This window comes from Altererythrobacter litoralis (genome assembly GCF_036324225.1).
Classification (GTDB): domain Bacteria; phylum Pseudomonadota; class Alphaproteobacteria; order Sphingomonadales; family Sphingomonadaceae; genus Erythrobacter; species Erythrobacter litoralis_A.
On record NZ_JAZDQV010000010.1, the window covers coordinates 1 to 100,102 of the forward strand.

At 62.4% G+C, this 100,102-nt stretch carries 94 protein-coding genes, 2 tRNA genes and 1 riboswitch; of the genes, 55 read left to right on the top strand and 41 right to left on the bottom strand.

Translation table 11 applies throughout. The annotated features are described in order from the left end of the window. Positions 1 to 248 precede the first annotated feature (248 nt). Positions 249 to 722, top strand: a complete 474-nt coding sequence (locus tag VRS74_RS10320) for a hypothetical protein (protein WP_354145179.1) — start codon at positions 249 to 251, stop codon at positions 720 to 722. A gap of 58 nt (positions 723 to 780) precedes the next feature. On the opposite strand, the gene VRS74_RS10325 is transcribed toward VRS74_RS10320, so the two are convergent. The 4 genes from VRS74_RS10325 to VRS74_RS10340 form a co-directional block, all read right to left on the bottom strand. After that, the gene (locus tag VRS74_RS10325; RefSeq protein WP_354145180.1) at positions 781 to 1,188 is read right to left on the bottom strand and encodes a hypothetical protein; all 408 of its coding nucleotides are present in this window, start codon (positions 1,186 to 1,188) and stop codon (positions 781 to 783) included. 19 nt (positions 1,189 to 1,207) lie between these two features. Further along, a complete protein-coding gene (locus VRS74_RS10330; RefSeq protein WP_354145181.1) occupies positions 1,208 to 2,764 on the bottom strand; it encodes a flavin-containing monooxygenase in 1,557 nt (518 codons plus the stop codon). A 79-nt stretch (positions 2,765 to 2,843) separates the two neighbouring features. After that, positions 2,844 to 4,682: a DUF3604 domain-containing protein gene (locus VRS74_RS10335; protein WP_354145182.1), complete on the bottom strand. Its 1,839-nt coding sequence runs from the start codon at positions 4,680 to 4,682 to the stop codon at positions 2,844 to 2,846. Between the two features lie 97 nt (positions 4,683 to 4,779). Continuing rightward, positions 4,780 to 6,603: a DUF885 domain-containing protein gene (locus VRS74_RS10340; RefSeq protein ID WP_354145183.1), complete on the bottom strand. Its 1,824-nt coding sequence runs from the start codon at positions 6,601 to 6,603 to the stop codon at positions 4,780 to 4,782. Positions 6,604 to 6,845: 242 nt separating this feature from the next. Between VRS74_RS10340 and VRS74_RS10345 the strand changes: the two genes are divergently transcribed. Further along, positions 6,846 to 7,964 (top strand): NAD(P)H-dependent flavin oxidoreductase, encoded by a 1,119-nt coding sequence (locus tag VRS74_RS10345; RefSeq protein ID WP_354145184.1) that lies wholly within the window; start codon positions 6,846 to 6,848, stop codon positions 7,962 to 7,964. A gap of 6 nt (positions 7,965 to 7,970) precedes the next feature. Here VRS74_RS10345 and VRS74_RS10350 read toward each other — a convergent pair whose 3' ends face one another. Then, a complete protein-coding gene (locus tag VRS74_RS10350; protein WP_354145185.1) occupies positions 7,971 to 8,906 on the bottom strand; it encodes an MBL fold metallo-hydrolase in 936 nt (311 codons plus the stop codon). Continuing rightward, positions 8,903 to 10,174: a metal-dependent hydrolase family protein gene (locus tag VRS74_RS10355; RefSeq protein WP_354145186.1), complete on the bottom strand. Its 1,272-nt coding sequence runs from the start codon at positions 10,172 to 10,174 to the stop codon at positions 8,903 to 8,905. Before VRS74_RS10355 ends, VRS74_RS10350 begins: the two co-directional genes overlap by 4 nt. A gap of 139 nt (positions 10,175 to 10,313) precedes the next feature. Between VRS74_RS10355 and VRS74_RS10360 the strand changes: the two genes are divergently transcribed. Further along, positions 10,314 to 12,383, top strand: a complete 2,070-nt coding sequence (locus VRS74_RS10360; protein WP_354145187.1) for a prolyl oligopeptidase family serine peptidase — start codon at positions 10,314 to 10,316, stop codon at positions 12,381 to 12,383. 63 nt (positions 12,384 to 12,446) lie between these two features. On the opposite strand, the gene VRS74_RS10365 is transcribed toward VRS74_RS10360, so the two are convergent. Further along, the gene (locus tag VRS74_RS10365; RefSeq protein WP_354145188.1) at positions 12,447 to 13,322 is read right to left on the bottom strand and encodes a MipA/OmpV family protein; all 876 of its coding nucleotides are present in this window, start codon (positions 13,320 to 13,322) and stop codon (positions 12,447 to 12,449) included. Positions 13,323 to 13,485: 163 nt separating this feature from the next. On the opposite strand from VRS74_RS10365, the gene crtY reads away from it, so the two are divergent. The 6 genes from crtY (at position 13,486) to VRS74_RS10395 (ending at position 21,491) form a co-directional block, all read left to right on the top strand. Next, positions 13,486 to 14,694, top strand: coding sequence for a lycopene beta-cyclase CrtY (gene crtY / locus VRS74_RS10370; RefSeq protein WP_354145189.1), 1,209 nt, complete (start codon positions 13,486 to 13,488; stop codon positions 14,692 to 14,694). A gap of 29 nt (positions 14,695 to 14,723) precedes the next feature. Continuing rightward, a complete protein-coding gene (locus tag VRS74_RS10375) occupies positions 14,724 to 16,256 on the top strand; it encodes a phytoene desaturase (RefSeq protein WP_354145269.1) in 1,533 nt (510 codons plus the stop codon). After that, positions 16,253 to 16,834 carry an LOG family protein gene (locus VRS74_RS10380; RefSeq protein ID WP_354145190.1) on the top strand — a complete coding sequence of 194 codons (582 nt, stop codon included), beginning with the start codon at positions 16,253 to 16,255 and terminating at the stop codon, positions 16,832 to 16,834. Before VRS74_RS10375 ends, VRS74_RS10380 begins: the two co-directional genes overlap by 4 nt. A 112-nt stretch (positions 16,835 to 16,946) precedes the next feature. Next, on the top strand, positions 16,947 to 17,894 hold the full coding sequence (locus tag VRS74_RS10385; RefSeq protein WP_354145191.1) for a phytoene/squalene synthase family protein: 948 nt from the start codon (positions 16,947 to 16,949) through the stop codon (positions 17,892 to 17,894). 10 nt (positions 17,895 to 17,904) lie between these two features. Beyond that, positions 17,905 to 19,839 (top strand): acetyl/propionyl/methylcrotonyl-CoA carboxylase subunit alpha, encoded by a 1,935-nt coding sequence (locus VRS74_RS10390; protein WP_354145192.1) that lies wholly within the window; start codon positions 17,905 to 17,907, stop codon positions 19,837 to 19,839. Positions 19,840 to 19,940: 101 nt separating this feature from the next. Beyond that, positions 19,941 to 21,491 (top strand): acyl-CoA carboxylase subunit beta, encoded by a 1,551-nt coding sequence (locus VRS74_RS10395; protein WP_354145193.1) that lies wholly within the window; start codon positions 19,941 to 19,943, stop codon positions 21,489 to 21,491. 33 nt (positions 21,492 to 21,524) lie between these two features. On the opposite strand, the gene VRS74_RS10400 is transcribed toward VRS74_RS10395, so the two are convergent. Continuing rightward, positions 21,525 to 22,754: a multidrug effflux MFS transporter gene (locus VRS74_RS10400; RefSeq protein ID WP_354145194.1), complete on the bottom strand. Its 1,230-nt coding sequence runs from the start codon at positions 22,752 to 22,754 to the stop codon at positions 21,525 to 21,527. A gap of 110 nt (positions 22,755 to 22,864) precedes the next feature. Here VRS74_RS10400 and dinB point away from each other — a divergent pair, with 110 nt between their 5' ends. Beyond that, positions 22,865 to 23,986: a DNA polymerase IV gene (gene dinB, locus VRS74_RS10405; protein WP_354145195.1), complete on the top strand. Its 1,122-nt coding sequence runs from the start codon at positions 22,865 to 22,867 to the stop codon at positions 23,984 to 23,986. Here the strand turns inward: dinB and VRS74_RS10410 are convergent. The 3 genes from VRS74_RS10410 to VRS74_RS10420 all read right to left on the bottom strand — a co-directional run bounded on the left by VRS74_RS10410 (position 23,983) and on the right by VRS74_RS10420 (position 25,691). Further along, positions 23,983 to 24,462: an NUDIX hydrolase gene (locus tag VRS74_RS10410; protein ID WP_354145196.1), complete on the bottom strand. Its 480-nt coding sequence runs from the start codon at positions 24,460 to 24,462 to the stop codon at positions 23,983 to 23,985. The genes dinB and VRS74_RS10410 overlap by 4 nt on opposite strands. After that, entirely contained in the window at positions 24,450 to 25,070 is a 621-nt protein-coding gene (locus VRS74_RS10415; RefSeq protein ID WP_354145197.1) for a 6-phosphogluconolactonase, read from the bottom strand. The genes VRS74_RS10410 and VRS74_RS10415 overlap by 13 nt, the downstream gene beginning before the upstream one ends. Positions 25,071 to 25,142: 72 nt before the next feature. Continuing rightward, a complete protein-coding gene (locus VRS74_RS10420) occupies positions 25,143 to 25,691 on the bottom strand; it encodes a hypothetical protein (protein ID WP_354145198.1) in 549 nt (182 codons plus the stop codon). A 124-nt stretch (positions 25,692 to 25,815) separates the two neighbouring features. Between VRS74_RS10420 and VRS74_RS10425 the strand changes: the two genes are divergently transcribed. Further along, positions 25,816 to 26,610, top strand: coding sequence for an SDR family oxidoreductase (locus tag VRS74_RS10425; protein WP_354145199.1), 795 nt, complete (start codon positions 25,816 to 25,818; stop codon positions 26,608 to 26,610). Positions 26,611 to 26,620: 10 nt separating this feature from the next. Continuing rightward, positions 26,621 to 27,709 carry an NAD(P)-dependent alcohol dehydrogenase gene (locus VRS74_RS10430; RefSeq protein WP_354145200.1) on the top strand — a complete coding sequence of 363 codons (1,089 nt, stop codon included), beginning with the start codon at positions 26,621 to 26,623 and terminating at the stop codon, positions 27,707 to 27,709. Here VRS74_RS10430 and VRS74_RS10435 read toward each other — a convergent pair. Beyond that, positions 27,698 to 27,771, bottom strand: a tRNA-Gly gene (locus tag VRS74_RS10435). The two genes, VRS74_RS10430 and VRS74_RS10435, sit on opposite strands and share 12 nt — an antisense overlap. Before the next feature lie 155 nt (positions 27,772 to 27,926). Between VRS74_RS10435 and cysD the strand changes: the two genes are divergently transcribed. The 3 genes from cysD to VRS74_RS10450 are packed head-to-tail and all read left to right on the top strand — an operon-like array spanning position 27,927 to position 31,485. After that, positions 27,927 to 28,838 carry a sulfate adenylyltransferase subunit CysD gene (gene cysD / locus VRS74_RS10440; protein WP_354145201.1) on the top strand — a complete coding sequence of 304 codons (912 nt, stop codon included), beginning with the start codon at positions 27,927 to 27,929 and terminating at the stop codon, positions 28,836 to 28,838. Beyond that, positions 28,838 to 30,751, top strand: coding sequence for a sulfate adenylyltransferase subunit CysN (cysN, locus tag VRS74_RS10445; RefSeq protein ID WP_354145202.1), 1,914 nt, complete (start codon positions 28,838 to 28,840; stop codon positions 30,749 to 30,751). The genes cysD and cysN overlap by 1 nt, the downstream gene beginning before the upstream one ends. Next, complete coding sequence (locus tag VRS74_RS10450) at positions 30,748 to 31,485, top strand: 3'(2'),5'-bisphosphate nucleotidase CysQ (RefSeq protein ID WP_354145203.1); 738 nt, start codon at positions 30,748 to 30,750, stop codon at positions 31,483 to 31,485. Before cysN ends, VRS74_RS10450 begins: the two co-directional genes overlap by 4 nt. Positions 31,486 to 31,501: 16 nt before the next feature. Here VRS74_RS10450 and VRS74_RS10455 read toward each other — a convergent pair whose 3' ends face one another. The 6 genes from VRS74_RS10455 to pepN all read right to left on the bottom strand — a co-directional run bounded on the left by VRS74_RS10455 (position 31,502) and on the right by pepN (position 38,483). Then, entirely contained in the window at positions 31,502 to 32,038 is a 537-nt protein-coding gene (locus tag VRS74_RS10455) for an adenine phosphoribosyltransferase (protein ID WP_354145204.1), read from the bottom strand. A 76-nt stretch (positions 32,039 to 32,114) separates the two neighbouring features. Beyond that, positions 32,115 to 32,945 carry a cytochrome c1 gene (locus VRS74_RS10460; protein ID WP_354145205.1) on the bottom strand — a complete coding sequence of 277 codons (831 nt, stop codon included), beginning with the start codon at positions 32,943 to 32,945 and terminating at the stop codon, positions 32,115 to 32,117. Between the two features lie 34 nt (positions 32,946 to 32,979). After that, complete coding sequence (locus VRS74_RS10465) at positions 32,980 to 34,290, bottom strand: cytochrome b (RefSeq protein WP_354145206.1); 1,311 nt, start codon at positions 34,288 to 34,290, stop codon at positions 32,980 to 32,982. A 17-nt stretch (positions 34,291 to 34,307) separates the two neighbouring features. Further along, on the bottom strand, positions 34,308 to 34,883 hold the full coding sequence (gene petA, locus VRS74_RS10470) for a ubiquinol-cytochrome c reductase iron-sulfur subunit (protein WP_354145207.1): 576 nt from the start codon (positions 34,881 to 34,883) through the stop codon (positions 34,308 to 34,310). Between the two features lie 221 nt (positions 34,884 to 35,104). After that, positions 35,105 to 35,857 (bottom strand): peptidoglycan editing factor PgeF, encoded by a 753-nt coding sequence (gene pgeF, locus VRS74_RS10475; protein WP_354145208.1) that lies wholly within the window; start codon positions 35,855 to 35,857, stop codon positions 35,105 to 35,107. Continuing rightward, on the bottom strand, positions 35,850 to 38,483 hold the full coding sequence (gene pepN / locus VRS74_RS10480) for an aminopeptidase N (protein WP_354145209.1): 2,634 nt from the start codon (positions 38,481 to 38,483) through the stop codon (positions 35,850 to 35,852). The genes pgeF and pepN overlap by 8 nt, the downstream gene beginning before the upstream one ends. 52 nt (positions 38,484 to 38,535) lie before the next feature. Between pepN and VRS74_RS10485 the strand changes: the two genes are divergently transcribed. After that, complete coding sequence (locus VRS74_RS10485) at positions 38,536 to 39,312, top strand: Rossmann-fold NAD(P)-binding domain-containing protein (RefSeq protein ID WP_354145210.1); 777 nt, start codon at positions 38,536 to 38,538, stop codon at positions 39,310 to 39,312. Here VRS74_RS10485 and VRS74_RS10490 read toward each other — a convergent pair. Next, entirely contained in the window at positions 39,309 to 40,217 is a 909-nt protein-coding gene (locus tag VRS74_RS10490) for a DMT family transporter (RefSeq protein WP_354145211.1), read from the bottom strand. The two genes, VRS74_RS10485 and VRS74_RS10490, sit on opposite strands and share 4 nt — an antisense overlap. 10 nt (positions 40,218 to 40,227) lie before the next feature. After that, positions 40,228 to 41,235, bottom strand: a complete 1,008-nt coding sequence (locus tag VRS74_RS10495; RefSeq protein WP_354145212.1) for a threonine aldolase family protein — start codon at positions 41,233 to 41,235, stop codon at positions 40,228 to 40,230. A 50-nt stretch (positions 41,236 to 41,285) separates the two neighbouring features. On the opposite strand from VRS74_RS10495, the gene VRS74_RS10500 reads away from it, so the two are divergent. Further along, a complete protein-coding gene (locus tag VRS74_RS10500; protein WP_354145213.1) occupies positions 41,286 to 41,588 on the top strand; it encodes a GNAT family N-acetyltransferase in 303 nt (100 codons plus the stop codon). Positions 41,589 to 41,592: 4 nt separating this feature from the next. Here the strand turns inward: VRS74_RS10500 and VRS74_RS10505 are convergent, their stop codons facing one another. From VRS74_RS10505 to VRS74_RS10520, 4 genes are all read right to left on the bottom strand, one after another. Then, on the bottom strand, positions 41,593 to 43,143 hold the full coding sequence (locus VRS74_RS10505) for a PH domain-containing protein (RefSeq protein ID WP_354145214.1): 1,551 nt from the start codon (positions 43,141 to 43,143) through the stop codon (positions 41,593 to 41,595). Next, the gene (locus VRS74_RS10510; RefSeq protein WP_354145215.1) at positions 43,140 to 43,682 is read right to left on the bottom strand and encodes a PH domain-containing protein; all 543 of its coding nucleotides are present in this window, start codon (positions 43,680 to 43,682) and stop codon (positions 43,140 to 43,142) included. The genes VRS74_RS10505 and VRS74_RS10510 overlap by 4 nt, the downstream gene beginning before the upstream one ends. Before the next feature lie 40 nt (positions 43,683 to 43,722). Further along, the gene (locus VRS74_RS10515) at positions 43,723 to 44,892 is read right to left on the bottom strand and encodes an acyl-CoA dehydrogenase family protein (RefSeq protein ID WP_354145216.1); all 1,170 of its coding nucleotides are present in this window, start codon (positions 44,890 to 44,892) and stop codon (positions 43,723 to 43,725) included. A 92-nt stretch (positions 44,893 to 44,984) separates the two neighbouring features. After that, positions 44,985 to 45,785, bottom strand: a complete 801-nt coding sequence (locus tag VRS74_RS10520) for an enoyl-CoA hydratase/isomerase family protein (protein WP_354145217.1) — start codon at positions 45,783 to 45,785, stop codon at positions 44,985 to 44,987. A 140-nt stretch (positions 45,786 to 45,925) separates the two neighbouring features. On the opposite strand from VRS74_RS10520, the gene VRS74_RS10525 reads away from it, so the two are divergent. The 4 genes from VRS74_RS10525 (at position 45,926) to VRS74_RS10540 (ending at position 50,140) form a co-directional block, all read left to right on the top strand. Then, the gene (locus VRS74_RS10525) at positions 45,926 to 47,512 is read left to right on the top strand and encodes a fatty acid--CoA ligase (RefSeq protein WP_354145218.1); all 1,587 of its coding nucleotides are present in this window, start codon (positions 45,926 to 45,928) and stop codon (positions 47,510 to 47,512) included. 48 nt (positions 47,513 to 47,560) lie between these two features. Beyond that, positions 47,561 to 48,463 (top strand): SDR family oxidoreductase, encoded by a 903-nt coding sequence (locus VRS74_RS10530; protein WP_354145219.1) that lies wholly within the window; start codon positions 47,561 to 47,563, stop codon positions 48,461 to 48,463. A gap of 362 nt (positions 48,464 to 48,825) precedes the next feature. After that, positions 48,826 to 49,263, top strand: a complete 438-nt coding sequence (locus VRS74_RS10535) for a hypothetical protein (protein ID WP_354145220.1) — start codon at positions 48,826 to 48,828, stop codon at positions 49,261 to 49,263. 97 nt (positions 49,264 to 49,360) lie between these two features. Then, positions 49,361 to 50,140 carry a hypothetical protein gene (locus VRS74_RS10540; protein WP_354145221.1) on the top strand — a complete coding sequence of 260 codons (780 nt, stop codon included), beginning with the start codon at positions 49,361 to 49,363 and terminating at the stop codon, positions 50,138 to 50,140. A gap of 202 nt (positions 50,141 to 50,342) precedes the next feature. Here the strand turns inward: VRS74_RS10540 and VRS74_RS10545 are convergent, their stop codons facing one another. Then, on the bottom strand, positions 50,343 to 51,974 hold the full coding sequence (locus VRS74_RS10545; RefSeq protein WP_354145222.1) for an AMP-binding protein: 1,632 nt from the start codon (positions 51,972 to 51,974) through the stop codon (positions 50,343 to 50,345). Between the two features lie 136 nt (positions 51,975 to 52,110). Between VRS74_RS10545 and VRS74_RS10550 the strand changes: the two genes are divergently transcribed. The 6 genes from VRS74_RS10550 (at position 52,111) to VRS74_RS10575 (ending at position 57,938) form a co-directional block, all read left to right on the top strand. Further along, positions 52,111 to 52,920, top strand: a complete 810-nt coding sequence (locus tag VRS74_RS10550; RefSeq protein ID WP_354145223.1) for a helix-turn-helix transcriptional regulator — start codon at positions 52,111 to 52,113, stop codon at positions 52,918 to 52,920. 16 nt (positions 52,921 to 52,936) lie between these two features. Further along, on the top strand, positions 52,937 to 53,695 hold the full coding sequence (locus tag VRS74_RS10555) for an SDR family NAD(P)-dependent oxidoreductase (protein WP_354145224.1): 759 nt from the start codon (positions 52,937 to 52,939) through the stop codon (positions 53,693 to 53,695). A 246-nt stretch (positions 53,696 to 53,941) separates the two neighbouring features. Further along, entirely contained in the window at positions 53,942 to 55,108 is a 1,167-nt protein-coding gene (locus VRS74_RS10560; RefSeq protein ID WP_354145225.1) for a tyrosine-type recombinase/integrase, read from the top strand. A gap of 418 nt (positions 55,109 to 55,526) precedes the next feature. Further along, the gene (locus tag VRS74_RS10565) at positions 55,527 to 55,715 is read left to right on the top strand and encodes a helix-turn-helix domain-containing protein (protein ID WP_354145226.1); all 189 of its coding nucleotides are present in this window, start codon (positions 55,527 to 55,529) and stop codon (positions 55,713 to 55,715) included. A 124-nt stretch (positions 55,716 to 55,839) separates the two neighbouring features. Further along, on the top strand, positions 55,840 to 56,040 hold the full coding sequence (locus VRS74_RS10570; RefSeq protein ID WP_354145270.1) for a primase-helicase zinc-binding domain-containing protein: 201 nt from the start codon (positions 55,840 to 55,842) through the stop codon (positions 56,038 to 56,040). Then, complete coding sequence (locus VRS74_RS10575) at positions 56,025 to 57,938, top strand: DUF5906 domain-containing protein (RefSeq protein ID WP_354145227.1); 1,914 nt, start codon at positions 56,025 to 56,027, stop codon at positions 57,936 to 57,938. Before VRS74_RS10570 ends, VRS74_RS10575 begins: the two co-directional genes overlap by 16 nt. A 780-nt stretch (positions 57,939 to 58,718) precedes the next feature. Here the strand turns inward: VRS74_RS10575 and VRS74_RS10580 are convergent. Then, positions 58,719 to 59,066: a hypothetical protein gene (locus tag VRS74_RS10580; RefSeq protein WP_354145228.1), complete on the bottom strand. Its 348-nt coding sequence runs from the start codon at positions 59,064 to 59,066 to the stop codon at positions 58,719 to 58,721. Between the two features lie 433 nt (positions 59,067 to 59,499). Here VRS74_RS10580 and VRS74_RS10585 point away from each other — a divergent pair, with 433 nt between their 5' ends. From VRS74_RS10585 to VRS74_RS10615, 7 genes are all read left to right on the top strand, one after another. After that, on the top strand, positions 59,500 to 60,174 hold the full coding sequence (locus VRS74_RS10585; protein ID WP_354145229.1) for a hypothetical protein: 675 nt from the start codon (positions 59,500 to 59,502) through the stop codon (positions 60,172 to 60,174). A 153-nt stretch (positions 60,175 to 60,327) separates the two neighbouring features. Further along, positions 60,328 to 60,735 carry a (deoxy)nucleoside triphosphate pyrophosphohydrolase gene (locus VRS74_RS10590; protein ID WP_354145230.1) on the top strand — a complete coding sequence of 136 codons (408 nt, stop codon included), beginning with the start codon at positions 60,328 to 60,330 and terminating at the stop codon, positions 60,733 to 60,735. Positions 60,736 to 60,739: 4 nt separating this feature from the next. Then, positions 60,740 to 61,669: an HNH endonuclease gene (locus tag VRS74_RS10595; RefSeq protein ID WP_354145231.1), complete on the top strand. Its 930-nt coding sequence runs from the start codon at positions 60,740 to 60,742 to the stop codon at positions 61,667 to 61,669. Positions 61,670 to 61,674: 5 nt separating this feature from the next. After that, positions 61,675 to 62,322, top strand: a complete 648-nt coding sequence (locus VRS74_RS10600; RefSeq protein ID WP_354145232.1) for a hypothetical protein — start codon at positions 61,675 to 61,677, stop codon at positions 62,320 to 62,322. 87 nt (positions 62,323 to 62,409) lie between these two features. Then, positions 62,410 to 62,512, top strand: a riboswitch (SAM-I-IV-variant riboswitch). Between the two features lie 49 nt (positions 62,513 to 62,561). Further along, positions 62,562 to 62,828: a hypothetical protein gene (locus VRS74_RS10605; RefSeq protein ID WP_354145233.1), complete on the top strand. Its 267-nt coding sequence runs from the start codon at positions 62,562 to 62,564 to the stop codon at positions 62,826 to 62,828. A 2-nt stretch (positions 62,829 to 62,830) separates the two neighbouring features. Further along, entirely contained in the window at positions 62,831 to 63,352 is a 522-nt protein-coding gene (locus tag VRS74_RS10610) for a hypothetical protein (protein WP_354145234.1), read from the top strand. After that, positions 63,342 to 63,599, top strand: a complete 258-nt coding sequence (locus VRS74_RS10615; protein WP_354145235.1) for a hypothetical protein — start codon at positions 63,342 to 63,344, stop codon at positions 63,597 to 63,599. The genes VRS74_RS10610 and VRS74_RS10615 overlap by 11 nt, the downstream gene beginning before the upstream one ends. A 35-nt stretch (positions 63,600 to 63,634) precedes the next feature. Here the strand turns inward: VRS74_RS10615 and VRS74_RS10620 are convergent, their stop codons facing one another. Next, on the bottom strand, positions 63,635 to 65,068 hold the full coding sequence (locus VRS74_RS10620; RefSeq protein WP_354145236.1) for an SNIPE associated domain-containing protein: 1,434 nt from the start codon (positions 65,066 to 65,068) through the stop codon (positions 63,635 to 63,637). Between the two features lie 724 nt (positions 65,069 to 65,792). Next, positions 65,793 to 65,867, bottom strand: a tRNA-Thr gene (locus VRS74_RS10625). Positions 65,868 to 65,991: 124 nt separating this feature from the next. Between VRS74_RS10625 and VRS74_RS10630 the strand changes: the two genes are divergently transcribed. The 10 genes from VRS74_RS10630 (at position 65,992) to VRS74_RS10675 (ending at position 75,064) form a co-directional block, all read left to right on the top strand. Then, positions 65,992 to 66,138 (top strand): hypothetical protein, encoded by a 147-nt coding sequence (locus VRS74_RS10630; protein WP_354145237.1) that lies wholly within the window; start codon positions 65,992 to 65,994, stop codon positions 66,136 to 66,138. A gap of 139 nt (positions 66,139 to 66,277) precedes the next feature. Then, the gene (gpmA, locus tag VRS74_RS10635; protein WP_354145238.1) at positions 66,278 to 66,964 is read left to right on the top strand and encodes a 2,3-diphosphoglycerate-dependent phosphoglycerate mutase; all 687 of its coding nucleotides are present in this window, start codon (positions 66,278 to 66,280) and stop codon (positions 66,962 to 66,964) included. Between the two features lie 22 nt (positions 66,965 to 66,986). Beyond that, the gene (gene purE / locus VRS74_RS10640) at positions 66,987 to 67,469 is read left to right on the top strand and encodes a 5-(carboxyamino)imidazole ribonucleotide mutase (protein ID WP_354145239.1); all 483 of its coding nucleotides are present in this window, start codon (positions 66,987 to 66,989) and stop codon (positions 67,467 to 67,469) included. Next, complete coding sequence (locus tag VRS74_RS10645) at positions 67,469 to 68,536, top strand: 5-(carboxyamino)imidazole ribonucleotide synthase (protein WP_354145240.1); 1,068 nt, start codon at positions 67,469 to 67,471, stop codon at positions 68,534 to 68,536. Before purE ends, VRS74_RS10645 begins: the two co-directional genes overlap by 1 nt. Continuing rightward, positions 68,533 to 69,042 (top strand): dihydrofolate reductase, encoded by a 510-nt coding sequence (locus tag VRS74_RS10650; protein WP_435521397.1) that lies wholly within the window; start codon positions 68,533 to 68,535, stop codon positions 69,040 to 69,042. The genes VRS74_RS10645 and VRS74_RS10650 overlap by 4 nt, the downstream gene beginning before the upstream one ends. Continuing rightward, entirely contained in the window at positions 69,039 to 70,292 is a 1,254-nt protein-coding gene (locus VRS74_RS10655; RefSeq protein ID WP_354145242.1) for a dipeptidase, read from the top strand. The genes VRS74_RS10650 and VRS74_RS10655 overlap by 4 nt, the downstream gene beginning before the upstream one ends. Then, positions 70,289 to 71,224 carry a bifunctional riboflavin kinase/FAD synthetase gene (locus tag VRS74_RS10660; protein WP_354145243.1) on the top strand — a complete coding sequence of 312 codons (936 nt, stop codon included), beginning with the start codon at positions 70,289 to 70,291 and terminating at the stop codon, positions 71,222 to 71,224. Before VRS74_RS10655 ends, VRS74_RS10660 begins: the two co-directional genes overlap by 4 nt. After that, positions 71,224 to 74,124, top strand: coding sequence for an isoleucine--tRNA ligase (gene ileS, locus VRS74_RS10665; RefSeq protein ID WP_354145244.1), 2,901 nt, complete (start codon positions 71,224 to 71,226; stop codon positions 74,122 to 74,124). The genes VRS74_RS10660 and ileS overlap by 1 nt, the downstream gene beginning before the upstream one ends. After that, positions 74,117 to 74,620 carry a signal peptidase II gene (gene lspA, locus VRS74_RS10670; RefSeq protein ID WP_354145245.1) on the top strand — a complete coding sequence of 168 codons (504 nt, stop codon included), beginning with the start codon at positions 74,117 to 74,119 and terminating at the stop codon, positions 74,618 to 74,620. Before ileS ends, lspA begins: the two co-directional genes overlap by 8 nt. 33 nt (positions 74,621 to 74,653) lie before the next feature. Next, the gene (locus VRS74_RS10675) at positions 74,654 to 75,064 is read left to right on the top strand and encodes a DUF3035 domain-containing protein (protein ID WP_354145246.1); all 411 of its coding nucleotides are present in this window, start codon (positions 74,654 to 74,656) and stop codon (positions 75,062 to 75,064) included. 66 nt (positions 75,065 to 75,130) lie between these two features. On the opposite strand, the gene VRS74_RS10680 is transcribed toward VRS74_RS10675, so the two are convergent. Beyond that, on the bottom strand, positions 75,131 to 76,429 hold the full coding sequence (locus VRS74_RS10680) for a hemolysin family protein (protein WP_354145247.1): 1,299 nt from the start codon (positions 76,427 to 76,429) through the stop codon (positions 75,131 to 75,133). A gap of 162 nt (positions 76,430 to 76,591) precedes the next feature. Here VRS74_RS10680 and VRS74_RS10685 point away from each other — a divergent pair, with 162 nt between their 5' ends. Next, positions 76,592 to 77,287, top strand: a complete 696-nt coding sequence (locus VRS74_RS10685) for a YiaD family glycine zipper/OmpA-like lipoprotein (protein WP_354145248.1) — start codon at positions 76,592 to 76,594, stop codon at positions 77,285 to 77,287. A gap of 43 nt (positions 77,288 to 77,330) precedes the next feature. Here VRS74_RS10685 and VRS74_RS10690 read toward each other — a convergent pair whose 3' ends face one another. Further along, entirely contained in the window at positions 77,331 to 78,134 is an 804-nt protein-coding gene (locus VRS74_RS10690; RefSeq protein ID WP_354145249.1) for a 3'(2'),5'-bisphosphate nucleotidase CysQ, read from the bottom strand. A gap of 135 nt (positions 78,135 to 78,269) precedes the next feature. Here VRS74_RS10690 and sucC point away from each other — a divergent pair, with 135 nt between their 5' ends. The 4 genes from sucC (at position 78,270) to VRS74_RS10710 (ending at position 82,228) form a co-directional block, all read left to right on the top strand. Then, complete coding sequence (gene sucC, locus VRS74_RS10695; RefSeq protein WP_354145250.1) at positions 78,270 to 79,469, top strand: ADP-forming succinate--CoA ligase subunit beta; 1,200 nt, start codon at positions 78,270 to 78,272, stop codon at positions 79,467 to 79,469. 89 nt (positions 79,470 to 79,558) lie between these two features. Beyond that, a complete protein-coding gene (locus VRS74_RS10700) occupies positions 79,559 to 80,305 on the top strand; it encodes an electron transfer flavoprotein subunit beta/FixA family protein (protein WP_354145251.1) in 747 nt (248 codons plus the stop codon). Between the two features lie 27 nt (positions 80,306 to 80,332). Then, complete coding sequence (locus VRS74_RS10705; RefSeq protein WP_354145252.1) at positions 80,333 to 81,262, top strand: electron transfer flavoprotein subunit alpha/FixB family protein; 930 nt, start codon at positions 80,333 to 80,335, stop codon at positions 81,260 to 81,262. Between the two features lie 69 nt (positions 81,263 to 81,331). Beyond that, a complete protein-coding gene (locus tag VRS74_RS10710; protein ID WP_354145253.1) occupies positions 81,332 to 82,228 on the top strand; it encodes a TonB family protein in 897 nt (298 codons plus the stop codon). Positions 82,229 to 82,244: 16 nt separating this feature from the next. On the opposite strand, the gene VRS74_RS10715 is transcribed toward VRS74_RS10710, so the two are convergent. The 6 genes from VRS74_RS10715 to VRS74_RS10740 form a co-directional block, all read right to left on the bottom strand. Next, the gene (locus VRS74_RS10715) at positions 82,245 to 83,468 is read right to left on the bottom strand and encodes a DUF445 domain-containing protein (RefSeq protein WP_354145271.1); all 1,224 of its coding nucleotides are present in this window, start codon (positions 83,466 to 83,468) and stop codon (positions 82,245 to 82,247) included. A 102-nt stretch (positions 83,469 to 83,570) separates the two neighbouring features. Then, positions 83,571 to 87,044, bottom strand: a complete 3,474-nt coding sequence (locus VRS74_RS10720; RefSeq protein ID WP_354145254.1) for an efflux RND transporter permease subunit — start codon at positions 87,042 to 87,044, stop codon at positions 83,571 to 83,573. Between the two features lie 15 nt (positions 87,045 to 87,059). Then, the gene (locus VRS74_RS10725) at positions 87,060 to 88,253 is read right to left on the bottom strand and encodes an efflux RND transporter periplasmic adaptor subunit (RefSeq protein ID WP_354145255.1); all 1,194 of its coding nucleotides are present in this window, start codon (positions 88,251 to 88,253) and stop codon (positions 87,060 to 87,062) included. Between the two features lie 229 nt (positions 88,254 to 88,482). Further along, positions 88,483 to 88,749 (bottom strand): GlsB/YeaQ/YmgE family stress response membrane protein, encoded by a 267-nt coding sequence (locus VRS74_RS10730; RefSeq protein WP_354145256.1) that lies wholly within the window; start codon positions 88,747 to 88,749, stop codon positions 88,483 to 88,485. Between the two features lie 144 nt (positions 88,750 to 88,893). Beyond that, positions 88,894 to 89,193, bottom strand: a complete 300-nt coding sequence (gene sciP / locus VRS74_RS10735) for a CtrA inhibitor SciP (protein ID WP_354145257.1) — start codon at positions 89,191 to 89,193, stop codon at positions 88,894 to 88,896. 9 nt (positions 89,194 to 89,202) lie between these two features. Further along, positions 89,203 to 89,499, bottom strand: coding sequence for a hypothetical protein (locus tag VRS74_RS10740; protein WP_354145258.1), 297 nt, complete (start codon positions 89,497 to 89,499; stop codon positions 89,203 to 89,205). Positions 89,500 to 89,648: 149 nt separating this feature from the next. Between VRS74_RS10740 and mnmA the strand changes: the two genes are divergently transcribed. Next, on the top strand, positions 89,649 to 90,803 hold the full coding sequence (mnmA, locus tag VRS74_RS10745; RefSeq protein WP_354145259.1) for a tRNA 2-thiouridine(34) synthase MnmA: 1,155 nt from the start codon (positions 89,649 to 89,651) through the stop codon (positions 90,801 to 90,803). Positions 90,804 to 90,825: 22 nt separating this feature from the next. Here mnmA and VRS74_RS10750 read toward each other — a convergent pair whose 3' ends face one another. Further along, positions 90,826 to 91,176: a hypothetical protein gene (locus VRS74_RS10750; protein WP_354145260.1), complete on the bottom strand. Its 351-nt coding sequence runs from the start codon at positions 91,174 to 91,176 to the stop codon at positions 90,826 to 90,828. 35 nt (positions 91,177 to 91,211) lie between these two features. Between VRS74_RS10750 and VRS74_RS10755 the strand changes: the two genes are divergently transcribed. Next, positions 91,212 to 92,348, top strand: coding sequence for a serine hydrolase domain-containing protein (locus VRS74_RS10755; RefSeq protein ID WP_354145261.1), 1,137 nt, complete (start codon positions 91,212 to 91,214; stop codon positions 92,346 to 92,348). Here VRS74_RS10755 and VRS74_RS10760 read toward each other — a convergent pair. The 3 genes from VRS74_RS10760 to pdxH are packed head-to-tail and all read right to left on the bottom strand — an operon-like array spanning position 92,341 to position 94,669. Further along, positions 92,341 to 93,114: a PhzF family phenazine biosynthesis protein gene (locus tag VRS74_RS10760; protein WP_354145262.1), complete on the bottom strand. Its 774-nt coding sequence runs from the start codon at positions 93,112 to 93,114 to the stop codon at positions 92,341 to 92,343. The two genes, VRS74_RS10755 and VRS74_RS10760, sit on opposite strands and share 8 nt — an antisense overlap. Positions 93,115 to 93,125: 11 nt before the next feature. Further along, positions 93,126 to 94,043, bottom strand: a complete 918-nt coding sequence (locus tag VRS74_RS10765) for a cation diffusion facilitator family transporter (protein ID WP_354145263.1) — start codon at positions 94,041 to 94,043, stop codon at positions 93,126 to 93,128. Continuing rightward, on the bottom strand, positions 94,040 to 94,669 hold the full coding sequence (gene pdxH, locus VRS74_RS10770) for a pyridoxamine 5'-phosphate oxidase (RefSeq protein WP_354145264.1): 630 nt from the start codon (positions 94,667 to 94,669) through the stop codon (positions 94,040 to 94,042). Before pdxH ends, VRS74_RS10765 begins: the two co-directional genes overlap by 4 nt. 134 nt (positions 94,670 to 94,803) lie before the next feature. Here pdxH and VRS74_RS10775 point away from each other — a divergent pair, with 134 nt between their 5' ends. From VRS74_RS10775 to VRS74_RS10790, 4 genes are all read left to right on the top strand, one after another. Continuing rightward, positions 94,804 to 95,757: a DnaJ C-terminal domain-containing protein gene (locus VRS74_RS10775; protein ID WP_354145265.1), complete on the top strand. Its 954-nt coding sequence runs from the start codon at positions 94,804 to 94,806 to the stop codon at positions 95,755 to 95,757. A 2-nt stretch (positions 95,758 to 95,759) separates the two neighbouring features. After that, positions 95,760 to 96,749: a YihY/virulence factor BrkB family protein gene (locus tag VRS74_RS10780; protein WP_354145266.1), complete on the top strand. Its 990-nt coding sequence runs from the start codon at positions 95,760 to 95,762 to the stop codon at positions 96,747 to 96,749. An 8-nt stretch (positions 96,750 to 96,757) separates the two neighbouring features. Next, a complete protein-coding gene (fabI, locus tag VRS74_RS10785) occupies positions 96,758 to 97,582 on the top strand; it encodes an enoyl-ACP reductase FabI (protein ID WP_354145272.1) in 825 nt (274 codons plus the stop codon). A gap of 111 nt (positions 97,583 to 97,693) precedes the next feature. Next, entirely contained in the window at positions 97,694 to 98,188 is a 495-nt protein-coding gene (locus tag VRS74_RS10790; RefSeq protein WP_354145267.1) for a hypothetical protein, read from the top strand. 103 nt (positions 98,189 to 98,291) lie between these two features. Here VRS74_RS10790 and VRS74_RS10795 read toward each other — a convergent pair. Next, positions 98,292 to 100,102: Ig-like domain-containing protein (locus tag VRS74_RS10795; RefSeq protein WP_354145268.1), on the bottom strand; the 1,811-nt coding region annotated here is incomplete at its 5' end.

The following is a 100,102-nucleotide window of genomic DNA, read 5'->3' on the forward strand; positions in this document are numbered from 1 at the left end:
AAGCTCAGACATCCGCAGCACCTCCTCAGTGCCGCGAGTGAATCAAGGCTTCGCCGCCAAGGCAAGCGATTTAATGGGTCCTGAGCCTAGTGGGAGCCCATCGGAAACGAAGACTGAAGGCCCAAACCATTCGATTTCAGAGACTTCTGCGAGCGAATCACCAAACAGTGATCGCTGGTCGCCCGGAAGCAGACGACGGCCATTGCCGACATCCGACCCCGGAAAGTTCAATTCAGGAGAGTAAGACCATGAAGACCCTAGTATCGATCATCGCCCTGTCGCTTGTTGCGGCCCCTGCTCACGCCGGCCCGCTCGATTTCATCAAGAGCGCGGTCAAGGCCGAAGCCAAGAAGCGCCTCAACAGCGAGCTCGAACATCACGGAATCAGCACCGCCCATGCGCAGGATTCGACTCCTGCCCCAACCGAAGCGCGCCTGGTCCAGAACGGAACCACCGTTGCCACCGCAGACGAAGTCCTGGCTCCGGAAACCGGAGAGCCGAACGGCGACGGCTCGGCCAACCGCAAGGGCTTCCGCCAGGAAGGCGGCACCACCGTGCCGACCGCCGACGATGTGCAGGCACCGCAAGGCGAAGAGCGCAAGGGCCTCTTGCTGCCCGCGATCCAGAAGGCTCAGGCCGAACCGAAGAAGCGTCGCAAGATGAGCCAGAACGGCACGACCGTCGCCACTGCGAGCGAAGTCCAGGCGCCTCAGCGCGACTGAGCCATCCTGTTGGAAAAGCGGAAAGGGGGCGGGCCAGTGCCTGTCCCCTTTTCCATGCCTATACGAAGCGCATCATCCCTGCGCCTGCCAGCAGCGCGCCGACCAGCAACGTCACCACCGGCCAGCCGCGTTGCATCACGGCGAGATTCTTGAGCCAGGTCTGGAAGTAAAGGTCCGAGATCGCCATCACGACCAGAGCCTCCGCCATCATCAACCCGCCCAGACCCTTCATCACCATGGCAAGCAAATCTGCCGAGTCCCAAGGATTGGCCAGATAGATTGCCGCACCGACGAACAATTCGGCAAAACCGCAAAGCAGTTGCAGCGCGGGCGATTCCTCGATCTCGGCAACCATCCTGCCCCAGATGCCCGGTTGCCGCAGCGCGCCGATGGCAACAGCCACGGCGAAGGCGCCAAGCAAGGTAGCGCTCCACGCCACCAGATCGAATGCACTATCCAATTCCATCTCCCCCCTTGCACCCGCTCTAATCGGCGGCTTCAAGATTGAGCTTGCGCCTGGTGTCCATGCAGGCCCCTGCATAAAGGAACTCGGGCCCGTCCAGGTTGATCCGCGGGATCTCGTCCTTCTCGCGCCAGTAATCCTGGTTGTGCCGCCATTCGGGCTTGTCGCCACGCCGAGGCATCTGGTCGAGCCCGCGCATCAGATAGCCCGGGTTGAAATTGTCGACTTCGATCCAGGGATAGAGCTTCATACCCTCGTCCTGAGGCCGCAGCATCACTTCGACCCGGCCTGCATGCTTCTCGTCCATGTGGTTGAGCAGGCCGCACACGAAATCGCTCATCATGTCGACGCGCAGGGTCCAGCTAGCGCGGAAATAGCCGAACACCCACGCCATGTTGGGCACGCCGGTGAACATCATGCCGCGATAGGTCACCGTGTCGTGCCAGTTCACCGGCTTGCCATCGACAGCGAAGGGGATGTCGCCCATCACCGACAGGCGGAAGCCGGTGGCCGCGATGATCAGGTCGGCTTCGATCTCTTCACCCGCAGCGGTGCGCACGCCCTTTTCGGTGAAGCGATCGATCGTGTCGGTCACGACCGTCAGCTTGCCTTCAACCGCTGCACGGAACACGTCGCCTTCGGGGCAGAAGGCCAGCCGCTGCTGCCACGGGCGATATTTCGGGGCGAAGTGCGGTTCGAACTGGAAATCGGGCTTGCCGGTGAAGGCACGTATCAGCTCGCGCAATTCCTCCACCACCACATCGGGTTCCTCGATGCAGCGGCGAGTCATCACGTTCTGATCGTGCATGATCTGCGCGCGCACCACGCGGTGGACGGTGGGCTCGTCGATCCCAATCTCGCGCAGCCGGTCTGCCAGCTCGTTCTTGTTCTCGCTGCAGAAGAAATAGGTGGGGGAACGCTGCAGCATGATGACATGCGCGGCCTTCTGCGCAAGTTCAGGCACCACGGTGGCCGCAGTCGCGCCCGAACCGATCACCAGCACGCGCTTGCCGGCAAAGTCATAGTCTGGATCCCACAGCTGGGCATGGACGAAATCGCCCTTGAATTCCTTCAGCCCCATGTCGGCCCACTCGGGCGGGATGTAGGGCTTCTCGTGATCGTAATAGCCCTGGCACATCCAGAGGAAGTGGCAGGTGAAGGTCCGCTTTACGCCATCAGAAAGCCGCGTCGCTTCCACGGTCCAAAGGTCCGTTTCGCGCGAGAAGGAGCAGCCGGTGATTCGGTGGCCGTAGTGGATGTGCTCGTCGATCCCGTTCTCCTCGATCACCTCGCCCATGTACTTCAGGATTTCCTCGGCGCTGGCGATCGGCGCGCCGATCCAGGGCTTGAAGCGATAGCCGAAGGTGTAGAGGTCCGAGTCCGAGCGAACCCCCGGATATTTATGCGTTTCCCAAGTACCGCCGAAGGTGTCCTTCATCTCGAGGATTGCGTAACTCTTGTCCGGGCATTGCTGCTGGAGGTGATAGGCGGACCCGATTCCCGATATGCCGGCACCAACAATCAAGACGTCGACGTGAACAGTTCCCTGATCCCGATCAACCTCGCCCATCGCGTTCATGGCACATCCCCTTGTCTCACTCTAACCTTGTCGTTGGGCGCCGCCAGGTTGGCATTGATCCAGATCAAGCTCGCTGGTGTCAGCCACCCATCCATATCGGCGAACTCCACCCGCGCTCCTGTATCGTCAGCGGCAGTCCCTTGCGCACCGGCTTGCCAAGGCGGTTCGCTTCCCAGGTCGACCAGCGGCAAGTCGGCCGCTCCAGCACCCGCAGATAATAGAAGGCGCGACGCTTGGGGTCATAATCGGGGTCGCGCCAGCGCGCCTGCAACTGGGCCGCGCCATAACCCATCGGGATGGCGCAACTGGCCGTGTCGATGCCTCTCGATGTCGCCGGGCAGCGGTACGTGCGCGGGTCCGGCGAGCCGCTGGCGCAGGCGACATCATAGACCTGTTCGCGCAGATTTCCCTTGGCATCGACCCAGCCGCGGATCAGCTGCAAGCGTTCGAGACCGGCGCTGTCCGGATCCTTCAATGCCTGCGCCAGGAACATTGGCGCATCCTTGCCACCGGTCGTCAGCTCGCCCCCCATCGGCACGCCGCCTGAATAGGCCAGGCTGGCGAAGTCCCTGCGTTCGAAAACATCGGTGGGATAGCCATGGCCCGCAAACAGCCGCAGCTTGATGCGGGTCCCGCTGGTCGCGAAAGTCTCCTTGCGGCGGAATGCGGCGTAAATATCATCGCGGTTGTTCTGCTCGGCCCAAACTCCTGCAAGACCCGCCGCACTCCATTCGAAAAAGGGCGTTCCCGCTGCACCGGTGAGCTGTTCCTCGCCCGGCGTTGTCACAGCGCGGCGGCCTTCGGGCGTCCCGTCAAGCGCGCCGGTCTTGCCGAAGTAGCGGTCTTCGTCGAGCGGCCCACCGCCATTGTGCGTGTCTGAAGATCCGATCAGGCCGAACTTGTAGGGATTGGCCCCCAGTTGCTGCTCCAGCGTCAACCCGCGCTGCAGGGCTTGGCGAATGTAGCTCCCGTCGGCCTTCCCGATGACGTCCGTCCCAATCAGCGTTTCATAGACTTCAAAATCGGCCCATTCGTCATTGGGTGAAAGCGCCGGATGCGTGTCCGAAGTGCCCTTCACCTGAGTCATCTCGACGATCGGTTCGTTGCGCATCCTTGTGCGGGCATATTCGGCAGTGATCGGCCCGCCCGAATAGTCGGTCATCTCGAACATCTTGCCGTTCGAGACATTGCTGTTGTGCGGAATGGCAAGCCCTTCGATACCCTGTGCACGCAAGCCGTCGAGCCAACGCCACAAATCTTCCGGATTCTGCGAATCGAAACTGGTGAACGGCATGGGGGGCGCGTTGACGCCGCGGAACAACACGATCCGGTGCAGGTTCTGCGAAGCGGGCGCCGAAGTGTATTCATAGCCGTAGAAGGTCGTGAACTTGCCGGGCTCGTAATACCGCTCGGCCGCGGCCATGTTCTCGTTCCAGGTCGCGCGCATCACGTCCTTATTGTCAAGCTCGGGACGCGGCGTATTGCTGCGCAGGCTGCCGGCGACCTTGCCGAAAGCCTCGCTGATCTTCTCGCGCACACTTGAAAACATGTCTGCCGCATAATCGATCAGCGACATCGGGCTGGCCGGATCATCCATCGCGGGCAAGATCCCCAGATACTCCGAATGGTCGGTGACGGCGTAGAAATCGAGCGCCCCGCCTTTAAGCTTGATCTCATATCCGGCCATGTGGCGGATCGGCTCGCCTCGGGCATAGCGATAGGCATCGTCAGGCGTGGCGCGAATGCCGAAAATATAGGCGTCGAACGAATTGCGCGAATGGACGTGCACGTCACCGAACAGCACCTGCCGCCGTTCGGGCACATCTGCCGCGGCCGGACCTGCCAAAACCGCAAATGTTGCTGCCGAAGCCAGCACGGCTGCACTCCGCCGACCGGCGAATCCCCTACCAGATGCCATCGCGCCTCTCCCTTCGCTAGCGGCAGGATAAGACTGCGCCCCGCCGGACAGTTTGTCCAGCGGGGCGCGTCAGGCGTTCGGTCAGATCGAGCCGGAATTACTTCTGGCTGGCGATCCAGCGGTCGATTTTCTGCTCAAGCACCGCCAGCGGCAGGCCGCCAGTGTTGAGCACCTGGGCGTGGAATTCCTTGATGTCGAACTTCTTACCCAACTCCTTCTGCGCGCGCTGGCGCAGTTCCTGGATCTTGAGCGCGCCGATCTTGTAGGCCAGCGCCTGGCTGGGGATCGCAATATAGCGTTCGACTTCGGACACGACCTCGGTTCGGGTCATGCCGCTGTTCGCCAGCATGTAGTCGATCGCCTGCTCGCGGCTCCAGCCCTTGGCGTGGAGGCCGGTGTCGACGACGAGGCGCATCGCGCGCATCTGCTCGTCCTGCAGCGTGCCATAGCGGTTCCACGGATCCTTGAAGAAGCCCATCTCATAGCCCAGCGTCTCGGCATAGAGCCCCCAGCCTTCGATGAAGGAACTGGTGCCGCCGAAGCGCATGAAGGCGGGAAGGTCAGCATTTTCCTGTGCCAGGCTGATCTGGAAGTGATGGCCCGGCGCGCCTTCGTGCAGGTAGAGCGTGACATTGCCGGTCGTCAGGCGGCTCGGCAAGTCATAGGCGTTGAAATAGAACGTCCCGGGGCGCGATCCGTCCGGTGCGCCCTGGCGATAGGAACCGCCCGCGCTGAACTGTTCGATCGAGGGATCATACGGCTCGATCTTGAGCGGGGTCTTGGGAAGGAGCGAGAAATAGTCGCCGATCTTGGCGTCGACTTCCTTGCCGATGTCGTAATAGCTCTGCGTCAGCGCTTCGCGGCTCTTCGGCTTGAACTTCGCGTCAGTGCGCACGTAGTCGAAAAACTCGTTCAGCGTTCCCTTGAAGCCAACTTCCTTCTTCAGCTTTTCGAGCTCTCCCTTGACGCGTGCGACTTCGGACAGGCCGAGGTTGTGGATGTAGTCGGCGGTAAGCGGCAGCGTGGTGGTCTGCTCGATCAGCATGGCATAGAGCTTGTCGCCGCCCTTCATCTGGCTGAGGCTGACCTGCTCGCGCGCGACGGGCAGGTACTCGTCGCGCAGGAAGTCGCGCAGGCGTGCGTGGACCGCGTTGATCTCATTCGTCTTGGCTTCATAGGCCGCAGTTAGGCGGGCCTTGTCCTCGGCCGAGAAATCCTCGGGGAACATCCCCACCGGCCCCATGAACTGCGATTCCGCGACCGGTATAGCCAGCTGCGTATCGAGCTGGGCGATGACATTGCCGATGGTCAGCTTGGTTTCGACCACGCCCGACTTCATGCCTTCGCGGAAACGGGCGATCGCACGGTCGGTGACCGCGATGTAATCGTCATGCCGGGTAAGGTTGTCTTCGTAATTCTCGATCGTCTTGAACGGCGCCACACTCTTGCCGCTGGCGAAATTGGGATAGAAGGTGTGGAAGCCGCTGAAGTGGTTGACCGGGCGCACTTCGGTGAGCGCGCGGATTTCGTCGCTGCTCGCGCGAAGGTCCTGCTCCTGCGTATATTTGAACACGTCATAGGCCAGCTGGTCGGTCTCGCTCAGCTTGCTGCGATCGACCAGCGCGAGCAGAGCCAGATTGAGCTGGATGTCGGTGCGGACGGCAAGGAAATGCGCATCGGTGAGGTAATCGCCCAAGCGGCCCGCATTCTTCGTGTCGCCGCGGAACAGGCGCCCGACCGGGTTGAGATCGAGGCTGCGCTCGTCGGATTCGGCGAACAGCTTGAACAGCTTGTCATGCTCGGCTTGCTGCGCCGAGGGCGCAGCGGCGGCAGCGGATGCGTCGCCATTCTGCTCAGCTAGCACAGGCGCGACGGGTAGAGCGAGCGCGGTGGCAAGCAGGGCGGTGCGAATAAGCTTCATTCAGGAACTCCTGTCGGTTCTGGACATGTATTGCTGTTATAATACACGCGGACGGTAATGTTGCGCCCGCTACGCCTCATGCGAAGCGCTGACTTGCCTCGCTCTGCCAAGCGACGCGCTGCATCGACGAATGGCATTGGCGCAGGACCCGGGCAAGGCCAGGCGATGTACAGGTCAATTGTGTCAGGTAACGCCCGCGGCATAATCCATTATCACCGCCGGAAACGAAGAGGAGAGAGCCGATGCCGTTCCGTATGACCGAGATGGTGGGATGCGAATTCCCGCTGTTCGCCTTCTCGCATTGCCGCGACGTGGTGGCTGCGGTGAGCCGCGCTGGCGGGTTCGGCGTGCTCGGCGCGGTCAGCTACACGCCCGAACAGCTCGAAACCGAGCTGCGCTGGATCGACGACCATATCGACGGCAAGCCCTACGGCGTCGACGTACTGATCCCCGAAGTGCAGGCGGTCGACATGAGCGTGACGGCGGACGAGATCGTGGCTGCGATCCCGGCGCCCTATCGCGATTTCACGCGCAAGGTGCTGCGCGAAGCGGGGATCGGCGAGGATGCCGCGAACCTGGTCGGCGGGTCGCAGCGGCCCAACACTTCGCTGGGCCAGGAATTGCTCGAAGTGAGCTTCAACCACCCGGTGCGGCTGATCGCCAATGCGCTGGGCACCGCCCCGCCCGCGATGATCGAAGCGGGCAAGAAATACGGCATCCCGGTTGCTGCACTGGTGGGCGCGAAGGAACATGCGATGAAGCAGATCGACGCCGGGGTCGACATCATCGTGGCGCAGGGCGGCGAAGGCGGCGGGCATTGCGGCGATGTCGCCACGGTGGTGCTGATCCCCGAAGTGCTGCAGGCAATCGAGGATGCGGGTGCGGATATTCCGGTGCTGGCCGCCGGCGGGATCATGAACGGCAAGCAGATGGCGGGCATGATGGCGATGGGCGCGGCGGGCGTGTGGTGCGGCAGCGTGTGGCTCGCCACGACCGAGGCCGAGACGCATGAAGTGTTCCGCGAAAAGATGGTGCAGGCGACCAGCCGCGACACGATCCGCAGCAAGCACCGCACCGGCAAATACAGCCGCCAGCTGCGCAGCGGGTGGCATGCGATGTGGGAGGAGGCGGGGCTGCCTGCGCTGCCCATGCCGCTGATGAGCATGCTGAGCGAACCGGTGCTGCGCGCGATCGACAAGGCGGCGGTGAACGGCAACCCCAAGGCGCAGGAGCTGTGCTCTTATTGGGTCGGCCAGGGCGTGGGGCTGGTGCGCGAAGTGACCTCCGCCGGGCAGGTGGTGCAGCAGTTCAAGGAAGATTTCGTCGCGGGGTATGAAAACCTCGCCGCCGCGATGGAATAGCTCGCCTCAATCGAGGCAGAAGCGGTCGCCTTCGCGCGCCACGCCGAAGCCGCGTTCGGCGACTTCGCGGCTCTCCGCGCTCGCCGGATCGCGGATCGGGTTGGTGTGGTTGTAATGGATGAAATGGACCTTTGCGCGCTCTTCGGGCGGGAGGTGCTGGAGCATGTCCATCGTCGACTTGACGCGCGGATGCGGGATTTCGGACATGTCGCGGCCCGGCAATTCATTATCGTCCCAGAAGGTCGCATCGATAAACAGCAGTCGACCACTCTTGATGATTTCGAACAGGGCTGAATGGTCACCATAGGTGAAATGTGTCCATGAATCGATGTCGGGGATATAGTGCACCGACTTTCTCCCGGCGAAGAACATGAAGCCGGCTGTCTCGGAATATTCATCGCGGTGCGGCACTATATAGGGCATCACGCGGAGGCGCCCGAGGTCGAGCGATGTGATCGCCTGGTCGCCAACACGGCGAAGCTCTATATTGCCCAGCTCGACCAGCTGGCTCCACGGTCCATTGCTGCGCAGGAACTCGGCCATGCGCGGCATGGTATAGACGGGAACTTCCTTCGCTCCTGCCGCCTCCCGCCCAAGCCAGGCGAGGCCAAGATAATGCCCGATATGCGCATGGGTGAGGAAGATCCCGTCGATCCCCAGCCCGGCTTTCGGCGGCTCGATCGCATCGAGCGCGGCCAGTTGCTCGGTGATCGCTGGAGTCGCATCGAACAGATAGCGCTTGCCCGATGCGCGGTCGATCAGCGCGAGCGAGCTTGGCAGCAGGCGCGGCTTGCCGTCATCGCCATTGCCAATCTGCGGCGCACCGGCATCCTGCCCCGCGCCGAGCACCACCAGTTCGCGCTCGCACATCGGCGCCTGTTCGGCCATGGCGGGGGCGGCGAGCGCCAGCCATGCCGCGCCGGTGCAAAGCTCGCGGATCATTCGATCACGCGCCCGCGCACCATTACCCAGTCGACCTTCTCCAGCACGCTGACATCGGCCAGCGGATTGCCCTTCACCGCGATGATATCGGCAGAGAAACCCGGCGCGAGCTTGCCGATCTCCTTCTCCATGCCGAGCACTTCGGCGGCGAAGCTGGTGGCGCTGGCGAGCACTTCGCGGTCGCTCATCCCGCCCTTGCGCATCAGCGCCAGCTCCTCGGCATTGCGGCCATGGTCGTACACGCCCGCATCGGTGCCGAAGGCGATCTTCACGCCCCATTTGCGCGCGCGCTCGATGATGGTTTCGGCATAGGCGGCTACCGCACGCACCTTGTCCTCCACCACTGGCGTATAGATGCCTTTGCCAAGGCGATTCTTGATCCCCTGGAACGCCATCAGCGTAGGCACCAGCACTGTGCCGTTCTCGCGCATGACCTTGGCGGTGGCTTCATCGATATAGGTGCCGTGCTCGAGCGTATCGACCCCCGCACGCGCCGCCGCTTCCATGCCGCGCGCGCCATGCGCATGCGCCATGACCTTTAGACCGAGCGAATGCGCAGTATCGACGATGCTCTTCATCTCGGCATCGGTGAAATGCGCTTCGAGCCCGCGGCCTTGCTGGCTCAGCACCCCGCCGGTGGCGGTGATCTTGATGATGTCGCTGCCGTTCTGGCTCGCGAGCCGCACCTTCTCGGCGCATTCGACCGCGCCCGTGCAGGTATAGCCGCCATCGAGCAATTCATTCACTTCGGGGCGGAAGCCCGACACGTCGCCATGCCCGCCGATGATCGAGAGTGCCGGGCCGGCAGCGACGATCCGCGGCCCCGGGATCAGCCCTTCGGCGGTGCCGCGACGGAGCGAAAAGGCGGTTTCCTGCGCGCTGCCCGCCTCACGCACAGTGGTGAAGCCGGCCAGCGCGGTGCGCCGCGCGTTCTTGGCGCCCACGACTACGCTCCATTCGTTCGGGTCGACTGCCTGCTTCCAGAAGTCCCCGCCGGGATCGCCAGTGAGGTGGGTATGCAGATCGATAAGGCCCGGCAGCACGGTGTGATCGGGCAAGTGCACCATCGTCGCGCCTTCGGGGGTCGGCTGGAACCCGTCGACGATGCTCACGATCCTGCCGTCGGTCACGGTGATCGTGGCCGGCCCGCTTGGCTGGCCCGCGGCATCGGTAATGACCGAACCGGCATGGATGATCGTGGTGTCGGCCATGGCCGGGCTGGACATGAGGGCCGCAGTGGCCACCATCAGTCCCGAAAATACACGCATTGTTTTCTCCCTTCGGGACCCGTGATGCGCTTTCTGCATTGTCGGCACAAGAGCCCGGCCTTTCCGCCTCGCGGTTTGATATTCGCGGGGCAGAGGCTATCAGGCGCGTAACAGTCAAACACGAGGGGAAAATATTCGCATGAAACGCTTGGCATTTGCTGCTGCAACGCTTTTCACTTCTGTCTCGATCGCGGCCACCGCTGCCGCACGTCCGATGACGCCCGAGGATGTCGCAAAGCTCGAAAGCGTCGGCACAATCGCCGTTTCGCCCGACGGTTTGCGCGTGGCCTTCACCACCAGTCGCATGCCCGATGTGACCGAAGGCGAAGACAATGGTTCGGCCAAGCAGGAGCTCAAGCTCGCCTGGGGCCCGGACATGGCGCGTGCCTATTTGCCGGCGGACGTCAGCCCATCGGGCGTGCAGTTCTCGCCCGATGGAAGGATGATCAGCTTCGTCTGGGCCAAGGATGACGAGAAGCGCGCCGTATGGGGCGTGCCGGTCGATGGCGGTGCCTATCGCAAGCTCGCCGCGGTCAAGGACAGCAATGTCGCTTCCTATGCCTGGGCGCCCGATGGCGGCACGCTCTACCTGTTGGCAGGCGCCGAGGAAGACAAGCAGCGCGCCGCCCAGCGCAAGGGCGGCTTCAACGCCAAGGTCTATGAGGAAGAGGCCAGCCTCAACCGCCTGTTCGCCGCGAAGGTTGGCGATGAAGTCGACGAAGCCCCGCGCGAGATCGCGGTGCCCGGCTATGTCAGCGCTTTCAAGGTCGGCCCCGATGGTGTGACCGGCATCCTCGAAAGCGCGCCCAGCCCGCTGATCGACGATGAATACACTTCGAAGCGGGTGCATGTGGTCGATCTCGGCACTGGCGCAATCCGCGCGATCGTGAAGACGCCCGGCAAGCTCGAAGATGTCGAAATCTCGCCCGACAGCAAGCAACTCTCGCTGATTGCGGCGATCGACGCGAACGATCCCGCCGCCACTACGCTGCACATTGCAGACGTTGCTACCGGAGCTTTCCGCGCCATCAACGCCGGTGCGCCCGAAGCAACGGTCGATGCCGAATGGCTGCCCGACGGGCGCCTGGCCACTGTCGTGCATGTCGGCACGCAGAGCACCCTCAGGGTGTACAAAGCCGATGGCAGCGTGGATCACGAGCATGATCCGGGCGCCTTGATCCTGACCCGCGTCGAAGCCGCAGGCAACAAGGTCGTAGTGGCAGCCGACAGCCCGGCGCACCCGACCGAACTGTTCGTGCTGAACGACGGCGCTTTCCAGCGCTGGACCAATCACAACCCGTGGCTGAGCGAGATCACTTTCGCGCCCCAGCGCACCATCACCTATACCGCGCGCGACGGCCAGCAAATCGAGGGTATCCTGATCGAGCCGCTGGGTGAAAAGCAGCGCAAGGGCGCCCCTACGATCTTCGACGTTCATGGCGGCCCCGAAGCCCATGAATCGAACGGCTGGCAGACCAGCTACTCGAACCCCGGCCAGGTCGCCGCGGCGAAGGGTTATGCCGTGTTCCTGCCCAACTATCGCGGTTCCACCGCCTATGGCACGGCCTTCTCGAAGCAGCACCAGGGCGACTACGCCGGCAAGGAATTCGACGATCTGGTCGACGGCAAGCGCGCGCTGGTGGCGATGGGCGTGACCGATCCCGATCGGGTGGGCGTGACCGGCGGTTCCTATGGCGGCTTCGCGACCGCATGGAGCTCTACCTATTATTCAAGCGAATTCGCCGCCGGCGTGATGTTCGTCGGCATTTCGAACAATGTCAGCAAGTTCGGCACCACCGACATTCCCAACGAAATGTACCTGGTGCACGAACGCAAATGGCCGTGGGAAGAATGGGACCACTTGATGGAGCGCAGCCCCATCACCCATGTCGACAAGGCGGAAACCCCGCTGCTGATCATGCATGGCGAAGAGGACACGCGCGTTTCGCCGACGCAGAGCTATGAGCTCTATCGCCACATCAAGACCCGCAAGCCCGGCACGCCGGTGCGGCTGGTGCTCTACCCGGGCGAAGGCCATGGCAACCGCCTCGCAGCAAGCCGCTACGACTACAATCTGCGGATGATGGAGTGGTTCGACACTTACCTCAAGACGGGCGACCGCAAGGCAGCGATGCCGGGGCCGCGCCCGCAATTGGCCGAAGGTGCCAAGGGTGCGAAGCCTGCCAGCAAGGACGACAGCGACAACTGATCGCCCAACGGCAATCGGAAATGCGAAGGGGGTGCCAAGCGGCGCCCCCTTTTGCTTTGCGCGTCAGAAAACGTAGGCGAGGCCGAAGATGCCTGAGAACTGGTCGGCGTCGCCGCGCAGCGAAGTGTAGGGCGTATCCGCCGCATCGCCCAGCATCCGGCGATAGCCCAGGGCTCCGCCCACAATCAGGCCACCATCGCGGAAGTCTCCGCTGAGGTCGAACCCCATTCCCAGCGTCACACCCGCCTTATGCCAGCCACTGCTTGCATCGAATTCGGGCAGCCCGCTGGCGGCCGACTGGGCGGGCGAGACCGAGTAGTAATAATCGGCGAAATCGCCATCGACATATTGCGCACCGGCACTGATCGCGATCACCGCACCGCGATTGAGCGGGGTGGAATAGGAAATTCCCGGATCAAGGATCGCGCCGCCATGCGCGCCGGCCACGTCGAACTGCACGTCGAGGCCAAACGACAGGCGGTCGAACCGGGTCAGGATGCGGTTGAACGAGACGCCGAACTGGCCCCCGACTTCGAAGGCCGTATCGAGCTCGCTCGCTGCCTTGACCACTTCGTCCTTGATGCTCCCGGCCCGGTCGCTGCGGAAACGAAAGGTCGGGCCGGCGGAAAAGGTCACATCGCCGCGCATGCCGTCGAGGAAATCGACTGAAACGCCCGCCGCGCGAGGCCTGAAGCTGATACCCTTGAAAGAGCCGGCGACCACCGGAACCGCGAGCAGGCGGTAATCGTCCGATCCGGCATAGGTCGCGCCCTGCACGAAACCGCCGCCAACCGCGATCCAGTCGCCGGAAAAGACCGAGCCGTCATTGCGATCGTGCCGGCCGCGATCGGGCGCGCCGGAATATTCCAGCGCAGCGGCGGATTCCTGCGACGGCGCCTCGCCCGTCTCGCCATCTTGCGCGGAAAGCGGGGTCGCCATCATCGCGGCAAGAAATGGCAAAGGCAAAACGCAGGGCTTCATCGCTCGAACATGCTCCAAGATCGTCCCGCCAACGCATCGCGGCTTGCACAGTTCCACTGCACGTCCGGTCGAACCAAGGCAATTGCCCCTTCTGCTTAGCTGCCCTAGTGCCACAGATGCAATGAACGGGCGCATGACCGATGTGGCGATAGTAGGTGGCGGGCTGGCCGGCGGCCTGATTGCGCTCGCGCTGCATCGCGCCCACCCCGAGTGGCGGCTGCAATTGCTCGAACGGGGCGCCACGCTGGGTGGCAACCATCGCTGGAGCTGGTTTTCGAGCGATCTGTCGCACGAGGGCGAGGCACTGCTCGAACCGTTCCGCCAGATTCGGTGGGACGACGGCTATGACGTCGCTTTCCCGCGCCGGCGCCGCCAGCTCGCCGCTGGCTATCGCTCGCTCGCCAGCGAGGATTTCGACAGCGGCCTCAAGCGCCTGTTGCCGCCCGAAGCGATCCGGTTGAACGCTGGCGTCGCCGAGCTCGATGCCGCTGGCGTCACGCTGGACGGCGGCGAGCGCGTTCGGGCGCGGACAGTGATCGACTGCCGTAATTTCTCGCCTTCGCCGCATTTGCTGGGCGGATGGCAGATCTTCATGGGCCGGCACCTCAAGCTGGGCGAAGCGCATGGGATTGCCCGCCCGGTGATCATGGACGCCACCGTCGCGCAGAGCGCGCCTGCGGGAAATGGCGGGGCCTACCGCTTCGTCTATGTCCTGCCGCTCGCGGCGCAGGAGGTGTTCATCGAAGACACCTACTACGCGGAAGACCCTGCGCTCGACCGGAGCCTGCTTTCTTCCCGGCTCGACCGTTATGCAGCGCGGCACGGGTGGGCCGAGGGCTTGCCCGTGGGGCACGAGACAGGGATATTGCCGGTGATAACCGGGGGGAATTTCGGCGCCTATCTCGCCTCGATCCGTGAACCAGGGGTTGCCGTGGCGGGGGCGCGCGGCGGCTTCACCCACCCGCTCACCAGCTATACCGTGCCGATCGCCGTCGAGAACGCATTGGCGATCGCAGAACAGGGTGACCTGGCGGGGGCGCAGTTGGCGAGGTTCTGCGAAGACCGCGCCCGCGCGCACTGGCAAAGGACCGGCATTTACCGCGCTCTCGGCCGGATGCTGTTCAAGGCTGCGGAACCGGAACGCCGCGTGGACATTTTCGAAAGGTTCTATGGCCTTCCCGAAAAGCTCATCGAACGCTTCTATGCTTGCCATTCGACGCTGCCCGACCGGTTGCGTATCCTGACCGGCAAGCCGCCAGTATCGATCCCGCGTGCGATCCGCGCGCTTGCAGGCAAGGGGCAGCCCTTGACCATGGAGAGAATGACATGACCGCGCAGACCTCGCCTACGACGCCGCCGATGGGCACGCACCAGGCGATCGATCCGGCGCGTTACGAAGGGCGCAGCGCTTGCGTGATCGGATCGGGCTTCGGCGGGATGGCGCTGGCGATCCGGCTGCAATCGGCGGGCATTGCCACCACCGTGGTCGAAGCGCGCGACAAGCCCGGCGGGCGCGCCTATTTCTGGGAAAAGGACGGCTTTACCTTCGATGCCGGGCCGACGGTGGTGACCGATCCGGATTGCTTGCGCGAGCTGTGGGATCTGACCGGGCACGACATGGCCGAAGATGTCGAGCTGATGCCAGTCATGCCATTCTATCGGCTCAATTGGCCCGACGGGACGAATTTCGACTATTCGAACGACGAGGCTTCACTCAACGCCGAGATCGCCAAGCTCAATCCGGAAGATATCGCAGGTTACCAGCGCTTCCTCGAATATTCGGAAGGCGTGTACCAGGAAGGCTATCTCAAGCTCGGCACCGTGCCCTTCCTCGATTTCAAATCAATGCTCAAGGCCGCGCCCGCGCTGGTGAAAAAGCAGGCCTGGCGCAGCGTCTATTCGATGGTCTCAAGCTTCGTGAAGAGCGAGAAGCTGCGCGAGGCGCTGAGCTTCCACACGCTGCTGGTCGGCGGCAATCCGATGACCACCAGCGCGATCTATGCGCTGATCCACAAGCTCGAAAAAGACGGCGGCGTGTGGTGGACGCGCGGCGGCACAAATCGCCTGATCGCGGGGATGGTGCGCCATTTCGAGCGGCTGGGCGGCACCATTCGGCTCGGCGATCCGGTGGTGCAGGTGCACACTTTCGGCAGCCGCGCAAGCGAAGTCGAAACCGCCAGCGGATGGCGCGAACGGTTCGACGCGGTCGCTTCGAATGCCGACATCGTCCATTCCTATCGCGACTTGCTGAGCGGGACGAAGCGCGGGCACGATTATGCCCAATCGCTGTCGAAGAAGCGCTTCAGCCCCAGCCTGTTCGTGGTCCATTTCGGCCTCGAAGGCACCTGGCCGGGCATCCCGCACCACATGATCCTGTTCGGGCCGCGCTACAAAGGCCTGCTCGACGATATTTACGACCTTGGCGTGCTGCCGCAGGATTTCTCGATCTATTTGCACCACCCGACCGTGACCGATCCCGGCATGGCGCCCAAGGGCAAGAGCACGTTCTATGCACTGGTACCGGTGGCGCATATGGGCAAGCTGGCGGTCGATTGGGACGAAATCGGCCCGGTGCTCGAAAAGCGCATTCTCGACGAGATCGGGCGGCGGCTGATCCCCGACATCCATGACCGGATCGTGACCAAGTTCCATTATGCGCCGAAGGACTTCGCGCATGACCTTCACGCCCATCTCGGTAGCGCCTTCAGCTTGGAGCCGGTGCTGTGGCAAAGCGCCTATTTGCGCGGCCACAATCGCGACGATGCGATCGAGAATTTCTACCTCGTCGGCGCGGGCACGCATCCGGGCGCGGGCATTCCCGGCGTGGTCGGCAGCGCCAAGGCAACCGCAGGCTTGATGCTGGAAGACTTGGCGGTAAAGACCTCCGCATGAATCGCCTTGCTGTCTATTGCGGCTCCGCCACGCCGCAGGATCCCCGCTATATCGAACTCGCCCATGAAGTGGGGCGCACGCTCGCACTACGCGAGATCGGCGTCGTCTATGGCGGCGGACGGCTGGGCCTGATGGGTGCGGTGGCGCGCGGCGCGCTGGAGGCGGGCGGCGAAGTGATCGGCGTGATCCCCGAAGCTTTGTTCAACACCGAAGTGGCCAATCACGATTGCACCCAGCTATACACCGTTTCGGGCATGCATGAGCGCAAGCAGCGCTTCACCGACTTGTCGGACGGTTTCATCACCATCCCCGGCGGGGTCGGCACGATGGACGAGCTGTGGGAAGCGATGAGCTGGGCGCAGCTTGGCTATCATTCCAAGCCGGTGGGCCTGCTCAATGCCTTCGGCTTCTATGACCACCTCATCGCCTTCAATTCCAAGATGGTCGAGGTCGGCTTCGTGCGCGAGGCGCACCAGAACATACTGATCCATTCGGACAGCATGGGCGATTTGCTCGACAAAATGGCGGCCTACGAGCCGCACACTCCGATCTTCCGGATGAAGGCCGACGATTTGTGAGCTTTTTTTGCTTCGGAACCTTGCCCGCCCGCGCCCTCCACCCTTCCACCCGGAGCCTGCCGGGTTATCATCCGGGCGGAAGGGTGGAGGGCGCGGGCGGCGCGGTCAGGTGATGACAAGAAACGATCTGGTCGAGGCGAGCCGGCTGGCAATCAAACGGGGTTCGAAAAGCTTCTCCGCTGCCAGCCGCTTGTTCGACCGCACCACCCGCGAGCGCGTGTGGATGCTGTATGCCTGGTGCCGCCGGTGTGACGACCTTGCCGATGCACAGGATATGGGCGGTGCGCTGGGGGACCAGTCGCAGATCGCACAAAAGGTCGAGAAGCTGCGCGATCTGACGGCGCGGGCGCTCAAGGGCGAGCCGACCGGCGACCCGGCTTTCGACGCTTTCGGCCAGGTGGCCAGCGAATGCGGGCTGACGATGGAGGATGCCGACGCCGTGATTGCGGGGTTCGAGCTCGATGCCGAGGATTGGCGCCCGCGCTCCGAAGCCGATTTGATGCGCTATTGCTGGCATGTCGCGGGGGCTGTCGGCGTGATGATGGCGCTGGTGATGGGCGTGAAGCGCGAGGATGCAGATACGCTCGATCGCGCCTGCGACCTCGGCCTCGCCTTCCAGCTTGCCAATATCGCGCGCGACGTGGTGGAGGATGACGCGGCGGACCGCTGTTACCTCCCGGTCGAATGGCTGGTCGAGGAGGATATCGAGCCCGGCCAGCACACCAAGCCGCATCACCGCCGCGAATTGGCCGACATGGCCGCGCGGCTGGTGCGGCGGATGGAAGTGCATGCGGCTTCCTCGCGCGTGGGCGCGGCGCGCCTGCCGTTCCGCTGCCGCTGGGCAATCCTCTCCGCCGCGCGCATCTACACCGCGATCGGGCGCGAAGTGCTAGCCAAAGGCCCGGCGGCATGGGACCACCGCGTCTACACTTCGAAGGCGCAGAAGATCGGCCATGCGGCGATGGCCTTTGTCGAAGCGCTGGTGAACCGCCCTCCGGTGCTGAGCGACGAGCCGCGCTGGCGACGCAGCGATCTTGCGGAGAACGCGGCCAACGCGTAGCGCTGCGCACATGATTTCAAAGCTCCTGATCGCCAATCGCGGCGAGATCGCCTGCCGCATTATCCGCACCGCGCGCGCGATGGGGATCGCCACGGTTGCAGTCTATTCGGATGCCGATGCCAAGGCGCTGCATGTGCGCAGCGCCGACGAGGCGGTGCATATCGGGCCGTCGCCTGCGGCGGAGTCCTATCTCGTCGGCGCAAAGATCATCGCTGCGGCCAAAGCGACCGGGGCGGATGCGGTGCATCCCGGCTATGGCTTCCTTTCGGAGAACGCAGGCTTTGCGCAGGCGGTGATCGACGCCGGGCTGATCTGGGTCGGCCCCAAGCCTTCGAGCATCGAGGCGATGGGCCTGAAGGACGCGGCCAAGAAGCTGATGCGCGCGGCAGGCGTGCCGGTGACGCCGGGCTATGAGGGCGAGGACCAGTCGGTCGAACGCCTCACCATAGAGGCCGATGCGATCGGCTATCCCGTGCTGATCAAGGCGGTCGCGGGCGGCGGCGGCAAGGGGATGCGCAAGGTCGATGCGGCAGCGGGCTTCGCCGCCGCGCTGGAAAGCTGCCGACGCGAGGCCAAGGCCAGCTTCGGGAATGACGAAGTGCTGCTCGAAAAGTGGATCACTTCACCGCGCCACATCGAAGTGCAGGTGTTTGGCGACAGCCACGGCAACGTCGTCCATTTGTTCGAACGCGATTGCAGCTTGCAACGCCGCCACCAGAAGGTGATCGAGGAGGCCCCCGCCCCCGGCATGGACGAGGCCACGCGCGAGGCGATCTGCTCGGCGGCGGTGCGCGCCGCCAAGGCAGTCGATTACGAGGGCGCGGGCACGATTGAATTCATCGCCGACGCCTCGGAAGGCCTGCGCGCCGACCGCATCTTCTTCATGGAAATGAACACCCGCCTGCAGGTCGAGCACCCGGTGACCGAAGAGATCACCGGGGTCGATCTTGTGGAGTGGCAGCTGCGCGTGGCGAGCGGGGAGCCGATTCCGTGCAAGCAGGAAGAGCTGTCGATCAACGGCTGGGCAATCGAAGCGCGGCTCTATGCCGAGGACCCGGCGAAGGGGTTTTTGCCGAGCATCGGAGTGCTCGAAGATTTCGCCCTCCCTCGCACCAATCGGCGCGATGGGCCTAATCGCGTTGATACCGGCGTCGAAGAAGGCTCAGAAGTTACGCCATTTTACGACCCGATGATTGCGAAATTGATCGTGCATCGTAACACCCGCGAGGGGGCAATCGAAGCGCTGGCAACGAAGCTCGGCCGCGCGCTGTGCTATCCGGTCAAGTGGAACGCTGGCTTTTTGCGTAACCTCGTTCTCGCAGAGGATTTCCGGGCCGAGCGATTGGATACCGGCTTTATCGAGCGCAATCTCGATACGCTCGTTCCAAGCACCACACCTCCGGCTGATGTTTTAGAAGCGGCGGGCCGTCTGATTGCAGAACGAGCGAACGGTTCGCAAGCTAGTGAAACGCTCGATCTCGACGAACGGCTGCAGATCCGATTTGCTGGCTTCCGATTGAATGCCGCGCCAAAACCGGTGACCGTCAGAGTGAAACATGGAGCAGATGTTCACGAAGTCGAATTGAGCGACCGCACGATTTGGGATTTGCCTATTGCGCGTCTCAAGCCGAATGGGATTTTCGCGTACGATTACGAAGGCTGGTCGGGACTGTTCAGCGAGGCCCGTAACGATAGTGGCGGCGCCCACCACGCCCATGATGGCGACATCATCGCTCCCATGCCGGGCAAGGTCATCGCGGTCGATGTGATAAATGGCGACGAGGTCAAAGCCGGGCAGCGGTTGATGGTGCTCGAAGCCATGAAGATGGAGCACGCGCTCACTGCGCCCTTCGACGGCGTGGTGCGCGACCTTGCTGCCGCCCCCGGCGCGCAGGTTCAGGTCGAAGCGCTATTATGCGTAGTGGAGCCCGCCGAAGAGGGTTGATATCCTGCCTCCGTTCGGGCTGAGCTTGTCGAAGCCCTGTTTTTGCTTTTCAAGAAAAAGTGCAGCCCTTCGACAGGCTCAGGGCGAACGGGGAGATTGCGGTGAGCTGGGCACAAGAGCTTGAGGAACTGAGAAAGAGGGAAGAGCTCGCCGAACAGATGGGAGGGCCGGAAAAGCTCGCGCGCCAGCACGGGCGCGGCAAGATGGATGCCCGCGCGCGGCTGGCGGCACTGGTTGATGAGGGCAGCTTCCGCGAGATCGGCAAGATCGCGGGCAAGGGTTCCTATGATGCGGAAGGCAACCTCACCGGCGTCCTCCCCGCTCCATTCCTGTTCGGCAAGGCGACGATCGAAGGCCGCCCGGTGGTGGCCACGGCGGACGATTTCACCATTCGCGGCGGCGCAGCCGATGCCGGGATCAGCCGCAAGATGGTGCAGGCGGAAAAGATGGCGCATGAGCTGAAGCTCCCCATCATCCGCATGATCGACGGCACTGGCGGCGGTGGCTCGGTCAAGACGCTCGAGCAGATCGGCGCGACCTATATCCCCGCCGTGCCCGGATGGTCCGACGTAGTGACCAATCTCGAAACCGTGCCGGTCGTCGCGCTGGCGCTGGGGCCGACCGCGGGCTTGGGCGCAGCGCGAACGGTTGCCAGCCATTACTCGATCATGGTGCGCGGCCTCTCGCAGATCTTCGCAGCCGGGCCCGCCGTGGTCGACGGGCTGGGCGCAAGCTACAAGGGGCCGGAAGACCACCAGCGGGCGAAGGAAGAGCTGGGCGGCAGCGACATCCACACACGCAACGGGGTGGTCGATGACGAAGTCGGCAGCGAAGCCGAAGCCTTTGCCCGCGCGCGCCATTTCCTCAGCTTCATGCCCGAGCACGTCGGCCAGCTTGCGCGCCGCTCCAACTGCCTCGACCCGGTGCACCGGCGCGAAGAGGAATTGCTCAGCCTCGTCCCGCGCGACCCCAAGCAGGTCTATTCGATGCGCCGCTGCATGGACATGGTGTTCGACACCGGCACTGTGTTCGAGATCGGCCGGATGTGGGGCCGCGCCGCGATCACCGCGCTGGCCCGGCTCGACGGCTGGCCGGTGGCGGTCGTCGCGAGCGACCCGAGCTTCCTCGGCGGGAGCTGGGAAGCCAAGACCAGCGAAAAGGTCGAACGCTTCGTCAAGCTGGCCGACCAGTTCCGCCTGCCTGTGGTCCACCTGGTCGACAACCCCGGCTTCATGATCGGGCGCGAGGCCGAAATGGCCGGCACGATCCGCTATGGCGTGCAGGCGATGAACGCGATCTACAAGGCGACGGTGCCACTCGCCTCGGTCGTGCTGCGCCGCGCCTATGGCATTGCGGGCAGCGCGATGAGCAATGCCGAGCGCTATCAATACCGTTTCTGCTGGCCGAGCGGCGACTGGGGAAGCCTCCCCATCGCGGGCGGGCTGGAAGTTGCCTACAAATCCGAGATCGAAGCCTCGGACGATCCCGCAGCGACGCTGGCGGAAATCAGGGCGCGGCTCGACAAGGTCACTTCGCCTTTCCGCAGCGCAGAGCGCTTCAATGTCGAGGACATCATCGATCCGCGCGACACGCGGCCCTTGCTGTGCGAATTCGCCGAACTAGCCTGGCGCAAACTAGGGAGTGAAGGCTAGTCCGGCCTTGCGGTCGCTACGCGACCGTTTGGTTCAACTCTCCAATACACGCCGGCCGAAGAGCTTGCCCTTCTCGCTATAGAGAATCACGGCCAGCGCCAGCAGGCCGCAGCTCAGCATAGCCGTGGCGAGCGGGCGCGCGGTGCCATCATAGGCGAAGCCGATCGCACTGCCGAGCACCGCGCCCGACACCATGCGCAAGCTGGTCTGCGCCGAGCTTGCCGCGCCCGCGATGTGATAGAACGGCTGCATCGCGATCGAGCTGAAGTTCGCCCCGATGAAGCCGAGCGACGCCATCGAGACGGCAAGGATCGGCACGAATTCCCACAATTGCTGGTCTGCCCGCCCGGCCGAGATGAATTGCGCGACGCCCGCTGAAATGAACACCAGCAGCGCGGCATGGCTGACCCGGCGCGCGCCGAACCATTCGACGATCCGCGAATTGGTGAAGTTCGCCACGACCATGCCCAGCACCGCCGCGCCGAAGATCAGCGCGAAACTCTGCCCGGCACCGAAATGCTCGCCGATCAGCTGTTGCGAAGAATTGAGGAAGCCGAACAGCGAGCCGAACACCAGCGCGCTGCCGATCACATAGCCGATCGAATCGCGCCGCATCAGCGCCGTTCCCATGTTGCGCAGGATCGTGCGCGGCTCGATGTCCTGCTGGTTCTCGGGCGCGAGCGATTCGGGCAGGCGGATCCATACCCAGATGCCCACCACCGTTCCCATGATCGCCATCGCCGCGAAGATCCCGCGCCAGCCGACGAAGTTGAGGATGACCTGGCCGATCGCGGGCGCCACCAGCGGCACGGCAAGGAAGATCATCATGATCAGGCTCATCAGCCGCGCCATGCGATCCCCGCCCACGCGGTCGCGCACGATCGCGGCGGGAACGACGCTGAGCCCGGCGCACCACAGGCCCTGCACCAGCCGCAAGCCAACCAGCCATTCGAACGAGGTCACCAGTGCGCAGGCGAGCGAGAAGACGACATAGACGACCAGGCCCAGTGCCAGCACTGGCCGCCGCCCGAACTTGTCGGCAAATGCTCCGGGAAAGAAGGCCCCGATGCCCGATCCGAGGAAATAGGCGCCGATGATAAACTGCCGCTCATTGCCGGTTACGCCGAACTCGCTCGAGATCGCGCCCAGCGCAGGCAGCATTGAATCGATGCCGAAGGCCTGCAGGCTCATCAACAGCGCCATCAGCACGATCAGCTCGCGCTCGCCAAGTTTGTGGTGACGATGATGCCCGAATAAAGCCATGGCCTGTCCTTGCGGGCAGCGAGCGCAAATGGAAACCCCATTGTGCGCTGCAAAATGACTTTTCGTAGCGCGTGGTTCCGAAATGACGCGCCCGGGCCTATCCTGGCACCATGAGCGAGCGGCACGACAGCGATGATGACAGTGAGGCCATGGGCCTCAGGAAAATCATCCATGTCGACATGGACGCTTTCTTCGCCAGCGTGGAACAGCGCGACAACCCCGATCTGCGCGGCAAGCCGGTGGCGGTGGGCGGCGCGGGAGGGCGCGGGGTGGTGGCCGCCGCCAGCTATGAAGCGCGCAAGTTCGGCGTGCGCAGCGCCATGCCCTCGGTCACAGCACAGCGCCTGTGCCCCGATTTGATCTTCGTGCGGCACCGGTTCGACGCCTACAAGGAAGCCTCGCGCCAGATCCGCGCGATCTTCCTGCGCCACACGCCGCATGTCGAACCGCTCAGCCTCGACGAAGCCTATCTCGACGTGACCGACGATCTGCTCGGGATCGGTTCGGCGACGCGCATCGCCGAGCTGATCCGGCAGGAGATCAAGGCGAAGACGCAGCTCACCGCGAGCGCGGGCGTGTCCTACAACAAGTTCCTCGCAAAGCTGGCGAGCGACCAGAACAAGCCTGACGGCCTGTGCGTGATCCGCCCCGGCGAAGGCGCGGAATTCGTCGCGCGGCTGCCGGTGCGCCGCTTCCACGGGGTCGGCCCCAAGGGTGCGGAGAAGATGGCCCGGCTGGGGATCGCCACCGGCGCGGACCTCGCCGCGAAAGACATCGCTTTCCTGCGCCAGCATTTCGGCAGCCAGGCTGACTATCTCTACCGCGCGGCCCGGGGGATCGACCTGAGGCCGGTTCGCGCGCACCGCGAACGCAAGTCGATCGGTGGCGAGCGCACCTTCAGCGAGGACATCTCGTCCGGGCCCGCGCTGCGCGAAACGCTCGACAACATCATCGACATCGTATGGGACAGTATTGAGCGGACCGGGGCGAAAGGCCGCACGGTCACGCTCAAGATGAAATACAGCGATTTCCAGAACGTGACCCGCGCGAAGACGGTGGACGAGCCGGTGGCCGACAAGCGCGAATTTGCGCAGATCGGGCGTGCGCTGCTGGACGAGTTATTGCCCCTGCCCATGCCGATCCGGCTGATGGGGCTGACGCTGTCGAAGCTCGAACGCTACGGCGAAAGCGAAGAACGCCCGCGGGACGAGGCGCAGCTTTCGCTGCTCTAGCGGCGCTCGCGCCAGGCCGCGAGCTGGCGGCGCGCTTCGCGGCCCAAAGGCTCGGGCAGCGAATGCGGCGGGAAGAACCGCGCTTCGATCACTTCGCGCCGGTCGGGCTTCGGATGCCGGTCGACGACCGCGCTGAACAGATGCGCAGTGTACGGCGAACCCGAAATTTCGCTTTCGATCGTGCCGTGCGACTTCAACCGAGCGGGTTCGATTCCGAGTTCTTCGCGCAATTCGCGCATTGCGGCTTCGGCGGGGTCTTCGTTGCTATTGAGCCCGCCGCCGGGCAGGCACCAATAATCGGGACCATAGCTGTGGCGCAGCAGCAGCACCGCACCATCGAGATCGGTCACCACCACGTTGCAGCCATGGATCGGCACCTTGCGCCAGCGCCGCCAGCGGTGCCGCAAGCGGAATGCCAGCGGCAGGATGGCGCGATGAACCGGCGCAGGGACGATGCGGATAATCAGGTGAAGCATGTGACATCCCGGCTGGCCGCGCGGAGCAGCCGCGCGACCGGCAAATCGTGCTCTCCCCGCGCCGCCGCTTCGAACACCTTCAGCTTGTTCTCTCCGCGGATCACGAACAGCAGCTCGTCAGTGGCGAGCAGCGCCGGGATCGTCAGCGTGAGCCGGTCGAACGGCGCTTCGGGCGGAAGCGGGTCAGGCGTCAACCGCCGCACCATGCGCGGGTCGTCGACCTGCGGATCGGTACTGGGGAAGAGCGAGGCAATGTGTCCGTCATCCCCCATGCCGAGCCAGGCTACGGCGAAATGGGGCGGTCGCGCATCTTCGGAAAGCGTGGCGACCTGCGCGCCGACAGGCTCGAACAAGGCGCGGATCTTGCCGGTGTTGGAGGCCGCGTGATCTTCGGGCACGATGCGGTCGTCGCCCGGCCAAACCACCACTCGCGACCAGTCTAGCGCGCGTGCGACGAGCTGCTCCATGATCGGGAACGGGGTCGATCCGCCAGGCACTGCAATCGCCACGGGCCCCGCTGTCGCCGCCAGTGCCGCACCGATCCGCGCTGCCAGCCAGTCGGCGACAGCGCCCGCATCGGCGCCGGAAATCATCGTCACATCAGCCATCGCCCGCTTCTAGCAAACGCGCGGAGAGTGGCCAGTGGAGAAACCCGCAAGCCATTGAAATTCGTATGCGGGCTATGCCGCGAAAGCGATCCATGGGGCCGTCCCTGCCAGCAACAGCGCAAGTGCCAACCTAAGAGCTAGCCAGCCACGATGCCGCTCGGGCCAGTCCGGCCAGTTCCAGCCAATGAACAGCGCCAGTCCGCTGCCCGCCGCTCCCCCAAGTGCCGCCGTCTCGGGCGAGGCCAGCGCCGCGCCCAGAGCGAACGCCAGCCAGCGCGGCGCATCGAAGATTTGCCGCAGCGTGAGCGCCAGCGCGATCGCACCCAATGAACGCGTCGGTTCGCGCGGCGCCGCCAGCCGCACCGGCCAGGCAAGCTCGGCTGCCGCAAATGTGATCCCCAGCACGACAAGCCAGATGCCTGCCGTCTGGCCGACAAAGCCCGCCAGCCAGGCCCCGGCCAAGCCCATGACGATGCTCGTGCCACATGCTGCAGCGAGCGCCGCCAGCAACAATCCACCCGATCTGCCGAGCGCGCCTGCAAGCCGCGCGACGGTGAGCTGCGCCCGCCCGCCGCATGCAGCCGCCAAAACCACCAGCAACAGGATCGCCGCAATGTCCATCGCGCCCGCCTAGCAAGCGGTGCCGCCGCCCGCCAGCGCCGCGGCATGCTCCATTTGCGCAGGCGATCTTTGCGCCTAAAACCGCGTAAGCAACTGGCAGACTCAGTCACTTTGGGAGCAGGCAATGAAACTGGAAAAGGGCATGGCCGCGGTGGTCACCGGCGGCGCTTCGGGCCTCGGCAAGGCAAGCGCGCAAGCGCTGGCGGATGCAGGGCTCAAGGTCGCGATCTTCGACATCAACGATGCCGATGGCGAAGCCCATGCCAAGGCGATCGGCGGCACCTTCCATCATGTCGATATCATGGACGAGCAATCGGTCGAGGAGGGCTTTGCTGCCGCTCGCGCCGCCAATGGGCAGGAACGCGTGACGGTCCATTGCGCCATGGCCAGCCGCCGCGGCAAGACGCTGGGCTGGGACAAGGAAAGCGGCGGCTACAAGCGCCTTTCAACCGAGGATTATGCCTTCGGCGCGCAAGGCGTGCTCGTCGCCAGCTATCGCATCGCTTCGATCTCGGCGCTGGGCATGGCCAATGCCGAACCGCTCAATGAAGATGGCGAGCGCGGCTGCATCACGCTGACCGCATCGGTCGCGGCGCAGGACGGGCAGATCGGCCAGGTGATCTACGGCAGCTGCAAGGCGGGCGTGAACGGGCTGGTGCTGCCGATGGCGCGCGATCTGATGGACCTCGGCATCCGTGTGAACTCAGTGATGCCGGGCATTTTCGCTACTCCGCTGATGCTGGGGATGAAGGATCGCAACCCGGCGATGTGGGCGCAGCTCAATGCCAGCGTGCCCTTCCCCAAACGGCTTGGCCACCCGGAGGAATTCGCTTCGCTGATCGTCGAGATTGCGCGCAATACCTACCTCAACGCGCACCAGTTCCGCCTCGATGGCGGAATCCGGATGCCCCCGAAATAGGAGAACCGGCGTGGCCACTCAATCCAATGAGTACCCGACCAAAGCCTGGGGCGCGACGGCGCCCGACAGCGGCATCGGCCCGATGGAGATCCTGCGGCGCGGGCTGCGCCACGACGATGTGCTGATCGACATCAGCCATTGCGGCATCTGCCATTCGGACCTGCACACAGCGCGCAACGATTGGGGGCGCACGACCTATCCGATCGTGCCGGGGCACGAGATCGTCGGCACGGTGCGGGCCGTGGGTGAGGCGGTGACGCGGCACAAGGTGGGTGACAGGGTTGCGATCGGCTGCCTCGTCGACAGCTGCATGGAGTGCCGGCACTGCACCACTGACCTCGAGCAATACTGCCTCGATGGCGGGGCCACCGGAACTTACAACAGCAAGGACCGGCGCGACGGATCGCCGACTTTCGGCGGCTATTCCGACAAGATCGTCTGCCGCGAAGAATTCGTCCTCAAAGTGCCTGACGCACTGCCGATGGCGGAGGCCGCGCCGCTGCTCTGCGCCGGAATCACGACCTACAGCCCCTTGCGCACATGGAAGGTCGGCCCGGGCAGCAAGGTTGCGGTCGCCGGACTGGGCGGGCTTGGCCACATGGGGGTGAAGCTGGCGGCGGCGATGGGCGCGGAAGTCACTGTACTAAGCCGCAGCGAAAGCAAGCGCGAGGACGCCGAAAGGCTCGGCGCGCATGCCTTCCTCAACACCAGCGACCGGGCCGCGATGAAGGCCAGGTCGGGCTATTTCGACATGGTGCTCAACACCATCCCCGTGCGCCACGACATCACGCCTTACCTGCACCTGCTGCGGGTGGACGGGGTGCAGGTGCTGGTGGGCGTGATCGAAATGCTGCCCGAAATGCACTCGGGCATTTTGCTCGGGCGCAAGGTGCTCACCGGCAGCGGGATCGGTGGGCTCGCGCAGACGCAGGAGATGCTCGATTTCTGCGCCGAGCACGGGATCGTGCCTGAAATCGAGATCATCCCGATGCAGGAGGTCAACCGCGCCTATGACCGGATGGAAGCGAGCGACGTGAAATATCGCTTCGTGATCGACATGGAGAGCTTGAAGGAAGACCAGGAGATTTGGAGCGGGTAGCGGGAATCGAACCCGCATAACTAGCTTGGAAGGCTAGGGCTTTACCACTAAGCTATACCCGCCCGCTCCTGAGGCGCGCGCAATTGCCACGGTTGCAGGGGATTCGTCAACTGTCTGAAGACGCCTCATCTAAAGCGCCTGCAAGCAATTCTATATTCTCCCTTGCGCCGCAAATACCTAGGTCGCGGGTCCTGAGACACGACGCAAGCGAATATTCATGACCAGCCTGACCCACCTCCAGCGGCTCGAAGCAGAGAGCATCCACATCATGCGCGAAGTGGTGGCCGAGGCGGAGCGCCCGGTGATGCTCTATTCGATCGGCAAGGACAGCGCCGTGATGCTGCATCTCGCGCGCAAGGCGTTCCATCCGGCCCCGCCGCCTTTCCCGCTGCTGCATGTCGACACGACCTGGAAGTTCCGGGACATGTATGCGCTGCGCGAAAAGATGGCGCGCGAAGTCGGTATGGAACTGCTCGTCTGGCAGAACGAGGAAGCGCGCGAGCGCGGCGTCAACCCGTTCGACCATGGCCCGCTCCACACCGATATGTGGAAGACGCAAGGGCTGAAGCAGGCGCTCGATCACTACGGTTTCGACGCGGCCTTTGGCGGCGCGCGCCGCGACGAGGAAAAGAGCCGCGCGAAGGAGCGCATCTTCTCCTTCCGCACCGCCAGCCACGGGTGGGACCCGAAGAACCAGCGGCCCGAATTGTGGAACCTCTACAATGCGCGCAAGGCCAAGGGGGAAAGCATCCGCGTCTTCCCGCTGAGCAACTGGACCGAGCTCGACATCTGGCAATACATCATGCGCGAGCAGATCGAGATCGTCCCGCTCTATTTCGCCGCCGAACGCCCGACCTATGAATGGGAAGGCGGGCTGTTCATGGCCGACGACATCGACCGGCTCGAGCAGGTGTTGGGCAGGAAGCCCGAGATTGCGATGCGATCGGTGCGCTTCCGCACTCTTGGCTGCTGGCCGCTGACAGGCGCGGTCGAAAGCACCGCCTCGACGCTCGCCGAAGTGGTGCAGGAGACATTGCTCACAGCCACCAGCGAGCGGCAAGGCCGGGTCATAGACAAGGATGAAGGCGGCGCCGGGATGGAGAAGAAGAAGCAGGAGGGCTATTTCTGATGAGCCACCACCCTGCCTATGAAGCCGATTCCCTCATCGCCGAGGATATCGCCGCCTATCTCGACCAGCACCAGAACAAGCAGCTGCTGCGCTTCATCACTTGCGGCAGCGTGGACGACGGCAAGAGCACGCTGATCGGGCGGCTGCTTTACGATTCGAAGATGATCTTCGAAGACCAGCTCTCGGCGCTCGAGAACGACAGCAAGAAGGTTGGTACGCAAGGCGACGCGATCGATTTCGCGCTGCTGGTCGACGGACTCGCCGCCGAGCGCGAACAGGGCATTACGATCGACGTCGCCTATCGCTTCTTCGCGACCGAGAAACGCAAGTTCATCGTCGCCGACACGCCCGGCCACGTCCAGTACACGCGCAACATGGTGACCGGCGCATCGACCGCCGACCTTGCCGTGATCCTGATCGATGCGCGCAAGGGCGTGCTCGAGCAGACCCGGCGCCATTCCTATATCGCACACCTGCTGGGCATTCGGCACCTTGTGCTGGCGGTGAACAAGATGGACCTCGTCGGCTACGACCAGTCTGTGTTCGATGCGATCGTGGCGGACTATCGCGGCTTTGCTAACGAGATCGGTATCGAGGAATTCACGCCGATCCCGATTTCCGGCTTCAAGGGCGACAACATCACCACTGCGCCATCGGCGAACACGCCATGGTACCATGGGCCGAGCCTGATCGAGCATCTCGAGACGGTCGAACTGGCGAACACCCGCGCGCAGGAACGCGCCTTCCGCATGCCGGTGCAATGGGTCAACCGCCCCAATCTCGACTTCCGCGGCTTTGCCGGCATGGTCTCGGACGGGGCGGTCAAGCCGGGCGACCCGGTGCGGATCGTGCCGAGCGGCAAGACCAGCACGGTCAAGTCGGTCGTGACTTTCGACGGCGAACTCGCAGAGGCAGTGGCCGGGCAATCGATTACGCTGACGCTCGAGGACGAAGTCGATTGCAGCCGGGGCGACGTGATTGCGGCGGCAGGCGATCCGCCCGAAGCATCGGACCAATTCGAAGCGACCATCGTATGGATGAGCGAAGAGGCGATGAAGCCCGGGCGCGGCTATTGGCTCAAGCTCGGTTCGCAAATGGTCACCGCCAATGTCCAGCCGCCCAAATACGAGATCTGCGTCAACAGTTTCGAGCATCTCGCGGCGAAGACGCTGGAACTCAACGCAATCGGCGTAGCCGAGTTGCGGACCGACCGTGCGCTCACTTTCGAGCCCTATTCCAAGAGCCGCCAGCTCGGCGGGTTCATCCTGATCGACAAGTTCACCAATGCGACTGTGGCCGCCGGGATGATCCATTTCAGCCTGCGGCGCGCGCAGAACGTGCATTGGCAGCCGACGGCGATCACGCGCGACGACCACGCCGCGCTCAAGAACCAGAAGCCGCGTGTGCTGTGGTTCACCGGGCTTTCGGGCTCAGGCAAGTCGACCATTGCCAACGAAGTCGAGAAACGGCTCAACCTGATGAACCGACACACTTTCCTGCTCGACGGCGACAATGTGCGGCACGGGCTCAACAAGGATCTGGGCTTTACCGAGGCTGACCGGATCGAGAATATCCGCCGCATCGGCGAAGTCGCCAAGCTGATGGCCGATGCCGGGCTGATCGTGCTCACCGCCTTCATCTCGCCCTTCCGCGCGGAGCGGCAAATGGTGCGCCAGATGCTTCCCGAAGGCGAGTTCATCGAGGTCTTTGTCGATACCCCGCTGGAGGTGGCAGAAGGCCGCGACGTGAAGGGGCTGTACAAGAAGGCGCGCAGCGGCGAGCTCAAGAACTTCACCGGGATCGACAGCCCCTATGAAGCTCCCGAGGCCGCCGAGATCCGGGTCAATACGGTCGACATGACGCCGGCCGAAGCCGCCGACTACATCATCCAGCAGATCCTGCCGCTCAAATGACCGACGCCGAACTCGCCGCACAATTGGCCGTAGACGCCGGGCGCATCCTGCTGGAAGTGCGCGCCTCCGGGCAATTCGAGGGCAAGGCGCTGGGCAAGGAAGGCGACCGCGCGGCGAATGCCTTCCTGTGCGATGCGCTTCGACGCCTTCGCCCGGACGACGGATTGCTGTCGGAAGAAGAGAAGGACAATCCGGAGCGGCTCGCCAAGAACCGTGTGTGGATCATCGACCCGGTCGACGGCACGCGCGAATATGGCGAGGAACGGTCGGACTGGGCTGTCCATGTCGGGCTGGCAGTGGACCGCGAAGCCGCGATCGGCGCGGTGGCGCTGCCAGGGCTGGACGGCGGAATCGTGCTGCGCAGCGACGCTCCGCATGCGCTGCCCGAGCCCGCCGAGCGGCCGCGGCTTGTGGTGAGCCGCACCCGGCCCGCAAGGGAAGCAGTCGCGGTGGCCGAAGCGATTGGTGGAGAGCTGGTCGAAATGGGCAGCGCGGGCGCAAAGGCGATGGCGGTGGTGCGCGGTGAGGCCGAGATCTACCTCCACTCGGGCGGGCAGTATGAATGGGACAATTGCGCGCCGGTGGCCGTGGCTCTCGCCTATGGCCTGCATTGCTCGCGCATCGACGGCAGCCCGCTGGTCTACAACAATGCCGACACCTATCTGCCGGACCTACTGATCTGCCGCCCCGAATGGGCCCATCCGGTTCTCGAAGAGGTGCACAAGCTCGGCTGAGCCTGAGGACGAAGGCTCAATCGCCTTCGAATTCCATCAGTGCAGTCACGTCCACACCGGCTTCGCGCAAACGCACGGCGCCGCCAAGATCGGGCAGGTCGATCACGAACAGAGCATCATCGACGGTCGCCCCGGCCTGTCGCAGCAATTGCGCCGCCGCCAGCGCGGTGCCGCCGGTCGCAATCAGATCGTCGACGATCACCACGGTCTGGCCATGTGCGATCGCGCCCGGATCGATCTCGAGCCGGTCGGTGCCATATTCGAGGTGATAGTCGATCCCGAGGACTTCGACCGGGAGCTTGCCCGGCTTGCGTACCGGCACGAAGCCAAGCTGGAGCTCGACCGCCACAGCCGCGCCGAAGATGAACCCGCGCGCTTCCATTCCCGCGATCGCCTCAGCACCCAGTTCGCGCGCGCGATCGGCAAGATGACGCACCGTTGCAGCCAGCCCCAGCGGATGACTGATCAGCGTGGTGATATCGCGGAACATGATCCCCGTATGCGGGAAATCGGGCACGGTGCGGACCAGGCCCTTGAGTTCTTCAGGCGTCATGCGGTGTCTTCAAATGCAAAGCGCCCCACCATCGGCTGGATGGCGGGGCGTTTCAACAGTCGCATCGTTGATGCGATCAATCCTTCTTGCGCGGCTTCAGCGAGCCCCAGATCTGCTTTTTCGAAAGATAGGCAAGGATCGTGGCGAAGAACAGGAAGCCGAGCACCGGCCAGCCGGTTTGCTTGCGCTTGATCAGCGTGGGTTCCGCAGTCCAGGTCAGGAAAGCGGCAACATCCTTCGCCATCTGGCTTACCGTCGCCTCGGTGCCATCGGCATAGGTCAACTGACCGGCCATCAAAGGAGCAGGCATGGAGATGTTCACATTGGCGAAGTAAGGGTTGAAATAGAGCCCGGCCGGGGTCTCGAATTCAGGATACTTTGCCAGCAGTTCGGGATCGGGCTCGCCATAGCCGGTAAGCAGCGAATAGACGTAGTTGCTGCCATCCTTGCGCGCCTTGGTGATCAGCGAGAGATCCGGCGGATGTCCGGCGCCGAAATAGGGCACTGCAGGGAAGTGATCGGTCGGCAGGCCGGGGCGGGTCGTCACTTCGGCGGTCGCCTTGCTGTATTCGGGAACGTTGAAGGTCGATGCCTCCTGCTTCACTTCGGCTTCGTTATAGCCGAGCTCTGCGAGGTTCCGGAACGCAACATACTGAATGCTGTGGCAGGCCGCGCAAACTTCCTTGTAGACCTGGTAGCCGCGTTGAAGCTGCTGCTTGTCCCATTTGCCGAATGCGCCGTCGAAGCTGAACCCGCCCTCGGGGGCGTGCGGCTTCTTGTGGAAGGCATATTCGGCCGGCTTTTCGGTCGGGTCGCTGAAATAGGTCGTGACGCCCGGGATGAACGACCAAAGCAGGACGACACCAGCAAAGAAAAGGCCGACTGCGATTGCACCGATACGGATCATGGTTCGTGTCTCTCTCTATCCAGTCGTCCGGGCCTTAGTCGGCCGCCTTCGCCGCGGCCGGGGCCGCATCGTCCTTGCCCAGCACCGCTTCGGTGATCGAATAGGGCAACGGTTCGGGCTTCTCGATCTGGCTGATGATCGGCAGGATCACCAGGAAGTGCAGGAAGTAATATGCGGTCGCGACCTGGCTGATCATCACATAGGGCTCTTCCGCCGGCGCGCCGCCGCAGATGAACAGTGCGATCATCGCGGGGATCAGGCCGAACCAGAAGAACTTGCGGAAGGTCGGACGGTAGTGGCCCGAACGCACCGGGCTCTTGTCGAGCCATGGCAGGATGAACCAGATCAGGATCGAACCGAACATCGCGATCACGCCCAGCAGCTTCGCTTCGATCAGGATCACGCCGGTGAACGGAATGGTGAGGTCCTGAGTGAAAGCGCGCAGGATCGCGTAGAACGGCCAGAAGTACCATTCGGGCACGATATGCGCCGGCGTCGAAAGCGGGTTGGCTTCGATATAGTTGTCAGGGTGGCCCAGCATGTTGGGCAGGAAGAACACCATCATCGCGAAGAAGATGAGGATCACGCCCAGCCCGAAACCGTCCTTCGCCGTGTAATACGGGTGGAACGGAATGGTGTCGCTTTCGGTCTTCACTTCGACGCCGGTGGGGTTCGACGAACCCGGGATGTGCAGCGCCCAGATGTGCAGGATCACCACGCCCACGATCACGAAGGGCAGCAGGAAGTGCAGGCTGAAGAAGCGGTTGAGCGCGGCATTGTCAGGCGCAAAGCCGCCGAGGATCCAATGCTGGATGCTTTCGCCGACCAGCGGGATCGCGCCGAACAGGCCGGTGATCACCTGTGCGCCCCAATAGCTCATCTGGCCCCAGGGCAGGACGTAGCCCATGAAGGCGGTCGCCATCATCAGCAGGAAGATGACCACGCCGAGCAGCCAGATCATCTCGCGCGGGGCCTTGTACGAGCTGTAGAAGAAGCCGCGGAAGATGTGCAAATACACCACGATGAAGAAGAAGCTGGCGCCGTTGGCGTGCGCATAGCGCATCATCCAGCCCCAGTTGACGTTGCGCATGATGTGCTCGACCGTCTGGAAGGCAACTGCCTGGTTCGCGGCATAATGCATCGCCAGGATAACCCCGGTAACGATCTGCACGACCAGGAAGAAGCCGGCGAGCACGCCGAAATTCCACATGTAGTTGAGGTTGCGCGGCACCGGATAGCCGGCCCCGATCGCATTGTAGACCAAACGCGGAAGCGGCAGCTTCTCGTCCATCCACTGCATGAAGGGATGTTTCGGTTCGTACTGGCGTGCCCAGGCAAAGCTCATGACTGTTCTCTCAGTTCTCAGCCGACGCGGATGACGCTGTCGGAAGTGAATTCATAGTCGGGAACGACAAGGTTCTTCGGCGCAGGGCCCTTACGGATGCGCGCGGCAGTGTCGTAGTGCGAGCCGTGGCACGGGCAGAAATAGCCGCCATACTCGCCCTTGTTCTCGCCTTCGGCAGCGCCCAGCGGCACGCAGCCGAGGTGGGTGCAGATGCCCATGGTGACGAGCATGTCAGCGTGGCCTTCCTTGGTACGTTGGGCCAGCGTTTCCGGATCGCGCAGGGTCGCCACATCGACCGCATTGGCTTCGTCGATCTCGACCTGCGTCAAGCGGCGAACGAACAGCGGCTGCTTGCGGAAGACCGCCTTGATCGCCTGGCCCGGCTCGATCGCCGACACATCGACTTCGGTGGTGCTGGCGGCCAGGACGTCAGCCGAAGGCGACATCTGGCTGACCAGCGGCAGCAAGGTTGCCGCAGCGCCAACGCCAGCCGCGCTCACCGCAGCAATGTGAATGAAGTCGCGGCGCCGGACCCCGTCGTCACCCGCCTCAGCGGTGGCTTCGGGAGCCATTGTGCCAGTCGTATCAGCCATCAGCCTTTACCCTGCTATTCTCGTCCATGCCCGGTCAACCCCCGCATGGACCCGTCAGATCGCTATTTGTCCGAAGAAAACACGTAGTGCGAAGCGCTTCCCCGAACGGCTCGTGATGTTGCCCCGCACGGGTGCGGAACACCTATTTGGCGGCGCTGATAGCTGCAAAGTCAGGCCATGCCAACCGCCTTTTGGGAACCAGTTGTGCGGTTTCATGCAAGCTAGGCGGGTAATGCGATGAGGCTCAGCTGGCGGCCGTAGTTGGGTTCGCCGCGATGGGTCGCACGGCGAAACGAATAATATTTGTTTTCAAGTGTATATGTGTCGAGCGCGAGGTCTTCCACCATGCCCACGCCAGCCACCTCAAGCCGGTGGAAAACATAGGCCGGAAGATCGAATTGCCAGTGCCCTTCACGGCCGGCGGAAAAGAAGCGCGCATCGGCCTCAGTGAAATTGGCGCGGAACCGCGCATCCACTTCGTAGCTCGCCTGCGCGATCGTTGGCCCGATCGCGGCGGCGATCCGTGCTCGCGATGCACCGAGCGATTCCATCGCCTTGATTGTGTTCTCAAGCACTCCGCCATGGGCTCCGCGCCAGCCGGCATGCGCCGCACCGATCACGCCTGCTGCAGCGTCCGCAAACAGCACCGGGGCGCAATCGGCAGTGACAATGCCGAGCACCAACCCCGGCGTCGCCGTGACCAGCGCGTCGGCGCTGGGCCGCCCGGTGGCGGAATCGCTCCACTCCGCCTCGACCGAAATCACATCGGGGGAATGGACCTGGTGCGGCGCGACGAACGTACCTCCCGGCAGTATGGCCCCGCCCGCCGCGGCGCGCGAAGCGTGGATCGTCGCTTCCTCCCCTTCGCCGCCATAGCCGAACTGATACACCCCGCCCGAATGGCCGAAGAAGCCGTGCGGCACGCCTGCCAGCGCGGCAGCACGCGCGATGTCGAAGCGGGTGACCTCAGCCATCGAGGCTGCGTGAAACCTGCTCATAGGTGTCGCGCGACAAATGCTCTGCCGCCGCGATCCGCTCGAGCTCGGCCCGCATCAGCGCCGCGCGCCCGTCCTCCAGCCGCCGCCAGCGCCCCAGGGCCGGAACGAAGCGCGCCGCAGTCTGCGGGTTGATCGGATCGAGCGCCAGGATCAGATCGGCAACGATGCGATAGCCCTCTCCGCTGGGCGTGTGGAAAGCCGGCGGATTCGCGGCGAAGCCCATGTAAAGCGACCGCACGCGGTTGGGATTGCGGATGGTGAAATCGGGGTGGTCCTTCAACACCTTTACGTGCTCAAGCACGCGCGGGTGGAGCGACAACGCCTGCAGCATGAACCATTTGTCGATCACCAGCGCATTGCCCTGGTAGCGGCGGTAGAAATCCGCGAGTTTTTCCTCACGCACGGGCGTGTCGAGCCCCGTCAGCACCATCAGCGCACCTTGCCGGTCGGTCATGTTGTCGGCGGCATCATACTGCGCGGCGGCGAGCCGGGCGGCGGTGGCGGAGTCGCTTGCAGCAAGGTAGGCGAGCGCCTGCGTTTTGACCTTGCGTGCGCCCCGCGCGCCTTCGCCATCATAGGGCACTTGCGCGGCCCGCTCATAGAGCGCGTGGAGCCCGTCGGCGAGTTGGCTGCCAAGCAGCGCCTTGAGCCCTTCGCGCTCGCGGTGAATCGCGGCGGGATCGGCCTTGTCGAGCTGCTCGAACAGGTAGGATTGCGTCGGCAGCAGCATCAGTTCGCCGCGCATCGCATCTTCCAGCGCCGGATCGGCCAGCACCGCGCCCAGAGCCGTAGCAATCGCCGCCTCGCCTTCCGCGCGTTCGCTTGCGGACAGCGAGCCCTTCGAAGCCGCCACAAGGTGGCCAACCATCAGCTCCTGCATCGCTTCATAGCGTGCAAAGGGATCGTCATCATGCGCCGCGAGCAGCACTAAATCTTCGCGCGGAAGCTGGCGCTCGATCACGACCGGGGCAGTGAAGCCGCGGTTGATCGAAAGCACCGGCGGAGCCGCATAGCCGCTGAAAGTGAAGCTTTGCTCGGCCCGGTCGAGCGCCACCAGCTCTTCGCCGCGGTGGCTGCCGGTGACGCGATCGAGCAGCGCGATCCTGAGCGGGATCACCATCGGCTGCTTGGCGGCCTGACCCGGGGTGGGAGGCACCGACTGCTTCAGCGTAAGCGTGACCGTATCGCCTCCATGCGCCATCGCGACCGACAGGCGCGGCGTGCCGGCCTGCGAATACCACAGGCGGAACTGCTTCAGGTCGAGCTCCGCGCCGTCCTCGATCGCGCGGACGAAATCCTCGCAGGTTGCCGCTTCACCGTCATGCCGGTCGAAATAGAGATCGGTGCCTTGGCGGAAGCGCTCGGGCCCGCAAAGCGAGCGCATCATGCGGATCACTTCGGCGCCCTTGTTGTAGACCGTGGCGGTGTAGAAGTTGGAAATCTCGCGATAGCTGTCTGGCCGGATCGGATGCGCGAGCGGCCCCGAATCCTCAGGGAATTGCGCCGCACGAAGGATCCGCACGTCCTCGATCCGCTTGACCTCCTGCCCGCGCATGTCCTGGCTGAACAGCTGGTCGCGCAGCACGGTGAAGCCTTCCTTCAACGACAGCTGGAACCAGTCGCGGCAGGTCACGCGATTGCCCGACCAGTTATGGAAGTACTCGTGCGCAATCACCCCTTCGACCGCGTCGAAATCGTCATCGGTCGCGGTGTCGGGATCAGCCAGCACATATTTGGTGTTGAAGACGTTGAGCCCCTTGTTCTCCATCGCCCCCATGTTGAAATCGCTCACCGCGACGATATTGTAGAGATCGAGATCATATTCGCGCCCGAACACATCCTCGTCCCATTGCATCGAGCGTTTGAGCGATTCCATCGCATGATCGGTGCGCGGCAGGTCTTCCGCACGAACCCAGACGTTCAGCTCCACTTCCCGTCCGCTCATGGTGGTGAAGGTGGAGGAGTTGGCGACGAGATCGCCCGCCACGAGCGCGAAGAGATAGGACGGCTTGGGCCAGGGATCGTGCCATTCGGCCCAATGGGTGCCATCGGCGCCTTCGCCCTCGGCCACCCTGTTGCCGTTGCACAGCAGGATCGGGAACTGCGCCTTCGATCCGCTCATTCGCACGCGATAGGTGCTCAGCACGTCGGGCCGGTCGGGGAAGAAGGTGATGCGGCGGAAGCCTTCGGCTTCGCACTGGGTGCACAGCATGCCGTTCGAGGCATAGAGCCCCTCGAGCCGAGTGTTGGCCGCAGGATCGATCTCGGTCGCGATCTCGATCTCATGCGCTTCGCCCGAAAGCGGCACGATCAGGTCGTCCCCGTCCATTGACCAGTCGTTGCGCATCTCGCCATCGACCTTGACCGAAAGCAAAGTGAGGCCATCACCATTGAGGCGGATCGTGGAGGAGGGAGCTGCCTTGCCGTTTCGTGCGACTGTGAGCCGAGAGACGACCCTTGTCGCTTCGAGGCCGAGGTCGAAGTCGAGCGCGACCTCAGGAACCAGCCAGGCAAAGGGCTGGTAATCCTCGCGGCGGATCATCGGCGGTTCGTGCGGAGTGATGGCGGCATCGGCCATGTCAGGGTTTCGTGCAATATCCATGGCAGCCGATTTAGGTTGCTTTGCGCCGCTGTCCAACGCTTAGATTGACGGCATGAGTCACCTCGTGATCTTCGGATTGGGTTACACGGCGAGCCGAATTGCCGCAGCGCTTGAAGCGCGCGGCTGGCGGGTCGACGCGACCGGAAGCAAGGGCAATCTCGACTTTGCCGACCAAGCGGCGGTGCGAACGGCGCTGGACGGCGCGAGCCATGTGCTGTCCTCGGTCCCACCTTCGGACGATAGCGACCCGGTGCTCGATCGATATGGCGATGCACTGGCGGGCAAATGGCTCGGCTATCTGTCTTCGACCGGGGTCTATGGCGACACGCAAGGTGCATGGGTGGACGAGAGCGCCCCTGTGGGCGGAGGGCGCCGTTCTGCACGTGCCGAAGCCGATGCGCGCTGGCTGGGCATGGGCGCCCGGGCATTCCGGTTGCCGGGAATCTATGGGCCGGGCCGAAGCGCGCTCGACCGCGTGCGCGAGCGGCGCGCCAATCGCATAGACTTGCCCGGGCAGGTGTTCAGCCGCGTGCATGTCGAAGATATCGTTTCAGGCGTGATCGCGGCGATCGAACGCGACGTCCCGCCCGGCGCATATAATCTCGCCGACGATTTGCCGACGAGCCAGAACGCGGTGATCGAGCACGCATGCCGCCTGCTCGGCGTTGCACCTCCCCCGCTGCAAAGGCTCGACGAAGCCGGGCTCAGCCCGATGGCGCGCGGTTTCTATGCGGAGAACCGAAGGGTCGCGAATGGCAAGGCGAAGCGGGTGCTGGGCTGGCGGCCGCTCTATCCGACCTATGTCGAGGGGCTGGCCAGCCTCGCCTAGACGTTGCGGGCCCTGAGCGCGACGAGCATCCCCAGCATCGCCAGCGCGCCCCCGGCGATCGCCAGCGGAGTCCATTGAAAGCCCTCGAACAGGGTCGAGATGAACATCGCGATCACCACCACAAGGATGCCGTTATAGGCCGCGCGGCCTGCGCCAAGCTTGCGCACGAGATCGTAATAGATCGGGAAGGTCACCACCGATCCGACCAGCGCCAGCCAGGCGATTCCGGCCCAATAGAGCGGCTCGCGCGGGATCACCGGCGGCCCCGCCAGCGCCCATGCCACGCTGCCATCGATGATCGTGCCGTAGAGCATCGACCATGCCAGCAGCGTCACAAGCGGCACCGATTTGCCGACTTCGCCCGCCTGGATGACATTGGCGATCGAGGCCGCGACCATTGCCACCAGCGCCAGCACCACGCCCAGCCCGACATCGCCGCCTAGCGGCGACACATGCGCTTCGTTGATCAGCAGCAACGCGATCCCCACCAGCGCGATCGCGCTGCCGATGGTGAAGCGCAGCGTGATCCTCTGGCCCAGCATGAAGCGGCCAAGGATTGCATTGGGCACGATCATCATTCCGATCAGCAGCGCCACGATCCCCGAAGTCAGATGCAGTTCGGACAGATAGACGAAATTGTAGTTCCCGCAGAACTGGAACAGCCCCAGCAGCACCGCCAGCCAATGCGCGCGGCGCGGCATGGCGAGCGGATTGCGCATGAACAGCGCCAGCGCGAACATCGCCGGAGTCGCGGCAACGAAACGCCAGGTCACCGACCACTGAGCCGGCACCCCGTCGATCTGTGTGGTGATGACGAACCAGGTCGAACCCCAGATCAGCGCGACCAGCAGGAAAGGCAGTGCAATTGCCGGGCGCAGCAGGGCGTGGGGAGGATGTTCGCTCATCCAGGGGCGATCAAAGGTTCGCGACCGCCTGCGCCAGCGCCAGCGCATCATCCTGCGGCGTGTTCCACGCGGTGACGAAACGCGCTGCGTCGGCGCCCCAATCGTAGAATTCGAAACCCTGAGCCCGCAATGATTCCCGCTCGCCCGGCGTCAGCCGCACGAACAGCTCGTTTGCCTCGACCGGGTGCATCAGCCGCTCGCCGCATGCTCCGGCGATCTCCGCCGCTGCGGCATTGGCCGCGCGGGCATTCTCCAGCCAGAGATCGCCCTCCAGCATGGCGAGCACTTGCGCGGCCTGGTAACGGCCCTTGCATTGCAGGTGCCCGGCGCGCTTGCGACGGTATTTGACCAACTCCGCCTGCGCCGGATCGAACAGCACCAGCGCTTCGGCGCTCATCCCGCCGTTCTTGATGCAACCGAAAGCGAGCGTGTCGCACGGGCCAGCAGCATCCGCCGCGGAACCGCCGAGGAAGGCCACGGCATTGGCGAAGCGCGCGCCGTCCATATGCAGGCCCAGCCCTCGCTCCTTCGCGAAGGCCCCCAGCGCGGCGAGCTCATGCGGGCGATAGGCGCGTCCATATTCGCTAGCCTGGGTGATCGCGATCGCATGCGGCTGCACCTGGTGCACATCGGGCCGGATCGGATCGATCACCGCCGCGATATCCGCCGGAGTCAGTTTGGCGCCCTCTCCGCTGGCCAACATCAGCTTGGCGCCGTGAAGGTAGAAGCCGGGCGCGCCGCCTTCATCGACTTCGATATGCGCTTCCTCATGGCACACCACCCCGCCATGCGGCTGCACCATGGTGGCGAGCGCGAGGCAATTGGCGGCGGTGCCGGTGGCGATCCAGATCGCTGCGCATTCGCGCCCGAACAGCTCCGAAAAGCGCTCGTCCAGCGCTGCGCTCAAACGGTCGCCGTCATATGGCGAATCGGGCGAATCGGCGGCACGCATCGCCTCCCACAGGCGCGGGTGGATGGTCGCTGCATTGTCCGACAGGAATGGTCTTTGCCTTGGCATCGGTTGTGCCTGTAAAGCCGATAGCGGACTTGGCAAGCAGGAGGTGCGCAATGGCGCTCGAAGGCCTGATCATCACGCACCATGCGCAGGAGCGCGGCGGCAGATATGTCGCGCAGCTCGAAGGCGAAAGCGCGACTGGCTATCTCGAATGGGAGCCCGCCGGAGAAGACGTGCGGATCGCCACCCATACCGTCGTGCCGCGCAGCATCGGCGGACGCGGAGTCGCCGCGGCACTGACCGAAAGGTTGATCGAGGACGCCCGGCTGCAGGGCTTCCGGATCGTGCCCGCCTGCTCCTACACCGCAGCCAGGTTCGCCGAGCATCCCGAATGGGCGGATTTGCGCGCCGTCTGAAAGCTCACCCGCCCAGCCGGGAGAAATCCTTCGCTGCGATGCTGTCGAGGATGGCAGCGCGCAATTCGACCGCTTGTTCGAGCGGCAAGCCGGAGATCGAGAACTTCCCGCCTGCCAGCCCGAGATGCAGCGTGGCGTAGCCGCGCCGCCGTGCGATCGGCCCTTGCTCGATCTCGACCGAATGCAGCTTGACCCGCGAGGCGATCTGCGTGCGCGGCGAGAGCAGCCCGCGACGGGCAAAGATCTGCGTGGCGCTCAAGGCATGGCGGTGGAATTGCCATGCATAGAGATTGGCTCCCGCGAAGAAGGCGGCCAGTCCCAGCGGCACCAGAACGAAGGGCAGGGGCGCGAAAATCGCTACAGGAATCGCCAGCAGGGCAAAGACTCCGCCTTCGAGCAGCGCCGAATCTAGGCGGTATTTCCGGCTCGCGAGGTGCCAGTCGAGATCTTCCGAAGGGGGCGCGAATCCGGCTGCGCGGATTATCGGTGCAATCTCCTCCATCTTCGCGAAGGGCGCGACGACATGGCTCGACTGTCCGGCATCCTGCGCCAGGCTGGTGAACTTGAGTTCGTGCCAGCCGAAGCGGTATCGCACCAGCCCGGTGCCCAGCTCGATCGCCTGCACCCGGTGCACCGGCATCACCACATCGGTGCGCGTGAACAGCCCGCGGCGGCGGCGGAAGCCGCGCACCGTCTTTTCGAGCACGAAGCCCCAGTCGCGCAAATAGGTGCGCACCAGCCCTGTCACTGACCCCACCACTACCAGCGCGATGATGCCAGCAATTGCACTGATAACTTGCAACATCGGGCCCAGCCCGGCGATCCAGCCCTGTTGGCTTTCGGCAAGGCCCAGCCACAAATCGGGATCCCACAGTTCGATCCCGGCAATGCTCTCGGCATATTGGAAAGCACCGCCGATCACCGCGAAGACCGCGAGCGAGAATTCGAACAGGCCAAAGGTGGTGAGCCGACCCGCATCCATCGAGAACAGCACTTCGGCGGGCTCGTCGGCTGGAACCTGCGCGGCATCGGCTGCCGGGCGCGCCGCGACTTCCGCCGCCTCTTCCTCGCGCCGTTCGCGAATTAGCAGCCGCAGCGCTTCGCCTTGAGCCTCGGTGAGATAGGCAAGCTTGAGATCTTCCGCCCCGCCCGCGCCGGTTTCGAACTTGACTTCGACCAGCCCGAACAGGCGCGGCAGGAATTTCTGTTCAAGGCTGACGTCCTGGATCCGTTCATAGGGCACCGAACGCGCCGCGCGGCTGACTATGCCGCTCTCGACGCGGATATCCTCCTTGCCGGTGGTGTAAGTTAGCCGCAGCCAGCGCAGGTAGGCGATGCCGAAATTGATGCCCACCAGTATGAGAACGAAGGGCAGGAAGAGAAGCGCCTTGTCGGCGACTTCGCCTTTCCTGAAAATCGAGAACAAGGCGATGCCGATCGGCAGGGCGAGCTGGCCGAGCATCGACACGGCACGAACCAGGAAAGTGCGCGGATCCGTGCGCTGCGGCTCGCCTGCGGCCGCGACAGGAATCTTGGTGGGGTCCTGTTCGCTCACAGTGACTCGCGCTTGATGTGGCTGCGGATTTCCTCGCGCATGTCGCGTGCGAGCTGCTCGCCCAGCCCCGGAAGCTTGACCGAGGCGTTATGCGTGCCCGCCGTGTGCAGCGTGAGCGTGGCGATGCTGAAGAAGCGCTCGATCGGATTCTGGCTGACGTCGATATGCTGCACCCGGCCGAACGGCACCACGGTGTCGTGCCGTAACATCAGCCCGCGCACCACGCGCAGCCGGTCGGTGCTCATGGCATAGCCGCGCGCGAAGAAGCGCCGCGCGGGAAAGCGCAGGATCAGCAGCAGCGCGGCGAGCGCCACCGGGGTAATGATCACCGCCGGGGGCAGTATCGCCGACGTCTCAAGAACGAGCGCGCCGACGATGAAAGGGATCGAAACCAGCGTGGTCTCGACCCGCAGCGCCCAGACGTAATTGGGGTGGAGCTTGGTCAGTTCCTGCTCGTCGCCATGCCCGCCGATTGCAGGCGTGGAAGGGGGCGCAAGCTCTGGTGGAGCCACGGGTGTCGCCGGAGTGTTCTCGTCCATACCGTCTTGCATGGGCAATACGGCTTGGCGCGTCAATAATTTAGCGGCGCTGGTCGAACCTCCGGCCGATCATCGCAGCAGCGATATTGGTCTTCTGCACATCGGTGGTGCCTCCCGCGATCCCCCAGGCGAAACCGTCGCGCAGGCGCTGCTCCATCCCGTAATCCTTGTGGTAGCCATAGCCGCCCATCACCTGCACGCCCATCGAAGTCACTTCGCGCACGATCTCGTTCGCATAGCATTTTGCGACCGAGCTTTCGTAGACCGTGGGCAGCCCGTCGGGCTGGTGCGCGGCATTGGCTGCGGCGCGGTGGATCAGCAGGCGCGCGGCCTCAACCTTCATCGCCATTTCCGCGAGCTTGATCTGCACGGCCTGGAATTCGACGATCGGCTTGCCGAAGGCATGCCGTTCCTGGACATATTGCGTCGCCTGCTCCAGCGCCGCCGCCGCGACGCCAAGGCTCTGGGTGGCATTGCCGCAGCGTTCGAGCCCGAACGCGCTCATCAGTTTGCCGAAGCCGCCTGCCCCGACGATGACGTTGGCCTTCGGCACGCGCACATCCTCGATGGCATAGTCGGCGGTCTCGATCCCGCGAAAGCCCATCAGCTGCTCGCGCTTGCCGAACTGCATGCCCGAGGCATCGCGATCGAGCAGGATCGCGCCGATCCCCTTCGCGCCCGGCTCGTCATTGTAGCGGCAATAGGTGACGTAATAGTCCGAGTGCCCGCCGCCGCTGGTCCAGCGCTTGTAGCCGTTCACGACATAGTGGTCGCCATCCTCGACCGCGCGCGTCCTGAGGTCGGTCAGCGCGGTACCCGCATCGGGTTCCGACATCGACACCGCAACGACTTTCTCACCCGCGATCACTTCAGGCAGGATGCGCGCTTTCATCTCCGGCGAGCCGAAACGTTCGATCGTGCGGACCGGCCCCACCAGCGCTTCGAACACCGGAAACGCCACGGCGTTCGAGATCTGGGCGAATTCCTCCAGCACCAGCAGGGCTTCGAGATGGCCCAGCCCCAGCCCGCCATATTCGGTGGGCAGGTTGACGCCCAGGAAGCCCATTTCGCCATATTTGCGTACCATGGCGCGCGGGACCGGATAATCCTTTTCCTCCATGTCGCGCGCCAGCTCGGGCAATTCGGCGCGCGCGAATTTGCGCGCGGCTTCCTGCAATTCGCGCTGCTCGTCGGTAGGGCGGAAGTCCATGGCCTCTGCGTCTCCCCTTAGGTCCGTCCGCCATTCCTAGCGCATGTTTGGCCGAGTGAGCCTAGCGCATTTGCGAGGGGAGCCGCGCGCGCTCAGCGATCCTTGTATTCGGGCGGGCGCTTTTCGGCGAAGGCGCGCTTGGCCTCTTCGAAATCCTGCGTCTGCGCCAGCATGACCTGCTGCCGGTCCTCGATCGCCAGCGCCGCTTCGAAACTCGGCGCATCGATATTGCGGTTGAGTGCATCCTTCGAAAGCCGCAGGCCCATCGGCGCCGTTGCCAGCATGTCGCGTGCCAGTTCGAGCCCGGCGTCGAGCAGCGCCTCCTCTTCGACCACGCGGCTCACCAGCCCGCATTGGAGCGCGCGTTCGGCCCCCATGAAATTGCCGGTGAGGATGAATTCGGCGGCAACCGACGCCCCCACCAGCCGCGGCAGGAAATAGCTTGAGCCCATGTCGCAACCGCCCAGCCCGATCTTGATATAGGCCGCGTTCATGCGCAGGCTGGGCGCGCCGATCCGCACATCGCTCGACAGCAGCAGAGAGAAGCCGCCGCCGCACGCCGCGCCGTGGCCCAGCGCGATCACCGGCTGCAGGCATTGGCGCATCAACTGCATCACAGTGGCGATGGCGCGTTGGGTACGCCAGCCGCCCTGCACCGGCCCCTCGCCTTCGCGGCCCGGCCAGGAGCCGGGCGTGAGGTCGAGCCCGGCGCAGAATGCCCGCCCCGCCCCGCGCAGGATCACCACCCGCACATCGAGCCTATCCTGCAGCCCGCGAAAATAGGCGTCGAGTTCGGCGATCAGGCCGGCGCTCATCGCATTGAGCTTGTCGGGCCGGTTGAGAGTGACGATCTCGACGCCGTCGCGCGTCTCGACCAGCAGTTCTGCGCTCACTTCGATCTCCTGTCGCCAATTCCCCGAATGCACGAGACCCTAACGCAGCGCCGCGCGATCGCTGCTATGAAATATGCCAATGGCCGAGGAGGGTGTACCACCTACACCCCTTGGCGAGAGGCATTCGGGAAAGGGCTGCCATGTCGAGCATCGGCGATCCCCAGACCATTGGCGACATCGTGCGCCATCAGGGGCGCGAACGAAGCAATTCGATCGCATTCGAATATGAAGGGGACGTGCTCACATTCGGCGAGCTCGACCGGCGGAGCAATCGCGCCGCCAATGCTCTGGCTTCGCTGGGTGTCGGCAAGGGCGACCGTGTCGCCTATATCGGCAAGAACTCGCACATCTATTTCGAGATCCTCGCCGGAGCGGCCAAGCTCGGCGCGGTGATGACGCCGGTCAACTGGCGGCTCGCGCGGCCGGAGGTGAGCTATGTGGTCAACGACTGCCAGGCCAAGGCGCTGTTCGTCGGCCCGGGCTTCGCCGAGCTGGTCGGCGATATCGAAGGGCAGCTCGAACATGTCGCCGGCATCTTCGGCTCGGAAGCGCCGGAAGGTAAGTATCCCGGCTATCCCGAATGGCGCGACGGCTTTCCCGACAGCGATCCGATGGTGCCTTGCGCGGTGGATGACGACGCGGTCCAGCTCTACACTTCGGGCACGACCGGGTATCCCAAGGGCGCGATCCTGACCCACGGATCGATTTTCTCCTCGCGCATGAACGAACGCAACGCCGAAGATTTGCACGACTGGCAGAAGACCGTCGAAGGCGAAGTGGCGCTGCTCGCCATGCCATGCTTCCACATCAGCGGCACCGGATATGGCCTCGGCACGATCTTCAACGGATCGAACGCCGTGGTCCTGCCCGAATACGATCCGAGCCGGGCGCTCGACCTGATCGAGAACTACAACATCTCCAAGATCTTCATGGTGCCGGCGGCGATCCAGATCCTGCTCGACCATCCGCGCGTTCGCGAAGTCGATTTCTCCAACCTCAAATACATTACCTATGGCGCATCGCCGATCCCGCTCGAGCTGATGAAGCGCGCGATGGAAGTGCTGGGGTGCGGCTTCGTGCAGATGTACGGGATGACCGAGACGACGGGGACGATCGTCGCGCTCGGCCCCGAAGACCATGTTCCCGAAGGCAGCCCGCGGATGCGATCGGTCGGGACGCCGCTCAAGAATGTCGAGATCAAGGTCATCGATGCCGACGGCAATGAAGTGCCGACCGGCACGATCGGCGAGATCGCGACCCGCAGCCCGAAGAACATGAAGGGATACTGGAAGCGGCCCGAAGCGACCGCCCAGACGATCGATCCCGAAGGCTGGCTGCGCACCGGCGATGCCGGCTATCTCGACGAGGACGGCTATCTCTACATCCAGGACCGGGTGAAGGACATGATCATCTCGGGCGCGGAGAATGTCTATCCGGCCGAGGTCGAGAACGCGATCTACTCGCACCCCAAGGTCGCCGACGTCGCAGTGATTGGCATCCCTGACGACAAATGGGGCGAAGCGGTGAAGGCCTGCGTGGTGGTGAAGCCGGGCGAGCAGCTGACCGAAGCCGAAGTGATCGCACATGCGCGCCAGCACATCGCCGGCTACAAATGCCCCAAGTCGGTGGACTTCATCGCGGCGCTGCCGCGCAACCCGTCAGGCAAGATCCTGCGCAAGGATCTGCGCGCACCCTATTGGGAAGGCAGGGACCGGGCGGTAAACTAGGGCGCACAAGCCTGCCGCAGTCCGCACAAGGATATCGAGGAGTTACCGATGGACGTATCACAGCTGATGTTCCGCCCCGGCCTGATGGAAGGCGAACGGATCCTCGTTACCGGCGGTGGCACCGGCCTGGGCCGCGAGATGGCGGAAGCTTTCCTCAAGCTGGGCGCCACGGTCTATATCTGCGGGCGGCGGCAAGGGAAGCTCGACGAGACCGCGCAGGAATTGATGGCACAACACGGCGGCAAGGTCGTGCCGATGACCTGCGATATCCGCGATGCCGATGCGATCCATGCCATGATCGATGCAATCTGGGCCGATGGCGGTGCGCTGACCGGCGTGGTCAACAATGCGGCGGGCAATTTCATCAGCCGCACCGAAGACCTTTCGGTCAACGGCTTCAACGCCATCGCCGACATCGTCTTCCGCGGCACCTTCTATGTCACGCTCGATGTCGGCAAGCGGATCAAGGCCGAAGGCGGGCGGTGCAACTTCCTGGCGATCCTCACCACCTGGGTGTGGAACGGTTCGGCCTTCGTAGTGCCCTCGGCCATGTCGAAGAGCGCGATCAACACCATGACGCAGAGCCTGGCGGTCGAATGGGGCCGCTACAACATGCGCTTCAACGCGATCGCGCCGGGCCTTTTCCCGACCAAGGGCATGAGCGCGCGGCTTAGCCCCGGCGGGCGCGGCGGCAATTCGAACAATGAGATCAACCCGATGGGCCGCCATGGCGAAATGCACGAACTGGCCAATCTGGCGGTGTTCCTGATGGGACCCGGCGCGGAATATGTGAACGGCCAGACCATCGCGATCGACGGCGCGGGTTACCAGGCGACCGGCGGTACCTTCTGGGCTCCGCTCCACGCGCTGGGCGACGCCGAATGGGACCAGATGCGCGCGATGATCAAGGGCACCAACGAGAAGGACAAGTCCGAACGCACGACCGGCTAGCGCTCGATTCGTTCAGGCTGCGGGGCGTTTTTCTGGCCGATGCGACACTTGCGACAGTGTCCTGAAAGAGAAAAACCTTCCTCCCGCATGAGAGTGCGAAGCCCGGTTCCGGGATGATGCGACAATGGCAAAGAGCGCCGCGCTTTTGCCAGATCGCTGCGCTGTAGGAAAATCGGAACGTCGGCTAACGACCCAATTGCGGATATTTCATGAATGGAAAATTTCCTGTTCGCCAACGGCCCCTATGCAGGCATCAAGCTGCCGCAGCGGCGGGGCGCGTGGTCGCCTTAACGTTGACCCGAAAGGCCGCATTAAGGCTTCCTGCCCGAGAAATTTGCAGCTCCGCAAATGAGGGAATGAACATGAAGAAGATCATCTCGACGGGTCCCGCAATATTGCTCGCCCTTGCCGGATTTGCTTCAGCCTATGCGCAAGAAGCCCCCGCCGACGACGGGACCGAACCTGAAACCACCGAGAGCAATGGTGCCATTGTCATACGCGAAGCGATTTCGGAAGAGCGCCAGGCGACCGACGAGGAAGGCAATCTGCTCTTCAACGAAGACGGCAGCCCCATGATGGAAACTGTCACCACCGGTTTCGTCCAGACAGTGGAGACGCCGTCGGGCAATCTTCACACCATAACGAAGGAAGACGGCAGCCGCGCAATCGTGACTCACGAGCGCGCCGAGCGGACCGAACGCGTTGCCAAGGCCGAAAAGCCCGAAAAGCCCGAAAAGCCCGAGAAGCCGGAAAAACCGGAAAAGCCGGAAAAGCCCGACAGGCCGGGTCGCCCGGGCTAACTCCCGCGAAGTATATTGTAGCTATGCGGGCGTCGTGTGCCGGTTACCAGCCAGCTCCCGGCGCCCGAAATTCATGAAGAGATAAGAGGGGCGAGCCATGCCGATCATCCATCCCGCACTGACAGCGGCTGTCGTGTCAGCGCTTGCCCTGGCGGCCGCGCCCGCCATGGCGCAGGAATCCTACGTCCAGATCAACACCGGCGTCGATTATTCGTCCGGCGACTATGGCGATGTCGAAGATACGGACTATCTCGCCATCCCGATCGGGGTGAAATACCAGGCGGACAATTTCTACCTCAAGGCGTCGATCTCCTACCTGCATGCAGAAGGCCCTTCGGGCGTCATTCCGGGCGAAGGCGGCGGCACCTCGGGCACGCCCGGCGGCACGATCACTTCGCGCAGCGGCATTGGCGACCTGTGGCTCACGGCTGGCTATTCGCTGCCCGTCGGGGATGCGACCTGGTTCGACGTGGTCGGCAAGGCAAAACTGCCAACCGCCTCGGAAGCGAAATTCCTTGGCACGGGCAGCACCGACCTGACTGCGCAGGGCGAACTGCTCCACAGTTTCGGCAGCGTCAGCGTGTCGGCCTATGGCGGGCGCCGCTTCAACAGACAGAGCGATGTGCTCGCCTTGCGCGATGTGTGGGTCGCTGGCGCGGGGGTCTATGTCTCGGCAGACCGGCTCATGGTCGGCCTCGATTATGACTGGCGCGAAGGGGCGACAGCCACGTCGCCCAAGATCAGCGAAGCAACGGCATCGCTCACCTACAAGCTGAGCGATACGTTGCGCCTGCAGGGTTATGGCTACACCGGCTTTGCAGATGGCAGCCCCGATCTGGGCGGAGGCATGCAAATCCTTTTGCGGCTTGGCGACTGACCAGAAATGTGTTGCGCTGGGCTTAGCGTGGCAAACTTGGCAAATAGTTTGCCATCGCCTCATACTGACGTCGGCGCTCCAGGCAATTTTTCGGCGACTGGTCGCTCAACTTTGGTAGGGCGCTAAGTCCGCTTCCCACCCAATAACAGTCATTCGACTAGCTTCCGCTATCGGCCATAAACTGCCGTAAACCCGAAACGCGCTATCCCGCCTCCGCTTCGTCGGCGATGGCCTGCGCCGCCTTGTAATCCGGCTTGCCATTGTTGAGCCGCAACGAGCGCTGGGTGAAGACGTAGAGCCGCGGGATCTTGTAGCTGGCGAGGCCTGCACGCGCTTCCGCATCGAGCAGCGGCTCGAGCCCTTCCTCGCTGCCTTCGGGCTGGACCACGGCCACCACTTTCCGGCCGAAGCGCGGATCGGGCAGGCTGACGACGCGCACGTCCTTCACCCCCGGATGCGCCTGCAGCACGGTTTCGACCTCTTCGGGAAAGACCTTCTCCCCGCCGGTGTTGATGCACATGTTGTCGCGCCCGATGAAATCGAGCGTTCCATCCGGGTTCCAGCGCGCGCGGTCGCCCGTCATCAAATAACGCTTGCCGCCGATCACCGGGAAGGTCTGCGCGTTCTTCTCATCCTCGCCCAGATAGCCCAGCGGCAGCGGGCCCGAGCGCGCCACGATCCCGACGCCTTCGGTGCCCATGGGGATTTCCTCGAGGTTCTCGTCGAACAGCGTCATCCCGCGGTCGGGCACAGCGATGAAATCCCCGCCGCCCAGCGTTCCGTCTTTCGTGGTCACTCGCAGCGCGGTGCCGCCGCTTTCGCTCGAACCCAGCACGTCGGACACGACGAGTTCGGGGTTGAGCTCGACCAGCCGTTCCTTGTGCAAAAGCGAGAACAGCGCCCCCGACGAGCCGACCAGCCGCAGGCTGGCGATCGCTTCAGCGGCATCGGCACGCGCATCGAGCGCCTTGAGCAGCGGCATGGCATGTGCGTCGCCCACGATCACCAGCGCGCGCACCTGCCGGTCGCGGATCGTGTCGATCGCGAGGTCGGCGTCGAAGGATTCCATCGGCAGCGTCACCAGCGTGCCGCCTTTGAGCAAATGGTTCACCGCCGAATATTGCGCCGTACCGTGCATCAGCGGGCAGAGCGGCATGAAGGGCGCCTGGCTTTCGGGGTGCCCCGGCACCTGCCGGGCCGCGATGGCGGCATGTTCTTCGAGCGAAGTGGCGATCTCGGGCGGGACGAGCGGGCTGGGCGACCATGACGCGATGCCGAGAGCTTCCCATGCTGCGCCGAACGGCCACATCACCGCCTTGGGCATGCCGGTGGTGCCGCCGGTGGCCATGAAGAACATGCAGTCGCGGTCGTCGCAGACGGCGAAATCCGGGCCGATCTCGCTCGCGCACAGAGCCTCCCATCCGGCATCGCCCGGTTCTGCGACGAAAGGCGCAAGCGCGCCTTCGGGCATGGCGCGCGCACCCGCTTCGGAATATTCGCGGTTCGCGAACAGCGCCTTGAGGCCGAAGCGCGCGAAGATGTCGACCAGCTCGCGGTCCTTGTAATGGTAGTTCACATTGACCGGGGTCACGCCCGCCTTGGCGCAGCCGAAATAGGCCAGCATGTATTCGGGCGTGTTCCTGAGCATCTGGCCCGCGACATCGCCGGGCTTGAGGCCCCGCGCGACAAGCCCGGCGGCGATTGCGTCAGTCATGGCGTCGAATTCGCCCCAGCTGACCACGCGATCGCCATGGACCAGGGCGGGACGGCCCGGTTCCACCGCCTTCGCAACGGCCTTGATCGCATATCCGAAATTCTCGCCTTGCCACGCCATTGCTCGCCCAACCTTCCTTGTTATGCTACCCAGCCTAATCGGCGACTCGCACCCAAGCGCCTGAACAAAGTAAGAGGCTGCGGTGCGAATGCGTGTATGACGCAGCCGTTATGGGACGAGGATAGGAGTTTCTGGCTTGGCATCCAATGTCGTAGAACTTCGCACGCCGCTCAGCATGGAGAGCGTCGAACTGTTGCTTGAGCGGGTCACGATTCGCTGCACCGACGATATCCACGATGCCGCGATCGCGCTTGCACGCGCTGCAGCGGAACGCGGAATGCAGGTCGCCATGTGCGACGATATCGCCGCCAAGACCGCCATGTTCGACGCCGACGGCATCAACCTCAATGCAGACATCTTCGGCTGGATCGACGATGGCGTTCGCTGGTGGGAAGACAGCCGCCTCGCGCTCCACTGGCAGCTGCCCCGCGCCTGCCGCTATGAAAGCGAACCCTTCTGGGTGAACCGCTATGGCTTCCACACGCGCTGGCGGAACTCCTATCTCGATGACATCGACCTGAGCGATTACGAGAAGAAGGCAATCTGCAAGGCGTCGATCGTGGTTCCGGTGCACCTGCCGTTCGGCCAGATCTCCTGCAACACCTTCACCAGCCTCGATCGCAGCAAGGAAGACCTTTCGGAGGAATTCGCGCGTTACGGCTCGCTGTTCGGCCAGCTGATGCGCCGCTTCATCGCGGGCTATGTCCAGGCCAACCGCACCAAGCGCCGCATCCCGGCGGACTGCGTGCTGTCGAAGCGCGAAGTCGAGTGCCTGCGCTGGGCCGCGATCGGCAAGACCGACCGCGAGATCAGCATGATCCTCAATCGCAGCCACGCGACGATCCGCTATCACATCCATCGCGCGGGCGAGAAGCTCGATTCGGTCAATCGCGCGCAGACGATCTTCAAGGCCGGGCAGCTCGGCTATCTCGGCGCCAGCGACTAACCGGCCAAGCGCTCAAGTGAACGGCTTTTCCTTCGACCTTTCGGGGCGCACTGCGCTCATCACCGGCGCTTCTTCGGGCCTTGGCGCGCGTTTCGGGCGGCTGCTGGCCGGATCGGGCGCGAATGTGGCGCTGGGTGCACGGCGCGCGGACCGGCTCGCCGCGCTGGCGGGCGAGATCGGCGACAAGGCATGCGCCGTGCAGATGGACGTCGCCCGCGAAGCCGACATCATCGCCGGATTCGACGCCGCCGAAGCGGCGTTTGGCGCCACGGTGGACACCGTCATCGCCAATGCCGGGATCGACGGTGCGGGCATGATCGCCGAAATGCCCGAGGACGAGATCGAGCAGACGCTCAACGTCAATCTCAAGGGCGCGATCCTCACTGCGCGCGAAGGCGCCAGGCGGATGATGGCCGCGGGCGTGCCCAACGGGCGCATCGTGATGATCGCCTCGATCACCGCTTTCGAACCTTCGCCCGGCCTCGTCGCCTATTCCGCCAGCAAGGCGGGCGTTGTCCAGGCCGGTCGCAGCATGGCGCGCGAATGGGCGCGCCGCGGCATTTCGATCAACACGATCTCGCCGGGCTATATCCGCACCGCGATCAACGATGCGTGGTTCCAGACCGAGGCCGGGCAGAAACACATCGCACGCTTCCCGCGCAAGCGGCTGATGGGTGAAGAGGGGCTCGACGCCGTGCTGCTGTTCCTGTGTTCGGACGCAGCCGAATTCGTCACCGGCACCGACTTCGTGCTCGACGACGGGCAGACGTTGTAGGCTGCTCTACCGCTTCGCTGCTTGAGCGCGGGAACACGCCCCACGGGGCGATCTGTTCGACGATGTTCGGAGAGATGGTGCTGCTGGGGAGGATTGAACTCCCGACCTCACCCTTACCAAGGGTGCTATACTGAACGTTTACGGCTTTACGCGAACAAAATTAACCAATAGAAACAGTCTATAGCGCCCCATAATGTTCGCCCATGTTTTTCATGTTTTTTTCATGTTTTGTGAGAGATCGTTCAAATGGTGGATTTGAGCAAGATCGGAGAACGCGCGAAACTCAAGCCAAGGCCGGGGGACGAACCTCATTGGCAGCCCCTGCGGAAGCGGTGCTACGTTGGCTATAGACCAGCCAAGAAGGGCCCTAAGGGGACATGGCACGCGCGCGCCTATGACACCGATGCGGGACAATACAGGCGTAAGGTGCTGGGGGATTACGGCACTCTGTCAGGCCACGAGGTGTACAATCAGGCCAAGGCTGATGCCGAGGAATGGGCCGTAACGGTTGAAAGCGGGGGCATGCGCTCTCGTAGATTAGTCACCGTGAGGGATGCGTGCGAAGACTATCTCAAAGACAAACCCAATGCGATCGCAGAAGGTGTCTTTCGGCGACACGTCTATGACGATCCTGTCGCCAAGGTCGCCCTCGACAAATTGCGTCGCCACCATTTGCGCGACTGGCGCCAGCGGCTTGAGGAAGCTCCGGCGCTTATATCACGCAGCAAGAACAGTGAAAAAAGGACGAAAGAGCGCTCAAAATCGACGATAAATAGAGACATGGTACCCGTGAGAGCGGCTCTACGGAGAGTTCTGAGGCTAGGGGCACCGAATACGGATGGAGCATGGCAAGAGGCGTTGAAGCCGTATAAGGGCGCCAATAAACGCCGCGACCTGTATCTCGACAGAGAGGAGCGGATGAAATTAGCGGGCGCTGCGGACGGGGAGATACGTCCATTCATTAAGGGCCTCTGCATTTTGCCGCTACGTCCCGGCGCTCTCGCCCAGCTGAAGGTGAAAGACTTCGACAAACGCACTCGCGTTCTAGCGATCAACAAGGACAAGAATGGGAAGCGCAAAATTACCATACCTCCGCTTGCTGGCGATTTTTTTGGAGCGCTCGTAAGCGGTAAGGCGCCACATGAGTTTATCTTTAGCCGAGAGAACGGCGCCAAATGGAACAATGACACATGGAATCGGCCGATCAAAAGGGCTGCTAACGTCGCCGGTCTCTCTAATTCGGTGGTCGCTTACACTGTCCGCCATAGCGTCATTACGGACTTGATCCGCGCCCGCTTGCCAATCCTCACGGTGGCGCAGCTAGCGGGCACGAGCGTGAACATGATCGAAGAGCACTATGGACATCTTGTGAGCAATGACGCCGAAGAGGCGCTTGCCAGCATCGCCTTCTAGAGTGGCCCGCGCCATACGTGTGCGCATGGGGGGGTACGTGGTGAGGGGGTGGGTGGCCAAATAGTGTGGTGCCATACTGGCAATGTCTCGCGTCGCACTCTGGCATATTGGTGGTTGCCGATTTCGCCGACCGATTGATGTGAATTAGCCTTCAAAGCGGAAAAATGCACACTTCGAAAATTTTTTCCGGCGTGCGCGCCGTGAATAAAGATTATGCCCTTTGAATAATTTCCCGATCAATTATCACACTGAATTCATGACTGATTGTATCAAATGGTGGATCGACGGCGATGCATAAGCTTCATTGCAAAATGGAGCGCCCCAATTGAATAAGTCATTGAAAAACTGATATCTTATGTATTGATCCGGCCGATTTCGTGCGTAAACGGGATGACACTGTTGAACTCGTGGGAGTAACATGGTGTCTAATTCTGAAGTACTCAAAATCGCATACAGCATACGTGAAGCTGTTGAGGCTACTAGTCTCAGTAGAACCACTATCTATAAGCTCATCAGCGAAGGCGATCTTCCAATCGTAAAGGTCGGAGGCCGCTCTCTGATCCCTTCTTCAGCGCTGATCGAGCTACTGGCCGCTCCGCAAAACTGAACAACCGCCGATCACAAGGGTGACCGACGGCTGCTTTGGACGAGCTACTACGTACCACCTTTGCGATCGGATTGCCACAAGGTATCCGAAAATGAGAAACACTTGGAATGATTATTCTGAGCGCATGATCTGCGCTCTGCAGCTAAAAAAAGCCGGCGCAACCGAGTACCACGGGCCATGCCCCTACTGCGGCGGGACGGATCGCTTCCGCATTCAAAACTGGCAAGGCGAACTTAAGCACCATTGCCGTCAGCAGTGCGACTTTCGATCGCGAAATGCCCTTCTGACAAGGATGGGCCTGCTCCCAGAATGGGGGCGCTCATGAATTACGCAGAGCGAAAGGGCGTCAGCCTCTCATATGATGAGACAGGCAATGCGGCCGAAAATGGCGGGGTAATCGTCGTGCCAATCTACGACTTGGACACAGGGCAGGCGATTGCCGAACAGCACATTTACTCAGATGGCAGGAAGCGTTTCCAAGGAGCCTTTTCCGATTATATTGCGGGGAATTTTGTGGGGCCGGAAACCCATAAGCTCTTTATATGCGAAGGTTGGGCAGATGCTGTCGTCATTCAGAAGCTGACGGCAACGCAGGTCCTGTGGGCTTTGAATAACGTCGGCGTCGCAAAGGTAGCGAAGTGGGCGTGCAAAAACCTTCTTGCCCGACATATCGTGATCGCGGCTGACTTTGACAAAGAGGGCATAAGGCCACTTCTCGACGTCGACGGAATTGGAAAAGCGACTTTCATCCACCCACCAGTGATGGGTGAGGACTGGTGGGAGCTAGCCAAAAGAGATGAGCCACTGTGCGCCGCAATCTTGAATTCGTCAAAGCCGTTGAGCCTTGAGGATGCGGCAATCGCTACAGGCTTAAAGGAACCAGCATGCCCTAAGGTGGTGCCTATGTCATTGAAGGACATGCTGGGCCGCCTTGTGTTCGTTGCTGATGGGTCTCTTATTCTCGACCGAGTGGAGCCAAATTGCATCTTAGCCAAAGCGGACTACCGTAATTTCCTGCTAGCTTCAAAGGAGTTGGTCGAGGCTGGAGACAGCACGAAGAAGGTACAGGGCTTCGACTTATGGATGAAGCACCCAGACAGGATCACCCTGAGCACGGTTACATTCCGCGCCGGCGCTGATGAATTCACACAAGACCCGAAAGGCTGCGCCTCTTACAATCGTTGGCGTCCAATCGACCGACCCGCGCCTCCCGCGGAATGGAGTTCTATCGCTCAGCCATTCTTCGACCACGTGAGATGGCTTTTTGGTTCGGAGGCGGAATCATTTCTGGATTGGCTGGCCCATATTGAGCAGCGGCCGGGAGAGCTGCCACATTACGGCTGGCTTCATGTAGCGACAAACCACGGGATGGGGCGAAACTGGATTGCCAGTGTCCTGCACGGCGTCTGGCCCGCGAATGTCGCGACCAATTACAATCTCAGCGAGACGCTCAAAAACGGCTTCAACGGAGCCTTGTCTGGCAAGATATTGGCTGTCGTTGATGAGATTGACGAGGGAAATTCCGGCAAAGCGTACCAGCACGCCCAAACTCTAAAGAAAATGGTAACCGAGGAGACGCGCCTCATTAACCCTAAGTTCGGGCGTCAAAGCGTCGAGTGGAATAGTTGCCGATGGCTGGTTTTCTCCAACAAACTTTCCGCTCTGCCGTTGGAAGACGGCGACCGTCGTTTCTGGGTGGTTACGACAGACGAAGAGCCGAAATCGCCTGAATATTACGTCGATCTCTATCGGTTAAAGGTTGATCCAGAGTTTATCGCTTCTGTCGCCCATGCTTTGCGAATGAGGGAAATAGGCGGCTTCAATCCCGGACAACGTCCACCACTTTCAGCGGCCAAAAAAGCGGTGCTTGCAAGGTCACGGACCGAGTTCGAAAACATTCTGATGGAAGTCGCAGAGAAGTGGCCGGTGGATCTTGTCACGTCAGCGGAATTGAAACGTCTGGTGGGTGACGAAGGCTGGCCTAAGGGTCCTGCAGTTCGCCACGGGGTGGAGCGTGCCGGCTTTGTGAAGCTTTACGACGTCTGGGATGAAAATGAATATGGAGTGCGAACAAAATATCAAGTGTACTGCATAAGAAATAGAGATGTTTGGTGCACCGAAATCATAAGCCGACAATCTTTTCGTGACGAGATTGCCAGATTATCAATAGAAAAGAAGATAGAAAGTTTAGGTGTATTTATGGAGGTGATTCCGTACTATTAATGATAGCATCACCTTTGGCACCTCTGGCACCCCTATATCGAAAAGTTTCAAGATCACATCTCTAATCTATAGTTTTAGAGACAGGGGTGCTAGAGGTGCTAGAGGTGATCCAGATTTGATCCGTGCTCGCCTTGCTAACCTGCCGCTAAATCAAAAAGTGCAGTCATCAAGGTTTTGCCCGTCCGAACGTGTCAACCCTCGAGCGGATTAAAGACATTCCCTTGCCCTTAAATCGTTCAAACAAGAGGCGAGCCTTTTCGAGGCGATGCCTATGGGCCCCGATAACATAAATGATAATCGACGTTCATTATCGGAACCGGTGTCTCCTTGATCTTCTGCCAACATTCATCACCTTTTTCTGAGGCCTCACCGGTTAGGTCTTTGAATTTTAGTCCCCGTGCTTGCATGCAAAGAGCCATGTATTCTCGGTATGGTGCACCGTGCCACATAGCTTGGTCTAATTCGGCATCTTTGATCACCCCCTCGAAATAGTTTCGGCGGAATTGGATTCCTTCGCTCGTATTCGCCAATATTTTACACTCGGCGAGCGCTTTCTCAGCCGTCGAAGCTCCGGTTTGGCTCCCGCAGCCCCCGAGCGTCATCGCGGCAACTACGAGCGCAATATTACGCATATCACCACCTCTATTCGTTGGCCCTGCCACATGGAAAATCTCTCTTTTCTGAAACGAAGCAAACAAGGCGACATACATTCGTACGGCTTGCATCGAACACCTGAAAGGCGCGGGGGCGCTTGAAAAGATTGCCGTGCAGTAGGGCGGCCTAAACGACCAAAATAGCTGCCATCACCAGCAAAAAGCTCGCCCATCGTGCCGCGCGCAGCATAGGGATTGTCCTTGCCATACGTTGGGAAGTCACGCGCCGCTGGTACAAGATTACAGCCCACTGCATGAGCGTCATAAGACCGAGCTGGCCAATCACGGCTGCCACGCCAACCCCAAAACCGTGGGTCAGCGCAGCGGCAGCAAAAATCATCGCCGCCATCCACCACACCGGAGAGTTTACCGGCATGCTAACAGGGGCAGAACGTGGTCCTTCGGTGCGCTTGCGATGATCCGGACGGCCGCGACGGCCCGAGTACTGGATCGAAGTACTAACAGCTGTGGTCATTCTCGCCTCCATGCAGCATCGTACGGTAAAGGCCAGCAACGACGAATGCAGCAAAATTCTGCCGGCAGGTCAGAGGTTCAACCCTCTTTCTCATGCCGTAGGCCAATCGCCAAAAGCTGCCGGATAGCATCCGCGCGATTGAGCATAATGAGGGGCGCCTCCAACCGCATAGCCGCAAGATAGGCATCGATCTCGCGCACTACCGTCGCCGGCAGCCGGACGCTGATCGTCTCCATCGGTTCGGGTAGCTTCGGCCTTCCCATGTTACGATCGCCCTTTCCTCTGGCGACTTGTAGCGGACGCGAGCGGGCTTGTGTGCAACGTAATAATCGTGTACGAAAATGCCTCATCTGACCCTATGGCCCCCGCCCCTCATGAAAGCTGAGGCAGCGGCTCAGCCTGTCGGAATGTCGGATTAAGGGAGGCTACGTGGATGAGGATTAAGCAGGCTGCAGCCTTAACGGCTATGCTGGCTCTGGCGGCATGCGTTTCGACGGCCAAGCCAATGCGGAATGCCCAAGGCGATATCGTGCAGTGCAAATCTGCAGGATGGGGCTGGCTTGGGGCCCCTATCGCTTTGGTGCAGCAGGGTGATTGCGTCAGCAAACTGCGCAAGCAGGGCTACTATGCCCTCAACGAAAATCCGAATGGAGCGAGCATTCCCAGTTCGGCAGTGAAGTACAAGAGCAAGATCAATTTCGCACTTCCGGCTGGGTGGGCAAACATGCCGATCTCGTCGCAGCTCTCTAATGCCGGTGTGCGATATTACACCACGAACAACACCTTGGACGCTGGCATCATGGTGTCGGCCATAAAGAGCAGCGCTGTAACCGATATGGATACCTATCTGGGGTCGATCCAGTCTTCAATCAAAGCGCAGGCTAGCGACGCGACCTTTTCGTCTACAGAGGACCTGCAGGTGGGCGCTCTCTCAGCCTATCGCTACCGGTATAATCTGACCCAGAACGGTTTACGCCTCGCCTATGTCGTGACGGTCATTGCGGGATCGAACGAAATTGGTGTCGTCACGGCATGGACAACAGAGCCGAATTTCACTGCGATCGAACCTCAACTGCTGGCGCTAACGGATAGGGTTGGCGGCATCTAGCGGCGAGCCTGCGCATCGTCCCGGCGATGCCCAAGAACCGCGGGACTGTCTTGCCGCGCAGATCAGGGGGGGTACGTGGTGTAGAGGCACCGGCCTCAATTCTGCGGTACCATCCGCTTGGTCTCGCGCTTCGCTTGCTTTAGAACCCTACACATGGCCGCTCATATTGACGTCGCTGCAGCAATAATCCGCAGAGAAGACGCGATATTTGTTGCGCGAAGAGGCCCCAACCAAAAGATGGCGGGCCTCTGGGAGTTTCCCGGCGGCAAAATTGAAACCGGCGAAACTCCCCAGTGCTGCGTGGTGCGCGAACTGATGGAAGAGCTATCCATGACAACCGCTGCGGGCGCGATCATTGCAACCAACACTCACCGCTATGAGGAACTCTCGGTAAATCTGATCGCGGTTGAAGTGCAAATGCTCAAGGATCAATTCACTTTAACCGTTCACGATCGGGCTGATTGGGTGCCTCTGAACCGACTTTTAGAGCTAGATCTAGCACCAGCGGATATACCGATAGCAGAGCAAGTTATCGCCGTTTCCGAGCAAAGAGGAGCCTGAACCGATGCGGTATTGGTGGGTCAACCAGAACCAGACTTACAAGCACGAGGTTCAGGGTGGCTTCCTCTGGTCTCCCAAGCGCAACCGCGATGGGCGCCGCAACCAGTTTTACGACAACATGATGGAGGTTCGAGCGGGAGACCTTGTTCTGTCTTTCTGCGACACGCGGATTAAAGCTCTCGGCATTGCACAAGGGAGCGCCCAGTCAGCCGGCAAACCTGAATTCGGCAACATTGGTAATCAGTGGGATGATGACGGCTGGTATGTACCCGTCGAGTTCGACGAGGTTGCAGTTCCCGTTCGACCAAAAGATTTCATTGACGAGCTCAGGCCCCACCTCGCCGACAAATACGGCCCGCTTCAAGCAGATGGCAACGGCAAGCAGGCAGTATATCTAGCTGAAGTCTCGCAAGACTTCGCCGAGACGATCCTGCGGAAGCTGGGGGCAGGCTTCAGCCAAGTTTTGAGCCTTGATGACACAACGGTAGAAAACGCGGCCGATGACGAGGCACAGTCTGCGCTTCAGGGACGCGTAGACATCGGGCCGACACAGAAAGAGCAACTCGTTCTTGCCAGACGCGGGCAAGGCATCTTCAAAGCAAACGTGCGGCTGAACGAGAGGGGGTGCCGCATTACAGGGGTCACAGATCCCCGCTTTCTGATCGCCAGTCACATAAAGCCATGGAGGCTTTGCAACGATCATGAAAAGCTTGATGGCTGCAACGGCTTGCTACTTTCACCGCACATCGATCGCCTTTTCGACAAAGGCTACATTAGCTTTGATGATGATGGCGCCATCCTCAAGTCTGCGAAACTTCCTGATATGGTGTGGCAAGGTTGGGGGCTTGTTCGAGAAACCGTGATAGGCAACTTCAATCATGGCCAGAAGGTATTTCTAGCATTCCATAGGGCAAACATCTTTCAGGGTGATTGACAGCGATGATTAGCATCGAAGCGATTAAAGTCATCTCTGCATTGCCATCTTTCAAGGCAATCCGTGCAGCGAGCATCATTTTTGCCTTCTCCGCAGTTGCCGGATGCTCGTCTGAAATCGACTATGACCAATGCATACTCGATGCCGCACAAAGTGGAAAATCTCAATATGCGACAGAGTTAATGGTCGAGGTCTGCGACCGCAAAAAGTCTGAACAGGAAGCTATAAAACTCTCGAAAAGCAGCGAGCCCTGCTATGAAAAAATACGTAACGATTACGCTTCATTGGCATACACGCGATATCCCGAAGAATTCGGGGGGGGGCTATATACCTCACGCGTCGATTGGAATGGTGGATTCCGACAGGACTCTATAGACCGTTTCAACTTAATTGTTGATGGATTTCGGAACAGACAGGAGAAAAATAATAAAGCTTGCTCTATTGATGAATTCAATAGTTATGTAGTGGATGTGAAGAGAAATATAGGTAGAGACTTGGATATTTTCTTGTATGGGCGCCCTCTGGAGGTAGAGGGAGCAGCGGCAGCAACTGAAGAGGAGGCGGAGGCGGTAGAGGCGGAGGCGATCGGAGGTGGGGTGGCCGAGATCCCGGCAGCTGCAGAAGAGGCAGCAGCAGCGGATGACCGTTTTTAGGGTATTGAGGAGCACGGAGCTGCTCTAAATTCCGGTGGTAGCCCATTTATTTTGGGTTGAAGAAAAGCATGATTTCTCGTAACGCTTAATGCGCATCAAGAGAGGGTATTCCCTCACCAACCTGCCCCGCTCGGGTAAGGTGGTGTCGCTTCGGCGAGATGTGGCGGTAGACGCAATGAAACGGGCGTGATCTCCGCAACATCGGTTCTTCTTGCGATGCATGACGCAAGGAGAAAGCTATGTCTGTTAATGCCGAAATCCGAGAGCCTTCGACCGAAGAGGTTGTCGCTGCGGTTCTACGGATCTTCACCCGAGACCAGATCCGTGACTTGTCCCCTATACCCTTCCGCAGTTTTGTCGCAATGGTCGCGCGCCGCCTCGCCAAAGCTGGACCGCCTCCAACGGATGACGAGCTTGAAGGCCTTCGTGAACTGGCGTTCGAGCACCTCTGGCATCCCGCCTTCGAAAGCCATACCCCGAAAAACAGGTCAGACGGAGGGAAATGACGATGAAAAGGCCCACCATTCCGATGTCGGCGGAACAGCTGCCGCAGCAGCGCATCGTACCGCTGGCAGACCTCGTTGATCGCCCCGTTCCTTTTGATGCTGTCGTCGGTTGGGACGAGAAGCCTGATGGCGTAGAACTGCCAAATGGGCCGCGCAATGCAGACTATCTAGGTCAGGTTGAGTGGACATGGTCGCCCATGCATAACCGCATTGATGCCTACTACATCAGCCGCGGCAGATCCCACTGGATGCTGTGGATTTACAGCTATGGCGATGATGATGGGTGGACATGGCTGGCCGTTGGCCACGTACCGCGCAGACAAGCATCACGTATGCAGGCCGCAATTCATCTCATTGCCGATTTTTGGCGGATGGAGAGAGATAAAACCGAGCTCGACCACTACCATTGGATCAATGAGCAAGGAGACCTCGGCTCAAGCGAATGGCGCACCATTGCGTTGCTGGTTTGGCCAGAAGTTGCCGCCCAACGCATCGCTGCAGCGGGCAATGACAATGACCACTGACAGCGCTCATAGTGGCAAAAGAGCAGTGTTTGTCGTGGTCCCGCAATGGCCATCCGGTACAATGGCCATGAAGTTTGGCAGCGCGCTGATGAAAGCGCTTCGGGTGGACGAAGGCAATGCAGAGCTGGTCCAGTTTGCGCCCGATCGAGTCTTTCGTGTGCAGACTGATAGAACCGAGGCGGAACTCGACGCAGCCCTGCGCGCGAGCGGTGTATCTTGGCATGGATCGGTGCGATTGGCTGACTAGTAGGCGCAAGCTCTTTCTTGAGAAGATGGTTGCAATTATATCTCCGCAGGGAAATCGAGCGCGCCCATCGTTTGCTGTTTCGCCATGACTGCGTTTCTGCGCGCCAACGTCTCGTGCCAGTCCTGCGCTTCGCGATCCTTGAAGAAGCTCGCATCAGGCGCAAGCCGCGAGACGGCAGCCTCTATTTCATCGAGAGCGACCCGAAAGAACTCCTTCCGCATGTTGGCCATATTGATCCTGCGTTCGGCAAATTCAGCGTGTAGCGCCGCTTCAAGCGCAGGAGCCTCCTCGGAATAGATCATAGCGTGGGTGTCGAACCCAAATGGCACGCTAGCATCACCGAGCTCCTTAACCCGATCGTCTGGATTGAGCCGCCGTGTTAGCCCGATCTTCACGACGCCTTCGCCGAAAGAACCGATGTTCGAGATGATGTAAACGTATCCAGTCTTCGTCATCTCCGCCAACGCCTTGGCACGCTCAGCCTTCTCGTGGGCTTCGGCTAGGGCGGATTCAAGCTGCTCGATCTTTGCCAGAAGGGTTGCATCGCTGGGCCTTTCACCCGCTGCTTTTCGCGCTCTTTCGAGCATCTCTTGATACTTCTGTTCCTCTAGCTCTGCCTTTCTGGCTTCTTCAAGCAGGTGCTTTTCCTCGCGCTCGGCACGTGCCAATTCCGCTCGCTCTTCTCGCTCTTCCTTTTGCTTTTCACGATATTCATGGGTCAAAAAAAGCTCTTCAAGTTTGAGCCGCAAATAGTCGGGATGTATCGTCAGTTTCATGGAGGCATTAGCTTGGTCTATGGCCTCCGCGGCCTTTACGATGCGCTTCTCCATGGCGTTGACATTATTCCAGCGCGTATTGGAGATTGCCGCTTCGCATTCGTTATTGAAGGCGCGCAGAGTCAACCGCGACTGCCGATTGACCATCGCGCTGCCCTTGGCGGAGCTGCCGTTCAAGGTCCAAACTTCAGGGCAGATTGTGGCAGTCTTGTATGAAACCATCTTGCGCTGGCGTTCCCGCACCTCCTTGATAGCTTGCTTGTAGCCCTCGCTATCGCCAAAATCGAAGTGCGGTTCATATAAACCGTGCTCAGCGAAAGAGAGGCGCTCGTCGTAGATTGCAATTTCGTTTAAGAGCCGATCAAGCGTCCCTCGCTTTTCACGATATTCTGTGCGGGCCTCCTCCATCTTTAGTGTGATTGCGTCATGTTCAGCTTGCATTTTTTCAATTTCTGCTTCGATCGACGTGATCGGAGCTAGCCGTTCATTCAACTGTATTATGGCTACCTTATGCTCCGAAATCTCAGCTTCGCGCTGCTCGTTCAACTGAACAATGGCTGCCTCGTATTCTGCCACTTCAGCTTTGTGCTTCTTGAGCGAATTTCTCGTCAGCCACCAAAGAACGCCAAATGCTGGACCGGCGATAACAAGCGCCAAGAGTATTGTGAGAAAGATGGCAGCACCGGTGTCCATGGATTTTCCCCTTCTATTCCAGCCTTTTAAGCCCTTAGATAGCGTGCAATTTTATTGCTGTCATCTCCCGCACGAGCGGATATTGTCCATATTTCGCATGGATCGCCGATTTTCAGCAGACTGGAGGCTGCAGCCGATGTCGACGCAGCGCTGGCAGCTCTAAATGAAGAAAGGCCCCGAGTAGGCAATTGGGGAGAGTCTACTCGGGGTCAGTAGAGGAACCGACAATGCGGTTTCCTTCGGGTCGCAAGGCCGAGTGACCAACGCTCCCCTGTCTGTCTTTGACCTATGTCAAACTTGATGGAGGCTCACGATACCGATCGCCCGCGCATGATGCGCAATGCATCAGTTCTAATGGCGAGACAAAGCCCGATGCAGGGATGTGGCGGCAAAATAAAGCAGGAGAGGCCCGCGTATCGTGTAGGGTAAGAAAGCCCTAGCCCTGCCGCTCTGCATTCTTATGCGAGGCTAGGGTTTACGCATGTTACACAGTAACATAAGGGTCTTACTGGTGCCCTTAGGTGGAACCACCATCCTCAACGTTAGGTCGCACGAATGGCGCCAATCCGATCCTTTTTTCGCAATGACGTCAGCAACCTGCATGGCTATGCGGTCTTATGGAGCCGGTGGGACTAGATGCCGGCTGACCGCGGCTTTCTCACACGCTCTTTTTCATGTTTTTTTCATGAGCGCGGAAGCCATCTCTTCTAACTTATTGAAAAGATGGTGCTGCTGGGGAGGATTGAACTCCCGACCTCACCCTTACCAAGGGTGCGCTCTACCACTGAGCTACAGCAGCGCCGGAAAGAGTGGCGCGCCTATTGTCGCGCGCGGGCGCAATGTCAAGCCAAGCTTGAAGCATTCTTGCTGTGCTATCGCTTCGCTACTTGAGCACAGCAGCCTTTATCGGCAAGGCGTTTCGCATGAGTGAAGAGACGCACAAGAATATGTCGCGGGAAGACCGGCTGGCGGCCAAACTGCGAGAAAACCTGCGCCGGCGGAAGGCGCAAGCGCGCGAAATGACCGAATCGGCGTCTGAAAGCCTTCCCAAGCCGCGCAGCGAAAGCTAACGCGTGTCGCTCGTTTGTTTGCCCGCTGATGCGGGGACGGTGCCAGCCCTCTCCCCCTCCCAGCCACCCGATATGATCCCGGTCATGCTATCGGGTGGCTGGGAGGGGGAGAGGGCCGGAGCCGCTTAACGGAGTTGAAATGCCCAAGCTCATCCTCGTCCGCCACGGCCAGAGCCAGTGGAACCTCGAAAACCGCTTCACCGGCTGGTGGGATGTCAATTTGACCGAAAAGGGCATCGAGGAAGCCAAGGCCGCTGGCGTGCTGATGAAGGACAAGGGCGTGCTGCCCACCCGCGCCTTCACTTCGGTCCAGACCCGCGCGATCCGCACGCTTCACCTCGCGCTGGGCGAATGCGACCGGCTGTGGATCCCCGAAACCAAGGACTGGCGCCTCAACGAGCGGCACTATGGCGGGTTGACCGGGCTCGACAAGCAGGAAACGCGCGAGAAGCATGGCGACGAGCAGGTCCACATCTGGCGCCGCAGCTTCGACGTGCCGCCGCCCGAGCTTGAGCCGGGCAGCACTTACGACCTGTCGAACGATCCGCGCTATTTCGGGATCGAAGTGCCGCGCACCGAAAGCCTCAAGCTGACCATCGAGCGCGTGCTGCCTTACTGGCTGAGCGATATCCACCCCGCGCTTTCGGCGGGCGAGACGGTGATCATCTCGGCCCACGGCAATTCCTTGCGCGCACTGGTGAAGCACCTCTCAAACATTTCGGATGAGGACATCACCGAGCTCGAGATTCCCACCGGCCAGCCGATCATCTATGACTTCGATGACGCAATGCAGCCGAGTGCACGCTACTACCTGAAAGACGCCTGAGCGGGACTGAGAGGGACGAGAGATGGGGGGTAAGGTCGCAATCGTGATGGGAAGCCAGTCGGACTGGCCGACCATGCAGCGCGCCGCCGAAGTGCTCGACGAGCTCGAAGTGGAATATGAAGCGCGGATCGTCTCCGCCCACCGCACTCCCGACCGCATGAGCGCCTTTGCCAAGGGTGCCGAAGGCGAAGGCTTCGACGTGATCATCGCGGGCGCAGGCGGCGCTGCGCATCTGCCGGGCATGATCGCGGCGATGACGCATTTGCCGGTGCTGGGCGTGCCGGTGCAGTCGAAAGCGCTTTCAGGCATGGATAGCCTGCTTTCGATCGTCCAGATGCCCGCGGGGATACCCGTCGGCACGCTGGCCATCGGCGAAGCGGGTGCAAGCAATGCCGGGCTGATGGCGGCGGCGATCCTCGCGCTCAAGGATGAGGAATTGTCCGACCGGCTGCAGGATTGGCGCGCGGCACGCAGCGCGGCCGTGGCGGAGCATCCGCAAGACTGATGATCAAACCGGGCGGCACAATCGGGATATTGGGCGGCGGCCAGCTGGGTCGCATGATGGCCATGGCTGCAGCGCAGCTGGGCTATCGCTGCATCGGCTATGCGCCCGAAGGCGACAACGTCGCATCGGATGTCTGCGTCGATTTCTTCACCAAGGGCTGGGGCGACAAGGCTGCGCTGGCGGCCTTCGCTTCCAAATGCGACGTGGTGACATGGGAATTCGAGAACGTCCCGCTTTCGGCGGTGGCGGCAATTCCGGAAAACCTCCTGTGCCCGCACCCGCGCGCCCTCGAAACCGCGCAAGACCGGATCAAGGAAAAGCGCTTCGTCGAAGCGCTGGGCGGCACGCCCGCACCCTATGCCCCGGTCGATTCGGATCGCGACTTCGCCGGCGCGGTCGAGCGGATCGGCGCGCCGGGCATCCTCAAGACCGCGCGCGAAGGCTATGACGGCAAGGGCCAATGGCGCGTCGCCTCGGTGCGCGAGACCGACAGCGTGCGGTTCCCCGGGCGCCCCTGCGTTTACGAAGGAATGGTCGATTTCCTCGCGGAATTCTCGGTGATCATGGTGCGCAGCCACGATGGCGAAGTGCGCTTCTGGGATTCAACCGCGAATGTGCATGAGGGCGGCATGCTGGCGACCTCGACCCTGCCCGCGCCCGATGTGGTTACGGAGCAGGTTGGCAAGGCGCGCGAGATCGCCCGCCAGACCGCAGAAGCGCTGGGCTATGTCGGCGTATTGACGCTCGAATTCTTCGCCACCGCCAATGGCCCGGTGTTCAACGAGATGGCGCCGCGCGTGCACAATTCGGGCCACTGGACGATCGAAGGCGCAGCCACCAGCCAGTTCGAGAACCACATTCGCGCGATCTGCGGCCTGCCGCTCGGATCGACCGCAACCCGTTTCGAAACGATCGAATTGCGCAATATCGTGGGGCTCGACGCGCTCACCGCTTACGAGATCCTCGCCGAAGACGGCGAAGCGCACCTGCATCTTTACGGCAAGAAGGAAGCGCGCGAAGGCCGCAAGATGGGGCATGTAACGCGGGTCGGCCCCGCCAGGGGATGACGATGGGCAACGCCCGAACCCACCGTGGCCTGTTCCTCATCTACGCGCGCGCCGCCAACGGCACGATCGGCATCGAAGGCATGCTGCCGTGGCACCTGCCCGCCGATCTCAGGCGCTTCAAGGCACTGACCATGAACAAGCCCATGATCATGGGCCGCAAGACCTTCGAGAGCTTCCCCGCGCCGCTGCCCGGTCGCAGGCACATCGTGCTGACGCGCGACGAGGGCTGGCAGGCCGAAGGCGCCGAAGTCGCGCTGACGGTGGGCGAGGCATTGCAGATGGCGGGCGAATGCGAAGCGGCGGTGATCGGCGGCGCGCAGATCTATGCGCTGTTCTCGCCATTGGCCGATCGTGTCGAACTGACCGAAATCCACGCCGATTACGCGGGCGACACGCATATGCCGCCGCTTGCCGCCGGGGAGTGGCACGAGCTATTCCGCGAGGATCACCCGGCAGAGGGCGAGAGGCCCGCATTTTCCTTCGTCACATTGGAGCGCGCGCAATGACCAGCAAGACCCGCAAGATCGCCGGCGGCCTGCTCGGCATCCTCGCGCTCGGCACAGTCGGCTTCTTCGCCTTCGCCCCCGGCTATTTCGAAGCGCAGACCAACCGGATCGACGGATTGCCGCTGCCCGAAGTGAGCGAAGAGGCGCGCGCGCTGCACAAGACGCTGCAGATCGTCGACTTGCATTCGGACACGCTGCTGTGGAAGCGCGACCTGCTCGACCGCGCCGACCGCGGCCATATGGACCTGCCCCGGCTCGAAGACGGCAATGTCGCGCTGCAGGTGTTCTCGAGCGTGACCAAATCGCCCGAGGGGCAGAATTACGATTCGAACAGCGGCGATACCGACCGGATCACCCAGCTGGTGATCGCGCAGCTCCAGCCGACCCAGACATGGACTTCGCTGCTCGAGCGCTCGCTATGGCATGCCAAGAGGCTGGAGAAGGCGGCTGCGAAAAGCCAGAATGCCTTGTGGCTCGTGCGCAACTCTGCAGACCTGGCGAAGCTGGAAGAAGCGATCGCATGCGAAACCTGCACGCCGATGGGCGAGGCTACCTGGGCAACGCCGACTGGCGGGAAGCCTGTCGGCGCGATTTTCAGCGCTGAGGGCCTGCATAATCTGGAAGGCGATATCGCCAATCTCGACCGGCTTTACGACGCAGGCATGCGCATGGCCTCGCTCACCCATTTCTTCGACAACCAGCTTGCCGGATCGATGCATGGCGAGGCCAAGGGCGGGCTCACCCCGCTTGGGAGGCAAGTCGTGCAGGCGATGGAAGACAAGGGCATCGTCGTCGATATCGCGCACCTTTCGCGCAAGGGCGTGGCCGATGTGCTGGTGATGGCGCGCCGCCCGGTGGTCTCGAGCCATGGCGGGGTGCAGGCGACCTGCAAGGTCAACCGCAACCTTACCGATGACGAGATTCGCGGGGTCGCCGCCACTGGCGGGCTCATCGCGATCGGATATTGGGACGGCGCGGTGTGCGACACTTCGCCCGCGTCGATCGCCGCCGCAATGAAGCATGTGCGCGACCTGGTGGGGATCGAACATCTCGCGCTGGGCAGCGATTATGATGGCGCGACCACCGTGCGCTTCGACACCTCGCAGCTGGTGCAGGTGACGCAGGCGCTGATGGATGCGGGCTTCAGCGAAGCCGAAATCCGCGCGGCGATGGGCGGCAATGCGCTGCGGCTGCTGCGTACCGGCCTGGTGCCGCTGGCCGAACTGCCTGCACCCGAGGCCGCCGAATGAGGTGGCTCGACCATCGCGAACCGATGCCCGAGGCGCTGCACGGCGCAGTGATCGCGCTCGGCAATTTCGACGGTTTCCACCGCGGCCACCAGGCGGTGGCGGGCGAGGCGATCCGCTGGGCGCATGAGGAAGGCCGCCCGTCAATCATCGCCACATTCGATCCGCATCCGGTGCGCTTCTTCCGACCCGACGTGCCGCCCTTCCGCCTCACCACGCTGGAGCAGCGGCAGGAGCTTTACCTCGCCGCCGGGGCCACCGCGATGCTGGTGTTCCATTTCGATGCCGAGCTGGCGGGCACCAGCGCGGAAGACTTCATCTCCGAAATCCTCGTCAAGCGCTTCGGCGCGCATGGCGTGGTGACCGGGGGCGACTTCACTTTCGGAAAGGGCGCGAAAGGCAATGTCGCGCTGCTGCGCGAGCTGGGCGGCGCACTCGGCCTTCAGAACCGCGTGGTCGAAGCAGTGGAGGACCGCAGCGAGGTCGTTTCCTCCAGCCGCATCCGCGACGCCTTGCGCGACGGCGACCCTGAAACCGCCGCGCGGCTGCTGACCCGCCCCTTCGCGATCCGCGGCATCGTGGAACATGGCGACAAGCGCGGGCGCACTATCGGCTATCCCACCGCCAACCTCGCGATCGACAAATATCTGCGCCCCAAATACGGCATCTATGCCGTGACCGGGCGCATCCTTGCCACTGGCGAAGTGCTGAAGGGCGCGGCCAGCATTGGCATCCGCCCGCAGTTCGAACCGCCCAAGGAACTGCTCGAACCGCATTTCTTCGATTTTTCCGGAGACCTCTACGGGCAGGAAATCGAAGTCGCCTTCCACCACTTCCTGCGGCCCGAAGCGAAGTTCGACAGCCTCGATGGACTGATCGCGCAGATGGAGAAGGATTGCGGGGAAGCGCGCAAGCTTCTAAGCGCCCGCGCATAATGACTGAACAGCGCGACTACAGAGACACGGTCTTCCTGCCGAAGACCGATTTCCCCATGAAAGCCGGCCTTCCGCAGAAGGAGCCGGGCATTCAGGCGCGCTGGCAGCAGATCGACCTCTATCGCCGCTTGCGCGAAGCGCGCGCGGGGCGCGAGAAGTTCATCCTGCATGACGGCCCGCCCTACGCCAATGGCGACATGCACATCGGCCATGCGCTCAACCATATCCTGAAGGACATGGTGTGCCGCACGCACAATCTGCTGGGCATGGATGCGCCCTATGTGCCCGGGTGGGACTGCCACGGCCTGCCGATCGAATGGAAGATCGAAGAGCAGTACCGCAAGCAGAAGAAGAACAAGGACGAGGTTCCCGCGAAGGAATTCCGCGCCGAATGCCGCGCCTATGCGCAGCATTGGGTCGATACCCAGCGCGAACAGCTGAAGCGGCTGGGCATCATGGGCGATTGGGACAATCCCTATCTCACCATGGATTTCCAGGCCGAAGCGACCATCGTTGCCGAGCTGATGAAGTTCGTCGATGCGGGCAATCTCTATCGCGGCGCCAAGCCGGTGATGTGGAGCCCGGTCGAGAAGACCGCGCTGGCCGAGGCCGAGGTCGAATATGAGGACATCACCTCAACCCAGATCGACGTGGCGTTCGAGATTGTCGAGAGCCCGATCCCGGAGCTGGTCGGCGCGCATGCGGTGATCTGGACCACGACCCCGTGGACGATCCCGGTCAACCAGGCGATCGCCTATGGGCCGGAGGTTTACTATCAGCACATCAAGGCTAGCGACGGGAACCGATATCTCGTCGCTCTTGACCTGATCGATGAATTCCTCAAGCGGACTGGCCTCGGCTACCGCCATCCCGACGAGAACGCCGGCATTGAACAAATGCCAGCCAACAACATCAAAGGCTCCGATCTCGCCGGCACTGTCGCCAGCCATCCGATGCACCATCTCGGCGGGTTCTACGCGACGCCGCGCCCGTTCCTGGCGGGCGATTTCGTCACCACCGACAGCGGCACCGGGCTGGTCCACATGGCGCCCGACCATGGCGAAGACGATTTCGAGCTGTGCAAGGCGCATGGCCTGGAACCGCAATTCGCGGTCGACGATGCCGGGCTCTATCGCGACGACTGGCTGTGGCTAGGCGGAAACGACGAGCGCCGCCGCAGCGTGATCAACCCCAATTTCAACGCGCCTGACGGCCCGATCTGTTCGGATTTGCGCGAGGCCGGCGCGCTGCTCGCTGCCAGCGCCGACTACCAGCACAGCTACCCGCACAGCTGGCGTTCGAAAGCCAAGGTGATCTTCCGCTGCACGCCGCAATGGTTCGTGCCGATGGACCGCCCGCTGGCGCATTTGCCCGCGCTCACCAAGGCCGAGCAGCGCTGGGAAAACGAAGGCGGCGATGTCACGATCGACGACGAGGCGGCCGCCGGATCGCCGTCCCTGCGCGAACTCGCGCTGCAGGCGATCGCCGACACGCGCTTCGTGCCCGAAAAGGGCCGCAACCGCATCGGCAGCATGGTCGAAGGGCGGCCCGACTGGGTGCTCAGCCGCCAGCGCGCCTGGGGCGTGCCGATCACCCTGTTCGTGCGCCCTGACGGTTCGTATTTGCAGGACACTGCGGTCAATGCCCGCATCGTCGCCGCGATCCGCGAGCAGGGCGTCGACGCATGGGAGGAATCGCGCAAGGCCGAATTCCTCGGCCCCGATCACAACCCCGACGATTACGAGATGGTGTTCGACATCCTCGACGTGTGGTTCGATTCGGGCTGCACCCATGCCTTCGTGCTCGAAAGCGGGCGCTGGCCGGACCTGCGCTGGCCCGCCGACCTTTACCTCGAAGGCAGCGACCAGCATCGCGGCTGGTTCCAGTCGAGCCTGCTGCAAAGCTGCGCCACGCGCGGCCGCGCTCCTTACGACCAGATCCTGACCCACGGCTTCACCATGGATGCCAAGGGCAAGAAGATGTCGAAGAGCCTCGGCAACACGATCGACCCGCTGAAGGTGATGGAAACCTATGGCGCGGACATCATCCGGCTGTGGGCGCTTTCGGTCGATTTCACCGAGGATCACCGCATCGGCGACGAGATCCTCAAGGGCGTGGCCGACCAGTATCGCAAGCTGCGCAACACCTTCCGCTATTTGCTCGGCGCGCTCGACGGATTCGACGAAAGCGAACGGCTGGCGCCGGGCGAAATGCCCGAGCTGGAGCGCTATGTTCTCGCGCTGCTGGGCGAGCTCGACACGAAGCTGCGGCAGGCGGTGAAGGATTACGATTACAACACCTACACGCGGGCGCTGATCGACTTCTGCAACGAAGATCTGTCGGCGTTCTTCTTCGATATCCGCAAGGACAGCCTCTATTGCGACGCGGCGGACGACCCGAAGCGCCGCGCCTATCGCAGCGTGCTCGACACATTGTTCCATGCGCTGGTGCGCTATGCCGCGCCGGTGCTGGTCTATACGGCGGAAGAAGTGTGGGGTTCGCGCTACCCCGATGGCGGCAGCGTCCATCTCAACGAATGGCCCGAGGTTCCGTCAGTCAAACATGACACGGATTTCGTTCTTAAGTGGAAAGGCTTGAGAGAACTTCGGGAAAGCGTGAATGAGGCCATTGAGCCTCTGCGACGCGACAAGGTGATCCGCTCGAGCCTAGAAGCGAATGTTACCTTGCCTGACCTCGATGCAATCCTTGGCGATTATCGGGATTCGGAGTTCCTTTCTGAGCTGTTCATCACGGGGACAGTCACGTTCGACAAGAGCGTGAGCGAACCTATGATTACCAAATCATCTGACCACAAATGCGGCCGTTGCTGGCGCTTGCTGCCCGAAGTTTCGGAAGACGGCACGCTATGTGGCAGGTGCGAGGAGGTGGTCGGTGAGTGACCTCTTCACGCGCAACCGGCTGATCGGCCTCGGCATTGCCGCGCTGATCTTCGCCAGCGACCAGTTCGTGAAGTGGCTGGTGATCGAGCCGCTGCAATTGCGCCAGCGCTATGTGATCGACCTGCTGCCCTTCTTCGACCTGCGCTACACCGAGAATCGCGGCGTATCGCTCGGCCTGTTCGAAGCGACCAGCGCCGAAATGCGCTGGATCCTGGTGGGCATCACCGCGCTGATCGCGCTGGTGGTGGCGGTGTGGATAATGCGCGAGAAGCTGCTTGGCGATATCGTGGGGCTCGGCCTCATCCTTGGCGGCGCGCTCGGCAATATCGTCGACCGCAGCCAGCTTGGCTATGTCATCGACTATGCCGATTTCCATATCGGGGATTTCCGCCCCTTCCTGATTTTCAATGTCGCAGATGCCGCTATCACCATCGGCGTCGTGATTATCCTTGCCCGTTCCTTTTTCGTCGGCGAAAAGGACGCGCCGACGAGTTGAGCGGCCGCGACGCGGCCCATGGAGAGTAATGTAATGCCCAGCCTGAAGACCCCGATCCTCCTGATTGCCACCAGCGCGATGCTGGCCGGATGCGGCGGCAGCGGCATTTTCAACCGCGAGCGGCCCGACGAGTTCGCCGTTCAGCGGCAGGCGCCGCTGGTGGTGCCGCCCGATTTCAACCTCGTTCCGCCCGCGCCGGGCGCGCCGCGCCCGTCCGAAGGTTCGGCTGCGGGCCAGGCGCTCGACGCATTGTTCGGCGGCCCCTCGCCGCGCAGCCCGGTTGAAACCAGCGCGATCGACCGCGCCGGCACGGCAGCTCCGGGTATCCGCTCATCAGTGGGCGATCCGGACACCAACACGGTCGCCAAGGGCAGCGTGACCCGCGACATCGTGGCCGCGCCCGAAGGCGACGGCGCCAGCGCCCAAGCTGTAATACCTTCCTGATTTATCGCGAGTTTTGGCGCTGAACCGGCCTGGGCCTAGCAGGCCGGGCGGCTATTGCGGCCGCGACTAGGCTTCTTCCCTGCTGACCAACAATTTATCGATGCGGCGCCCGTCCATGTCGACCACTTCGAAGCGCCAGCCCTGGTCGTGGAAATGGTCGCCCTCGTCGGGCAGCTGCTTGAGCACTGACAGGACATAGCCCGCCGCAGTGCCGAATTCGCGGCTGTCTTCGTATTCCAGCCCCAGCCGGTCAGCCAGCACATCGGCCGAAAGCGCACCCGAAACCAGCAGCGAGCCGTCTTCGCGCTCGATCACCAGCGGCCCTTCACCCTGGTCCTGGTCGCTGACGAATTCGCCGACGATCGCAGTCAGCAAATCGACCGGAGTGACGATACCGTCGAGATGGCCGTATTCGTCATGCACCATCGCCATCGCGACTTCGGACTGCTGCAGCACTCGCAGCGCATCCATCGCGTCAAGCTGGTCGGGCACGACTTCGGCCTTGCGCATCAGTTTCCTGAGATCGACCTTCTTGCCCGCGACCAGCGTAGCGAGGACTTCACGCACCCTGACGACGCCCAGTATCGTGTCGGGCGAACCGTCCGCCACTGGCAACAGCGAATGCGGGCTGTCCTCGATCCGCTGGCGGATCGCGGCTTCGTCAGCATTGGCGTCGATCCAGTCGACTTCGGGGCGCGGCGTCATTAATTCGCGCACCGGCCGCTCGGCCAGCCGCACCACGCCGGCCAGGATCTGGTGCTGCTCGGCCTCGATCACGCCCGAGCGGGTGGCGTCGGCGAAGATCATGTGCAGCTCTTCGGCGGTGACCGAGGAATGCCCGCCGGGGCGCACGCCCATCAGGCGGATCAGCAGGCCGGAGGAGCTGTCGAGCACCCACACCAGCGGCGCGGCGACCCTCGCAAGGAATGCCATCGGGCGCGCCATCGCCAGCGCGATCGGCACGGCGTGGCGCAGCGCCAGCTGCTTGGGCACCAGCTCTCCCACCACCAGGCTGAAATAGGTCGTGAGCGCGATCACCAGCGCGAAACCGGCATTGCCCGCCCATTCCGGGGGCACGCCCAGCGCTTCCAGCCGCTCGCCCACCGGGCCGCCAAGGCTCGCACCCGAATAGGCGCCCGCGATGATGCCCACCAGCGTGATGCCGATCTGCACGGTCGAAAGGAACTTGCCCGGATCGGCAGCAAGGCTCAGCGCCACGCGCGCGCTGGCCGAGCCCTTGTCGCGCTTGGCGCGCAAGCGCGTTGGCTTGGCCGAGACAATCGCAAGCTCGGACATGGCGAATACGCCGTTGAGCAGGATCAACCCCGCAATGATGAGTGCATCTGGCCAGGGAAATGGTGTCACGGCTGGAACCGCTAGCACAAATGCGGCGGCTTGCCAGCTTCATTGCGCAGCAAGCTGCAAAGGCCTAGAAACATTGGGAGAGCGGCAGCCACCTGCGGGGGAGGCGCAGTCGCCGGGGGCGTGAGAAGGCACCAACGCGTGCCGGTGATAAGGAGAATTTCCATGAAGACATCACGTATCGTCCTTTCCAGCTTCGCAGCGGCATCACTGGTCGCAACGAGCGGCTGCGTGACCGATCCCAACACGGGCGAGCAGAAAGTTTCGCGCACCGCCATCGGCGGCGTGGGCGGCGCGGTGCTCGGCGGCCTGCTAGGCGGCGCGATTGGCGGCAAGACCGGGCGCATCGTGGGCGCAGTCGCAGGCGGCGCCGCGGGCGGATATGTCGGCTATCGCATGGACCAGCAGATCCGCGAGCTGAAGGAAGAGACCGAAGGCTCGGGCGTCGACGTAACCGAAGTCGACAATGGCCAGGCGATCCTCGTCAACCTGCCGGACGGCGTGACCTTCGATGTCGGCAGCGCCACGCTCAAGCCCGGATTCCGCGAAACGCTCGACGGCGTGGCGGACAGCCTCATCAAATATCCCAACAGCCTGGTCGATGTTTACGGCCACACCGATTCGACCGGATCGGACGCCTTCAACCAGACGCTGTCGGAACGGCGCGCGCAAACCGTCGCCAACTACATGATGTCGCGCGACGTCTCGCAGGCGCGCATCCGCTGGCAGGGCTTCGGCGAAACCATGCCGATTGCGGACAATGGGACCGAACAGGGCCGTGCGCGCAATCGCCGTGTCGAAATCAAGATCATCCCCTTCACCGAAGAGGAAGTGCGCGCCGCACAGGCGCAGCAGCGGTAGGAATTCCGCACACGGCAATGAATGAAGGGGGCCGGCCTTCGGGTCAGCCCCCGTTTTGCGGAGAGGCTTTTGGCGCCAGTTCCGCCGCGCGCTCGGCCAGCCGCGCAACCGCATCGGCGTGGATCTGCGGCGCGCAGACCAGCAGCCCGAAGGCACGCGGATCGCGCTTGTTGTAGCGCAACTGGTCGCCGAACGCGTCGGTCACTTCGGCTCCCGCCTCGCGCGCGATCAGCGTCGCTGCGGCGATGTCCCATTCATAGCCCCAGCGCAGAGTGGCGACGAGATCGGCTTCGTCAGCTGCGACCATCGCGATCCTGAGCGCGATCGAATTGGGCTTGTCGACCAGCGTCAAGTCGCTGTCTTCGCGCGGCAAATGATCGGCCGGAACGCGTGAGCCGCTGAAAATGGCGCGCCGTGAAGCGTGGAGCGGCGCGCCGTTGCGCCACGCGCCCTTGCCTGCGATTCCGAGCCATTCCTCGCCCCGCGCGGGCGCATTGAGCATCCCGATCAGCGGGCGACCGGCACTTACCAGCGCCACCGAAACCGCCCAGCCGCTTCTCCCGCGCAGGAAATCGCGCGTCCCGTCGATCGGATCGACCAGCCACACAAGGTCGCGCGGCAGGCGCGAACCGCAATCCGCAGTCTCTTCGGAAAGCCACCCGGCAGCGGGCAGCAGCGCGCCCAATTCGCGCTTGAGGAAAGTGTCGACCGCCAGGTCAGCCGCCGAAACCGGCGCGCCGGGGTGCTTCTCCCAGCTCTCCACATGATTGCCCGCGCCCGGCCACAGATCGTGCGCAATCCGCCCCGCTTCGCGGACAATCGCTTCAAGTCGCTGGCTGTCGATCACGGATACGGGCTGCCCATCATTTTGACAGCACCGGCACTGCACCGGGATTGGCCACTTTTCAAGGCGGCCAATCCATGCTTAGGCGCGCTGCAAACGATTCCGGCACAAGTTGCACACAAAGGACACGCCCCTCGCATGAACATTCATGAATACCAGGCCAAGGAACTGCTCGCGAAATATGGCATCGGCATCCCTGCCGGCTATGCCGCGCTGACCGTGGAAGAGGCCGTCGCCGGCGCCAAGCAGCTGCCCGGGCCGCTCTATGTCGTGAAGGCGCAGATCCATGCCGGCGGACGCGGCAAGGGCAAGTTCAAGGAACTGGGCCCCGACGCCAAGGGCGGTGTGCGCCTCGCCAAATCGATCGAGGAAGTCGAAGCGAACGCGAAGGAAATGTTCGGCAACACGCTCGTCACCATCCAGACGGGCGAAGCGGGCAAGCAGGTCAACCGCCTCTACATCACCGACGGCGTCGACATCGCCAAGGAATACTACCTTTCGATGCTGGTCGACCGTGCATCGGGCCGTGTCGCCATGATCGTATCGACCGAAGGCGGGATGGACATCGAGGAAGTCGCCCATTCGACTCCCGAGAAGATCACGACCATCACGATCGACCCGGCGCAGGGCTTCATGCCGCACCATGGCCGCGCAGTGGCTTTCGCGCTCAAGCTTACCGGTGACCTCAACAAGCAGGCGCAGAAGCTGGCGAAGCAGCTTTACACCGCCTTCATGGACCTCGACTGCGAAATGCTCGAGATCAACCCGCTAGTCGAAACCGTGGACGGCAAGCTGCTGGTGCTCGACACCAAGATGAGCTTCGACGGCAATGCGCTGTTCCGCCACAAGGATGTCGAAGCGCTGCGCGACGTGACCGAGGAAGACCCGGCCGAAGTCGAAGCCAGCGAATACGACCTGGCCTACATCAAGCTCGACGGAAACATCGGCTGCATGGTCAACGGCGCGGGCCTGGCCATGGCGACGATGGACATCATCAAGCTCAACGGCGCTTTCCCGGCCAACTTCCTCGACGTGGGCGGCGGCGCCACCACCGAGAAGGTGACCGCCGCGTTCAAGATCATCCTCAAGGACCCGGCGGTCGAGGGTATCCTCGTCAATATCTTCGGCGGCATCATGAAGTGCGACGTTATCGCCAACGGCATCATCCAGGCGGCGAAGGACGTGAACCTCTCGGTTCCGCTGGTGGTCCGCCTCGAAGGCACCAATGTCAACGAAGGCAAGGCGATCCTCGACAATTCGGGCCTGGCGATCGTCAGCGCCGACGATCTGGGCGACGCAGCGCGCAAGATCGTTGCCGAAGTGAAGAAGGCGGCCTGAACGCCGCGAACATCCGGGGCCGCCCTCGCTTGACGTTTACGTAAACGCAAGCTAGGGCGCTCGACAGATTTGCAGAGGGAGGAACCCCCATGAAGATCCTCGTGCCCGTGAAACGGGTCATCGACTACAATGTGAAGCCGCGGGTGAAGGCGGATGGCACGGGCGTTGACCTGGCCAACGTCAAGATGAGCATGAACCCGTTCGACGAAATCGCGGTCGAAGAAGCGATCCGCATCAAGGAAGCCGGCAAGGCGACCGAGATCGTGGCGGTGTCGATCGGCCCGGCCAAGGCGCAGGAAACGCTGCGCACCGCGCTCGCCATGGGCGCCGACCGCGCGATCCTGGTCGAGACCGAGGAAGAGGTCGAGCCGCTGGCAGTGGCCAAGATCCTCAAGGCGATCGCCGACGAGGAAGCTCCGGGCATCGTGATGCTGGGCAAGCAGTCGATTTCGGATGACAGCAACCAGACCGGCCAGATGCTCGCTGCGCTGATGGGCCGCCCGCAGGGCACCTTCGCCAATGAAGTCTCGGTCGATGCCGACAGCGTGACGGTGAAGCGCGAAGTCGACGGTGGCCTCGAAACGGTGAAGCTGTCGCTGCCCGCGATCATCACCACCGACCTGCGCCTCAACGAACCGCGCTACGCTTCGCTGCCCAACATCATGAAGGCCAAGCAGAAGCCGCTCGCGACCAAGACCCCGGCCGACTACGGGGTCGACATCACGCCGCGCCTCAAGACCCTGACCGTGTCCGAACCGCCCGTGCGGCAGGCCGGGATCAAGGTCGCCGACGTCGACGAACTGGTCGGCAAGCTCAAGGCGCTGGGGATCGCGTAAGCGGCCCGGACTGGAAAGGATTCACACATGAAAACTCTCGTTTGGGTCGAACACGACAACGCCTCGATGAAGGATGCCACGCTCGCCGCGGTCACCGCAGCGGGCAAGCTGGGCGAAGTGCACCTTCTCGTGGCCGGCAGCGGCTGCGGCGCAGTGGCCGATCAGGCCGCCAGGATCGCCGGCGTGGGCAAGGTCCATGTCGCCGATGACGCGGCCTATGCCAACGGGCTGGCCGAGAACGTCGCTCCGCTGGTGGCGCAGCTGATGGCCGATCACGACGCTTTCGTCGCGCCTGCCACCACCACCGGCAAGAACATCGCGCCGCGCGTCGCGGCACTGCTCGACGTGATGCAGATTTCCGACATCCTCTCGGTCGAAGGCCCCAAGACCTTCACCCGGCCGATCTATGCCGGCAACGCCATCGCCACCGTCGAGAGCACGGATCCGAAGCTGGTGATCACCGTGCGCGGCACCGCTTTCGACAAGGCGGCGACCGAGGGCGGTTCGGCTGCAATCGAAGCCGTCTCGGGCCCCGGCGATGCCGGCCTGTCGAGCTTCATCGGCGCGGAAATCGCCAAGAGCGAACGCCCCGAGCTGACCAGCGCCAAGGTGATCGTTTCGGGTGGCCGCGCGCTCAAGGATGCGGAAACCTTCGAAGCCGTCATCACTCCGCTGGCGGACAAGCTGGGCGCCGGCATCGGCGCTTCGCGCGCCGCGGTGGACGCAGGCTATGTGCCGAACGATTACCAGGTCGGCCAGACCGGCAAGATCGTGGCGCCGGAAGTCTACATCGCAATCGGCATCTCGGGCGCGATCCAGCACCTCGCCGGCATGAAGGATTCCAAGACCATCATCGCCATCAACAAGGACGAGGACGCCCCGATCTTCCAGGTCGCGGACATCGGCCTCGTCGCCGACCTGTTCAAGGCGGTGCCGGAACTGACGGAAAAGCTGTAAAACTACAGAATTCCTGAAGCTTGATACAAACCTCCGGCGGGCTAAGAAGCCTGTCGGAGGTTTTGTTTTATGGATCGCATCGTGCTTGCATTGGCATTTGCGGCGAGCGCCAGCCTGGCTGCACCCGCATTGGCCCAAGATGACAAGAACGCCCCGGTTGTGCTCGAACCGAGCAGCCAATGGAACGTCGATTTCGGCGACGAGAAATGTCGCCTGGCGCGGATTTTCGGCGAAGGCGACAACCGGCACATCCTGTTCATCGATCAGGGTGGGCCGAAGTCCGGCTTCGGGCTCATCGTTGTTGGCCCTGCCTTCAAGAAGTTTCGCCAGCCAGATCGGATCACTGTCCAGTTTGGTGAGTTTGCGCCTGTCGGAAAGTATCGGCCAATGTTGGGCGACACCGAAGGTGTCGGCACGTCGCTGATCTACTCCAACATGGTTTTTTTCGAGAAGCCTCGCTCTGAAAGGGAGCCTGCGTCGGACGCCGGGCTGGATCCTTTGCCCCGGCTGGATGTCGAGGCAGCTAGCTCAATCAGCGCCATCACCATGCACCAAGGAAAGCGCTCGGTCGTATTCAATACCGGAAATCTGGGCGAAGCCATCAAGGTACTGAACGAATGTTCGCTGAATTTTGTCGAGAGTTGGGGGCTGGACCGAGCAGCCCATGAAACCATGACGCGTTTAGCGAAGTGGGCCAATGCCGAAGCAGTGACCAGGCGCATTCAAGATAAATACCCGATGCAAGCCTTGCGGAAAGGCGAAAGTGGGATTTTCCGGATGCGCGTGATCGTGGAGCCCGATGGGAGCGTCTCCGAATGCGAAATCAGCAATGCCACCATCACCGAGTCACTCGACTCGCCAGCATGCAAGGAAATGGAAAGGGCGGAATTCGAGCCCGCGCTTGATGTTCACGGCAAGCCCATGCGGTCATTCTACCTAACCAACATCACCTACAAGATCAGCTGACGCCCGAGCCCTCCACTCACATCAGACCCGTGATCGCGTGCAGCGTCATCCCGACCAGCCCGCCCACGATGGTTCCGTTGATGCGGATGAACTGCAGGTCGCGGCCGACCGCGCTCTCGATCCGCCCGGTGATCGTCACCGCGTCCCAGCGCTTGACCGTCTCTGACACCAGCTGGACGATCTGCCCGCCATAGCGGGTGGCGACACCCACCATGGTGCGGCGGGCGAGCCGGTTGATCTGCATCTGCAGCCGCTCGTCCTGCTGCAGCGCTATCCCCATTTCCACGAGCAGCTTGCGCATCTCGCCGCCCAGCGCATTTTCGGGATCGCGCGCGCGGCGGATCAGCGAATGGCGGATCCGCTCCCACACGCCCATCCACCAATCGGCCACGGCGGGGTTCTCGATCAGGTCGCGCTTCATCGATTCGATCCGCTCGCGAGTCACGGGATCATGCTGCAGATCTTCCGCCAGCTTCGACAGGCCTTCCTCGATCTTGCTGCGCAGCGGATGTTCTGGGTCGACCAGCACTTCGGCCAGCAGCTTGTAGAGCCCGTCGAGCACCGAGCCCGAAATGCGCTCGTCCAGCCCGGTCCAGCGCAGCACGGAGTTGGCGCGCGATTCGATGATCTGGCGCACCGTGTCTTCATTGTCTTCGAGCGTCAGGCCCGCCCAGCGGATGAAACCGTCCATCAGCGGCATGTGCCGCCCGTCGGCAATCGCGCCTTGAAGCATCCGGCCTAGCAGCGGCGAAACGTCGATCTTGGCGAATTGCGCGCCCAGCCCTGCGCGCACCTGGTTGCCAAGCCGGTCGGGATCGAGCGATTCGAGCACTTCGGCGAGCAGTTCCGCCGCGCCGCCCGCAAGCCGCGAAGGCCCGTCGCCTTCGCTGCCGCTGCGCGGAGGGGCGGTGAGGAAGTCCCCGATCGCCCGCGCGACATTCATCCCTGCCATACGCCGCGCGACAACTGCCGGGGTCAGGAAATTCTCGCGCAGGAATTGCGCCATGGTGTCCGCGATGCGGTCCTTGTTGTCGGGGATGATCGCAGTGTGCGGGATCGGTATGCCGAGCGGGTGCCGGAACAGCGCGGTCACCGCGAACCAGTCAGCCAGGCCGCCAACCATTGCCGCTTCGGCAAAGGCATTGGCATAGCCCCACGCCGGATGGACTCCGATATAGGGATAGGATGAGAAGAACAGCACCGCCATCGCCGCCAGCATGCCGGTGGCGGTCCAGCGCATGCGTCGCGCGCGATCCACAGTGAGCGGCTCGCCGCCGAAACGGTAGGCAGTGGGTGGCGCGTGCACTGTCATCCACACGCGCCTAGCACATATGGTGCGGAATTACTCAGCCGGCGTCGCCCCCGGATGCGCGACCCCGCCATGCTTGTCGTCGCCCGGACGATAGGTGAGGAAGCGATGCCGCAGCCATGGCCCGATGCGCTTCTCTGCCCCGTCGGCCAGGCTGAAGCCGGCCGGGACGATCAGCAGCGTGAGCAGCGTCGAAAGGAGCAGGCCACCGATCACGACAGTGCCCATCGGCCCGCGCCATGCGCCGTCACCCGAGATCGAGATTGCGGTGGGGATCATCCCCGCCGTCATCGCCACAGTCGTCATCACGATCGGTTGGGCACGCTTGTGCCCCGCTTCCATAATCGCGTCGCGCTTGCGCTTGCCCGTCTCCATCTCCTCGATTGCGAAATCGATCAGCAGGATCGAGTTCTTCGAGACGATCCCCAGCAAAAGCAGGATGCCGATCAGCACCGGAATAGAGAGCGGCTGGCCGACCAGCCAGACGAGGAACACGCCACCCAAGGGCGCAAGGGCAAGCGAGGTCATGTTGACCAGCGGGCTCATCAACCGCTTGTAGAGCAGCACCAGCACCGCGAACACCAGCAGCACGCCAGCGACCAGTGCAGTGCTGAAGTTCTGCTGCAGTTCGATCTGCAACTCGTCGGCACCCACGGCATCGCGGATAACGCCGTTCGGCAAGTCATTGAGCGTGGGAAGCTTGTTGACCTGCTCCATCGCATCGCCGCGCAGCACGTTGGGCGCAAGGTCCGCGCCGATGAACACGCGGCGGTTCTGGTTGTAGCGTTGGATCGTCGTCGGACCGGCGCCGAAGCTGATGTCCGCAACCTGGCTTAGTGGCACCGAGCCACCCGTCGCGATCGGGACCGGCAGGTTCTCGATCGTCGCAAGATCCTGGCGCGACGAGACCGGCAGCTTGACCCGGATCGGGATCTGGCGGTCCGAAAGCGAGAACTTGGCAGCGTTCTGCTCGATTTCGCCCATGGTCGCGATACGGATCGCCTGGCTCAGCGCAGCGGTTGTGACGCCCAGCTCCGCTGCAAGGTCGGGGCGCGGGCGTACGATCAGCTCGGGTCTCCGCAAGTCAGCCGAAATGCGCGGCGCAACAATCGAGTTGAGCCCCTTCATTTCCTCGACGATCTTGGCGGCTGTCGAATTAAGCAGAACCGGATCCGAGCCTGCCAACATGATCGTAAGATCGCGCCCGCTTCCGCCACCGCCACCGCCCGGCCCTTGCTGCGAGCGGAAACGCACGCGCGCATCGGGGAATTGCGCCAGCTTCGTGCCGAGCTCGCGCTCGAACTCGAACGACTTCCGGTCGCGCTCGGGCGAAAGGGTCATGTAGATCGTGGCACTGCCTTCACGAGTGACCTGAAGCGCGCGTTCGACTTCGGGTTGTTCGAGCAGCAGCTTGGTGACTTCGCCGGCAACCTGCTTGGTAGTCGCCAGCGTCGTCCCGGGAACCATTTCGACTTCGACCTGGCTGTTGTCGTCATCCACTTCAGGGTCGAACTGGAACGGCAGGCTCATGAACAACAGGATGGTGAGCAGGAAAGAGAAGTACCCGATCCCGAGCATCCACACTCGATGGTCAAGGAAGCGTGCCTCCATCCACCGCCAAGTAGCGGCAAGCCGGGCACCGAACAGGCGCGTGACAATGCGCAAGAGGCGGAGGATGGCCAACACCGATAGGAAGCCGACGGCTGTAACCAGCGCGAGTTCGACAATCATCAGGATGCGGCCAATGATGAAGCCGACGCCCTGCCCTGCGTCGAGCCCGATCGCTGTGACCGGCATGTTGTGGATCTCGGCGCCTGATAGAACGTTCCACAGGCCGAACACGACTGCGCCCGGTGCGATGATCAGCAGTAGGATCAGCAGGATGAAGGAAGTTACATACAGCCAGCGGTGGTTTGGACCGGGAAGGCCATCGCGGCTCGCTTCAAGCTTGCCGCGATGGAGCGACCACTGCAGCACCTTCATGTAGCGGTCCATCCACGGCCCTTCGCCATGAGAGGCATGGCCTTTGGCCTTGAGGAAATAAGCCGCCATCATCGGCGTGATCATGCGGGCGACCGCAAGGCTCATCATCACCGCAGAGACGATGGTAAGCCCGAAGTTCTTGAAGAACTGGCCCGACACGCCGGGCATCAGGCCGACCGGCAGGAACACCGCGACGATACAGAAGGAGGTCGAGACCACGGCCAGGCCGATCTCGTCCGCCGCGTCGATCGACGCCTGGTAGGCGCTTTTGCCCATTCGCATGTGCCGCACGATGTTCTCGATCTCCACGATCGCATCGTCGACCAGCACGCCCGCGACCAGGCCAAGCGCCAGCAGCGACAAGGAGTTGAGGTTGAAGTCTAGCAAATCCATGAACCAGAAGGTAGGGATAGCGGAAAGCGGGATCGCCACCGCCGAGATCATCGTGGCGCGCCAGTCGCGCAGGAACAGGAACACCACGACCACGGCCAGGATCGCGCCTTCGACCATGGCGCGGATCGAACTCTGGTACTGGTCCTCGGTGTATTTGACGGTGTTGAAGAGCTGCACGAACTTGACGTTCGGGTTCTCCGCCTGGATGTCGTCAAGCACTTCGCGCGCCGCATTATACACCGTGACGTCTGATGCGCCCTTGGCGCGGCCGAGCCGGAAATTGACGACTTCGCGCCCGTTGAGCGTCGCGAGCGAAGTCTGTTCGCTATAGCCATCGCGCACCATGGCCACATCGGACAGGCGGATCGTGCGTCCGCCGCCCAGCTGGATCTGGCGCTGCGAAAGCTCGTAAGCAGTCTCGTTGTTGCCGAGTACGCGCACCGACTGGCGAGTTCCGCCGACCTCGGCCATGCCGCCACCGGCATCGAGGTTGGACTGGCGTAGCGCCGCGTTGAGCTGGCCTGCGGTGACGCCCAAGGAGCGCATCTTCACCGGGTCGAGCAGGACTTCGATCTCGCGATCCACGCCGCCGAACCGGCTGACTTCCGCCATGCCCTCGATCGCCAACAGGCGTTTTGCGACCGTGTCATCGATGAACCAGCTGAGTTGTTCGATGGTCATGTCGCTGGCTTCGACGGCAAAGATGCCGAGGAAACCGCCCGCGATATCGACCCGGGTTACGCGCGGTTCTAGGATCCCGTCAGGCAAGCTGCCGCGAACCGTGTCGACGGCATTCTTGACGTCTGCCACCGCGATATTCGGATCGATCCCGATCTCGAATTCGACGAAAGTGTTGGAGGAACCTTCGCGCGCGGTCGAGCTGATGTTGCGTACGCCATTGAGCGAACGAACCGCCGATTCGACCTGCTGGGTGATCTGGTTCTCGATCTCGGTCGGCGCGGCGCCAGGCTGCGAAATGGTGACGTTGACACCCGGGAATTCGATATCCGGGTTGTTGACGACATCCATCCGCATGAAGCTGAACACGCCGGCGAACAACAGCGCGGTGAAGAACACCAGCGGGATCACCGGGTTGCGGATCGACCAGGCAGAGAGATTGCGAAAGTTCACTGGATTGCCCCTGCCTTACTTAGCGCCGCCGACGATCGGATTGACTGTCTCGCCCGCCGTCAGGAAGCCGCCGGCGCGCAGCACGATCCTCTCGCTCCCGTCGAGACCGGATTCGATCGTGATGCCCGTGGAGGTGACGACACCGGTCTTCACCGCACGCCGCTGCGCCTTGTTATCCTTGTCGACGATATAGACGAAGCTGCCGTCCGAATCGTTAAGCACCGCGCTTTCGGGAAGGATCGGCGCATTGATCGGGCCGGTCTTGATGGTCACACCGGCAAAGCCGCCAGGCCGCAGTTCGGGCGCATAGGCCAGCGCGATGCGCGCAGTGCCCTGCCGATTTTGCGGATCGATCGTCGGTTCGATCTGCCACACGGCACCGGTGAAGGACTTGTCGCTGCCGACCGGCACAACCTCGGCCGAAACGCCGACCGCCAGCCGTGCAAGCTGTTCCTCGCCCAGCCGCGCCAACAGCTCTATCTCGCCACCCTTGGCGATCAGGAAAAGCGGCGGCGAGCCCGCGCTCACGGTCTGGCCCGGCTCGACATTACGCTCGAGCAGCAAGCCCGCTGCCGGAGCCACGATGTTGAGCCGCGCATTGCGCGCGAGAAGTTCGCCATACTGCGCTTCGGCGACGGCAACCCGCGCGCGCGCTGCGTCGCGCGTGGCAGTGAGACGGTCGACATCGGCGCGCGACACGAAGCCCCGCTCCACCAGCTGCAGCGCGCGATCAAGATTAGCCTGCGCCAGCTGCGCATCCGCCTTTGCAACGTCGATCTGCGCAGCAGAGCTGCGCGCTTGCTGCGATTGCACCGAACGATCGATCGAAGCGAGGATCTGGCCCGCGCGCACCCACTGTCCCTGCTCGACCGGCACCGAAACCACACGCCCGCCTTCGCCGACCACGCCTACAGGCATGGCGCGGCGCGCGGCCAGCGCACCCGACGTCTTGAGGCTGCCCTCGACTGTCGTCTGGCCAGCGGCAATCACCGTCACTGACGGGGCCTGCGAACGGTCGTCGCCGCCCGCCACCGTGGCCGCTTCGCCGTTGCGCGTGAAGAAATAGACAGCCACGATGGCCGCAATGATCAGCGCCCCGGCTGCAATCACCCACTTAAGGCGCGATGAAGCCGTCCGTTCGCCGGACAAGTCGTATCGCGAGTTGATCGCCTCGGCGGTTTCCGACCTCACGGCTGTCTCATAATTCATGACGTTTCCTTTGCGTGAGGTGTATTAGTCTTATATGTCACTACGCGCAATACCTCTTAGTCGCAGCCCTCGCGGGCGACAATGCGCCGCTCGACCAGCGACATTGTATTACGACGAGGAACATGGGCAGCGGTTCCGCATGTAACGCAAATAAAGCAGCGCGTTCGCCAACGTTCCTGCGATACTTACAGCGTATCGGCTGGCAAGGCCAAGGCTTGGGAGCGTATCTTCAGCGCACGCGGCCGCGCTGGATCAAATTGACAATTCCAAGCAGGATCACCGCCCCGAGCACCGCAACGGCAAGCCCTGTCAGCGAGAACTCCTGCACACTGACGGTAATGCCCAGCACCGGGCCTGCGACCATATTGCCGATCACCGAGCCGACGCAGCCAACCACGATGTTCCAGATGATGCCCATCGAGGCATCGCGGTTCATCACCAGGCTCGCCAGCCAGCCGGCAATGCCGCCGACGATCAATGCGATAATCCAACTCATTGCGTGCCTCCTCTTCCTCGAAGCCCGCATTATGCCCCCGCCCGGGGCGATTAGGCAAGTTTGGCGCCCGGCTGCGCAAAAAGGAAGCGGCGCGGAAGGGCATCCCCTTCCGCGCCGCCCGCGTGACATTATCGGTTCAATGAATCAGTATTTGAGCTGGCGCTCGTGAAGATCGCGATAGTGCTGGATGCGTGTGACACGCAGACCCTGCATTCCCGAACGGTCGACCGCACGCTGCCAAGAAGCGAATTCCTCAAGCGTGAGGTTGTAGCGCTCGAGCACTTCGTCGATCGTCAGAAGGCCACCGTTCACGGCCGCAACGACTTCCGCCTTGCGGCGAACGACCCAGCGCTTGGTTCCAGGCGCAGGCAGGTCGTCGATCGTCAGCAGCTCCCCGAGCGGACCGATCACCTGAGCAGGTCGAATATTTTGGTTTTCAATCATCTATATCTCTCAGTCGCCTGTTGCCGTTTCACCGTCGGCGAAAAACTCTATGCCATCGCAAGCTTTCTGCCCTGTTAAAGAATGAGGGTTAACGTCCGGTTTCCCCTGTTCTCTTGAAGAGAAATAACCTGCCGCCGCGTCGGAAAAGCTGGCGGAAATCAGGAAATTGTCCCTCTCCAGCAGCGAGCGCAGGTCGCGCGCGGCATTGATCCGCGCGGTCAGTTCCGCCCAGCCGAAAGCGCGCAGGGCCTTGCCGCGCGACGCGCGCTTGGAATCAGGAATGGTGAGCCGATTGTCGAATATCATGCAGCATGGATACACGCGAGAGCGTCAAGAACGGGTAAAGCCCGGGTTTACGCCCCGTTTAGGATTACGTCCGCCGGATTTGCGTTGTTTGGCGCAGCTGACGCAGTGCTGGATTGGCGCGGGCGAGGCGTGTAAGGGGCACATCGATCATGACCATCGCAGCCAATCTTGCGGCCGGGCTGTCGCCCGAGACCCTGTTCGACTTGCCGAAACTGGCGGACGAAAGCCGCATCGTCGTGGCGATGAGCGGCGGAGTCGATTCGTCGGTCGTTGCCGCGCTGGCTGCAGCGAGCGGAGCCGAAGTGATCGGCATCACGCTGCAGCTTTACGACTATGGCACGGCAACGGGGCGCAAGGGCGCCTGCTGCGCGGGCGACGATATCCGCGACGCGCGCGCGGTCGCCGACCGGCTTGGCATTGCGCATTACGTGTTGGACCACGAAAGCGCCTTCCGCGAAGAAGTGGTCGAGCAGTTTGCAGACGAATATCTCGCGGGGCGCACGCCCGTGCCCTGCATCCGCTGCAACATGGGGCCCAAATTCACTGACCTGTTCCGCATGGCGCGCGAACTGGGCGCGGACTGCCTCGCCACCGGGCATTACGTGCGGCGCGCAATGGGCGCGGCAGGGCCGGAACTCCACCGCGCGCTCGACCCCGCGCGCGACCAGTCCTACTTCCTCTATGCCACGACCGACGACCAGCTCGACTACCTGCGCTTTCCGCTGGGCGGCCTGCCCAAAAGCCAGGTGCGCGAGCTGGCCGAGCAGGCCGGGCTGCGTAACGCGGCCAAGCCTGACAGCCAGGACATCTGCTTCGTGCCCGATGGCGATTATGCCAAGATCGTTAAGAAGATGCGGCCCGAAGGCGGTCAGCCGGGAAAGATCGTCCATTCTTCAACCGGCGAAGTGCTGGGCGAACACAAGGGCATCATCCATTACACGGTGGGCCAGCGCCGCGGGCTCGAGATCGGTGGACAGCCCGAACCGCTCTATGTCGTCGGGCTCGATGCCGACGCCGCAGAGGTACGGGTGGGACCCAAGCGGAAGCTGGCGGTTTCAGCCGCCACACTGATCGAAACCAATCGTATCGGCCCGCTGCCCGTCGCGCCTCTCGCTGCGAAGGTTCGCAGCCTGGCGAAGCCGGTGCCGGTGACGCTCGAAGGGCCGCTGGGCGACGGCGCAAGAACAGTGATTCGCTTTGCCGAGCCCGAATATGGCGTTGCGCCCGGGCAGGCGGCTGTAATCTATGCCGGCGAGCGCGTGGTCGGCGGCGGCTGGATCGCGGATACCGAAAGCGCAGCCTGAGCGCCGCGCCGCGGACCGTCGATCAGTCTTCCCACTTTTCGAGAACGCAGCCGAAGCCTTCGCGATAGGTCGCATGATCGACCGCGATCAGCGGAAAACGCGCTGTGACCGTCCGGGTCGAAGGATCATCGACCAAAGTGACGAATTCCATCCCCTCGAGCTTGTCTTTTTCGCAATCCTCTAGGCTGCGCCCCGCAACGAAGCGGCACGAGCAGGCCACCCGCGCCGAATAGGCGGTGGCGGTGTGAGCATAGGCCTTGGCCGGCGGGTAGTAATACCAGCCGGCCACTGCCAGCGCGGCGAGCGTGATCGCCATGATCCACCAGCCGCGGCTTCTGCGCGATCCGGGCCTGGAGGTACGGGCTTTTGCCATTGCCAATCCTGTCTGCTTGCGCGAGTGAGGGCGCCATGAACACCCTGCGGTCGCTGCTTCCTATCGCCACACTTGCGCTGCTGCCAGCCCTCTCTTCATGCGGCGATGTTCCGCCGGAACCGGCACCGCTGAGCGAGGATGCGCTGGCCGCAATCACTGCGGACGCCGGTGCGCCCACAAGCGAACTGGCGCGCGAAGTGGATGACCTGTTCACGCGCGAAGGGCTGGGTGAAACCCGCGCACTGGTGGTGATGCAGAACGGCAAGGTTGCGGCCGAACGTTACTCGCCCGGTTATGGCCCCGACACGCGCTTCGTCAGCTGGTCGATGGCCAAGACGGTGACTGCCGTGATGATCGGCATGCTGGTGGCCGATGGCAGACTGCGGCTCGACGAGCGCGCGCCGGTCGAACTTTGGCATCGCTCGGGCGATGCGCGCGGCGAGATCACCTTGCGCCAATTGCTGCAGATGAGCAGCGGCTTGCGCCATACTGAAGCGGGCGACCCGCCTTACGAATCCTCCGAAGTACGGATGCTGTTCCTCGACGGGCGCGACGACATGGCGCGCTGGGCGGAAGAACAGCCGCTAGAGGCGGAGCCGGGTGCGAAATTCGAATATTCGAGCAACACCAGCGTGATCCTGGCCGACATCGCCGCGCGCGCTTTGACCGACAGCGAGGACCCCGAGATTCGCCGCCGTGCGGTTGCCGATTTCCTTGAGGCGCGCCTGTTCGCGCCGCTGGGGATGACCAGCATGGTGCCCGAATTCGACGCTTCGGGCACGCTGATCGGCGGGTCGCTGATCCATGGCACCGCGCGCGACTGGGCGAGACTCGGCGAGTTCCTGCGCCGCAAAGGGACGGGCCCCGGCGGCGAGCAGCTGGTGCCGAGCCGGTGGGTCGAGCAGATGGTGACGCCGAGCCCGCGCTCGCCGCAATACGGCTTCCAGACCTGGCTCAACCGACCGCTCGACGATCCCGAGGAGGAGCACCCGCTCTTCCCCGATCGCGCGCCCGCCAGCCTGTTCTCTCTGATCGGCCATATGGGTCAATATGTCATCGTGTCGCCGCAGCAGCGGCTGACCGTGGTGCGTTTGGGACATTCGAACACCGAAGAGCGGATCGCGATGCTGCAGCAGCTTGCCGATGTGATCGAGCTCTATCCCGTCAGGTAATATCGGCGCATTGCCCGCCGAGCCAGACGTTGTTTCCTTCCATCCGGCATTCGAACCAGCCGCCGCGCGCGCTTGCCTGATGAGCGGCAAGCCGCTCGCGCCCGAGCCTTTCGCTCCAATAGGGTGCCAGCACCGCATGCGCCGATCCGGTCGCGGCATCCTCGCACCCGCCCGGCGAAAAGACGCGGCTGGTGATATTGGCGCTTGCGCCAGCACGCGAGCCGGGGGCGCTGGCAGTGACCTGAAGATTGCCGAGCCGTGCCAACGCCTCCGGGTCAGGGGCGAGTGCGGCGACCTCCTGCGGGTTCGCGAACAGCGCCAGCGCATAGCCCGCCGGGTTCCAGCGGATCTCGGCTGGTTCGCTCCCCAAAGCCGCCGCAAGTTCAGGCCATTCGTGAGGTTCGGTCTGGATCGCAGGCAAGGAAATCTCGTAGCGCGCCTCACCGGGGAGTTTGCGGATTTCAAGTTTGCGCCCTCCTGATGACTGCAAGGTGACGGCATCGCCCTCGGCCCCCGCAAGCAGCAGATGCCTTGCCGCCAGCGCGCCATGCCCGCACAGCGCAATCTCGCGATCGGGGGCGAACCAGCGGACCGGATGCGCCCCGTCGACGGGTGCAAGTTGCACGAAAGCAGTGGCAGGCTCGCCAAAGCCATGCGCCGCCGCCTGCATCGCGGCCTCGTCTACTGGAACATCGAGCAGGACGACCGCTGCACGGTTGCCCTTGCAGCCGGGGCCGACGAATGCATCGACGCGGTTGCAGGCCATCGCGCCCAAGTTCAGCCCGCGCGATCGGGCAGCAGTTCTTCGGCGGCTACGCCCTCTTCATTGACCAGCCCCTCGGGGTCGGGGTGGATCAGCACTTCGACCCCGGGGAACTCGCGCGCGATCCGCTCCTCGACCTCATCCATCAATGCATGCGCTTCGACGACTGTCATGTGCGGATCGACCGCCATGTGAAACTGCACGAAATCGTCGGCCCCGCTGGTGCGGGTGCGCAAATCGTGCACTCCGCGAATGTCGGGATGCTTGGCCAGCACCGCCAGGAACTCCTCGCGCCGTTCCTCGGGCCATTCGCGGTCCATCAAATGGTCCATCGCTTCGCCCCCGGCGCGCCAAGCTCCCCAGGCCAGCCAGAGAGCGATCCCCAGCCCGAACAAAGGGTCCGCTGCGCCGAACCCCAAGAATTGGTCGATCACCAGCGCGGCAATCACCGAGAGATTGAGCAGAATATCGGACTGGTAGTGCATATGATCGGTCTTGATTGCGACCGAGCCGGTCTTGCTTATCACGTGGCGCTGCCAGGCAAGCAGCGCGAAGGTCGCGACGATCGCGACGAGCGAGACGGCGATCCCCTCTTCCGCCGCAGCTGTCTGCCCACCTTCGACCAGCCGTGTGACGGCGCGCAAGGCAATCCCGCCCGCAGAAAGCGTGATCAGCATCACCTGGAATATCGCTGCCAGCGCTTCGGCCTTGCCGTGCCCGAAGCGATGGTTCTCGTCTGCCGGATGCGAAGCGACCCACACGCCCAGCAGCGTGGCAAGGCTGGCGATAAGGTCGAGCGTGGTGTCGGCCAGGCTGCCGAGCATCGCGGTCGAACCGGTGACCCAGCTGGCCCACAGCTTGAGCGCGGCCAGGAACAATGCGGTCGCGATCGAAGCGTAGGCGGCGCTGCGGGTGAGCGAGGCGTGGCTCATGGATAGAGCAGCGTGTTGGTCCAGCCATCCTCTGTACGGTCGAATTGCCGCCGGTCGTGAATGCGGAAGGGGCGATCCATCCAGAATTCCATTCTTTGAGGTTCAAGTCGGAACCCGGTCCAATGAGGCGGCCTGAGCACAGAACCGACCACATGGCGCGCGGCCACCTTGGCGACGCGGGCCAAAAGTTCGCCGCGCGAGGCAAGCGGGCGCGACTGGTCCGAAGCCAAGGCACCAAGCTGCGAATCGCGGCTTCGGCTGGCAAAATAAGCATCTGCCAATTCTGGCTCCACTTCATACACCTTGCCCTCGATCCGAATCTGCCGCCGCAGGCTCTTCCAGTGGAACAGCAATGCGGCCTGCATATTTGCGCGGATTTCCTCCCCCTTGCGGCTGTCGCCATTGGTATAGAAGGTGAACCCGTCAGGCCCATGATCCTTCAGCAGCACCATTCGAACCGAAGGTGAGCCATTGGAGTTCGCGGTTGCCAGCGCCATGGCATTGGGATCGTTGGGTTCCGATTCACCTGCCTCGGCTAACCACTGCGCGAAAAGCGCCAGCGGATCGCCCGACGGGATCTCGCTTTCCGCGACGCGGGCAATCTGTCCGGGCGTAGGATTTGGCATGGCTCTCGGTCCTGTTTGGGCTGGACGGAGGATATGGGCGATCACAGCGCTTGCGCCAAGCCTTATCCTCCCTATCAGCCGCCAGAAAGCACCATGTCTTGCGCCAATGCGCTGCTGTAACTAGCTAACACGCTATGGCAGATCCGTATCAGACCCTTGGCGTCGCGCGCACCGCCTCCGAAGCGGAGATCAAGAGCGCCTATCGCAAGCTCGCCAAGGAGCTGCATCCCGACCGCAACAAGGACAGGCCCAATGCGGCCGAGCGCTTTTCCGAGGTCACCAAGGCCTATGACTTGCTGAGCGACAAGGATAAGCGCGCGCAATACGACCGTGGCGAGATCGATGCCGAAGGCAATCCGGCCAATCCCTTCGCCGGAATGGGGGGAGGATTCCGCAGCGGCGGGGTCGGCCAGGGCGGAAGTTTCCGCGCCGAGGACTTCCAGGGCTTTGGCAATGGCGACATGGATTTGAGCGACCTGTTCGAAGGCCTGTTCGGCGGCGGTGGCGGCCGCCGGTCGAGCGGAATGGGCGGCGGCTTCGGCAGCCAGCGCCGCCCGCCCCCGCCGCAAAGGGGCGCAGACATCGCCTATCGCCTCGCCGTATCCTTCGTCGACGCCGCGGCACGCAGGGACCAGCGCATCACGCTGGCCGACGGCAAGACGATCGACCTCAAGCTCCCCGCGGGGGTAGAAGACGGCACGCAGATGCGGCTGAAGGGCAAGGGGCAGCAGGGGCCAGGCGGTGCGGGCGACGGCATCGTCACCGTTTCGGTGGGCGGGCACCCCTTCTATGTGCGAGACGGCGACAACATCCGGCTCGACCTGCCGGTAACGCTCGATGAAGCGCTTCGCGGCGCGCAGGTGAAATGCCCCACGGTCGATGGGCCGGTGATGCTGACGATCAAGCCCGGCACGCACGGCGGCACGGTGATGCGACTTAAGGGCAAGGGCTGGACCACCAGGGCGGGCGGGCGCGGCGACCAGATGGTGACGCTCGAGATCCAGCTGCCCGAAGATACCGAGGAACTGGCCAAACGGCTCGAAGGCTGGCAGGATGGGAGCAATCCGCGCGCCAGCCTGGGGGTCTGAGCTTGTCCCATTTCGAGCTTCCGCACCTGGAAGAGCACGAAATCCACTCGCTTTCGCCCGAAGCCCGGCGAGAGGAGGCCAAATCGCTGCACGGCAAGGTGTTGTATCTCGTCGGCCCCGGCACGCGCGCTTTCCGCGCGGTGCAACGCACCGCGATCGGCACCTTCAACGACGGGTTTATCCATGCCGGCAACCTCGCCTACCTGGCGATGCTGGCGATCTTTCCCTTCTTCATCCTTGGCGCCGCACTGTTCGCGCTGATTGGCGACGCCTCGCACCAGGACGCGCTGGTGCATACCATCGTGGTCGCCATGCCGCCGACGGTGGCGCGCACGATTGAGCCGGTGGCGCGGGACGTGATGGCCGCGCGCAGCGGCCTGCTGCTATGGGTCGGCGCGTTCGTGGCTCTGTGGACAGTCTCTAGTCTGGTCGAGACCATCCGCGACATATTGCGGCGCGCCTATGGAACTCAGCCCACCCGCGCCTTCTGGAAGTATCGCCTGATTTCTACCGGCTTCACACTTGCGGCGATTGTCCTGCTGGTGGTGGCATTGTTCGCGCAAGTGGTGATCGGCGCATCCGAACAGATCATCCAGGCGCGCTTCCCCGAATTCGTCGGCTCGGTCGCCGAATTGCGCCTGTCGCAACTGGTTCCGGCCCTGGTGCTGTTCGGCTCGCTTTACGTTCTGTTCTTTACGCTGACGCCCACCGCCTATCGCGCGCGCCGCTATCCCAAGTGGCCCGGCGTCGCGGTCGTAACTTTATGGTGGATCGTGGTGACTGCAGCGCTACCGCCGGTGCTGCGCAGTTTCTTTACCTACAACCTGACCTACGGCAGCCTTGCCGGGATCATGATCGCGCTGTTCTTTTTCTGGCTGATCGGCCTCGGAATGGTTATCGGCGCTGAACTCAACGCAGCTCTGGCCGTGACGCCCGAGGAAGAGGAAGCTACGGCCGGAGCCGACGAGCAGCAAAAGGAGGACGAGGCATGAGCGAAATGATGCCCGGACTGATGGAAGGCAAGCGCGGGCTCATCATGGGGCTTGCCAATGACAAATCGCTGGCCTGGGGCATCGCCAGGAAGCTTGCCGAGCAGGGGGCCGAACTGGCCTTTTCCTACCAGGGCGAAGCGCTGGAGAAGCGCGTGCGGCCGCTGGCGGAACAGCTGGGCAGCGATTTCCTGATCGAATGCGACGTGTCCGACATGGCAGCGCTCGACGCGGCTTTCGACGCGCTCAAGGCGCGTTGGGACCGGCTCGACTTCGTGGTCCACGCGATCGGCTATTCGGACAAGACCGAACTGCGCGGCCTCTATGTGGACACCAGTCTCGAAAACTTCCTGATGACGATGAACATCTCGGCCTATTCGCTGGTCGCGGTGGCGAAGCGTGCTGCGGAAATGATGCCGCCCCTGCAGGAAGACGGCAGCGGTGGCGGCTCGATCCTGACACTGACCTACTACGGCGCGGAAAAGGTCGTGCCGCACTACAATGTGATGGGCGTGGCTAAGGCCGCGCTCGAGACCAGCGTGAAATATCTCGCCAACGACCTCGGGCCGCGCAACATCCGCGTGAACGCGATCAGCGCGGGGCCGATCAAGACGCTGGCGGCGAGCGGGATCGGCGATTTCCGCTACATCCTCAAATGGAACGAGTACAATTCGCCGCTGCGGCGCAATGTCACAATCGAGGATGTCGGCGGAGCAGGGCTCTATTTCCTCTCCGACCTGTCATCGGGCGTGACGGGCGAGACGCACCATGTCGACGGCGGATATCACGTGGTCGGCATGAAGCAGGAAGACGCGCCGGATATCGCGCTGGGGTAAGGCATGACGCTTGGCTGTGCTTATTTGGATCTTAGGAATTTATAGATTGCGTGACTTTCGCCCGCGGCATAATCAGAGATATAGGTCGAACTTAACTAAGGGATTTTACGAGTGAGCAAGGCGCAAAGTTTAGCAATTGGCGTGTGTTTGTCCTTGTCGCTTTCAGGGTGCGCGAGCGGATCGGCCCTTCAGCCGGACCGCTCGATATTTAGCCTGGATAACAACTATCAACGACAGTTCTATGACATGCCTATCGAGACCGCCTTTGAGCAAACGGTCGCCGTTTTCAAAGACGCCGGCTACAAGCTTGACGTCATTGATCGAGCGACTGGGCAGGTAAGCGGTAAGCGCGGAGCCAGCGGTGACAAGGGCTCGGCTACCGACAAGGATCTGAAGTTTTATGCTCTAGTGCTGCCTAGGGGTAGCGGAAGTGAGCTCGGGATTAAAATTGTACAGGTCATTCGTAGGGGTACATTTGGCACGTCAAGCGCGGAGCTAATCGTCAATGATAGACAAATGTACGAATTTGCTTTCAAGCGTATTGAAAACTCAACCCCCACATCTCCTGCCGAGATAGATCAAGATCGGGGCGTCCGATATAACTAGCTCCGGCTGGACGCGCACCGTCGCGTACACGGCGAAAAAGAGGGTCGCCTCATCACATGATTAGGCGCTTTATCGGCCTTATACGAGCCAACGAGACGGCAAGCTACTGAGCCAAACGCAGGCTAAGGAGGGCCCGGTTATCGTTAGCCTGCGCATGGCCAGCTTCAACTGCCAACTCAAGGCCGGCAGACCCGCCAAAACGGTATGCATAGCCCAATCCTATGACTGAGCGCTGCATACCCGCCACGCTTTCCCATCGATAGTCAGCATAGAAACGGTGACGTCCACTATCATCGTTAGCTGCAAGCTTTGCTCCCAGCTGATAACCGCACCGCATGGCAGAGCTATCCACCGCATTGTCTTCGCACAGCAGGCCAGGGCTGACCAACAATCGCGTCAGAGCACCGTATTCTTCTGACGAACCTGCCAAGGTGATCGGCGCTGTTACCGGCACACTCAAACGAGTGACATCGACTGTTCCGACATCGAATGCGATAACCGAACGGTTTTCACCGAGATATTGAGCGGAAAGGCTGGCCGAGCTTAGCCTTTCCACAGCGCGAGACAATATTGCGTCGGTGGTGATCACCGTGTCGCCAACAGCCAGATCTCCACTCAGCATCCAGCCAAATAGATGACGCCGGCCGCGCATGGTCCCATCAAGAACAAAGCCATCACTTTCGGTAAGACCAAAATCATACCAGGTTCTGCCCAAGCCAGCAAAGACACCGGCGCGCAGATCGTCGGTGAGCTGGTAGCGGCCATATGCTGTAACCTGGAGGCTCGTGTCCGAAATCGAGCTATGGTCAAAGCCAATCAACTCGTCGCTCGATCGCGAGGCCAAAGCACTAAGGCCGACAGTGAAGTCTTGATCCAGCCGCGTCTCGAAGCGAAGCGCCGAGAAGATCCGCGAATTCCAGTTCCCACCTACATTTGAATAGGTCAGGCCCGCAGCAGCGTATACCTGATGGCGACGACCACATTCCGACAACCGCTGGGAATACTGGAGATCGACGTTACCGCCACTCTGGTTGGCTCGAGCAGCACCTGACAGATCCCTGGGATCAGAACAGGCATCATCGTTGGCCCCGCGCATGAGCGCTTCATTGAAGCTCAGCATGTCGCTTAGGCCATGAATGGCATAAGTCCGCAGGCTAGTGCGCAGCTGGTCGCCAATTTCGTCCAGCTTTCGCCCTATCTCATCAACATTTACGATCGCCACGGTCAAAGTCTGGTAGCTTACGTTGCGCGCAGCATCGACAGCCTTCACGCGCACCACATAAGTGTTGTTACTGCCTACATCGGTCGGATTTTCGTAGTCAGGTGCAACCAAGAACACAATTGCACCTGTTTCAGGATCTACCTGGAACTTGGCTGCATCCGAGCCGCCATCAATCGACCAGGTTACTTCCTCATTAGCCATGAAGGTGGTTACTGCCGTAAGCCCTTCATTGATAGTGATCGCTGACTCTGCAGCACCCTCACCGCCACTCGGGCCAGTGATTAGCGGCCCTGTATCGTCGAGGTCGAGTACTGTTACCGTAATCGATTGCGTGCTGATATTCCCAGCAGCATCCGTCGCAGTCACGGTCAGGATATAGGTATTGTTCGTGTCGCTATCGGTCGGCGCTTCGAAGTCGGGCGCGGCCACAAAGGTGATCGTCCCATCTTCTGCGATCTCGAACTTGCCCTGATCGTTACCGCCAACAATCAACCAAGTGACTTCCTTGTCAGCAAGCAACCGCGTCACGCTGGTCTGCCCTTCGTTCACCGAAAGTTCCGAGGCACTCGCTCCCGGACCACCGCTCGGACCTGTAATCGCCGGAGGTACGTCATCCACATCGGTCTCGTTCAGCGCAACCTGCACGGTCGTGCTGTTGGTCCCGTCGCTCACGGTTACGGTCAGCGTCTGCG

What these genes read in the sequence shown, in the direction of transcription:
- petA (WP_354145207.1), bottom strand. Translation starts at nt 34,883, where the DNA reads ATGGCTGATACGACTGGCACAATGGCTCCCGAAGCCACCGCTGAGGCG.
- dinB (WP_354145195.1), top strand. Translation starts at nt 22,865, where the DNA reads ATGAGCGAGCGGCACGACAGCGATGATGACAGTGAGGCCATGGGCCTC.
- VRS74_RS10510 (WP_354145215.1), bottom strand. Translation starts at nt 43,682, where the DNA reads ATGGACGAGAACACTCCGGCGACACCCGTGGCTCCACCAGAGCTTGCG.
- VRS74_RS10530 (WP_354145219.1), top strand. Translation starts at nt 47,561, where the DNA reads ATGGACGTATCACAGCTGATGTTCCGCCCCGGCCTGATGGAAGGCGAA.
- VRS74_RS10450 (WP_354145203.1), top strand. Translation starts at nt 30,748, where the DNA reads ATGACCGACGCCGAACTCGCCGCACAATTGGCCGTAGACGCCGGGCGC.
- VRS74_RS10610 (WP_354145234.1), top strand. Translation starts at nt 62,831, where the DNA reads ATGAAAAGGCCCACCATTCCGATGTCGGCGGAACAGCTGCCGCAGCAG.
- VRS74_RS10775 (WP_354145265.1), top strand. Translation starts at nt 94,804, where the DNA reads ATGGCAGATCCGTATCAGACCCTTGGCGTCGCGCGCACCGCCTCCGAA.
- VRS74_RS10595 (WP_354145231.1), top strand. Translation starts at nt 60,740, where the DNA reads ATGCGGTATTGGTGGGTCAACCAGAACCAGACTTACAAGCACGAGGTT.
- pgeF (WP_354145208.1), bottom strand. Translation starts at nt 35,857, where the DNA reads ATGGCTGAGGTCACCCGCTTCGACATCGCGCGTGCTGCCGCGCTGGCA.
- VRS74_RS10600 (WP_354145232.1), top strand. Translation starts at nt 61,675, where the DNA reads ATGATTAGCATCGAAGCGATTAAAGTCATCTCTGCATTGCCATCTTTC.
- VRS74_RS10725 (WP_354145255.1), bottom strand. Translation starts at nt 88,253, where the DNA reads ATGAATTATGAGACAGCCGTGAGGTCGGAAACCGCCGAGGCGATCAAC.
- VRS74_RS10350 (WP_354145185.1), bottom strand. Translation starts at nt 8,906, where the DNA reads ATGATCCGCGAGCTTTGCACCGGCGCGGCATGGCTGGCGCTCGCCGCC.
- VRS74_RS10390 (WP_354145192.1), top strand. Translation starts at nt 17,905, where the DNA reads ATGATTTCAAAGCTCCTGATCGCCAATCGCGGCGAGATCGCCTGCCGC.
- VRS74_RS10365 (WP_354145188.1), bottom strand. Translation starts at nt 13,322, where the DNA reads ATGGCGACCCCGCTTTCCGCGCAAGATGGCGAGACGGGCGAGGCGCCG.
- crtY (WP_354145189.1), top strand. Translation starts at nt 13,486, where the DNA reads ATGAACGGGCGCATGACCGATGTGGCGATAGTAGGTGGCGGGCTGGCC.
- VRS74_RS10335 (WP_354145182.1), bottom strand. Translation starts at nt 4,682, where the DNA reads ATGGCATCTGGTAGGGGATTCGCCGGTCGGCGGAGTGCAGCCGTGCTG.
- VRS74_RS10485 (WP_354145210.1), top strand. Translation starts at nt 38,536, where the DNA reads ATGAGTCACCTCGTGATCTTCGGATTGGGTTACACGGCGAGCCGAATT.
- VRS74_RS10490 (WP_354145211.1), bottom strand. Translation starts at nt 40,217, where the DNA reads ATGAGCGAACATCCTCCCCACGCCCTGCTGCGCCCGGCAATTGCACTG.
- VRS74_RS10540 (WP_354145221.1), top strand. Translation starts at nt 49,361, where the DNA reads ATGCCGATCATCCATCCCGCACTGACAGCGGCTGTCGTGTCAGCGCTT.
- VRS74_RS10535 (WP_354145220.1), top strand. Translation starts at nt 48,826, where the DNA reads ATGAAGAAGATCATCTCGACGGGTCCCGCAATATTGCTCGCCCTTGCC.
- VRS74_RS10560 (WP_354145225.1), top strand. Translation starts at nt 53,942, where the DNA reads ATGGTGGATTTGAGCAAGATCGGAGAACGCGCGAAACTCAAGCCAAGG.
- sucC (WP_354145250.1), top strand. Translation starts at nt 78,270, where the DNA reads ATGAACATTCATGAATACCAGGCCAAGGAACTGCTCGCGAAATATGGC.
- VRS74_RS10455 (WP_354145204.1), bottom strand. Translation starts at nt 32,038, where the DNA reads ATGACGCCTGAAGAACTCAAGGGCCTGGTCCGCACCGTGCCCGATTTC.
- VRS74_RS10355 (WP_354145186.1), bottom strand. Translation starts at nt 10,174, where the DNA reads ATGCGTGTATTTTCGGGACTGATGGTGGCCACTGCGGCCCTCATGTCC.
- VRS74_RS10360 (WP_354145187.1), top strand. Translation starts at nt 10,314, where the DNA reads ATGAAACGCTTGGCATTTGCTGCTGCAACGCTTTTCACTTCTGTCTCG.
- VRS74_RS10630 (WP_354145237.1), top strand. Translation starts at nt 65,992, where the DNA reads ATGAGTGAAGAGACGCACAAGAATATGTCGCGGGAAGACCGGCTGGCG.
- VRS74_RS10645 (WP_354145240.1), top strand. Translation starts at nt 67,469, where the DNA reads ATGATCAAACCGGGCGGCACAATCGGGATATTGGGCGGCGGCCAGCTG.
- gpmA (WP_354145238.1), top strand. Translation starts at nt 66,278, where the DNA reads ATGCCCAAGCTCATCCTCGTCCGCCACGGCCAGAGCCAGTGGAACCTC.
- VRS74_RS10375 (WP_354145269.1), top strand. Translation starts at nt 14,724, where the DNA reads ATGGGCACGCACCAGGCGATCGATCCGGCGCGTTACGAAGGGCGCAGC.
- VRS74_RS10580 (WP_354145228.1), bottom strand. Translation starts at nt 59,066, where the DNA reads ATGACCACAGCTGTTAGTACTTCGATCCAGTACTCGGGCCGTCGCGGC.
- VRS74_RS10765 (WP_354145263.1), bottom strand. Translation starts at nt 94,043, where the DNA reads ATGAGCCACGCCTCGCTCACCCGCAGCGCCGCCTACGCTTCGATCGCG.
- VRS74_RS10750 (WP_354145260.1), bottom strand. Translation starts at nt 91,176, where the DNA reads ATGGCAAAAGCCCGTACCTCCAGGCCCGGATCGCGCAGAAGCCGCGGC.
- cysN (WP_354145202.1), top strand. Translation starts at nt 28,838, where the DNA reads ATGAGCCACCACCCTGCCTATGAAGCCGATTCCCTCATCGCCGAGGAT.
- VRS74_RS10515 (WP_354145216.1), bottom strand. Translation starts at nt 44,892, where the DNA reads ATGGACTTCCGCCCTACCGACGAGCAGCGCGAATTGCAGGAAGCCGCG.
- VRS74_RS10420 (WP_354145198.1), bottom strand. Translation starts at nt 25,691, where the DNA reads ATGGACATTGCGGCGATCCTGTTGCTGGTGGTTTTGGCGGCTGCATGC.
- VRS74_RS10575 (WP_354145227.1), top strand. Translation starts at nt 56,025, where the DNA reads ATGGGGGCGCTCATGAATTACGCAGAGCGAAAGGGCGTCAGCCTCTCA.
- VRS74_RS10525 (WP_354145218.1), top strand. Translation starts at nt 45,926, where the DNA reads ATGTCGAGCATCGGCGATCCCCAGACCATTGGCGACATCGTGCGCCAT.
- VRS74_RS10385 (WP_354145191.1), top strand. Translation starts at nt 16,947, where the DNA reads ATGACAAGAAACGATCTGGTCGAGGCGAGCCGGCTGGCAATCAAACGG.
- VRS74_RS10570 (WP_354145270.1), top strand. Translation starts at nt 55,840, where the DNA reads ATGATCTGCGCTCTGCAGCTAAAAAAAGCCGGCGCAACCGAGTACCAC.
- ileS (WP_354145244.1), top strand. Translation starts at nt 71,224, where the DNA reads ATGACTGAACAGCGCGACTACAGAGACACGGTCTTCCTGCCGAAGACC.
- VRS74_RS10340 (WP_354145183.1), bottom strand. Translation starts at nt 6,603, where the DNA reads ATGAAGCTTATTCGCACCGCCCTGCTTGCCACCGCGCTCGCTCTACCC.
- VRS74_RS10705 (WP_354145252.1), top strand. Translation starts at nt 80,333, where the DNA reads ATGAAAACTCTCGTTTGGGTCGAACACGACAACGCCTCGATGAAGGAT.
- fabI (WP_354145272.1), top strand. Translation starts at nt 96,758, where the DNA reads ATGCCCGGACTGATGGAAGGCAAGCGCGGGCTCATCATGGGGCTTGCC.
- VRS74_RS10730 (WP_354145256.1), bottom strand. Translation starts at nt 88,749, where the DNA reads ATGAGTTGGATTATCGCATTGATCGTCGGCGGCATTGCCGGCTGGCTG.
- VRS74_RS10400 (WP_354145194.1), bottom strand. Translation starts at nt 22,754, where the DNA reads ATGGCTTTATTCGGGCATCATCGTCACCACAAACTTGGCGAGCGCGAG.
- cysD (WP_354145201.1), top strand. Translation starts at nt 27,927, where the DNA reads ATGACCAGCCTGACCCACCTCCAGCGGCTCGAAGCAGAGAGCATCCAC.
- VRS74_RS10500 (WP_354145213.1), top strand. Translation starts at nt 41,286, where the DNA reads ATGGCGCTCGAAGGCCTGATCATCACGCACCATGCGCAGGAGCGCGGC.
- purE (WP_354145239.1), top strand. Translation starts at nt 66,987, where the DNA reads ATGGGGGGTAAGGTCGCAATCGTGATGGGAAGCCAGTCGGACTGGCCG.
- VRS74_RS10655 (WP_354145242.1), top strand. Translation starts at nt 69,039, where the DNA reads ATGACCAGCAAGACCCGCAAGATCGCCGGCGGCCTGCTCGGCATCCTC.
- VRS74_RS10760 (WP_354145262.1), bottom strand. Translation starts at nt 93,114, where the DNA reads ATGGCCTGCAACCGCGTCGATGCATTCGTCGGCCCCGGCTGCAAGGGC.
- VRS74_RS10590 (WP_354145230.1), top strand. Translation starts at nt 60,328, where the DNA reads ATGGCCGCTCATATTGACGTCGCTGCAGCAATAATCCGCAGAGAAGAC.
- VRS74_RS10615 (WP_354145235.1), top strand. Translation starts at nt 63,342, where the DNA reads ATGACCACTGACAGCGCTCATAGTGGCAAAAGAGCAGTGTTTGTCGTG.
- VRS74_RS10715 (WP_354145271.1), bottom strand. Translation starts at nt 83,468, where the DNA reads ATGCGCTGGACCGCCACCGGCATGCTGGCGGCGATGGCGGTGCTGTTC.
- VRS74_RS10545 (WP_354145222.1), bottom strand. Translation starts at nt 51,974, where the DNA reads ATGGCGTGGCAAGGCGAGAATTTCGGATATGCGATCAAGGCCGTTGCG.
- VRS74_RS10620 (WP_354145236.1), bottom strand. Translation starts at nt 65,068, where the DNA reads ATGGACACCGGTGCTGCCATCTTTCTCACAATACTCTTGGCGCTTGTT.
- VRS74_RS10605 (WP_354145233.1), top strand. Translation starts at nt 62,562, where the DNA reads ATGTCTGTTAATGCCGAAATCCGAGAGCCTTCGACCGAAGAGGTTGTC.
- VRS74_RS10415 (WP_354145197.1), bottom strand. Translation starts at nt 25,070, where the DNA reads ATGGCTGATGTGACGATGATTTCCGGCGCCGATGCGGGCGCTGTCGCC.
- VRS74_RS10710 (WP_354145253.1), top strand. Translation starts at nt 81,332, where the DNA reads ATGGATCGCATCGTGCTTGCATTGGCATTTGCGGCGAGCGCCAGCCTG.
- VRS74_RS10650 (WP_435521397.1), top strand. Translation starts at nt 68,533, where the DNA reads ATGACGATGGGCAACGCCCGAACCCACCGTGGCCTGTTCCTCATCTAC.
- VRS74_RS10425 (WP_354145199.1), top strand. Translation starts at nt 25,816, where the DNA reads ATGAAACTGGAAAAGGGCATGGCCGCGGTGGTCACCGGCGGCGCTTCG.
- VRS74_RS10685 (WP_354145248.1), top strand. Translation starts at nt 76,592, where the DNA reads ATGAAGACATCACGTATCGTCCTTTCCAGCTTCGCAGCGGCATCACTG.
- VRS74_RS10325 (WP_354145180.1), bottom strand. Translation starts at nt 1,188, where the DNA reads ATGGAATTGGATAGTGCATTCGATCTGGTGGCGTGGAGCGCTACCTTG.
- pdxH (WP_354145264.1), bottom strand. Translation starts at nt 94,669, where the DNA reads ATGCCAAATCCTACGCCCGGACAGATTGCCCGCGTCGCGGAAAGCGAG.
- VRS74_RS10565 (WP_354145226.1), top strand. Translation starts at nt 55,527, where the DNA reads ATGGTGTCTAATTCTGAAGTACTCAAAATCGCATACAGCATACGTGAA.
- VRS74_RS10675 (WP_354145246.1), top strand. Translation starts at nt 74,654, where the DNA reads ATGCCCAGCCTGAAGACCCCGATCCTCCTGATTGCCACCAGCGCGATG.
- VRS74_RS10755 (WP_354145261.1), top strand. Translation starts at nt 91,212, where the DNA reads ATGAACACCCTGCGGTCGCTGCTTCCTATCGCCACACTTGCGCTGCTG.
- sciP (WP_354145257.1), bottom strand. Translation starts at nt 89,193, where the DNA reads ATGATTGAAAACCAAAATATTCGACCTGCTCAGGTGATCGGTCCGCTC.
- VRS74_RS10700 (WP_354145251.1), top strand. Translation starts at nt 79,559, where the DNA reads ATGAAGATCCTCGTGCCCGTGAAACGGGTCATCGACTACAATGTGAAG.
- VRS74_RS10460 (WP_354145205.1), bottom strand. Translation starts at nt 32,945, where the DNA reads ATGATCCGTATCGGTGCAATCGCAGTCGGCCTTTTCTTTGCTGGTGTC.
- VRS74_RS10380 (WP_354145190.1), top strand. Translation starts at nt 16,253, where the DNA reads ATGAATCGCCTTGCTGTCTATTGCGGCTCCGCCACGCCGCAGGATCCC.
- mnmA (WP_354145259.1), top strand. Translation starts at nt 89,649, where the DNA reads ATGACCATCGCAGCCAATCTTGCGGCCGGGCTGTCGCCCGAGACCCTG.
- VRS74_RS10660 (WP_354145243.1), top strand. Translation starts at nt 70,289, where the DNA reads ATGAGGTGGCTCGACCATCGCGAACCGATGCCCGAGGCGCTGCACGGC.
- VRS74_RS10410 (WP_354145196.1), bottom strand. Translation starts at nt 24,462, where the DNA reads ATGCTTCACCTGATTATCCGCATCGTCCCTGCGCCGGTTCATCGCGCC.
- VRS74_RS10345 (WP_354145184.1), top strand. Translation starts at nt 6,846, where the DNA reads ATGCCGTTCCGTATGACCGAGATGGTGGGATGCGAATTCCCGCTGTTC.
- VRS74_RS10320 (WP_354145179.1), top strand. Translation starts at nt 249, where the DNA reads ATGAAGACCCTAGTATCGATCATCGCCCTGTCGCTTGTTGCGGCCCCT.
- VRS74_RS10465 (WP_354145206.1), bottom strand. Translation starts at nt 34,290, where the DNA reads ATGAGCTTTGCCTGGGCACGCCAGTACGAACCGAAACATCCCTTCATG.
- pepN (WP_354145209.1), bottom strand. Translation starts at nt 38,483, where the DNA reads ATGGATATTGCACGAAACCCTGACATGGCCGATGCCGCCATCACTCCG.
- VRS74_RS10740 (WP_354145258.1), bottom strand. Translation starts at nt 89,499, where the DNA reads ATGATATTCGACAATCGGCTCACCATTCCTGATTCCAAGCGCGCGTCG.
- VRS74_RS10585 (WP_354145229.1), top strand. Translation starts at nt 59,500, where the DNA reads ATGAGGATTAAGCAGGCTGCAGCCTTAACGGCTATGCTGGCTCTGGCG.
- VRS74_RS10495 (WP_354145212.1), bottom strand. Translation starts at nt 41,235, where the DNA reads ATGCCAAGGCAAAGACCATTCCTGTCGGACAATGCAGCGACCATCCAC.
- VRS74_RS10330 (WP_354145181.1), bottom strand. Translation starts at nt 2,764, where the DNA reads ATGAACGCGATGGGCGAGGTTGATCGGGATCAGGGAACTGTTCACGTC.